Origin of the sequence: Kaistia dalseonensis, assembly GCF_030814715.1 — a bacterium.
GTDB classification, from domain to species: Bacteria; Pseudomonadota; Alphaproteobacteria; order Rhizobiales; family Kaistiaceae; genus Kaistia; species Kaistia dalseonensis.
The window spans coordinates 170,377-283,586 of sequence record NZ_JAUSVO010000007.1 but is presented as its reverse complement, the minus strand read 5'-3'; the positions used below and the strand labels follow the sequence as shown (position 1 = coordinate 283,586).

Annotated in this window: 113 protein-coding genes and 2 tRNA genes (2 of these 115 only partly in view); 58 read left to right on the top strand and 57 right to left on the bottom strand. The window is 65.0% G+C overall.

Features of this window, described 5'->3' with window-relative positions:
- The 8 genes in view from QO014_RS23115 to QO014_RS23080 are tightly spaced (at most 2 nt apart) and all read right to left on the bottom strand, a layout consistent with a single transcriptional unit that may run on beyond the window.
- A protein-coding gene (locus QO014_RS23115) for a proton-conducting transporter transmembrane domain-containing protein (protein ID WP_266351184.1) crosses the window boundary here: on the bottom strand, positions 1 to 1,301 show its 5' portion. It extends 154 nt beyond the left edge of the window; 1,301 of the gene's 1,455 nt are visible here — the first part of the coding sequence; the start codon lies at positions 1,299 to 1,301; its stop codon lies off the left edge, out of view.
- Between the two features lie 2 nt (positions 1,302 to 1,303).
- The gene (locus QO014_RS23110) at positions 1,304 to 2,785 is read right to left on the bottom strand and encodes a monovalent cation/H+ antiporter subunit D family protein (RefSeq protein WP_266351113.1); all 1,482 of its coding nucleotides are present in this window, start codon (positions 2,783 to 2,785) and stop codon (positions 1,304 to 1,306) included.
- Positions 2,782 to 3,171 carry a cation:proton antiporter subunit C gene (locus QO014_RS23105; protein ID WP_266351112.1) on the bottom strand — a complete coding sequence of 130 codons (390 nt, stop codon included), beginning with the start codon at positions 3,169 to 3,171 and terminating at the stop codon, positions 2,782 to 2,784. Before QO014_RS23105 ends, QO014_RS23110 begins: the two co-directional genes overlap by 4 nt.
- Complete coding sequence (locus tag QO014_RS23100; RefSeq protein WP_266351111.1) at positions 3,168 to 3,587, bottom strand: Na(+)/H(+) antiporter subunit B; 420 nt, start codon at positions 3,585 to 3,587, stop codon at positions 3,168 to 3,170. The genes QO014_RS23105 and QO014_RS23100 overlap by 4 nt, the downstream gene beginning before the upstream one ends.
- Complete coding sequence (locus QO014_RS23095) at positions 3,587 to 4,138, bottom strand: DUF4040 domain-containing protein (RefSeq protein WP_266351110.1); 552 nt, start codon at positions 4,136 to 4,138, stop codon at positions 3,587 to 3,589. The genes QO014_RS23100 and QO014_RS23095 overlap by 1 nt, the downstream gene beginning before the upstream one ends.
- Positions 4,135 to 4,572, bottom strand: a complete 438-nt coding sequence (mnhG, locus tag QO014_RS23090; RefSeq protein WP_266351109.1) for a monovalent cation/H(+) antiporter subunit G — start codon at positions 4,570 to 4,572, stop codon at positions 4,135 to 4,137. The genes QO014_RS23095 and mnhG overlap by 4 nt, the downstream gene beginning before the upstream one ends.
- Positions 4,569 to 4,841 carry an MrpF/PhaF family protein gene (locus QO014_RS23085; RefSeq protein ID WP_266351108.1) on the bottom strand — a complete coding sequence of 91 codons (273 nt, stop codon included), beginning with the start codon at positions 4,839 to 4,841 and terminating at the stop codon, positions 4,569 to 4,571. The genes mnhG and QO014_RS23085 overlap by 4 nt, the downstream gene beginning before the upstream one ends.
- A complete protein-coding gene (locus QO014_RS23080) occupies positions 4,838 to 5,323 on the bottom strand; it encodes a Na+/H+ antiporter subunit E (RefSeq protein ID WP_266351107.1) in 486 nt (161 codons plus the stop codon). Before QO014_RS23080 ends, QO014_RS23085 begins: the two co-directional genes overlap by 4 nt.
- A 308-nt stretch (positions 5,324 to 5,631) precedes the next feature.
- On the opposite strand from QO014_RS23080, the gene QO014_RS23075 reads away from it, so the two are divergent.
- From QO014_RS23075 to QO014_RS23065, 3 genes are all read left to right on the top strand, one after another.
- Positions 5,632 to 6,009, top strand: coding sequence for a COG4315 family predicted lipoprotein (locus tag QO014_RS23075; RefSeq protein WP_266351106.1), 378 nt, complete (start codon positions 5,632 to 5,634; stop codon positions 6,007 to 6,009).
- A 210-nt stretch (positions 6,010 to 6,219) separates the two neighbouring features.
- Complete coding sequence (locus tag QO014_RS23070) at positions 6,220 to 8,292, top strand: S9 family peptidase (protein ID WP_266351105.1); 2,073 nt, start codon at positions 6,220 to 6,222, stop codon at positions 8,290 to 8,292.
- Positions 8,293 to 8,394: 102 nt separating this feature from the next.
- Complete coding sequence (locus QO014_RS23065; RefSeq protein WP_266351104.1) at positions 8,395 to 8,739, top strand: hypothetical protein; 345 nt, start codon at positions 8,395 to 8,397, stop codon at positions 8,737 to 8,739.
- A gap of 80 nt (positions 8,740 to 8,819) precedes the next feature.
- Here the strand turns inward: QO014_RS23065 and QO014_RS23060 are convergent, their stop codons facing one another.
- Together QO014_RS23060 and QO014_RS23055 are read right to left on the bottom strand one after the other, a co-directional pair.
- Positions 8,820 to 9,491 (bottom strand): HAD family hydrolase, encoded by a 672-nt coding sequence (locus QO014_RS23060; RefSeq protein WP_266351102.1) that lies wholly within the window; start codon positions 9,489 to 9,491, stop codon positions 8,820 to 8,822.
- 75 nt (positions 9,492 to 9,566) lie between these two features.
- Positions 9,567 to 10,166, bottom strand: coding sequence for a superoxide dismutase (locus QO014_RS23055; RefSeq protein ID WP_266351101.1), 600 nt, complete (start codon positions 10,164 to 10,166; stop codon positions 9,567 to 9,569).
- Between the two features lie 300 nt (positions 10,167 to 10,466).
- On the opposite strand from QO014_RS23055, the gene QO014_RS23050 reads away from it, so the two are divergent.
- The 5 genes from QO014_RS23050 (at position 10,467) to QO014_RS23030 (ending at position 13,572) form a co-directional block, all read left to right on the top strand.
- Entirely contained in the window at positions 10,467 to 10,904 is a 438-nt protein-coding gene (locus QO014_RS23050; RefSeq protein WP_266351100.1) for a c-type cytochrome, read from the top strand.
- Between the two features lie 15 nt (positions 10,905 to 10,919).
- On the top strand, positions 10,920 to 11,849 hold the full coding sequence (locus QO014_RS23045) for a cytochrome c (protein WP_266351183.1): 930 nt from the start codon (positions 10,920 to 10,922) through the stop codon (positions 11,847 to 11,849).
- A gap of 201 nt (positions 11,850 to 12,050) precedes the next feature.
- Positions 12,051 to 12,326, top strand: coding sequence for a YciI family protein (locus QO014_RS23040; protein ID WP_266351099.1), 276 nt, complete (start codon positions 12,051 to 12,053; stop codon positions 12,324 to 12,326).
- A 19-nt stretch (positions 12,327 to 12,345) separates the two neighbouring features.
- A complete protein-coding gene (locus QO014_RS23035) occupies positions 12,346 to 12,729 on the top strand; it encodes a sigma factor (RefSeq protein ID WP_307259008.1) in 384 nt (127 codons plus the stop codon).
- Between the two features lie 3 nt (positions 12,730 to 12,732).
- On the top strand, positions 12,733 to 13,572 hold the full coding sequence (locus QO014_RS23030; RefSeq protein ID WP_307259007.1) for an RNA polymerase sigma factor: 840 nt from the start codon (positions 12,733 to 12,735) through the stop codon (positions 13,570 to 13,572).
- Positions 13,573 to 13,587: 15 nt separating this feature from the next.
- On the opposite strand, the gene QO014_RS23025 is transcribed toward QO014_RS23030, so the two are convergent.
- The 6 genes from QO014_RS23025 to QO014_RS23000 form a co-directional block, all read right to left on the bottom strand.
- Positions 13,588 to 14,169 carry an LOG family protein gene (locus QO014_RS23025; protein WP_266351182.1) on the bottom strand — a complete coding sequence of 194 codons (582 nt, stop codon included), beginning with the start codon at positions 14,167 to 14,169 and terminating at the stop codon, positions 13,588 to 13,590.
- Positions 14,163 to 15,560, bottom strand: coding sequence for a M20/M25/M40 family metallo-hydrolase (locus tag QO014_RS23020; RefSeq protein WP_266351098.1), 1,398 nt, complete (start codon positions 15,558 to 15,560; stop codon positions 14,163 to 14,165). Before QO014_RS23020 ends, QO014_RS23025 begins: the two co-directional genes overlap by 7 nt.
- 102 nt (positions 15,561 to 15,662) lie before the next feature.
- Positions 15,663 to 15,911 (bottom strand): type II toxin-antitoxin system VapC family toxin, encoded by a 249-nt coding sequence (locus tag QO014_RS23015; RefSeq protein WP_266351097.1) that lies wholly within the window; start codon positions 15,909 to 15,911, stop codon positions 15,663 to 15,665.
- Between the two features lie 7 nt (positions 15,912 to 15,918).
- Positions 15,919 to 16,155, bottom strand: coding sequence for a type II toxin-antitoxin system VapB family antitoxin (locus QO014_RS23010; protein WP_266351096.1), 237 nt, complete (start codon positions 16,153 to 16,155; stop codon positions 15,919 to 15,921).
- Between the two features lie 57 nt (positions 16,156 to 16,212).
- The gene (locus QO014_RS23005; protein WP_266351095.1) at positions 16,213 to 16,959 is read right to left on the bottom strand and encodes a DUF1194 domain-containing protein; all 747 of its coding nucleotides are present in this window, start codon (positions 16,957 to 16,959) and stop codon (positions 16,213 to 16,215) included.
- A 30-nt stretch (positions 16,960 to 16,989) separates the two neighbouring features.
- Complete coding sequence (locus QO014_RS23000; protein WP_266351181.1) at positions 16,990 to 18,570, bottom strand: helicase HerA-like C-terminal domain-containing protein; 1,581 nt, start codon at positions 18,568 to 18,570, stop codon at positions 16,990 to 16,992.
- A gap of 222 nt (positions 18,571 to 18,792) precedes the next feature.
- Here QO014_RS23000 and QO014_RS22995 point away from each other — a divergent pair, with 222 nt between their 5' ends.
- On the top strand, positions 18,793 to 19,200 hold the full coding sequence (locus QO014_RS22995; protein ID WP_266351094.1) for a DUF4332 domain-containing protein: 408 nt from the start codon (positions 18,793 to 18,795) through the stop codon (positions 19,198 to 19,200).
- A gap of 298 nt (positions 19,201 to 19,498) precedes the next feature.
- Here QO014_RS22995 and QO014_RS22990 read toward each other — a convergent pair whose 3' ends face one another.
- A complete protein-coding gene (locus QO014_RS22990; RefSeq protein ID WP_266351093.1) occupies positions 19,499 to 20,071 on the bottom strand; it encodes a fasciclin domain-containing protein in 573 nt (190 codons plus the stop codon).
- A gap of 374 nt (positions 20,072 to 20,445) precedes the next feature.
- Between QO014_RS22990 and QO014_RS22985 the strand changes: the two genes are divergently transcribed.
- Positions 20,446 to 21,624 (top strand): aminotransferase, encoded by a 1,179-nt coding sequence (locus tag QO014_RS22985; protein ID WP_266351180.1) that lies wholly within the window; start codon positions 20,446 to 20,448, stop codon positions 21,622 to 21,624.
- A gap of 4 nt (positions 21,625 to 21,628) precedes the next feature.
- Here QO014_RS22985 and QO014_RS22980 read toward each other — a convergent pair whose 3' ends face one another.
- Both QO014_RS22980 and QO014_RS22975 read right to left on the bottom strand, forming a co-directional pair.
- Complete coding sequence (locus QO014_RS22980) at positions 21,629 to 22,318, bottom strand: anti-sigma factor (RefSeq protein WP_266351092.1); 690 nt, start codon at positions 22,316 to 22,318, stop codon at positions 21,629 to 21,631.
- Positions 22,308 to 22,877 (bottom strand): sigma-70 family RNA polymerase sigma factor, encoded by a 570-nt coding sequence (locus tag QO014_RS22975; protein ID WP_370877200.1) that lies wholly within the window; start codon positions 22,875 to 22,877, stop codon positions 22,308 to 22,310. The genes QO014_RS22980 and QO014_RS22975 overlap by 11 nt, the downstream gene beginning before the upstream one ends.
- A gap of 136 nt (positions 22,878 to 23,013) precedes the next feature.
- Between QO014_RS22975 and QO014_RS22970 the strand changes: the two genes are divergently transcribed.
- Both QO014_RS22970 and QO014_RS22965 read left to right on the top strand, forming a co-directional pair.
- The gene (locus QO014_RS22970; RefSeq protein WP_266351091.1) at positions 23,014 to 24,819 is read left to right on the top strand and encodes an ABC-F family ATP-binding cassette domain-containing protein; all 1,806 of its coding nucleotides are present in this window, start codon (positions 23,014 to 23,016) and stop codon (positions 24,817 to 24,819) included.
- 19 nt (positions 24,820 to 24,838) lie between these two features.
- Entirely contained in the window at positions 24,839 to 25,336 is a 498-nt protein-coding gene (locus tag QO014_RS22965; protein ID WP_266351090.1) for a GNAT family N-acetyltransferase, read from the top strand.
- A gap of 6 nt (positions 25,337 to 25,342) precedes the next feature.
- Here the strand turns inward: QO014_RS22965 and QO014_RS22960 are convergent, their stop codons facing one another.
- The gene (locus QO014_RS22960; RefSeq protein ID WP_266351089.1) at positions 25,343 to 26,356 is read right to left on the bottom strand and encodes a LacI family DNA-binding transcriptional regulator; all 1,014 of its coding nucleotides are present in this window, start codon (positions 26,354 to 26,356) and stop codon (positions 25,343 to 25,345) included.
- A 237-nt stretch (positions 26,357 to 26,593) separates the two neighbouring features.
- Here QO014_RS22960 and QO014_RS22955 point away from each other — a divergent pair, with 237 nt between their 5' ends.
- The 6 genes from QO014_RS22955 (at position 26,594) to QO014_RS22930 (ending at position 32,751) form a co-directional block, all read left to right on the top strand.
- Positions 26,594 to 27,832, top strand: coding sequence for an ABC transporter substrate-binding protein (locus tag QO014_RS22955; protein WP_266351087.1), 1,239 nt, complete (start codon positions 26,594 to 26,596; stop codon positions 27,830 to 27,832).
- Between the two features lie 110 nt (positions 27,833 to 27,942).
- Positions 27,943 to 28,827, top strand: a complete 885-nt coding sequence (locus QO014_RS22950) for a carbohydrate ABC transporter permease (RefSeq protein WP_370877199.1) — start codon at positions 27,943 to 27,945, stop codon at positions 28,825 to 28,827.
- On the top strand, positions 28,824 to 29,717 hold the full coding sequence (locus QO014_RS22945; protein ID WP_266351085.1) for a carbohydrate ABC transporter permease: 894 nt from the start codon (positions 28,824 to 28,826) through the stop codon (positions 29,715 to 29,717). The genes QO014_RS22950 and QO014_RS22945 overlap by 4 nt, the downstream gene beginning before the upstream one ends.
- A gap of 3 nt (positions 29,718 to 29,720) precedes the next feature.
- Entirely contained in the window at positions 29,721 to 30,809 is a 1,089-nt protein-coding gene (locus QO014_RS22940) for an ABC transporter ATP-binding protein (protein ID WP_266351084.1), read from the top strand.
- Positions 30,810 to 30,844: 35 nt separating this feature from the next.
- Positions 30,845 to 31,600 carry a sugar phosphate isomerase/epimerase family protein gene (locus tag QO014_RS22935; RefSeq protein ID WP_266351083.1) on the top strand — a complete coding sequence of 252 codons (756 nt, stop codon included), beginning with the start codon at positions 30,845 to 30,847 and terminating at the stop codon, positions 31,598 to 31,600.
- Positions 31,601 to 31,614: 14 nt separating this feature from the next.
- The gene (locus tag QO014_RS22930; RefSeq protein WP_266351082.1) at positions 31,615 to 32,751 is read left to right on the top strand and encodes a Gfo/Idh/MocA family protein; all 1,137 of its coding nucleotides are present in this window, start codon (positions 31,615 to 31,617) and stop codon (positions 32,749 to 32,751) included.
- Positions 32,752 to 32,885: 134 nt separating this feature from the next.
- Here QO014_RS22930 and QO014_RS22925 read toward each other — a convergent pair whose 3' ends face one another.
- From QO014_RS22925 to QO014_RS22895, 7 genes are all read right to left on the bottom strand, one after another.
- On the bottom strand, positions 32,886 to 35,393 hold the full coding sequence (locus tag QO014_RS22925) for a mechanosensitive ion channel family protein (RefSeq protein ID WP_266351081.1): 2,508 nt from the start codon (positions 35,391 to 35,393) through the stop codon (positions 32,886 to 32,888).
- A gap of 216 nt (positions 35,394 to 35,609) precedes the next feature.
- The gene (locus QO014_RS22920) at positions 35,610 to 36,077 is read right to left on the bottom strand and encodes a periplasmic heavy metal sensor (protein ID WP_266351080.1); all 468 of its coding nucleotides are present in this window, start codon (positions 36,075 to 36,077) and stop codon (positions 35,610 to 35,612) included.
- Entirely contained in the window at positions 36,077 to 36,529 is a 453-nt protein-coding gene (locus QO014_RS22915) for a hypothetical protein (RefSeq protein ID WP_266351079.1), read from the bottom strand. The genes QO014_RS22920 and QO014_RS22915 overlap by 1 nt, the downstream gene beginning before the upstream one ends.
- Positions 36,526 to 37,206: an RNA polymerase sigma factor gene (locus QO014_RS22910; protein ID WP_266351078.1), complete on the bottom strand. Its 681-nt coding sequence runs from the start codon at positions 37,204 to 37,206 to the stop codon at positions 36,526 to 36,528. The genes QO014_RS22915 and QO014_RS22910 overlap by 4 nt, the downstream gene beginning before the upstream one ends.
- Before the next feature lie 48 nt (positions 37,207 to 37,254).
- Positions 37,255 to 40,440 carry an efflux RND transporter permease subunit gene (locus QO014_RS22905; protein ID WP_370877203.1) on the bottom strand — a complete coding sequence of 1,062 codons (3,186 nt, stop codon included), beginning with the start codon at positions 40,438 to 40,440 and terminating at the stop codon, positions 37,255 to 37,257.
- A gap of 68 nt (positions 40,441 to 40,508) precedes the next feature.
- Positions 40,509 to 41,681 carry an efflux RND transporter periplasmic adaptor subunit gene (locus tag QO014_RS22900; protein ID WP_266351077.1) on the bottom strand — a complete coding sequence of 391 codons (1,173 nt, stop codon included), beginning with the start codon at positions 41,679 to 41,681 and terminating at the stop codon, positions 40,509 to 40,511.
- A 95-nt stretch (positions 41,682 to 41,776) separates the two neighbouring features.
- Complete coding sequence (locus tag QO014_RS22895; RefSeq protein WP_266351076.1) at positions 41,777 to 42,670, bottom strand: AraC family transcriptional regulator; 894 nt, start codon at positions 42,668 to 42,670, stop codon at positions 41,777 to 41,779.
- 253 nt (positions 42,671 to 42,923) lie between these two features.
- Here QO014_RS22895 and QO014_RS22890 point away from each other — a divergent pair, with 253 nt between their 5' ends.
- The 5 genes from QO014_RS22890 to QO014_RS22870 all read left to right on the top strand — a co-directional run bounded on the left by QO014_RS22890 (position 42,924) and on the right by QO014_RS22870 (position 47,074).
- Positions 42,924 to 44,018 carry an ABC transporter ATP-binding protein gene (locus QO014_RS22890; RefSeq protein ID WP_266351075.1) on the top strand — a complete coding sequence of 365 codons (1,095 nt, stop codon included), beginning with the start codon at positions 42,924 to 42,926 and terminating at the stop codon, positions 44,016 to 44,018.
- 186 nt (positions 44,019 to 44,204) lie between these two features.
- A complete protein-coding gene (gene rirA, locus QO014_RS22885; RefSeq protein WP_266351074.1) occupies positions 44,205 to 44,693 on the top strand; it encodes an iron-responsive transcriptional regulator RirA in 489 nt (162 codons plus the stop codon).
- A gap of 111 nt (positions 44,694 to 44,804) precedes the next feature.
- Positions 44,805 to 45,269: a hypothetical protein gene (locus tag QO014_RS22880; protein ID WP_266351073.1), complete on the top strand. Its 465-nt coding sequence runs from the start codon at positions 44,805 to 44,807 to the stop codon at positions 45,267 to 45,269.
- A gap of 27 nt (positions 45,270 to 45,296) precedes the next feature.
- On the top strand, positions 45,297 to 46,505 hold the full coding sequence (locus QO014_RS22875; protein WP_266351072.1) for an energy transducer TonB family protein: 1,209 nt from the start codon (positions 45,297 to 45,299) through the stop codon (positions 46,503 to 46,505).
- A gap of 59 nt (positions 46,506 to 46,564) precedes the next feature.
- Entirely contained in the window at positions 46,565 to 47,074 is a 510-nt protein-coding gene (locus tag QO014_RS22870) for a cyclic nucleotide-binding domain-containing protein (protein WP_266351071.1), read from the top strand.
- A 119-nt stretch (positions 47,075 to 47,193) separates the two neighbouring features.
- Here the strand turns inward: QO014_RS22870 and QO014_RS22865 are convergent, their stop codons facing one another.
- Entirely contained in the window at positions 47,194 to 48,237 is a 1,044-nt protein-coding gene (locus tag QO014_RS22865; protein WP_266351070.1) for a FecR family protein, read from the bottom strand.
- Positions 48,238 to 48,482: 245 nt separating this feature from the next.
- On the opposite strand from QO014_RS22865, the gene QO014_RS22860 reads away from it, so the two are divergent.
- The gene (locus tag QO014_RS22860) at positions 48,483 to 49,634 is read left to right on the top strand and encodes a tetratricopeptide repeat protein (protein WP_266351069.1); all 1,152 of its coding nucleotides are present in this window, start codon (positions 48,483 to 48,485) and stop codon (positions 49,632 to 49,634) included.
- A gap of 45 nt (positions 49,635 to 49,679) precedes the next feature.
- On the opposite strand, the gene QO014_RS22855 is transcribed toward QO014_RS22860, so the two are convergent.
- From QO014_RS22855 to xylB, 7 genes are all read right to left on the bottom strand, one after another.
- Positions 49,680 to 50,069, bottom strand: a complete 390-nt coding sequence (locus QO014_RS22855; RefSeq protein ID WP_266351068.1) for a DUF3307 domain-containing protein — start codon at positions 50,067 to 50,069, stop codon at positions 49,680 to 49,682.
- Positions 50,070 to 50,155: 86 nt separating this feature from the next.
- Complete coding sequence (locus QO014_RS22850; protein ID WP_266351067.1) at positions 50,156 to 52,279, bottom strand: CHASE2 domain-containing protein; 2,124 nt, start codon at positions 52,277 to 52,279, stop codon at positions 50,156 to 50,158.
- Between the two features lie 160 nt (positions 52,280 to 52,439).
- A complete protein-coding gene (locus QO014_RS22845; RefSeq protein ID WP_266351066.1) occupies positions 52,440 to 53,219 on the bottom strand; it encodes an ATP-binding cassette domain-containing protein in 780 nt (259 codons plus the stop codon).
- Positions 53,216 to 54,334, bottom strand: a complete 1,119-nt coding sequence (locus tag QO014_RS22840) for an ABC transporter permease (protein ID WP_266351065.1) — start codon at positions 54,332 to 54,334, stop codon at positions 53,216 to 53,218. Before QO014_RS22840 ends, QO014_RS22845 begins: the two co-directional genes overlap by 4 nt.
- Positions 54,335 to 54,424: 90 nt before the next feature.
- A complete protein-coding gene (locus tag QO014_RS22835) occupies positions 54,425 to 55,426 on the bottom strand; it encodes a sugar ABC transporter substrate-binding protein (protein WP_266351064.1) in 1,002 nt (333 codons plus the stop codon).
- An 83-nt stretch (positions 55,427 to 55,509) separates the two neighbouring features.
- A complete protein-coding gene (locus tag QO014_RS22830; protein WP_266351063.1) occupies positions 55,510 to 56,781 on the bottom strand; it encodes an ROK family transcriptional regulator in 1,272 nt (423 codons plus the stop codon).
- A 209-nt stretch (positions 56,782 to 56,990) separates the two neighbouring features.
- Positions 56,991 to 58,463: a xylulokinase gene (xylB, locus tag QO014_RS22825; protein WP_266351062.1), complete on the bottom strand. Its 1,473-nt coding sequence runs from the start codon at positions 58,461 to 58,463 to the stop codon at positions 56,991 to 56,993.
- A gap of 404 nt (positions 58,464 to 58,867) precedes the next feature.
- Here xylB and QO014_RS22820 point away from each other — a divergent pair, with 404 nt between their 5' ends.
- From QO014_RS22820 to QO014_RS22780, 9 genes are all read left to right on the top strand, one after another.
- Positions 58,868 to 59,167, top strand: coding sequence for a hypothetical protein (locus QO014_RS22820; protein ID WP_307259004.1), 300 nt, complete (start codon positions 58,868 to 58,870; stop codon positions 59,165 to 59,167).
- Between the two features lie 97 nt (positions 59,168 to 59,264).
- Positions 59,265 to 60,641, top strand: coding sequence for an aspartate aminotransferase family protein (locus QO014_RS22815; RefSeq protein ID WP_266351061.1), 1,377 nt, complete (start codon positions 59,265 to 59,267; stop codon positions 60,639 to 60,641).
- Positions 60,638 to 61,999: a glutamine synthetase family protein gene (locus tag QO014_RS22810; RefSeq protein WP_266351060.1), complete on the top strand. Its 1,362-nt coding sequence runs from the start codon at positions 60,638 to 60,640 to the stop codon at positions 61,997 to 61,999. Before QO014_RS22815 ends, QO014_RS22810 begins: the two co-directional genes overlap by 4 nt.
- Positions 62,000 to 62,078: 79 nt before the next feature.
- Positions 62,079 to 64,385 carry a putative bifunctional diguanylate cyclase/phosphodiesterase gene (locus tag QO014_RS22805; protein ID WP_266351059.1) on the top strand — a complete coding sequence of 769 codons (2,307 nt, stop codon included), beginning with the start codon at positions 62,079 to 62,081 and terminating at the stop codon, positions 64,383 to 64,385.
- A 141-nt stretch (positions 64,386 to 64,526) separates the two neighbouring features.
- A complete protein-coding gene (locus QO014_RS22800; protein ID WP_266351058.1) occupies positions 64,527 to 65,789 on the top strand; it encodes a lipopolysaccharide biosynthesis protein in 1,263 nt (420 codons plus the stop codon).
- On the top strand, positions 65,786 to 66,349 hold the full coding sequence (locus QO014_RS22795) for a serine O-acetyltransferase (protein ID WP_266351057.1): 564 nt from the start codon (positions 65,786 to 65,788) through the stop codon (positions 66,347 to 66,349). Before QO014_RS22800 ends, QO014_RS22795 begins: the two co-directional genes overlap by 4 nt.
- 121 nt (positions 66,350 to 66,470) lie before the next feature.
- Positions 66,471 to 67,451, top strand: coding sequence for an NAD-dependent epimerase/dehydratase family protein (locus tag QO014_RS22790; RefSeq protein ID WP_266351056.1), 981 nt, complete (start codon positions 66,471 to 66,473; stop codon positions 67,449 to 67,451).
- 25 nt (positions 67,452 to 67,476) lie between these two features.
- Complete coding sequence (locus tag QO014_RS22785; RefSeq protein WP_266351055.1) at positions 67,477 to 68,595, top strand: glycosyltransferase; 1,119 nt, start codon at positions 67,477 to 67,479, stop codon at positions 68,593 to 68,595.
- Entirely contained in the window at positions 68,595 to 69,710 is a 1,116-nt protein-coding gene (locus QO014_RS22780; protein WP_266351054.1) for a glycosyltransferase family 4 protein, read from the top strand. Before QO014_RS22785 ends, QO014_RS22780 begins: the two co-directional genes overlap by 1 nt.
- Here QO014_RS22780 and QO014_RS22775 read toward each other — a convergent pair.
- A complete protein-coding gene (locus tag QO014_RS22775) occupies positions 69,670 to 70,896 on the bottom strand; it encodes a glycosyltransferase (protein ID WP_266351053.1) in 1,227 nt (408 codons plus the stop codon). The genes QO014_RS22780 and QO014_RS22775 overlap by 41 nt on opposite strands.
- A 5-nt stretch (positions 70,897 to 70,901) precedes the next feature.
- Positions 70,902 to 72,191, bottom strand: a complete 1,290-nt coding sequence (locus QO014_RS22770; protein ID WP_266351052.1) for a hypothetical protein — start codon at positions 72,189 to 72,191, stop codon at positions 70,902 to 70,904.
- A 197-nt stretch (positions 72,192 to 72,388) separates the two neighbouring features.
- On the opposite strand from QO014_RS22770, the gene QO014_RS22765 reads away from it, so the two are divergent.
- Together QO014_RS22765 and QO014_RS22760 are read left to right on the top strand one after the other, a co-directional pair.
- Complete coding sequence (locus QO014_RS22765) at positions 72,389 to 73,438, top strand: aldo/keto reductase (RefSeq protein ID WP_266351175.1); 1,050 nt, start codon at positions 72,389 to 72,391, stop codon at positions 73,436 to 73,438.
- Positions 73,439 to 73,942: 504 nt separating this feature from the next.
- A complete protein-coding gene (locus tag QO014_RS22760) occupies positions 73,943 to 74,962 on the top strand; it encodes an alpha/beta fold hydrolase (RefSeq protein ID WP_266351051.1) in 1,020 nt (339 codons plus the stop codon).
- A 38-nt stretch (positions 74,963 to 75,000) separates the two neighbouring features.
- Here the strand turns inward: QO014_RS22760 and QO014_RS22755 are convergent, their stop codons facing one another.
- From QO014_RS22755 to QO014_RS22740, 4 genes are all read right to left on the bottom strand, one after another.
- Entirely contained in the window at positions 75,001 to 75,501 is a 501-nt protein-coding gene (locus tag QO014_RS22755) for a cytochrome b (protein WP_266351050.1), read from the bottom strand.
- A 145-nt stretch (positions 75,502 to 75,646) separates the two neighbouring features.
- Entirely contained in the window at positions 75,647 to 77,164 is a 1,518-nt protein-coding gene (locus tag QO014_RS22750) for an RnfABCDGE type electron transport complex subunit D (RefSeq protein ID WP_266351049.1), read from the bottom strand.
- Positions 77,161 to 77,907, bottom strand: coding sequence for an FAD:protein FMN transferase (locus QO014_RS22745; RefSeq protein WP_266351048.1), 747 nt, complete (start codon positions 77,905 to 77,907; stop codon positions 77,161 to 77,163). Before QO014_RS22745 ends, QO014_RS22750 begins: the two co-directional genes overlap by 4 nt.
- Positions 77,908 to 77,911: 4 nt before the next feature.
- The gene (locus QO014_RS22740) at positions 77,912 to 78,382 is read right to left on the bottom strand and encodes an FMN-binding protein (protein ID WP_266351047.1); all 471 of its coding nucleotides are present in this window, start codon (positions 78,380 to 78,382) and stop codon (positions 77,912 to 77,914) included.
- A gap of 145 nt (positions 78,383 to 78,527) precedes the next feature.
- Here QO014_RS22740 and QO014_RS22735 point away from each other — a divergent pair, with 145 nt between their 5' ends.
- From QO014_RS22735 to QO014_RS22720, 4 genes are all read left to right on the top strand, one after another.
- On the top strand, positions 78,528 to 79,184 hold the full coding sequence (locus QO014_RS22735) for a response regulator (protein WP_266351046.1): 657 nt from the start codon (positions 78,528 to 78,530) through the stop codon (positions 79,182 to 79,184).
- Complete coding sequence (locus tag QO014_RS22730) at positions 79,181 to 80,530, top strand: ATP-binding protein (protein ID WP_266351045.1); 1,350 nt, start codon at positions 79,181 to 79,183, stop codon at positions 80,528 to 80,530. Before QO014_RS22735 ends, QO014_RS22730 begins: the two co-directional genes overlap by 4 nt.
- An 89-nt stretch (positions 80,531 to 80,619) precedes the next feature.
- The gene (pgm, locus tag QO014_RS22725) at positions 80,620 to 82,275 is read left to right on the top strand and encodes a phosphoglucomutase (alpha-D-glucose-1,6-bisphosphate-dependent) (RefSeq protein WP_266351044.1); all 1,656 of its coding nucleotides are present in this window, start codon (positions 80,620 to 80,622) and stop codon (positions 82,273 to 82,275) included.
- A 245-nt stretch (positions 82,276 to 82,520) separates the two neighbouring features.
- Positions 82,521 to 83,645: an alpha/beta hydrolase gene (locus QO014_RS22720; protein WP_266351043.1), complete on the top strand. Its 1,125-nt coding sequence runs from the start codon at positions 82,521 to 82,523 to the stop codon at positions 83,643 to 83,645.
- 60 nt (positions 83,646 to 83,705) lie between these two features.
- Here the strand turns inward: QO014_RS22720 and QO014_RS22715 are convergent, their stop codons facing one another.
- The 3 genes from QO014_RS22715 to QO014_RS22705 form a co-directional block, all read right to left on the bottom strand.
- Positions 83,706 to 84,284 (bottom strand): hypothetical protein, encoded by a 579-nt coding sequence (locus QO014_RS22715; RefSeq protein ID WP_266351042.1) that lies wholly within the window; start codon positions 84,282 to 84,284, stop codon positions 83,706 to 83,708.
- Positions 84,277 to 84,444: a hypothetical protein gene (locus QO014_RS22710; protein ID WP_266351041.1), complete on the bottom strand. Its 168-nt coding sequence runs from the start codon at positions 84,442 to 84,444 to the stop codon at positions 84,277 to 84,279. The genes QO014_RS22715 and QO014_RS22710 overlap by 8 nt, the downstream gene beginning before the upstream one ends.
- A gap of 531 nt (positions 84,445 to 84,975) precedes the next feature.
- Positions 84,976 to 85,050: transfer RNA gene (locus QO014_RS22705), tRNA-Gln, on the bottom strand.
- Positions 85,051 to 85,196: 146 nt separating this feature from the next.
- Here QO014_RS22705 and QO014_RS22700 point away from each other — a divergent pair.
- Positions 85,197 to 85,273, top strand: a tRNA-Pro gene (locus QO014_RS22700).
- Between the two features lie 287 nt (positions 85,274 to 85,560).
- Here the strand turns inward: QO014_RS22700 and QO014_RS22695 are convergent.
- Positions 85,561 to 86,223: an invasion associated locus B family protein gene (locus QO014_RS22695; protein ID WP_266351040.1), complete on the bottom strand. Its 663-nt coding sequence runs from the start codon at positions 86,221 to 86,223 to the stop codon at positions 85,561 to 85,563.
- 118 nt (positions 86,224 to 86,341) lie between these two features.
- Positions 86,342 to 88,693 carry a heavy metal translocating P-type ATPase gene (locus QO014_RS22690; protein WP_266351039.1) on the bottom strand — a complete coding sequence of 784 codons (2,352 nt, stop codon included), beginning with the start codon at positions 88,691 to 88,693 and terminating at the stop codon, positions 86,342 to 86,344.
- An 82-nt stretch (positions 88,694 to 88,775) separates the two neighbouring features.
- On the opposite strand from QO014_RS22690, the gene QO014_RS22685 reads away from it, so the two are divergent.
- Positions 88,776 to 89,198, top strand: a complete 423-nt coding sequence (locus QO014_RS22685) for a MerR family transcriptional regulator (RefSeq protein WP_266351038.1) — start codon at positions 88,776 to 88,778, stop codon at positions 89,196 to 89,198.
- Positions 89,199 to 89,299: 101 nt separating this feature from the next.
- On the opposite strand, the gene QO014_RS22680 is transcribed toward QO014_RS22685, so the two are convergent.
- Positions 89,300 to 90,223 carry an SMP-30/gluconolactonase/LRE family protein gene (locus QO014_RS22680; RefSeq protein ID WP_266351037.1) on the bottom strand — a complete coding sequence of 308 codons (924 nt, stop codon included), beginning with the start codon at positions 90,221 to 90,223 and terminating at the stop codon, positions 89,300 to 89,302.
- Between the two features lie 197 nt (positions 90,224 to 90,420).
- On the opposite strand from QO014_RS22680, the gene wrbA reads away from it, so the two are divergent.
- Positions 90,421 to 91,038: an NAD(P)H:quinone oxidoreductase type IV gene (gene wrbA, locus QO014_RS22675; RefSeq protein WP_266351036.1), complete on the top strand. Its 618-nt coding sequence runs from the start codon at positions 90,421 to 90,423 to the stop codon at positions 91,036 to 91,038.
- A 130-nt stretch (positions 91,039 to 91,168) separates the two neighbouring features.
- Positions 91,169 to 92,086, top strand: a complete 918-nt coding sequence (locus QO014_RS22670) for an MBL fold metallo-hydrolase (RefSeq protein WP_266351035.1) — start codon at positions 91,169 to 91,171, stop codon at positions 92,084 to 92,086.
- 64 nt (positions 92,087 to 92,150) lie between these two features.
- On the opposite strand, the gene QO014_RS22665 is transcribed toward QO014_RS22670, so the two are convergent.
- Positions 92,151 to 92,993 (bottom strand): DUF1499 domain-containing protein, encoded by an 843-nt coding sequence (locus tag QO014_RS22665; RefSeq protein WP_266351034.1) that lies wholly within the window; start codon positions 92,991 to 92,993, stop codon positions 92,151 to 92,153.
- Positions 92,994 to 93,226: 233 nt separating this feature from the next.
- Here QO014_RS22665 and QO014_RS22660 point away from each other — a divergent pair, with 233 nt between their 5' ends.
- Together QO014_RS22660 and QO014_RS22655 are read left to right on the top strand one after the other, a co-directional pair.
- On the top strand, positions 93,227 to 93,406 hold the full coding sequence (locus tag QO014_RS22660; RefSeq protein ID WP_266351033.1) for a hypothetical protein: 180 nt from the start codon (positions 93,227 to 93,229) through the stop codon (positions 93,404 to 93,406).
- A 117-nt stretch (positions 93,407 to 93,523) separates the two neighbouring features.
- Positions 93,524 to 93,844: a DMT family transporter gene (locus QO014_RS22655; protein WP_266351174.1), complete on the top strand. Its 321-nt coding sequence runs from the start codon at positions 93,524 to 93,526 to the stop codon at positions 93,842 to 93,844.
- A gap of 35 nt (positions 93,845 to 93,879) precedes the next feature.
- On the opposite strand, the gene QO014_RS22650 is transcribed toward QO014_RS22655, so the two are convergent.
- The gene (locus QO014_RS22650; RefSeq protein WP_370877198.1) at positions 93,880 to 94,500 is read right to left on the bottom strand and encodes a LysE/ArgO family amino acid transporter; all 621 of its coding nucleotides are present in this window, start codon (positions 94,498 to 94,500) and stop codon (positions 93,880 to 93,882) included.
- 57 nt (positions 94,501 to 94,557) lie between these two features.
- Complete coding sequence (locus tag QO014_RS22645) at positions 94,558 to 95,319, bottom strand: SOS response-associated peptidase (protein WP_266351032.1); 762 nt, start codon at positions 95,317 to 95,319, stop codon at positions 94,558 to 94,560.
- A gap of 104 nt (positions 95,320 to 95,423) precedes the next feature.
- Here QO014_RS22645 and QO014_RS22640 point away from each other — a divergent pair, with 104 nt between their 5' ends.
- From QO014_RS22640 to QO014_RS22620, 5 genes are all read left to right on the top strand, one after another.
- Complete coding sequence (locus QO014_RS22640) at positions 95,424 to 95,843, top strand: NUDIX hydrolase (RefSeq protein ID WP_266351031.1); 420 nt, start codon at positions 95,424 to 95,426, stop codon at positions 95,841 to 95,843.
- A 124-nt stretch (positions 95,844 to 95,967) separates the two neighbouring features.
- The gene (locus QO014_RS22635; RefSeq protein WP_266351030.1) at positions 95,968 to 96,333 is read left to right on the top strand and encodes a TIGR02301 family protein; all 366 of its coding nucleotides are present in this window, start codon (positions 95,968 to 95,970) and stop codon (positions 96,331 to 96,333) included.
- Between the two features lie 234 nt (positions 96,334 to 96,567).
- On the top strand, positions 96,568 to 96,816 hold the full coding sequence (locus QO014_RS22630; RefSeq protein ID WP_266351029.1) for a hypothetical protein: 249 nt from the start codon (positions 96,568 to 96,570) through the stop codon (positions 96,814 to 96,816).
- Positions 96,817 to 96,933: 117 nt separating this feature from the next.
- On the top strand, positions 96,934 to 97,623 hold the full coding sequence (locus QO014_RS22625; protein ID WP_266351028.1) for a hypothetical protein: 690 nt from the start codon (positions 96,934 to 96,936) through the stop codon (positions 97,621 to 97,623).
- Between the two features lie 72 nt (positions 97,624 to 97,695).
- Positions 97,696 to 98,109 (top strand): VOC family protein, encoded by a 414-nt coding sequence (locus QO014_RS22620; RefSeq protein ID WP_266351027.1) that lies wholly within the window; start codon positions 97,696 to 97,698, stop codon positions 98,107 to 98,109.
- A gap of 5 nt (positions 98,110 to 98,114) precedes the next feature.
- On the opposite strand, the gene QO014_RS22615 is transcribed toward QO014_RS22620, so the two are convergent.
- Positions 98,115 to 99,449: a dihydroorotase gene (locus QO014_RS22615; RefSeq protein WP_266351026.1), complete on the bottom strand. Its 1,335-nt coding sequence runs from the start codon at positions 99,447 to 99,449 to the stop codon at positions 98,115 to 98,117.
- Between the two features lie 116 nt (positions 99,450 to 99,565).
- Here QO014_RS22615 and ygfZ point away from each other — a divergent pair, with 116 nt between their 5' ends.
- From ygfZ to QO014_RS22595, 4 genes are read left to right on the top strand one after another with little or no spacing between them, the layout of a single operon-like run.
- The gene (gene ygfZ / locus QO014_RS22610) at positions 99,566 to 100,450 is read left to right on the top strand and encodes a CAF17-like 4Fe-4S cluster assembly/insertion protein YgfZ (protein ID WP_266351025.1); all 885 of its coding nucleotides are present in this window, start codon (positions 99,566 to 99,568) and stop codon (positions 100,448 to 100,450) included.
- Positions 100,447 to 101,103 carry an HD domain-containing protein gene (locus QO014_RS22605; RefSeq protein WP_266351024.1) on the top strand — a complete coding sequence of 219 codons (657 nt, stop codon included), beginning with the start codon at positions 100,447 to 100,449 and terminating at the stop codon, positions 101,101 to 101,103. The genes ygfZ and QO014_RS22605 overlap by 4 nt, the downstream gene beginning before the upstream one ends.
- A 45-nt stretch (positions 101,104 to 101,148) precedes the next feature.
- Positions 101,149 to 101,664, top strand: a complete 516-nt coding sequence (locus QO014_RS22600; protein ID WP_266351023.1) for a tyrosine phosphatase family protein — start codon at positions 101,149 to 101,151, stop codon at positions 101,662 to 101,664.
- A 15-nt stretch (positions 101,665 to 101,679) separates the two neighbouring features.
- Positions 101,680 to 102,039 carry a YbaN family protein gene (locus tag QO014_RS22595; RefSeq protein WP_266351022.1) on the top strand — a complete coding sequence of 120 codons (360 nt, stop codon included), beginning with the start codon at positions 101,680 to 101,682 and terminating at the stop codon, positions 102,037 to 102,039.
- A gap of 85 nt (positions 102,040 to 102,124) precedes the next feature.
- Here the strand turns inward: QO014_RS22595 and QO014_RS22590 are convergent, their stop codons facing one another.
- Complete coding sequence (locus QO014_RS22590; RefSeq protein ID WP_266351021.1) at positions 102,125 to 102,262, bottom strand: EncA/B family entericidin; 138 nt, start codon at positions 102,260 to 102,262, stop codon at positions 102,125 to 102,127.
- Between the two features lie 185 nt (positions 102,263 to 102,447).
- On the opposite strand from QO014_RS22590, the gene ppdK reads away from it, so the two are divergent.
- On the top strand, positions 102,448 to 105,114 hold the full coding sequence (gene ppdK / locus QO014_RS22585; protein ID WP_266351020.1) for a pyruvate, phosphate dikinase: 2,667 nt from the start codon (positions 102,448 to 102,450) through the stop codon (positions 105,112 to 105,114).
- Between the two features lie 148 nt (positions 105,115 to 105,262).
- Positions 105,263 to 106,513: a cell wall hydrolase gene (locus QO014_RS22580; RefSeq protein ID WP_266351019.1), complete on the top strand. Its 1,251-nt coding sequence runs from the start codon at positions 105,263 to 105,265 to the stop codon at positions 106,511 to 106,513.
- Here QO014_RS22580 and QO014_RS22575 read toward each other — a convergent pair whose 3' ends face one another.
- From QO014_RS22575 to QO014_RS22565, 3 genes are all read right to left on the bottom strand, one after another.
- Complete coding sequence (locus tag QO014_RS22575) at positions 106,514 to 107,266, bottom strand: bestrophin-like domain (protein WP_266351018.1); 753 nt, start codon at positions 107,264 to 107,266, stop codon at positions 106,514 to 106,516.
- A 69-nt stretch (positions 107,267 to 107,335) separates the two neighbouring features.
- Positions 107,336 to 108,328, bottom strand: coding sequence for an acrylyl-CoA reductase (NADPH) (acuI, locus tag QO014_RS22570; RefSeq protein WP_266351017.1), 993 nt, complete (start codon positions 108,326 to 108,328; stop codon positions 107,336 to 107,338).
- A gap of 127 nt (positions 108,329 to 108,455) precedes the next feature.
- Complete coding sequence (locus tag QO014_RS22565; protein WP_266351016.1) at positions 108,456 to 108,869, bottom strand: DUF1801 domain-containing protein; 414 nt, start codon at positions 108,867 to 108,869, stop codon at positions 108,456 to 108,458.
- A gap of 363 nt (positions 108,870 to 109,232) precedes the next feature.
- Between QO014_RS22565 and QO014_RS22560 the strand changes: the two genes are divergently transcribed.
- Positions 109,233 to 110,150 (top strand): glycine--tRNA ligase subunit alpha, encoded by a 918-nt coding sequence (locus tag QO014_RS22560; protein WP_266351172.1) that lies wholly within the window; start codon positions 109,233 to 109,235, stop codon positions 110,148 to 110,150.
- 1 nt (position 110,151) lies between these two features.
- Complete coding sequence (glyS, locus tag QO014_RS22555; RefSeq protein ID WP_266351015.1) at positions 110,152 to 112,362, top strand: glycine--tRNA ligase subunit beta; 2,211 nt, start codon at positions 110,152 to 110,154, stop codon at positions 112,360 to 112,362.
- Between the two features lie 164 nt (positions 112,363 to 112,526).
- On the opposite strand, the gene QO014_RS22550 is transcribed toward glyS, so the two are convergent.
- Positions 112,527 to 112,715 (bottom strand): hypothetical protein, encoded by a 189-nt coding sequence (locus QO014_RS22550; protein ID WP_266351014.1) that lies wholly within the window; start codon positions 112,713 to 112,715, stop codon positions 112,527 to 112,529.
- A gap of 81 nt (positions 112,716 to 112,796) precedes the next feature.
- Positions 112,797 to 113,210, bottom strand: partial view of a S49 family peptidase gene (locus QO014_RS22545; RefSeq protein WP_370877197.1) — the 3' portion only. It continues 453 nt past the right edge of the window; 414 of the gene's 867 nt are visible here — the last part of the coding sequence; its start codon lies beyond the right edge, outside the window; the stop codon is at positions 112,797 to 112,799.

The following is a 113,210-nucleotide window of genomic DNA, read 5'->3' as shown; positions in this document are numbered from 1 at the left end:
AGGATCGGCAGGAAATAGGCGGCGTTCAGCACGGTCGAGACGACGATGACGCCAACGGCAAACCAGTTGGCCGCCGAACTCGCCGCGCCGAGCATGAACCATTTGCCGAGAAATCCGGCTGTCGGCGGCAGGCCGATCATGGAGAGCGCGCCGATCGCGAAGGCGGCCATAGTCCAGGGCATGCGCCGGCCGATGCCGTTCATCTGGCTGACCTTCGTCACATGCTCGGCGGTGTAGATCGAGCCGGCGGCGAAGAAGAGCGTGATCTTGGAGATCGCATGCGCCGCTATATGCAGCGCCGCGCCGAGAACGGCGAGCGGCGAGACGAGCGCCGCCGCCATGACGATGTAGGAGAGCTGACCGATGGTCGAATAGGCCAGCCGTCGCTTCAGATCGTCGGCCCGCAAGGCGACCACCGACGCCGCGATGATGGTGAAGCCCGCGACATAGACCAGCCAGTCGGCCGAGCCGGTTTTCGACAACGTCTCGATACCGAAGATGGAGACGACGACCTTCAGGATCGTGAAGACGCCCGCCTTCACCACCGCCACGGCATGAAGCAGCGCCGAGACCGGCGTTGGCGCGACCATGGCGGCCGGAAGCCAGCGATGCAGCGGCATTACAGCCGCCTTGGCAGCGCCGAAGACGAACATGGCGAGAAGGATCGAGAGCGCGACCGGGCCGAGCTTGCCATCCAATATACCGCCGGCCTTGAAATCGAGCGTGCCGGCGACAAGGCCGGTCCAGATGATTGCCGGCAGCAGCAGGATCATCGAGGCGCCGATCAGCGTGATCAGATAGACGCGGCCCGCCTTCATCGCAGCCGGGTTCTGCTTGTGCGTCACCAGCGGATAGGTCGAGAGCGAGAGGATCTCGTAGAAGACGAACAGCGTGAACAGATTGCCGGCGAAGGCGAGCCCCATGGTCGAGAAGATCGCGATCGCGAAGCAGGCATAGAACATGGTCTGCCGCGGCTCGTCATTGCCGCGCATGTAGCCGATCGAATAGACGGAGTTCGCGACCCAAAGCGTCGCCGCGACGACGCCGAACAGCATGCCGAGCGGATCGATCCTGAGCGCCAGGGTGAGGCCCGGCGCCACCGAGGCGAGATGGAGCTCCGGCCGCGCCCCGGCGAGCACGTCCACGAGCAATTGCGCCACGGTGATGAAAAGCAGGATGGCGCCCGAGAGCGTCGCCGCCTCGCGCAGGTTCGGCCGCCGGCCGAGCAGCAGGATCGCGAGCAGCGTTACAGCCGGGATGATCAGCGCCAGGGCCAGCCAAACCGAATCGCCCAATCCCATGCTCATGGCCGTGCACCGAGCAGGACATGGGCCGCCGCGCCGGCGAGGCTCGCGGGAAGCTCGGCGTCGAGGCCGAACCAGATCGTCATGCCAGCCAGCACCACCATCGGCGCCAGCATTTCGGCCGGCGCCTCGCCCAGGCCCCGGCAGCGCTGGTTCGGCTCGCGGAACCAGATGACTTCCATCATGCGCCCGACATAGAGGACGGCAATCACCGAACTCGCCACGATCAGTAGGGCGACCCACCAGAACCCGGCCTCGAAGGCACCGAGCACGAGATAATATTTGGATATGAAGCCGCTCGTGCCCGGAACGCCGATCAGGCCGAGGCCGGCAATGGTCAGCGCCGCCGCCGTCACGGGCATGGTCCGCCCGATGCCGGACAGTTCATCGAGCTTGCACGTGCCCGAGCGATAGATGATCGCGCCGACCGCCATGAAGGCCGCGCCCTTCATCAGCGCATGGTTGACGATATGCAGGAATGCGCCGGTGATCCCGGATTGGTTGGCGAGCGCGAGGCCGAGCGTGATATAGCCGACCTGGGCGACCGAGGAGAAGGCGAGCAGGCGCTTGATATCGTTCTGGAACACCGCCGCCGCCGAGGCGATGAACATGGCGGCGAGCGAGAGCACGATCAGCACGCTCGCGATCGCCACCGAGCCGATGCCGAGATGCACGCCGAAGACGCCGAATATGTAGCGGGCGAGCAGGTAGACAGCGACCTTGGTCGCCGTCGAGGCCAGGAACACCGTCGCCGAGGACGGCGCATAGGCATAGGCGTTGGGCAGCCAGGCATGGAGCGGAAAGAGCGCGAGCTTCAGCGCGATGCCGACCACGATGAAGGCCTCGGCCGCGATCAGCGCGCGCGGGCTCGCAATCTCGGGCAGGCGCTCGACGATCAGTCCGAGATTGAGCGTCCCGGTCGCCAGATAGAGCAGCCCGACGCCGATCACGTAGAAGGTGGCGCCGATCGTGCCGACGATCAGATATTGATAGGCCGCAACCAGCGCCCGCCGGTCGCGGCCGAGCGCGATCAGCACATAGGTCGAGAGCGAGGAAATCTCGAGAAAGACGAAGACGTTGAAGGCATCGCCCGTCACCGCCATGCCGAGGAGGCCGGTAAGGCAGAGCATCAACATGGCGTAGAACCACGCGATGCGCTCGGGGATGATCTCCGACAGCACGCTCCGGCGCGCATAGACGAGCGTCAGGACGGCGATCGCCGTGACCAGCACGAGGATCAGCCCATTCACCGCGTCGACGCGATATTCGATGCCGATCTCCGGCGCCCAGCCGCCGATGCGATAGGAGACGACGCCCTCGGCCCGGACCTGGACCAGCAGCGCCACGGCGACCACGAAGCTCCCGATCGCCGCGATCAGCGACACCGCCCAGGCAAGCAGGGGCCGGCGCACAAGCGCCGCGACCAGCGCGCCGAACAGCGGCAGGATGACGACGAGGACAGGACCATGCACCGCGATCATGCAACGTCACCCTGCTCGCCGGCCTTGGCGCCGTCGCGGGCGATGATCTCGTCCTCCTCGAACGTGCCATAGGCCTCCTTGATCCGGACTACGAGCGTCAGGCCAAGCGCCAGCGTGCCGATGCCGACCACGATGGCGGTGAGGATCAGCACATGCGGCAGGGGATTGGCATAGACGGTGAGCTTGGGATCGAGGATCGGCGCCGAACCGCCGAGGATCTTCCCCGGCAGCAGATAGAGCAGGTAGACCGACGACTGGAAGAGCGAGAGCCCGACCAGCTTTTTCACCATGTTGCCGCGCGCGATCACGACATAGAGGCCGGCGACCATCAGGAAGATCGTCGCGATATTGGTGGCATCGGCCATCAGGCCGGTGATCAGGTTCACGAGCGCCTCCGGCCGGCAAAGGCGTAGAAGATTGCGATCATCGAGGAGAATACGGTCAGGAACACGCCGGCCTCGACGAGAAAGACGCCCCATTCCTGGCCGTGCACGGCGTCATGGGCGAGGTGGTCGTAGCCGAGATAATTCTCTCCCGTCATGAGGCCGGCGACGCCGACCGCGGCATAGATCAGCACGCCCGACGGCATCAGCACCTCGAGGAGCGCCTGCGGCACCATCTTTTGCGCCCGCGCGAGCCCGTTCACGAGGCCGTAAAGGATGATCGCCGCCGCCGCAATGACGCCGGCCTGGAAGCCGCCGCCCGGGCCGTAATCGCCATGGAATTGAACATAGAGCGCGAACAGCATGATCGGCGGCAGGATGAACTTGCTGGCGACGCGGAGTACGAGATCGCGGCGCATCAGCTCTTCCCCTGCCCGCTGCGCCGGCGCAGCAGCACCAGCACGCCGATGCCAGCCGTGAACACCACCGTCGTCTCGCCGAGCGTGTCGAAGCCGCGATAGCTGGCGAGGACGGACGTCACGACATTGGGAATGCCGGTATCGGGCAGAGAACGCGCCAGATAATCCGCGCCCTTGGCATGGATCGGCTGGTCGGCGGAGCCGAATTCAGGCAGGTCGCTCATGCCCCAGATCAGCACCGCCGCCGTGATGGCGGCGACGGCGAGCGGGGCCAGCTCCCGCGCCTTGCCCGTCGCCTCCTTCGTATCGGTCAGGTAGAGCGCGCCAAGGAAGAGGACCGTCGAGATACCGGCGCCGACGGAGGCCTCCGTCATGGCGACATCGACCGCGTCGAGCACGACGAAGAGCGTCGCCATCAGAAAGCTGTAGGCACCGAGCAGCACCACGGCCGCAAAGAGCCCGCGCACGCGGACGATGCCGACCGTCACGGCAGCGAGCAGGAGCAGGATCACAAGGGTGATCGCCTGTTCGGCGAAGGCGGGATCCATCATAGCGGCCCCGCCTTCCGCGCGGCGGCCCGGCTGCCTGCGGCCTTGGCGCCAGCCGGCTTGCCGTTCGCGGTCCTGTCATTTGCGGCCTTGCCATTCGCCGCCTTGCCCCCGCGCGGCGGCTTCGGCGCGTCGGCGAGGTCCGGCTTGATGCCGGCATGCAGGGCGGCAGCCGCCAGCGCATGGGTCGCGACCGGCCCCATGAAGAGCAGGAAAGCGAGCAGGAAGACGAGCTTGACGGTCACGAGGCTGAAGCCGCCGAGGAACATCAGCCCGACCAGGACCAGCCCGACGCCGGTCGTGTCGATCAGCGAGGCGGCGTGGATGCGCGTGAAGAGATCCGGCATCCGGTTGATGCCGATCGCGCCGACCAGGATGAACCCGGCACCGGCGACGAGAAACAGCCCGGCCACGATGTCGCGCAGGAGATCGATCATTCCTCCGCCTCCGCGCCGAGCGAGCCTTGGCGGAAAAACTTCAGGACGGCGAAGGTGCCGACGAAGTTCAGCAGCGCATAGGTCAGGCCGAGATCGAGAAATTCGGGCCGCTCGGTCAGGAAGCCGAACAGGGCCAGCACGAGGATCGCGCCATTGCCGATCGAATTCGCCGCCAGCAGACGATCGAAGGTGGTCGGGCCGCGCAATGCGCGCGCGACCATCAGCGCCATCGCCACGAGGACGGCTGCCAGTACCGCGGCGAGCATCATGCGGCGCGCCCCTCGAAGCGCGTGACGCGGCGATCCATCTCGCCGCCCCTGACACCATCAGCACCGGCACGGGTCAACGCATGGACCAGGAACGTGTCGCGCTCGCGGTCGACCTCGACCGTGATGGTGCCGGGGGTCAGCGTGATCGAGTTCGCATAGGTCGCGACGCCGACGGGCGTGCGCGGACCGACTTTTGTCTCGAACATTTCCGGGGCGATCGGCAGCTTCGGATTGAGGATGATGCGGGCGACGTCGACCGACGACTTGATGATCTCAACGGCGAGCCAAGGCCAATAGGCGAGCCCCGCGCCGAGCCGGTTGACGGGATGGCCCTCCTCGTCGGCGAGACCCAGAAAATGAGCGCCCACGGCAAGCAGTGCCGAGACAATCAAACCAGCCCCGATCAGCCACACCGTATAATGCCCCGAAAGGAGCAGCCAGAACACGAACAAGAACAATCCCAGGCTGGCCATACGCGCCATACAGTTCATCCCTTTTGATCGGGCAATGCGGACAGAGCGCACATGGCGATTCGATCCGACGGTCAACAGAAGCACGTCGGAACGACTAACCCAAGACGGGAACGACTGACGCAGCAGGATAACGACGTGTTCCTAACGCGCGACACGCCACATTCCGTCGCGGCGCGAGTCGATATTGTGGCGGGACTCGCTGCGGATATTGGCGGCAACAAAAGGCGCGGCATGGATGAATAAAAGCGCCGCTCTATCTGTTCTTGTGATTGCCCGGTCAGCCGACCGGCTGCAATCGCATCGAAATGGAGCTTGCCATGAAAGCGCTTGGAATTTCGCTGGTTCTGCTTGGCCTCGCGGTGGCCCCGGCCTTCGCGGCCGAGCCGGCCAAGACCGTGGACACGTCCGCAGGCAAGGTGTTCGCCGATGCCAAGGGCATGACGCTCTACACCTTCGACCAGGACGGCAAGGACGTCTCGAACTGCTACGACAAATGCGCGGTGAACTGGCCGCCCTTCCTCGCCGGCAAGGGCGCCAAGGCCGAGGGCAGCTGGACGCTGGTCAAGCGCAAGGACGGCAAGGAGATGTGGGCCTATGACGGCGCCCCGCTCTACACCTTCATCAAGGACAAGAAGCCCGGCGATATCACTGGCGACGGTGTCGGCGGCGTCTGGCACCTGGCCAAGAGCATGTAGCGCGATCTCCCGGCCCATAGACGAGGTCGCGGGATCGCCGGCAGGCGGCCGCGCGTTCAGCGCCGGTCGCCCGTCCGGCTACGCAAAGATGCATCCGGCTACTCGGCGCGGCCCAATGACTGCGCGAAAGCGGGAACGGTCGATTGTGGGAACGGCGTGCTCCCACTATCTCTGTCGCAACCGACCCTTCCCTCTGGAGCTCATTGCCTCGTGAATCCGCCCAATGCCGCCAAGCGCCCCGTGACCTCGACCCATCACGGCGTGACGATCACCGACGACTATGCCTGGCTGCGCGCCGATAACTGGCAGGAGGTGATGCGCGATCCGTCCGTGCTCGCCCCCGATATCCGCGCTCATCTCGACGCCGAGAACGACTACACCGCCGCCGAGATGGCCGATACGGAAGTGCTGCAGGCGGCCCTGTTCGTCGAGATGCGCGCCCGTATCAAGGAGGACGATTCCTCCGTTCCCGCCCCCGATGGCCCCTTCGCCTACGCCACGCGCTTCACGGAAGGCGCCGAGCAGCCGCTGATCGTGCGCACGCCGCGCGAGGGCGGCGCCGAGACGATCATGATCGACGCCAACAAGCTCGCCGAAGGCCGGGCCTATTTCCGCCTCGGCGGCGCCGATCACAGCCCCGACCACAAGCTGCTCGCCTATGCCTATGACGACAAGGGCTCGGAGAATTACACGCTTCATGTGCGCGACATCGAGAGCGGCACCGATCTTGCCGACATCATCGAGGGCACGACGGGCGGTGGCAGCTGGGCGGCGGACAGCAAGACGCTGTTCTACACCGTGCTCGACGACAACCATCGCCCCTGCCGCGTCTATCGCCATGTCGTCGGCACACCAAAGGCGGACGACGTGCTGGTCTATGAGGAGACTGATCCCGGCTTCTTCCTCGGCGTCGGCGAGACGCAGTCGGCCCGCTATATTTTGGTCGACAGCCACGACCACGAGACCTCCGAGGTGCGGCTGCTCGACGCTCAGGACCCCACCGGCGCGCTCCGCCTGATCGCGCCGCGCGAGACCGGCCTCGAATATTCCGTCGATCACAAGGGCGACACGCTCTACATCCTGACCAACGCCGACGGCGCCGAGGACTTCAAGATCGTCACGGCGCCGGTGGCAGCGCCGGGCCGCGAGAACTGGACCGATCTGGTGCCGCACAAGCCCGGCACGCTGATCCTCGACATGACGGTCTACCAGGACTTCATGGTTCGCCTGGAGCGCTCCGGCGGCCTGCCGCGCATCGTGATCCGCGACCTCGCCTCGGGCGCCGAGCACGAGATCGCCTTTGACGAGGAGGCCTATTCGCTCGGCCTCGGCGGCGGCTACGAGTTCGACACGACCAGCATCCGCTTTTCCTATTCGTCGATGACGACGCCGACGCGCGTCTATGATTACGACGTCGCGACGCGGACGCGCGTGCTGCGCAAGGAAGAGGAAATCCCCTCCGGCCATGATCCGGACGCCTATGTGACGCGCCGCGTCTTCGCGCCCACGGCCGATGGCGAGACCGTTCCGGTTTCGATCCTCTACCGCAAGGATACCAAGCTCGACGGCTCCGCGCCGCTGCTGCTCTATGGTTACGGCTCCTACGGCATCACCATCCCCGCCTCGTTCAGCACCACGCGGCTATCGCTGGTCGATCGCGGCTTCGTCTATGCGATCGCCCATATTCGCGGCGGCAAGGACAAGGGCTTCCGCTGGTACGCCGATGGCCGTCGTGAAAAGAAGGCCAACACCTTCAAGGACTTCATTGCGGCCGGCGAATATCTGGCGGAGGAAGGCTTCACCGCGCGCGGGCGGATCGTCGGCTGGGGCGGCTCGGCCGGCGGCATGCTGATGGGCGCGGTCGCCAATATGGCACCCGAGCTTTTCGGCGGCATCATTGCCGAGGTGCCCTTCGTCGACGTGCTCAACACCATGCTCGACGACACGCTGCCCTTGACCCCGCCGGAATGGCCCGAATGGGGCAATCCGATCGAAAGCGCGGCGGATTTCCAGACCATTCTGAGCTATTCGCCCTATGACAATGTCGAGGCGAAGGCCTATCCGCCGATCCTCGCCATTGGCGGGCTGACCGATCCGCGCGTCACCTATTGGGAACCCGCCAAATGGGTCGCGAAGCTGCGCGAGAAGAAGCAGGGCGACGCGGCTCTGCTGCTCAAGACCAATATGGAAGCCGGCCATGGCGGCGCCGCCGGCCGCTTCGACCGGCTGAAGGAGACAGCCTTCTCCACAGCCTTCGCGCTGAAGGTCACCGGCAAAGTCTGATCTTCATCAAGATCTGATCTGCATCATGCGGCGCGACTGCGGATCCCGGTAGGATCCGCAGTCGGATAGACTATAACGCCACGGTCTGCAGGGAGAATGACCATGTCGAAACACCAGGCTGCTTTAGCTCTCGCCGCTGCCCTTGCGGTCTCGGCCGTCCTGCCGGTGCCCGCACAGGCGCAGTTCTTCGGCATGTATGGTGGCGACAACCTTTCGCGCGGCGACTGCAAGGCGCTTTCCAAGACGATCGGGCCGAAGAAGATCTGGTATTCGCAGTTCTCCGGCTACAAGCCCGATCCGTGGGATCGCGGCCTCTGGCATGCCTGGGGCATCGGTTGCTTCAAGACCTACAAGGAATGCAAGAGCTGGCTCTATAATTCGCAGTCGGACTGGCCGCGACTGATGGACTTCACCTTCTGCAAGCAGGGCCTGCCCAGCAAATCGTAGAGCGTTTCCAAGCGGAGTGGAAACTGGCTCGCGTGCGGGAAACGCTACAGGTCCAACGATGTGACCGCGGCGAGCGCCTGTCAGCGCCTGTCCAGCAGCGGGATGATATCGGCCAGCGTCGAGAGCCTGTGGCGCGGTTCCGGCACATCGGACGGCCAGGGCGATTCGGTATTGGCGAGCCAGGCCGCCGACATGCCCGACGCTTCGGCCGCGACGACATCGACGAGCGGATTGTCACCGATGAAGAGGCATTCACCCTGCAGCAGGTCGAGGCGTTCGGCCGCACGCTGAAAGATCACCGGATCGGGCTTGCTCACGCCCTCGACGGCGGAGACGAGGATCGTCCTGAAATAGGTTCGCAGATTGAGCGCGTCGATCTTGCCGAACTGCACCTCGGCCACGCCATTGGTGACGATGCCGAGGCTCATCTCCATCGATCTCAGGCGGTCGAGCGTCGGCCGCGCCTCGGGGCGCAGCGTCGCATAGCGCGGATAATGGACGGTGTAATCCTGCAGCAATTCCGCCGCCGCTTCGTCGCCAAGGCCGAGCCTTGCCGCGAGTTCGGGATAGACGATCTTCTTGGCGACGCGCCCGAACTGCTCGACCTCGAGAAATTCCTGCTGGTAGCGCTCGGACGGGATGGCGGACAGGATATCGGCGCAGCGGTGATATTGGTCGGCCACGAAGGCGCGAATGGCAGGCGCCCGGTCGATCAGCGTCTCGTCGAGGTCAAAAAGCACGGCCCTGATCATCGACGCTCTCGCTGAGATAAGTCATGGACCCTCCCCCGCGCACGGGGGAGGGAAAATCGCAAGCGCGATCAGGCCTTAGACGGCCTTCTCGTAGAGCTCGAGGACGTAGTCCCAGTTGATCAGGCTGTCGACGAACGCCTCGAGATATTTCGGGCGAGCGTTGCGATAGTCGATGTAATAGGAGTGCTCCCAGACGTCGACGCCGAGGATCGGGGTCGCGCCGTGGATCAGCGGGTTCTCGCCGTTCGGGGTCTTGGAGATGGAGAGCTTACCATCCTTGACCGCGACCCAGGCCCAGCCGGAGCCGAACTGCGTCGTGCCGGCGGCGATGAAGTCGGCCTTGAACTTGTCGTAGCCGCCGAGATCGGCGTCGAAAGCCGTCTGCAGCTTGCCCGGCAGCGACTTGCCGCCACCATCCTTCTTCAGCCAGTTCCAGAACAGAACGTGGTTGTAGTGCTGGGCGGCATTGTTGAAGAGGCCGGCATTCTTGCCATAGCTCTCCTTGACGACGTCTTCTAGGCTCTTGCCCTCGAGGCCCGAGTCCTTCAGCAGGTTGTTGCCGTTGGTCACATAGGCCTGGTGGTGCTTGTCGTGGTGGTACTCGAGCGTCTCCTTCGACATGAAGGGCGCGAGCGCCTCGTAATCATAGGGAAGCGGGGGAAGTTCGAAGGCCATTGGACTCTCCTGTCGACGATGTCGTGGGGGTGGGTGCCGCATTGGAAACGGCACACCGGCGGGAATGTTCCGCAGGCAACATAGGCACCTCGTCGCGTGGCGGCAACCGCTCTCGACAGGGGATGAACAATCAAGATGAGGACGTTTCGGCTGCGGCCCACGGTCCGGCAAGATCGACCCGCGATCGTCATCACGGCGGCATCATATTTGCGTTATGGAAGGGATGCTGACTTGCCTTGCCGGGAGGCGGCGGGCGAAAGTCCGCGCGCGTTCCGAACACCACAACGGAGATTCCTTCGCATGCGTCGCATTCTGGCTGTAGCGGGCTTTGCCCTCACCCTTGGCATTGCGGGAATGGCCATGGCCGCCTCCGATCTCGGCGCGCAGCGCGAGGCGGACATGAAGACGATCGGACGCTCCATGAAGGCTGCATCCGCTTTTGTGCAGGGCGGAACGTTCGATGCCGCCGCCGCGAAGGCCGAGATGGAGAAGGTCGCCGCCGCCGCGACGAATTTCGCCACCCTCTTCCCGGAAGGCTCCGAAAAGGCCGACGGCAGAGCCTCGCCCGCCATCTGGCAGAACAAGGCGGATTTCGAGGCCCATGCGGCCAAGCTCGCCAGTGACGCCACCGCTGCCGCGACAGCTGCTGGCGCGGGCGCAGACGCCTTCAAGGCGGCGTTCGCGGTCGTCGGGTCCAATTGCAAGGGCTGCCACCAGAGCTACCGGCTCGCCGACTGATCGGCCGATATCGTGATCGTCCGCCGTCTCGCCATCGGCCTCGCCGCAATCGCCATATTCGGCGGCGGCGCGTTCTGGTATCTGACCAGGCCGCAGCCGCTTTCGGCAGCGGTGCTGCCGGACGTCCCTGGCGATGCGGCGAAGGGCGAGACGCTGTTCTGGGCGGGAGGCTGCGCCTCCTGCCATGCGGCCCCTGGCGCGACGGGCGAGGATCGGCTCAAGCTCGGTGGCGGCGTCGCGATCGCCTCGCCATTCGGCACCTTCCACGCGCCCAACCTGTCGCCCGACAAGACCAACGGCATCGGCAACTGGTCGACGCTCGACTTCGTCAATGCGATGAAGCAGGGACTGGCGCCGGACGGCTCGCATCTCTATCCGGCCTTCCCCTATACCTCCTACCAGCGCATGACGATCGCCGATCTCGTCGATCTGAAGGCCTTCCTCGACACGCTGCCGGCCGTCACGACAGCGAACAAGCCACACGAACTGCCCTTCCCGTTCGGGATCCGCCGCGGCATCGGCCTCTGGAAGCTGCTCTATCTCGACGGACAGACCTTCGAGCCCGTGCCGTCCAAGAGTGACGAGATCAATCGCGGCGCCTATCTGGTCGAAGGGCCGGGCCATTGCAACGAGTGCCACACGCCGCGCACCGCTCTTGGCGGCCTCGACCGGAGCCGCGCGCTCGGCGGCGCGCCCGATCCGAGTGGCAAGGGAACCGTGCCGAACATCACGCCCGGCGAAGGCGGCATCGGCGACTGGTCGGCCGACGACATCGCCAACTTCCTGAAGACCGGCTTCACGCCCGATTTCGATTCGGTCGGCGGGACGATGGTTGAAGTGCAGGAGAACATGGCGAAGCTCTCCGACGAGGACCGTCAGGCGATCGCCGCCTATCTCAAGGACGTGCCGCCGTTGGCCTCAACCGGCCAATCCGCGGCTCCCTGACACCATCAGGATTTTTCTTGCGGCCGATGTCTGAATCGTCGGAGCGCCCGCGACATTGTCGTGAAGCAAGGGAATAATCCCGCTTCCGGCAGCGGTCCGCGCCGAACACGCATCGGAGACCATCATGCAATATGCGCTTCTCTTCTATGAAACCGATCAGCAGTTCACGTCGCGCGACCACAGCGCCGAGACGCAGGCCTATTGGGGCGCCTGGCGGCCTATATCGATGAAATCAGCGCGTCCGGCGTTGCCCGCTCCGGCGCAGGCCTGTTGGCGCCGGAGACCGGAACCTCGCTGCGCATTCGAGACGGGCAGAACCAGGTTCAGGATGGGCCCTTTGCAAGCGCGAAAGAGCAGCTGGCCGGCTTTTTCGTGATCGAGGTCGACGATATCGATGCCGCGCTCGCCTGGGCCGCCAAGGCGCCCTGCGCGCCGGTCGGCGGCGTCGAGGTCCGCCCGACGCTGCCGTCGATGTGAGCGAGCCGCGGCAAGCACCTTGGCAACAGAGGCGGTCGAGCAATCCGTTCGCGAGAGCTTCGGCCGTCTCATCGCCATTCTCTCGGCCCGCGATCACGATCTGGCAGCCGCAGAAGATGCGCTCGGCGATGCCGTGCTCGCCGCGCTGGAGCAATGGCCGGTCCAGGGCGTGCCGGACCGGCCGGAGGGATGGCTGCTCGCCGTCGCGCGCCGACGCCTGATCGACCGCGCCCGGCGGTCCTCCAGCGACGCGCTGCTGTCACGCTCGCTCGCGCTGCTGACCGAGGTCGCGGAGGAGACGGATTTGGCCAGCGCTCGCTTTCCGGACGAGAGACTCAAACTGCTCTTCGTCTGCGCCCATCCGGCGATCGACCCCGCCATCCACGCCCCGTTGATGCTGTAGACCGTGCTCGGCCTCGACGCGGCGCGAATCGCCACGGCCTTCCTCATTCCGGCGAGTGCGATGGGCCAGCGGCTCGTGCGCGCCAAGGTCAAGATCCGCGATGCGGGCATTCCCTTCGCGGTCCCCGAGGCCTCGGAACTGCCCGTCCGCCTCGACAGTGTTCTCGAGGCGATCTACGCGGCCTATGGCAGCGGCTGGGACGATGTCGCCGGCGCCGACGAACGCTGCTCCAACCTGACGCGGGAGGCGATCTGGCTCGGCCGCGCGATCCAGTCGCTGCTGCCCGAAGAGCCGGAGGTCCGGGGTCTGCTGGCGCTCATGCTCTATTGCGAGGCACGTCGGCCCGCTCGACGAACGGTGACCGGTGACTATGTCCCGCTCTCGGAGCAGGACGTGTCGCTCTGGTCGCGCGGCATGCTGCATGAGGCTGAGACGATTCTGCGCGCCGCCGCGACGGCGAAGCGGCCCGGGCGGTTTCAGCTCGAGGCCTCCCTCCAGTCGGCCCATATCGGACACCGGCTCATCGGGGAGCCCGACAATGCGATCATCGCCCAGCTTCACGAGGCACTCTGGCGGTTGGCGCCACGGATCGGCTTGGCTGTCGCCCGCGCGGTCGCATGGGCTGACTCCCGCGGACCGGAAGCGGGGCTGGCCCTGCTCGATGAAATCGAACCGGCGCGCGTCGCGGCCTACCAGCCCTATCACGCGGCCCGGGCCGAGCTTCTTGCACGGTCCGGACAGATCGACGCCGCACGCGCCCACTATGCTACGGCGATCCGGCTGGCCAACGATCCGGCTGCGCGCCGCTACCTCGAACTGCGAAGCAACCATCTTCTGAGTTGATCACTCGACGAGCGTTCAGCGCTCGCTCGCCTTGATCCACTTCGCGATCTTCGGCGGATCGTAGTGGGCATAGCGCTCGAGCAGGCGCACGGGGTCCTCCTCGACGATCAGCATGTCGCGATGCTCGCGGCGGACGAAGCCTTCCGCCGACTGGTCATCGAGGAAGGCGAGCAGCTTGCCGTAGAAGCCCGAGACATTGAGCACGCCGACCGGCTTCTCGTGATAGCCGAGTTGGGCCCACGTCCAGATCTCGAACAGTTCCTCCAGCGTGCCGATGCCGCCGGGCAGCGCGACGAAGCCGCCAGAGAGGTCAGCCATCATCGCCTTGCGCTCGTGCATCGAGCCGACGATGTGGAGTTCCGTCAGTCCCTGATGCGCGATTTCCTTGTCGCGCAGCGCCGTCGGGATGACGCCGATCGCCTTGCCGCCGGCGGCGAGCACCGCATCGGCGACCGCGCCCATCAACCCAACCTTCGAGCCGCCATAGACGAGTTCGTCGCCCCTGAGCGCGATGGCGCGACCAAGCGCGATCGCCGTCTGGCGATATTCGGGCCGAAATCCCTCGCTGGAACCACAGAAGACGCAGACCCTCACGATTGCGCCTTTTCGGACAGGGCGGCGAGAATGCGCGCCCAGGAGCGGATGCCGCCATGATAGCTGGAGACGTCGTATTTCTCGTTCGGTGAATGGATGCGGTCGTCATCGAGCGCAAAGCCGACCATCAGCGCATCCATGCCGAGCACGGACTGGAAATCACCGGCGACGGGGATCGAGCCGCCCGAACCGATGGTGACGCAGTCCCTGCCCCATTCCTCGGTCAGCGCCTGGCGCGTCTTGACCAGCGCCGGCAGGTCGCCCGGCAGGCGGATGCCCGGCGAGCCGCCATGGGGCGAGAACTCGACGCTGCAATCGGCCGGCAGCTTCGAGCGGACATAGTCGCGGAAGGCGGCGCGGATCTTGTCGGGATCCTGCTTGTCGACGAGGCGGAACGAGATCTTCGCGAAGGCCTGCGAGGGGATAACCGTCTTGAAGCCCTTGCCGGTATAGCCGCCTGAAATACCGTTCACCTCGCAGGTCGGCCGCGCCCAGATCTTTTCGAGCACCGAGCGATCGATCTCGCCTGCCGGGATCGAAAGGCCGACATCGCCGAGGAACTTGGCCGAATCGAAGCCCAGCGCATCCCATTGCGCCTTGATGGCCGGCGGCAATTCGCCGACGCCGTCATAGAAGCCGGGAAGCGTGATCCGGCCGTTCTCGTCGCGCAGCCCGTCGAGGATCGAGACCAGCACATGGATCGGATTGCGCGCCGCGCCGCCATACATGCCCGAATGCAGGTCGCGCTTGGCAGCAGTGATGGTGATTTCCTCACCGACGAGACCGCGCAGCATGGTGGTGACGGCCGGCGTCTGCTTGTCCCACATGCCCGTGTCGCAAACGAAGGCGAAATCGGCGGTCAGCTCGTCCTTGTTGGCCTTCATGAAGGGAACGAGGCTCGGGCCGCCCGATTCTTCCTCGCCTTCGAGGAGGATCGAAACCGGGATCGGCAGCTTGCCGGTGACCGCCTTCCAGGCGCGGCAGGCTTCGATGAAGGTCATCAACTGGCCCTTATCGTCGGACGAGCCGCGCGCGACGATCTGCTTCGAGCCGTCGGCGGCCGTCACGATGCGCGGCGCGAAGGGATCGGTCTCCCAAAGGTCGATCGGATCGACCGGCTGCACGTCGTAATGGCCATAGAAGAGCACATGCGGGCCGGCGCCCTCCTTGGCGTGGCCGACGACCATGGGATGGCCCGGGGTCGGTCGCACGCCGGCATCGAAACCGACACCCTTCAGCGCATCGGCGAGCCATTCGGCCGCCTGCAGGCAGGCGCCGGCGAAAGCGGGATCGGTCGAGATGGACTGGATCTCGATCAGCCGGAACAACCGCTCGAGGCTGTTGTCGATATCGGAATCAATATGGGCGAGGACGTCGGAAAGACGGTCGGACACAAGCGGCTCCTCGGAAGATGACGGATGGGGACTGTGAGAGGGTGATACGCCGAGGCAAGGCCAAAAGGAAGGCGCGGCCCGCGCGGCCGGACGTCTCGGTTGTCACGTAGACTCCGTGGCCGACCTTAAATCGGTATAGCCGAAATCATTGCCCTTGTAGAGCAAGGCGGCGCGGCGGGACTTGGCGACTGCATAAGCGAAACAGTCGCCCATGTTGAGCTGGGCGGGATGGCTGCGCCCCTTGCCGTAGCGGGCATGGGCGCGCAGCGCCTCGTCGGCATGCTCGGCTGTTACCGGCTCGATGCGAATCTGCATCGCGTCGAGCAAGCCGCGCACAAGCGTCTCCCCCATTGGACGTTCATTCGTCGTTCAGCGAATCGTAGAACGCCTTGTCCGCCTCCAGACCCGATTTCGGGAGGGCCGCGACCCTGTCCTGTATCTCCCTGATACGCTCCATCGGGGTCTTCTGGACCTGCTCGCGCTGCAACTCGTTGACCAGCGCCAGCTTCACGGCCTCGGTCTTCGTCACATGGCGCTTGGCGGCCAGTTCCTCGGCCAACCGGTTGACCTCTTCGCTGCGTATGCTGAGCGGCATGAAAGCCTCCTGCGTAGACAGCCACAATGTAGCGTCTACACAGGGTCGGAACAATGATCAGTCCAGGGCCGTCCGCGCCTCCTGCGCCTCCTGCAACTCCTGATCCAGCGCCGCGATCTCCTTCACCAGCTTCTGGCGCACGGCCTGCGCGAAGCTCCGCGTCTCGTCGGCCGTGACCACGAACGAGCCGGGGCCACCGATGACATCGCGGGCATAGTGATCGGACAGACTGCCGCCCATCACGCCGCGCACGGAGCCGCCGGGGCGCCTGATGACGAGGCCGTTGATGACGATGCCCTCGGCCAGCGCTGCGGCGCGCGTCTCCGGCAAGGGCGGGCCACCGATCTGCGGCCCATCGCCCGAGACGTCGATCACCTTCGCCAGGCCGTCAAAGGCGTTCTCGCGGATTCGGTCAGCGCCATAGGCGATGGCGCCGGAGATCGAATTATAGCCGAAGGCCTGTCGCGGGCTGGAAAGGAGCTTGTCGGCGAAAATCCGTGCGCTCGGTTGATCCTCGATGATATGCCAGTCGACGATCGTGTGCTGCGAGGCCGGCCCGCCCCATTCGACATAGATGACGGCGATCCGGCCGATCAGCCCACCGCGAATGGCGGACAGCACCTCGGCGCTCGTGACCGCCTCGGCATAGCCCCGCCGCTGCAAGGCGAGCTCGTCATCGTCGATCGAACCCGATCCGTCAGCGGCCAGAACCAGCTCGACGTCGACCGGCTCGGCCGATTGCGCGGCGGCGATCACCGGGGCGGAAACCAGGACGGCCAATGCGAGAGGGATGGAGAACCGCATTGGCGAGCATCTCCTGGCTTCGGATTACCGTCAGCTTCGCAGAATGTTGCCGAGTATGCCTCTCACGATGGCGCGACCGACCGAGCCGCCGACGGAACCGCCAATGCTCTTGCCGACATCGGCCGCGACCTGGCCGGCCACGCGGTTCGTGACCGTGCGTGTGACCTCGCGGGCGACGCGCTGTGTCGCAGTGAGGCGCTCGCCGCGCCGGCGATTGGTGCCGAGCAGCGAGCCCAGAATGTTGCCGACATCGAACCCGCCGGGCGCCGGCGGGGCGCTGGGGTCCGTGCCGGCCGGCGCGCCCTGCCCCTGCTGCGCCGCGATCTCGCCGGCCTGCTTGCCGAGTACTTCGAAGGCCGATTCCCGGTCGATCGTGCGGTCATAGGTGATCCCGACCGGGCTCGCGGCGATGATCCGCCGCCGCTCCTCCTCGGTGACGGGCCCCATGCGGGAGGATGGCGGGCGAATGAAGGTGCGCTCGACCATGCTCGGAATGCCTTTCGGCTCCAGCGTCGAGACCAGCGCCTCGCCGACGGCGAGCTGCGTAATGGCGTCCATCGTCTTGAAGGCCGGGTTGGGACGGAACGTCTCGGCGGCGACCTTGACGGCCTTCTGGTCGCGCGGCGTGAAGGCCCGCAGCGCATGCTGCACGCGGTTGCCGAGCTGGCCGAGCACGGTCTCCGGCACGTCGATCGGGTTCTGCGTCACGAAATAGACGCCGACGCCCTTCGAGCGGATGAGCCGCACAACCTGCTCGACCTTGTCGAGCAGCGCCTTGGGCGCCTCGTCGAACAGCAGATGGGCTTCGTCGAAAAAGAAGACGAGGCGCGGCCTCTCAGGATCGCCGACCTCCGGCAAGACCTCGAACAGCTCCGACATCAGCCAGAGCAGGAACGTCGCATAGAGGCGCGGCGAGCTCATCAGCTTGTCGGCGGCGAGCACGCTGACGACGCCGCGGCCATCGACGGTGGTGCGCATCAGATCGGCGATCTGCAGCGCAGGCTCGCCGAAGAACGCGTCGCCGCCCTGATTTTCGAGGATCAGCAACTGGCGGAGGATCGCGCCGACCGATGCCTTGCTGACGTTGCCGTATTTCGCGCCGATGGTGTCGGCGTTCTCGGCGAGATAGCCGAGCATGGCGCGCAGGTCCTTGAGATCGAGGAGCAGCAGGCCCTGCTCGTCGGCGACGCGGAAGGCGATCGTCAGCACGCCTTCCTGGACGTCGTTCAGATCCATGAACCGCGCCAGCAGCAGCGGGCCCATCTCGCTGACAGTGGTGCGGATCGAATGGCCCTGCTGGCCGAACAGGTCCCAGAAGATCGTCGGGCAACCCTCAAACTTGTATTCGTCCTTGAAGCCGATCTCCTCCGCCCGCTTCAGGAGAGAGTCCTTCGGCTCGCCGGGCATCGCGATGCCGGAGAGGTCGCCCTTGATATCGGCGCAGAAGACCGGGACGCCGTGGTCCGAGAGATCCTGCGCCATAACCTGAAGCGTGACCGTCTTGCCGGTGCCGGTCGCTCCCGTCACCAGCCCATGCCGGTTGGCGAGGCCGAGAAGCAGATATTCGGGCTTGGTGCTCGTCCCGAGATAGATCCTGTCGGCTTGCAGCATGGGCATTCGGAACGGCTCCTCAAAGACAACGTCAAGGCAACGTCTCGGCAACGAAACGCATCGAAGAGTCTACAGGAGCGCAATCGCACGACGCAAACGCGGCAAGTCGCGAAAGTCACCGCGGCGGTTGTGACGTGCAATACTTGCCATCAAGGCAAAGGCGGGTGAACATCTGTCAGAGACCGTGCGATCGCTCGAGTCTCGGGCAAGGGAGACAAGAAAATGTCTTATCCGATCAAGGATATCGAAGGTATCGGACCGGCATATGCCGATAAGCTCAAGGCCGCCGGAATCACGACGACCGGCGCATTGCTCGAAGCGGGCAAGGACCCCAAAGGGCGCAAGACACTTGCCGAGAAGTCCGGTATCGAAGAGCCGCGGATCCTGAAATGGACCAATATGGCCGATCTCATGCGCATCAAAGGTGTGGCCGAGGAATACTCGGAACTACTTGAGGCCGCAGGTGTCGATACGGTCAAGGAGCTGAAGACGCGCCGCGCCGATAACCTCACGGCCAAGATGGCCGAGATCAATACGGCGAAGAAACTGGTGCGCCAGCTTCCGTCCGAGAAGCAGGTCGCGGATTGGATCGAGGAAGCCAAGACCCTGCCGCCGACGATGACGTACTGACAGGGAGCGGCTGGCGGCGCACTGAGCGCGATCCAGCCAACCCATTGACCTTGAATAAAAAAAGAAGTGCCGCCCCTCAAGGCGGGGGCATCAGGGGCGGCACTCTTGCGCATCGATTTCGGCCAGGCAAGACCGAGATACTGGCGCAGGGTCGAGCAGCATACGGCCAACTCACTCCTAATACGCGCCGACGCGGGACTGGTTTCACGGATCGCAAAAATAAGTTGGAAGAACCGACATCGCCGGTCCTTCCCTCTCGCTGACCGTATGGTTGGCCAGATCGGGATGATCGAAAAGATTAGCCCGGAAGAAGAACCGTATCGATGACGTGGATGACGCCATTCGACTGGTAGACATTCGGGATCGTGACCCGAGCCTTGTCACCCTTGGAGTCGATGATCCAGATCTTCTTGCCCATGACCTGGAACTTCAGGCTCTCGCCTTCGACGGTCTTGTATTCGACGACGCCGTTCATCTTCTTCGCGGCGGCCATGATATCGGCGGCCGAGATGCGGCCCGGGATCACGTGATAGGTCAGGATGCTGGTGAGCTTGGCCTTGTTGGCGGGCATGACCAGCGTTTCCACCGTACCGGCCGGGAGCTTCGCAAAGGCCTCATTGGTTGGTGCGAACACGGTGAACGGGCCGGGGCCCGACAGTGTATCCACCAGCCCCGCGGCCTTCACGGCAGCAACAAGCGTGGTGTGATCCTTCGAATTGGCGGCGTTCTGGACGATATTCTTGGTCGGAGACATCGGCGCCCCACCGACCATCACGGTCTTGGCATAGGCGGGAGCCGAGACGGCGACAGTGCCGGACAGCGCAATCGCGGCGATCGCAGCCGCGCGAATTGCAGTCGAAAAACGAGACATGGCGAGCTCTCCTTCGGTGATATTTGCGGTCATTAATGACCATTCTCAAATCATGAAGCGGCAATCGGACTTGATCCGAACATTCATTGTTCAGGCAACGGTTTCCCCATGGGGAACCATCGATTTCAATCGACGTCCACCGAAACTGAACTTCCTGACTGTCCTGATTTATTCTCGGTTACGCTTCCTACATCGATTTATACGAGCGCTACGGAGAACGGTTTCATCGGCCGGAAAAAGATGCGATCACGACGCCGTGATCGCCACACGAGCCAATCCGAATGCCTTGCTCGCAAACGAGCCATTCGCGCCATGGCTTTGCTTGCACCCTTCGCATAGCCGCCATAATGTCCCGCGGCCCAGCGGAGCGCATGATGAAGTCCACCAACGCTGTCTATACCGGTCTGCCCACGACGATCTTCGAGGTCATGTCGCGGCTGGCGATCGAACATCAATCCATCAATCTCGGGCAGGGTTTCCCCGATGTCGACGGCCCCGAGGACGTGCGGCGCTTTGCAGCCGACGCGCTGATCACGGGTCCGAACCAGTATCCGCCGATGATGGGCGTTCCCGAGCTTCGTCAGGCCGTGGCCGCCTCCAACAAGCGCTTCTACGGCCTCGACGTCCATTGGAAGACCGAGGTGCTCGTGACATCAGGGGCGACTGAGGCGCTCTCGGACATCATCGCCGCCCTGATCGAGCCGGGTGACGAAGTCGTGCTGATCGAGCCGCTTTATGATTGCTACCTGCCTCTGGTGAAGCGAGCCGGCGGCATTCCGCGGCTGGTGCGTTTGACGCCGCCGGAATGGAAGCTCGATCGCGACGCGCTCGCCGCCGCCTTCTCCGACAAGACCAAGGCAATCCTCATCAACAATCCGATGAACCCGGCGGCGAAGGTCTTTTCGCGAGATGAGCTGAACCTCATCGCCGAGCTCTGCGTCGCCTTCGACACTTATGCGATCTGCGATGAAGTCTATGAGCACATCATCTTCGACGGCGCGCCGCATATCCCGCTGATGACGCTTCCCGGTATGCGCGAGCGTTCGGTGCGCATCGGTTCGGCCGGCAAGACCTTTTCGCTGACCGGCTGGAAGGTCGGCTATGTCACGGCCGCGCCGCATCTGCTCGACCCCATCGCCAAGGCGCACCAGTTCACCACCTTCACGACGCCGGCCAACCTGCAGAAGGCCGTGGCCTTCGGTCTGGGCAAGGGCGATGATTATTATGCCGAGTTGTCAGGCGCGCTGGCGGCAAAGCGCGACCGGCTCTCCGCCGGGCTGGCCGATCTCGGCTTCGCTGTAGCGCCCTGCGACGGCACCTATTTCGTCACCGCCGACGTGACGCCGCTCGGCCTTGCGGGCGACGACGTCGAACTCTGCAAGCGCATGACGATCGAGGCAGGCGTCACCGCCGTGCCGGTCTCCGCCTTTTATGCCGGAGCGGCGCCCACGCAATTTGTCCGCTTCTGCTTCTCGAAGCGCGACGAAATCCTCGACGCCGCCCTGGAGCGGCTCGGCCAGTGGATCAGCACGCGGGTGAAGGCCGTCGCCTGACGGCCTATTCGGCCGGCAGCAGCGCGCCGACATAGACGATCGGTCCCGTCGCCTGCCCAGTCGGCGAACCACCCTTCGGCTCGAGCGAGATGGCGAGCTTTTCGCCATCCTTGAGGGAGACGTTGAGCTTCTTCAGATCGCTCAGATTGTCGGCGACACCCATCGATACGGTCGGCCCTGACGCCGGCACCTGCCACAATTCATAGCTCTTGTCCGGCGGCGGCGCCTCGCCGATGCGGCGCAGGCGGATCGTTCCACTGCCGGTATCGACTGCTGCGACGAATGCCGGCTGCCCCGCCTCGCCATTCAGCACGGCGACGTAACTGAGGCCGGGCGCGGGCGGAGGCGGCACGAGCCGATCACTGCCAACGATGACGGCCAGCACGGCGGCCGCGATGCCGACGCCCACCGTCGCCAGGCGCCAGCGCCGAACTGTCCGTTCCAGCACCAGGACGCGGCCTGCCTCGCCAGCATCACGAATACGGGCAAGGATGGATTTCCAGGCCGAGACCGGCGGCGGGATCTCACCCGCCAGATCTGCCAGCGGCTGAAGCCGGCCGGCCCAGCCACCGACCGCGACGGCCAAGGCTGGATCGCGTTCGATACGGGCCTCGACGTCCCGTCGCTCCGACGGGTCGAGCGTTCCGAGAACATATTCCGCGGCCAATCCTTCAATGTCGTCGTCAACGGCCACCGAGGCACTCCTTCAAGGCGATCAGGCTCCGGCGCAGAACGGTCTTGACCGTCGCGACAGGCCGGTCGAAGCGACGGGACAGTTCCTCCCGGCTCCAGCCGTAACAATATGCCAGCAGGACCATGCCCCTTCGGTCCGCTTCCAATCCATCGAGGCAGCGCCGCAAGTGCGGCCCTCCCAGGCCATCGGCGGTCGCTCCCGGAGCCGGCAATTTCTCCGCCAGTTCCTCGTCGATCTCGATCGCGGTTGCGGAGACACGCTCCGCCCCGCGCCGCACGGAATCGATGGCCGTATGGCGCGCGATCGTCGTCATCCATGTGATGGGCGACGCAACAGCCGGATCGAAACGGTCAGCGTTATTCCAGATCCTGACCCAGGCCTCCTGCAGGGCCTCTTCGGCCGCTGCCTCACTGACCGAGATACGCCGCACCACGGCGAAAAGTTTCGCGGAAGTCCGCTCATAGAGCGTCTTGAACGCTGCCTCGTTTCGTGACGCCACGGCGGCCATGAGGGTCACGAGTTCGCCCTGCGGCGCCCCGTCCGATGTCGATCCGAGCAAAACGGTCCTCCCGGCCGGAACAATTCAGCCGCAAATTAGGGCAATTCCGGTCGTTCGACCATGGTCTCATCGATGATCGCGCGAAACGCTGCTGTTCCGCTTGCCCGGCGGCGGTTCGCCCGATACATCCGGCCCCATGGCTCCTCCTCTTCTTCTCCTTCAGGATATTCGTCTCTCCTTCGGCGGCCGACCGCTGATCGAGAATGCGACGCTTTCGGTCTCAGCCGGCGAACGCCTCTGCTTCGTTGGACGGAACGGCTCCGGCAAATCGACCTTGCTGAAGATCGCGGCCGGCATGATCGAGGCCGATGCGGGCACGCGCTTCGTCCAGCCGGGGGCGACGCTGCGCTACCTGCCGCAGGAGCCGGACCTTTCCGCCTTCGCCAATACCCGCGCCTATGTCGAGGCGGGTCTCGGGCCGGGGGACGACCCGCACCGCGCGACCATGCTGCTCGAGGCGCTCGGCCTCACGGGCGAGGAGAAGCCGGACCGACTCTCCGGCGGCGAGGCACGCCGCGCTGCGCTCGCCCGCGTCATTGCGCCCGAGCCGGACGTGCTGCTCCTCGACGAGCCGACCAACCATCTCGACCTGCCTGCGATCGAGTGGCTGGAAGAGACGCTGAAGTCGATGCGTTCGGCACTCGTGCTGATCAGCCATGATCGCCGCTTTCTGGAACGGCTGTCGCGCGCCACGCTCTGGCTCGACCGCGGCACGACGCGTCGGCTCGACCAGGGCTTCGCCGCCTTCGAGAACTGGCGCGACGACGTGCTGCACGAAGAGGAGAAGGAGCGCGAACGGCTCGATCGCAAGATCAGCCAGGAGCTTGATTGGGTCCGCTACGGCGTCACGGCGCGGCGCAAGCGCAATATGGGCCGCCTGCGCAAGCTGGAAGGCCTGCGCCAGGAGCGTCGGGACCAGCGCAAGGCGGTCGGTTCAGTCAAGCTGCTCGCCACCGAAGGCGACGTCTCCGGCAAGGCGGTGGTTGAAGCTTTCGATGTCTCGAAAAGCTTCGGCGAACGCCCGATCGTCAAGGATTTCTCGACCCGCATCCAGCGCGGCGACCGCATCGGCCTCGTCGGGGCCAATGGCGCCGGCAAGACGACGCTGCTCAATCTGCTGACCGGCGTACTCGCGCCCGACAGCGGCACGATCAAGCTCGGCACCAATCTGCAGATGGTCACGCTCGACCAGCGTCGCGAAAGCCTCGACCCCAATCTTCGCCTCGCCGACGCGCTGACGGACGGTCGCGGCGATACGGTCATCGTCAATGGCGAGGCGCGACACGTCATCGGCTATATGCGTGACTTCCTGTTCACGCCCGAGCAGGCCCGCGCGCCGATCACCGCGCTTTCCGGTGGCGAGCGGGGTCGACTGATGCTCGCCCGTGCGCTGGCCCGGCCTTCGAACCTGCTGGTCCTCGACGAGCCGACCAACGATCTCGATCTCGAAACACTCGATCTCCTGGAAGAGATGCTCGACGACTATACGGGCACGATCCTGCTCGTGAGCCATGATCGCGACTTCCTCGACCGCGTAGCGACTTCGATCATCCTCGCCGAAGGCGACGGCAAGTGGACCGACTATGCCGGCGGCTACACCGACATGCTCGCGCAGCGCGGAGCGGCGGCACCGGCGCGCAGCAGCGGCAAGGCCGAGCGCAACGCGGAGAAGAAGTCTCAGGCCGAACGGCCAGCCGTCGGAAAGGCCAAGCTCTCCTTCAAGCAGAAGCACGCGCTCGAGACGCTGCCGAAGACAATCGAGAAGCTCACGGCCGAGATCGCGAAGCTCGAGGCGACGCTGGCAAAGCCGAACCTGTTTGCCAGCGACCGCAAGGCGTTCGACACAGCCAATGCGCGACTTGCCGCGGCGCAAGCCGAGCGCGAGACGGCCGAGGAGGAATGGCTCACACTCGAAATGTTGCGGGAAGAACTGGGCGCTTAAGCAGGGAGGATGCTGAGCGATGATCATACGTCCGGAGACCGAAGCGGATCGCGCCGCCATTTCCGATATCACCAAGGCGGCCTTCGCTGGCCATCCCTATAGCAACCAGACTGAGCACCGGATCATCGACGCGCTCCGCGCCGCGAATGCACTGACGATCTCGCTCGTCGCGGAGGATAAGGGCGAGATCGTTGGCCATGTCGCCTTTTCGCCCGTGACGATCGCCGACGGCAGCATCGCCTGGTATGCGCTGGGCCCGCTCTCGGTACGGCCCGATCGCCAAAGGCAAGGGATCGGCACGGCTCTCGTCACGACCGGCCTCAAGATGCTGGAGGCGACAGGCGCCCATGGCTGCGTGCTTGCCGGCGACCATCGCTATTATGGGCGGTTCGGTTTCGTCACCGTCCCGCAACTGGTCACCGAGGGCGTACCGGACGAACACGTCCTCGCCCGCTCGTTCGACGAATATCGACCGGTTGGCTGCATCGCCTTTCACCCGGCCTTCTTCGTCTCCTGACGGTCTCTACACGAGCGGACGTACGCTCTCGCGGATCACGAGCTCACAGGGCAGCCGCACATGCGAGGTCGGCACGGCCTCACCTTTCGCTTCCATCCGGCGCAACAGGTCTCGGGCGGCGAGGCGCCCCATTTCCGTGCGCGGCTGGCGCATGGTCGTGAGCGCCGGATCGTAATGGACCGCATATTCGGTGTCATCGAAGCCGACGACGGACACATCCTCGGGAATACGGATCCCGTGGTTCTTCAACGCGCGCATGAAGCCCAGTGCGATTTCGTCGGCGGCGGCGAACACCGCGGTCGGCTTCTCCGCGAGGGCGAAATAGCGTGCCGCCGCCCGTTCGCCCGATATGAAATCGAAATTGGATGCACCGCGCCAGATGAGATCGGGATCGATCGGCAGTCCGGCGGCCGAGAGCGCTTCTTGATAACCCGCGAGACGCTCATCCGATTCGAGGCTGCCCTCGGCGCCCGGGATGCAGGCGATCCGCCGGTGCCCCTGCTCGATCAGGTAACGAACCATCGTCGCCGAAGCCGTCCGGTTGGCGACGTCGAAGACCGAGAACTGCGCCGTGCCGGGAAGCTCCGAGAACATCAGCGACATCGGCACCGTCGCCGGCACGGCCACGAACTCCTCATCGCGCGGGACATTGCCGGTCACGACGAGGACGCCATCCACCTGCCCCGCCCGAATGACCCGCGCATAATGGGTCTCCCGGCTCCGATTCTGCCGCGTATAGCCGATCAGCACGCCGTAGCCGCCCTCGGAGAACACCTCTTCCAGCGCGTTGAGGACCGGCGTGAAGAAGGAATTGCCGATCCCGGGCAGCAGCACCAGCACCATTTTGGTGGATTTGGCCCGAAGTGACCGCGCTGCAGCATTGGGCGTGTAGCCGGTCTCCCGGATCGCCGACATCACCGACTGGCGCGTTGCATCCGTGACCTGGTCGGGCAGCGCCAAAGCGCGGCTTACCGTGGCTGTGGAGACGCCAGCGCGACGCGCCACGTCCTGAATCGTCACGGCACGCCTCATCGATCCGCCGGCTCCTTGATGCGATTTCTCACCCATGGCTTCCCTTATCGGCCTCAATCTTCTTTTGCAGTGCAAAATAAATTCGCGTTGACAGCCGTTTTCAACAGAATACAGTAGATGTAATCGATTACAAGTTTTGGGCACCGAGGTCCTGGAGAGGTTGGCTTTGGTGTTTGGTCGAGTGGGTTCGCCTTTTTAGGCTGCCTAAACATGGGAGGAGTAAGCATGAAGCATATCTCGAGGAAGCTTCTCGGGGCGGCGGCTGTATTGTCGTTGCTGGCCGGGCCCGTGGCCGCGGCCGAGAAGGCCGAGGTTCTGCATTGGTGGACGTCGGGCGGTGAGTCCGCTGCCGTCGCCGTCTTCGCCGACCAGTTCAACGCCGCAGGCGGCGAGTGGGTCGACGCCGCGATTGCCGGTGGCGAAGCCGCGCGTGCCGCCGGCATCAACCGCATCGTCGGCGGCAACCCGCCAACCGCCATGCAGTTCAACACCGGCAAGCAGTTCGAGGATCTCGTCGCGCAGGGCCTGCTGTCGAACCTCGACACGGTTGCCGCCGCCGATGGCTGGGACAAGTTCCTGTCGCCGGTTCTGATCAAGGCCGTGAGCCGCGATGGCCATTTCTATGCCGTTCCGGTCAACATCCACAGCAACAACTGGCTCTGGTACAATACCGCCCTGCTCGAGGCGAACGGCATCACGCCGCCGACCACCTGGGACGAGCTCTTCGCCGCCATGGACAAGCTGAAGGCCGCCGGTGTCATTCCGATGGCGCAGTCGGGTGACGCCTGGACGCAGGTCCTGCTCTTCAACGACGTCCTCCTCGGCGTCGGTGGCCGCGACCTGTTCCTGAAAGTGTTCCAGGACGGCGATGTCGACGCAATCAAGTCGGCCGACTTCCTGAAGGTCGCCCAGACGTTCGGCAAGCTTCGCGAATACGGCGATGCGGGCCAGCAGGGCCGCCAGTGGAACCAGGCGACGGGCCTCGTCGTGACCGGTAAGGCAGGCTTCAACTTCATGGGCGACTGGGCGAAGGGCGAAGTTCTCGCCGCCGGCCTGACCCCCGGCAAGGAAGTCGGCTGCACGCCCGGCCTCGGCCATCAGGTCTACTGGATCGGCGGCGACGTGTTCGTCTTCCCGAAGACCGACAATGCCGACGCCCAGAAGGCACAGGCGCTGCTCGCGCACACCATGCTGACGCCTGAGACCCAGGTTGCGTTCAACGCGAAGAAGGGTTCTGTTCCGGTTCGTGGCGATGTCGACACCTCCAAGCTCGATGCCTGCGCGCAGGCCGGCCTGAAGCTGCTCGCCACGCCGGACGCTTCGGTCCCCGGCTCCGACTTCCTGCAGACCCCCGACGTGCTCGGCTCGCTGCAGGATGTGATCGGGCAGTTCTGGACGACGCCGTCGCAGACTCCGGAAGAACTGCAGACCAAGATCGCGGACATCTTCGCCGCAGCGAAGTAATTCCAAAGTCCGGCCGGCTCCCAGCCGGCCGGATCTTCGCGACGATCCGGCACTCTCGATGAGTCCCGGCTTGGCCCGTCTTGCTGCGCGCACAACCGGAGTGCGGACATTTGAAACCTCGCTTCCTACGCTTCTGGATGGCGCAGCTCGCCCTCGCCCCGGCCTGGCTGATCGTCATCTTCGCCTATATCGGCACGATCATCTGGACGATTCAGATCTCCTTCACGAATTCGAAGGTCTTCCCTGTCTCGAACTATGTCGGCTTCACGCAATATAGCCGCCTGTTCGCCTCGGAACGCTGGATCATATCGGTCCAGAACCTCGCGATCTTCGGCGTGCTCTTCATCGCCGGCTGCCTGGTCCTCGGCTTCCTGCTCGCCGTCTTCCTCGACCAGAAGATCCGCGCCGAAAGCGTGTTCCGCACGATCTTTCTTTATCCCTATGCGCTCTCCTTCATCGTCACCGGCCTCGTCTGGCAGTGGACGCTCAATCCGACCCTTGGCGTGCAGCAGACCATGCGCAACTGGGGCTGGGAGAGCTTCACCTTCGACTGGCTGTCGCGCGGCGACAGGGCGATCTACGTGATCGCGCTCGCCGGCATGTGGCAGGCCTCGGGCCTCGTCATGGCGATCCTGCTCGCAGGCCTGCGCGGCGTCGACGGCGAACTCTGGAAAGCCGCCAAAGTCGATGGCATCCCGACCTGGCGCGTCTATGTTCACATCGTGATCCCGATCCTGGCGCCGATGTTCGCCACGGCGACCGTCCTGCTGGCGACGGCCGTGGTCAAGGTCTATGACCTCGTGGTCGCGCTCACCAATGGCGGCCCGGGCATATCGACCGAAGTGCCGGCGAAGTTCGTCATCGAATATCTCTTCCAGCGCCAGAATCTGGGCCTCGCGACGGCAGCCTCGACGGTCATGCTGATCACCGTCCTCTGCGTCTTGGCCCCCTGGCTCTACGTTCAGTACTTCCGCACGCCGAGGAGTGCGTCATGAGCAGTACCGCCATCACGGAACCGTCGGGTCCGCGCCCGAAGCACCTGACGGTCGGCCGCATCGGCCTCTACGCCTTCCTCGTCATCGCGGCGCTGTTTTTCCTCATCCCGCTCTACGTCATGATCGTGACGTCGCTGAAGCCGATGGACGAGATCAGGCTCGGCAATCTGTTTGCCCTGCCGATGGCGCCCTCGCTGGACGCCTGGTTCAAGGCGTGGTCGTCCGCCTGCACGGGCCTCAACTGCAACGGCATCCATGTCGGCATGCTGAATTCGATCAAGATCCTGGTCCCGAGCGTCATCCTGTCGATCTCGGTCGGCGCGGTGACGGGTTACGCCCTCTCCTTCTGGCGGCCCAAGGGCGCGAACATCCTGTTCGGCGTGCTGCTGCTCGGCGCGTTCATCCCCTATCAGGTGTTTCTCTATCCGCTGGTGCGGATGCTATCGATGGTGTCGCTGTACAACTCGATCCCGGGCGTCGTCTTCGTGCATGCGATCTTCGGCCTGCCGCTGATGACGCTGCTGTTCCGAAATTTCTACGCCGGCATCCCGATCGACCTGTTCAAAGCGGCGCGCGTCGATGGCGGCGGCTTCTGGGCGATCTTCCTGCAATTGATGCTGCCGCTCTCGACGCCGATCATCGTCGTCGCGGCGATCCTGCAGATCACCGGCATCTGGAACGACTTCCTGTTCGGCCTCATCTTCGCCGGCCGCGAGAATTTCCCGATGACGGTCCAGTTGAACAACGTCGTCAATTCGAGCTTTGGCGAGAAGGAATACAACGTCAACATGGCGGCCACGATCCTGACCGCCATCGTCCCGCTCGTCGTCTATTTCGTGTCCGGCCGCTGGTTCGTTCGCGGCATCGCCGCCGGCGCCGTGAAGGGGTAATCCATGGCCAACGTCTCCATTCGCGATCTCGAGATCGATTTCGGCAATCTCCGGGTCCTGAAGACGCTCAATCTCGATATCGCAGAAGGCGAGTTCATCGTCCTGCTCGGACCGTCGGGCTGCGGCAAGTCTACGCTTCTCAACGCGGTCGCTGGCCTGCTCGACGTCTCGGCCGGGCAGATCTGGATCGGCGACAAGAACGTCACCTGGGAAGAGCCCAAGGATCGCGGCATCGGCATGGTGTTCCAATCCTACGCGCTCTATCCGCGCATGACGGTCGCCGGCAACATGTCGTTCGGCCTCAAGATGGCCAAGACACCCAAGGAAGAGATCGAGAAGCGCGTCGCCAAGGCCGCCAAGATCCTGCAGATCGAACCGCTGCTCGGCCGCCGCCCGTCGGAGCTTTCCGGCGGCCAGCGCCAGCGTGTCGCAATCGGTCGTGCGCTTGTGCGCGATGTCGAGGTCTTCCTGTTCGACGAGCCGCTCTCCAATCTCGATGCCAAGCTCCGCACCGAACTTCGCGTCGAGATCAAGCGGCTGCACCATGAACTCGGCTCGACGATGATCTATGTCACGCACGACCAGATCGAGGCGCTGACGCTCGCCGATCGCATCGCCGTCATGAATGGCGGCGTGATCCAGCAACTGGCATCGCCGAAGGAAATCTATCGCCGACCGGTCAACCGTTTCGTCGCCGGCTTCGTCGGCTCGCCCTCGATGAATTTCGTCGACGGCAAGATCGCGATCGTCGATGGCCAGCCGCGCTTTGCGCTGCCCAATGGCAAGACCGTCGATCTCACCGGCTATGCCTTCGAGGCGCCGCCGCAGGACGGTCGCGCGGCCGTTCTGGGCATCCGGCCCGAGCAGGTCGAAGTCGTCGACAATGCCGAGGGCTTCTCGGCCATCCCCGTCGATCTGACACTGGTGGAGCCCATGGGCGCCGACAGCCTGGTCTGGGGCCGCGCCGGCAACTCGCAATTCTCGATCCGCATAGACGGCGACGATCACATTGACACGCCCGCCTCGATCGATGCCTTTTTCTCGCCGAACCACGCGTCGATTTTCGACGCGGCAACCGGCGCCCGCCTCTGAAATCCTCTGCCGCTCCCCTACCCAAGAGAAGTCCAATGTCCAAGCACAAGATCTCGTTCCAGCTCTATTCCGCGCGCAATTTTCCCCCGCTTGAATCGATTCTCGAGGGTCTTGCGAAGATCGGCTATGACGCGGTCGAGCCCTATTATCCGCTTTATGGCGAAGACCCTGCCGGCTACCGCGCCAAGGTGGATGCGGTCGGCCTCGTAACGCCGACCTTCCATGCGCCGCCCTCGGGCGTGATCGGCGAGACGGACCGCTTCATCGACATCGCCAAGACGATCGGCGCCACGACGATCATTCCGCCACATATTGGCGGCGACGAGCGACCGACCGACGTTGCCGGCTGGAAGGCTTTTGCCGAGAAGCTCGCCCGCGCCGCCGAGAAGGCTAAGGCTGCTGGCCTCGGCCTCGCCTGGCACAATCATGATTTCGAATATGTGACGCTCGAGGACGGCTCGCGGCCGATCGACCATCTGATCGGCAATGGTGTGATGGCCGAACTCGACCTCGGCTGGGTCGTCCGCGCCGGCAAGGATCCGATCGCGGAGATCGACCGGCTCGCCGACCAGACGATTGCCTTCCACATCAAGGATCTCGCTCCGGCCGGCACCACGGTCGATGATGGCTGGACCAATGTTGGTGACGGCATCGTCGACTGGAAGGCGCTTTGGCCGCACATCAATGCAGCGCCTAAGGCCACCGTTCTCGTCGCTGAGCATGACAATCCCTCCGATTGGAAAGTCTTTGCCGAGCGTTCCTACGCGGCCATCAAGGCCCTGGTCTCCTGAAAGGCAGTCGACTGATGTCCTCCCCCCACAAGATCGGCCTGATCGGCGCCGGCAATATCTCGGAAGCCTATCTCAAGCTGGCGCCGCTCTTCCCGAACACCAAGATCGTCGCGGTCGCGGATATCGCGCCGGCGGCAGCCAAGGCGCGCGCCGACCAGTTCGGCGTCGCTGCGCTGACGGTCGACGAACTGCTCAAGGATCCCGAGATCGATACGGTTATCAACCTGACCATTCCCTCGGCGCATTACGAGATCAGCCACGCCATTCTCTCGGCCGGCAAGCATGCCTATTCCGAGAAGCCGTTCGCGCTCTCCGTCGATGACGGCAAGAAGCTGGTCGCGGAAGCCGATGCGCGTGGCGTCAAGCTCGGCAGCGCGCCCGACACCTTCCTGGGCGGTGGCGGCCAGACGGCACGCAAGCTGATCGACGAGGGCAAGATCGGCCGCGTGATCTCCGGCACCATGCACGTCATGAGCCACGGCATGGAAGCCTGGCATCCGAATCCCGGCTTCTTCTTCCAGCCCGGCGGCGGCCCGATCCTCGACCTCGGCCCCTATTACATCGCTTCCCTGGTCAATCTGATCGGCCCCGTGAGCCATGTCACCGCCTTCGCGTCGAAGGGCTTCGAGGAGCGGCTGGTGACGGCCGAGGGTCCCCTCAAGGGCAAGACCGTCCCGGTCGGAACGCCTACGACGATCAATGCGGTGCTCGAGTTCAGGACGGGCGCGCAGGTCACGCTCGCCGCGAGCTGGGACGTGTGGAAGCACGGCCACGTCAACCCGATCGAGCTCTATGGCACGGAAGGGTCGATGCTGGTGCCGGATCCGAACTTCTTCGGCGGCACGGTCCAGTATTCCGAACGCAATGGCGACTATATCCCGGTCGATACCTCGGGCGCGCCGTTCGGCAAGGGCAATTGGAACGGCGGCCATGCGAATTATCGCATGCTCGGTGTCGCCGACATGCTCGACGCGGCGGAAAGCGGTCGTGAGCCGCGTTGCTCGGGCCGCGTGGCACTGCATGCGCTCGATGTGATGGTCTCGATCCTGGAGGCGGCCGTGAGCCGCCAGGTGATCACGCTCTCGACCACCACCGAGCGCCCTGCCCCGCTGACCGAGGAGGATGCGGTTCGTCTCACGACGGCACGCTGAGCCGCTCTACAGGTTGGAACAAGAAGGCCGGGTGCATCGAGCGCCCGGCCTTTTGCTTGAATTGTCACCTGATCATCTTCCACCCGGCCCGCCGCCATCGAGGACAAAGACGAACGAGCCAACATCTCAAACGGTCATGGATGCGCCGGCTTGGGCCTGCCGATGCTCCAGCCACGCTTCCGTGCGGGCGCGACGGGTTCGTCGAGTGGCAGTTCCGGCTCCGCGACGTGGGTCTGCGACGAGCCTTCGGGCGGATAGACGAGGCGATTGCTGAGCGCCGCCTTCTCCGCCTTGTCGAAATCGGGGAAGGGCAGCCGGTTTTCCTCGCGCCAGATCCGGACCTTGGCCTCGGCCGCCTGGCGCTTCTCGTCGTCGATCGGCAGATCCTCGGCGCTGTATTCGATCCGTGCAGGAAATGCGAGTTGCACGCCTGCCTCGTCCAGAAGCGACATCATGCGCAGATAGAGATCCTCGCGGATCGCCAGGAACTCGGCATTATCCTTGGTCAGTATGTAGGCCAGGATTTCGATATCGAGCGAGAAGGCGCCAAAGGCGACGAAGCGGACACGCCGGGGATCCTCGGCGATGCGAGGATGCGAGATCAGCAGCTTGTTCAACTCTGCCAGAACATAGCGGAGCTGGTCGGCCGTGGTCTCATAGCGGACCTGCAACGTCGTGCTCAGGCGGATCCGGTCGCGCCGGGCGAAGTTCTCCAATTGCATTGAGGCAAAATCGGAGTTCGGAACCGAGATCACGGTGCGGTCCGGCGAGCGGATGCGGGTCGAGCGCATGCCGATATGCTCGATCGTCCCCTGCTTGTCACCAAACTTGCAGAAGTCGCCGACACTGACCGGCCGGTCCGCATAGAGCGTCAGGCCGGAGAGAAAATTCTGCAAGGTTGGCTGCGCAGCGAGCGCGACCGCGAGGCCGCCAATGCCGAGGCCCGCTATGACGCCCTGATAGGGAATCGCCAGCACCTCGGCGAGCAGCAGAAAGGCGATCACGATCAGCGCGACGCGGGCGAGGCCGGTCAGGAGCGAGATCAGGGTCTCGTGATAGCCGGGCGAAACGAAGTGACCGCGATAGATGTCGGCGACACCGCCGATCCAGAACCAGAAGATGGGCACGGCGCCGAGAACGACCGCCGTCCAGGCGAGCGCCTTGATCGGCGTCGCGATCACCGCCGGCAAGCCCAGCACGCGCATGGCGAAGATCAGGACAAAGCCGAAGACGATCGATCGGATCGACCAGGCCAGCAGCCGGCTCAGGGCCGAGCGCTCGACGTTCCGGCCGAACCCGCGCCAATGGGCGACGAAGAAAATCACGGCGCTGACGATGTGGCCGAGCACAATTGCAGTGACACCCGCGAGCGCCAGCGAAATCCACTGCCAGCGCTCGATCGGTCCGATGCGCTTCAGCAGGCCCGGACTGATCGAATGGGCGAAGGCGCGCGCCGTGAAATAGGGATCGTCCTTCACGAGGGGCAGAAGCTCGGGCGCGACCGGCATCTCTTCGACAGCGGCGTAGAGCGCGCGGATATTGTTCAGCGTCTCCTGCGTGAACTGCCATTTGACGCCGTCATCGGTCTCGACCGGGCCGACGACGATGTCACCGGCCGGATGCTCCATGAAGACGAAGGGCGTCGTGCTCTTCGGATCGTCGGGAATCTCCTGCCAATAGGTGTAGCCGACGCGATCGATCACCCTTGTCAGGTAGCGCACGAGGAGCGCTGCTTCGTCAGCGCGCACGGCGGCGCTGAAGTTGCGGAGGTCGAGCGTCGTCAATGTCTGGTCGACGCCATGATCCACCACACCGCCGAACAGCATCTTGAACGTGTCACGCGGCGTGCGGAGGTTGGCGGGCGCGACCACGGCGTCGACCGGCTGGCCCCGGGCCGCAGCGAGTTCGAGGCGCTTCGCCTGCAGCGTCGCGAGCGGCGGCCCGACAATGTACCAGCGCCCGTCGCGCCGGCGGAACGTGACATCGAAGGTTACATTGGTGTCGAACTGTTCCAGCGTCGCCGTTACCTCGTCTGGCACGATGGCGTCGTGCGGCAAGTCGCGGAGATGAAAGGTGAGCTTGTCGATGACCGAGAAATATTGCTGCGTATAGTCGACGGCACTCCAGCCAACGAGATTGGCGTCCGAGAGGTCGATCACGCTGGCTGCCTTGCTGGTCAGGGCCATGGCGCCGCCATCCGCACGCTCGATCTGGTCCGCACCGCTCTCGTTCATCGCCTTGATGTACGAGGCCAAGGTCGACATCGGATCGGACTGATTGATGACCACGCTACGATAGGCGGTCGCATCGGTCCGCACGCCGGTCCACCACTCGCCAGTCATGCCGGAATAGCGGCCCATGAAGCTGACGCCATCGGGCGACATGCCGAAGATGAAATCACCCGATTGGCCATCCTCGATCCAGCGGCCGACCAATTGCGACCCGCTCGCCTTCGCCTCGACCCGCCCGTTATAGGCCTCATATCGCCCGGTGACCTGGTCGCCCACCTGCTTCAGAACGAGCTCGGCGCTGCCGCCGCGCCATTTGGTGCCCCAGGTGCCGGTCCAGTCGACTGTGGCCTGGCCGAAGGCAGAAGAGACCGAAAGAAGGATAGCTGCCAGCAGCAGGATGAGGAGCGTCAATGCAGGACGGATCGAGCAAAGCCCCGCTCGCACGTGCCCGATCGCGCCGTCTCGTCCAGACATCAAATCACCCCAGCCCCATTCATTCGGATTGGCGATGATCATCGGGGAGAAGGCTTTAAGATTGCCTTGAATTTCCTCGCAATTCAGGAGCTTCCGGCCCGGGTACCAAGTGGAAACCGAGCTTGCTGCGTCGGTCGGCACCGAAAAGGCCGTTCACGGGCTCGGGCTCGGGCTCGGCCTGGCGAGCGGCGCGCGCTGCTCGACGGGGAGCGCCAGCAGGGCGTCAAAGGTTCGCGACTGCACCTGCTCCTGCATGGCGCCGACCTCGAGCCTGATCTCCCGCAGGTGATTGTCGATTGCCGCCCGATCGGGCGTCGGTGCCGCGACGAGTTGGTCGAGTTCGGCGCGCAATGCCTTCACGCGTTCGATACGGGCCAATATGTCCGGCTTGATCGGATCAAGAGCGGTCTCGATCGACTTGACGGCATCCGGCGAGAGCCTGTCCTTGAGCCAACGCAGTTCCGTGCGGACAATCCTGGGCCCGCGATCGGCTCCGCTATTTCGCTCGCGAAAGATATCGGTCGCCTTCACGCCGATCAGAAACGCATTCAGCCCAAGCGAGACGATCAGGATGATCCAGATCCAGGTCCGCTGCGACTTGCGATCGAAAAGTGCCGGCATCAAAAATCCGCCGGGCCGAACATGAGGGGATCGAGCTGGACGATCTGGACCGATGGCGCATTCGTACCCGGCGCCGATGCAAACTCGACGGCGCTGCCGAGCATGGCCGCGACCACCATGACCGCCGCAACCGCTGCAATGCGCCTGTACCAATGGACCGGCTTCGGCTGGGCGAGACGCAGCACGCCAGCCTCGATCCGGCCGAGCGAACCGCGATCGGCAATGCGCTGGTCGAGTGCGGCCGCAGTAGCCTTCAGCCTCTGCGCATCAGCGACCGCGAGGTCGCGATGGGCACGGAACGAACGGTTCGCCAGCAGTGCCTCGCGGGCCCGGCGGACGAGCGCGATATCCGGCCAGTTCGAGAGATCCGGCCCCCAACAATCGATCGCTTCTTCGAGGCTGATCGGGCGCGCATGCAGCGGGTTGTCACCACCTGTCTCTATCTTGCTCATAACCCTGTTCCTTCCTCCCCGTCTTCCTCCCCTTGTCCCGCGAGCAACTGGCGCAGTCGTCGGCGCGCGCGGGCGAGAAGTGATTCATAGGCGTGCTCGCCGATTGCCATGACCGCCGCAGCCTCCGCTTGCGGCAATTCCTGGAAATGGGCCAGCACGATCGCCGCCCGCTGCCGGTCCGGCAGTCGGTCGAGCGCCTCGTGCACCAGACGTACATCCTCGATGCGGACGAGGCGTCGCTCGGGCGAGAGGCTGTCATCCTCGAGCAGGTCGTCGAAATCATCGATATCGACATGAGGACGGCGGCGGCGGAGCCGATCGATCGACAGGCGATAGGCGATGCGATGCAGATAGGTGCCGACGCGGGCATTCGGCTCCCAGCGTTCGGCATTCTTCCAGAGCCGCAACAACGTCTCCTGCACGATCTCCTCGGCCTCGGAAATGTCGGAGAGGATAGCCGCAACGAAACGCGTCAGACGTGGCGCCTCGGCCCTGATCAGGCGGGCAAAGGCGTCTTCCTCGCCATCGGCGATCGCCCGCATCAGCGCCTGGTCGGCCCTGATCGCTGCTTCGCTGCCGCTATCGTCCATACGCGCCAAGGAAGCCGCCCGACCTTTCTCGCCCGAGGATTCGACGATTGTGCCCACTGCGCCGCCGACGACGAGACGATAGCGCATAGACGCCCTCGGTTCACCTTCCCGCGATGACCACAGCGACATGACGCCTTACTCCGCCGCTATGGCGAGCGGCTTTTCCACGGCCTCCCGCTCGACTTCCCGCCGCTTGGCCTCGGCCCGACCGACCTCGGCCAGTTCGCGCATCAGGCGATGCTCTTCCGCCGCGCGCGGCTTGGAGAAACGCGCCAGCAGCAGGAAGGCAACAGGGGTCAGGAACAGGGTCGCGAGCGCGGAGAAGCCGAGCCCGCCGACCATGATCCAGCCGAGTGCCGCACGCGCCTCCGAACCGGCGCCACCGGTCAGGATCAGAGGCAGGCCCCCCAGAACCGTCGCGATCATCGTCATCAGAACCGGGCGCAGGCGGATCAGGCAGGCGTCACGGATGGCATCACGTACCGAGAGCCCCTCGTCGCGCAACTGATTGGCGAATTCGACGATGAGGATGCCGTTCTTCGCCATCAGTCCGACCAGCATGACGAGGCCGATCTGCGTGTAGATGTTGAGCGAGCCGCCGGAGAGCAGGATCGCATAGATGCCCGAGGCGACGCCGAAAGGCACGGTCGCAAACAGGATCGCGGCCGAGACGAAGCTCTCGAACTGCGCCGCCAACACCAGAAGGATGATGATCACAGCGAAGCCGAAGGTCTGCAGCACGCCGCTCGATGTCTCCTGCAAGGTCGCGGCCTCGCCGGTGAAAATCACCGACATGCCGGCAGGCAGCTTCTCGGCCGCCACCTTGTCCAGGATCTGCATCGCCGAGCCGAGATCCGTGCCCGGCGACAGCGTCGCCGTGACGGGCACCGCGCGGCGCTGCGACTGGCGGGCCAGCGTCGGCGAGGTCGCGCCCTCGCTCACCCGGATCACCGAGGAAAGCGGCACCATGCTGCCGCTTGCCGTCCGGACCTGGACATTCATCAGATCGTTGGGCGTGACGATCATGCCGTCCGGCGCCAGGGCGCGGATGTCGATCTTGTCATTGCCGATATAGAAATTGCCCATATCGGCGCCGGCGAGCAGCGTGGAGACGATCGTGCCGATATCCGCGACCGAAACACCGAGATCGGCCGCGCGGTCACGATCGATGTCGACGGAAAGCTGCGGCTGGTTCAGATCATAGTTGAGCTGGACATTGGAGAAGGCCGGATCGGCCGAAAGCGCCCCGATCAGGTCGACCGCGGCCTTCGAGATGCTGTCATATTCCGTGCCGGTAACGGCGAAAGTCAGACCCTGGCCGCCGCCACGAATGCCCAGGCTGTTGCCCTGGCGAAGATTGACCACGGCGCCCGGGATGTTGCGCATCTTGGCCGTGAGTTCGGCGCTGATCTGCTGCTGGCTGCGTTGGCGCTCGCCCCAGGGCGCGAGCGTCACGAACATGAAGCCGTTGCTGGGGCTGCCGAAATTGCCGGCGACGGAGAAGATGTTGGTCGCCTCGCCGGATTTCAGAAGCGGCTGCACGGCCTGCGTGACGAGCGCCATCTGGCCCTGCGTATAGTCGACCGTGGCCCCCTGCGGCGCATTCATTGCGATCATGATCGCGCCGCGATCCTCCTGCGGCGTCAATTGCTGCGGCAGGTTCTCGAAGGCGACGAGGGCACCACCGGCAAAGAGCACGCTGAGCAGGATGACGACGAGCGGCGCGGCGAGCGACGCGTCCAGCAGTTTCTCATAGAGCGCATGGCCGCGCTTGCCGACGGCGTTGAGCGCCCGGGCGAGAATGTTGCCGCCTGCGCCATCATGGGCATGGCCGCCATTGTCGAGCATGCGCGAGGCCATCATCGGCACGAGAGTGAGCGCGACGAAGGCCGAGAGCGCGACCGAGAAGGCGAGCACGAAGCCGAATTCCGAGAAGAGCCGCCCTGCCGTACCCTTGAAGAAGGAAATCGGGATGAAGACCGCCGCCAGCGTCGCCGTCGTCGAAATGACGGCAAAGAAGACCTGCTTGGCGCCGAGAACAGCGGCCGCGCGCGCGCCCATGCCCTCGGCACGCCGTCGCGCGACATTCTCCAGGACAACGATGGCGTCGTCGACGACCAAGCCCGTCGCGAGCACCAAAGCGAGCAAGGTCAATATGTTGAGCGAAAAGCCCATCATGTACATCGCCGCGACGGTGCCGAGCAGCGAGACTGGCACGGTGACGGCCGGGATCAGCGTCGTCTTCAGCGACCCCAGGAAGAGATAGATGATCGCGATGACGATGAGGATGGCGAGCACGAGGCTCCGCTCGACCTCCTCGAATGACCCGGCGATGAAATCGGCATCGTCCGAGGTGACGCGGATCGAAACATCCTTCGGCAAGGCCGCCTGCAGCTCCGTGATCGCCTGGCGGACGCCCTTCGAGATAGACAGCGTGTTGGAACTCGCCTGGCGCACGATGCCGAGACCGATGCCCGTGCGGCCATTGACCTGAAGGCTCGAGGATTTGGTGGCCGGGCCGAACACCACGTCGGCCACGTCGCCTACCCGCGTGTCACCCTTGATGCGGATCGCCTTGACGTCGTCGGCGCTCTTCACGCTCGCATCAGCACGGACGAACATGTTGCGGTTCGTATCGGCGAGATTGCCGGCGGGCACGTCGAGCGCGACGGTTGCGAGCGCCGTCTTCAGATCGGCGACCGTCAGGCCATAGGCCGCGAGCCGCATCGGATCGATGAAGATCGAGATCATCGGCGACCGGTCGCCATTGACCTGCACGTCCGCGACGCCGGGAACCGACTTCAGCCGGTCGACGACGACGTCGTTCACGATCTGAGTCAGGTCCTCGATCTTGGCCGTGTCCGACGTGACGGCGAGGCGCATGATGGCGTCGCCATTGGTGTCGGCCTTGGCAATAGTCGGCGGATCGGCGTCGTCGGGCAGATTGCGCTGCGCATTGCCGACGGCATCGCGCAGGTCGCTCGCCGCCACATTGATGTCGGTCGCATCGGAGAACTGGACCGTGACGCGGCTGCGGCCGGATGTCGATTGCGACTGGATATCCGTCCAGCCCGAGACGCCGGCGGCGGCGTTCTCGATGACGCTGGTGACTTCCTTGTCCATCGTGTCCGGCGTCGCACCGGTATAGGTGGTCGTGATCGTGACGACAGGCTGGTCGATATTCGGCAGTTCGCGGATTTCGACGCCATTGAAAGCGGCGAGACCTGCGACCACGATCAGCAGATTGGCGACGATGGCGAGGACGGGACGGCGGACGGAAAGCGCCGAGATGCCGCTCGGCGTCGCGGCGGCCGGCGAGATGGGGTCATGCGCCATGTCGTGCGCGGCGCCGCTCGGCTCCGGCTCGGTCGGGGTCACGGCTTTCATGTTCAGCCCTCCGCCTTGGCGACGGGCTGCTCGCTGCGACCGACCTCGGCCACCTTGGCACCTTCGCGGAGACGCTGGAGCCCTTCGACGACGATCTTGTCGCCCTCGGCGAGATCGCCAGAGACCATCACGCGGCCGCTCTGCCGTTCCAGGACCGATATGGACACGCGCTTCGCCGCATCGCCGTCGACTTTCCAGACATAGGAGCCGTTCCGGTCCCACTGGATCGCAAGAGCCGAGACGGTCAGGCGCTTGGCGCCTTCGAAGCTGAGCGCGGTCTTGACCGACATGCCCGGCTTCACGCCGACGGCGAGGGCCGCCGCGGCGTCGAGCGTCGCCTCGACCTTCAATGAGCGCGTGGCGGCGTCGACGCGCGAATCGACGGCCGTCAACTTGCCGGGGATCGGATTGTCCGGCGCGCTATCGGCAATCGCGGTCACCGATTGGCCGAGCGTCAGCCGGTCGGAAAAGCGCTCGGGAACCAGAAAGGTCACCTTCATGGTGGTCAGGTCGTCCAGAGTGGTTACGACCGTGCTCGTCGTCACCAGATCACCGACCGACAGTGTGCTGATGCCGACCACGCCGGCGAAGGGCGCCGTGATCGTGCGCCGGTCGAGCGCGATCTGCGCGCTCAATTGCGCAATCTGCGCCTTGCGCACCGCCGATTGCGCATCCTGCAGCACCGATTGGGTGAGATTATTGGTGGCGGCCAGCTTCTGGGACCGATCGAGCGTCTTCTGTGCGTCGCTGAGCCCGACATTGGCGAGATCAAGCGCGACCTTCTGGTCGGCATCGTCGAGCCGCACGAGAACCTGTCCCGCCTTGACCTCGTCGCCACCCTTGAACAGGACCTCGGTGACGAGGGCGCTGACCTGCGGGTAGATGTTGATGGCGTTGGACACGAATACCGTACCGACGGCGCGCACATCCTGCGCTTCAATGTCACTGCCGACCCGATCCGTCACGACAGGCGTCGGGCCAAATCCCCCACCGCCCTGCCGCCTTGCGGGCGCTGCGCCGGCGCCGCCAGAAGCCTGTCCTGCGCCCGTCGCCGCCGTCTCAGTTCCCCCGCTGGAGGACCCGAAATAGTCGGCGCGATGCTGGAACGCGTACCATCCCCCCGCCGCCACGGCGAGCACGACGAGACAAAGCAGAGCTTGTTTCCAAAGCGACATGGGACTTCCGGTTGGTGACACCTGACCACACCCAAACGCAGGCCCACGCCCGTTCCGTCGCGCGGCAGCCAGAATTCATCGATGCCACACCGGCGTCACGCCGTTGCCGCCTCGCGTGTCTGCTGGAAGTTCCGGCGCATGTCGCGCGGCGTGCAGCCATATCGCGCCCGGAAGGCCTCGTAGAACCGGCTGAGCGAGCCGAAACCCGCCTCGAAGGCGATTGCCGCTATATCGCCGTCGCTTGCGAGCAGCCGTCCATGGGCGAGCATCAGGCGCTGGCGGGTGATGTATTCGTTGATCGTCATGCCGAGCGTCTTGCGAAAGAGCGTCATGGCATAGTTCGGATGCAGCGCAACCGATGCCGCGATATCGGCGACCGAGATCGCCTCCGTCGCGTGCTCGGCGATGTAGCGTGCCATGCGGTGGACCTTGTCGCGCTGCTGGTCGCCCGAGCGGGGATCGTCGGCAAGCGCGCGCTGCTCCTCCTCGTCCGAGGTGAGGTCGCGCCAGCCGTCGAACGCGATCCGGCGCAGGCGCACCGCGAGCTCGTCGCGGACGATGCTGGTCAGCGTGTCGCTCTTCGCCGCGATATCGCCGTGCCAGCTCCTGAACTGCTCCTCGTCATAGGAGCGCAGCTTCCCGGCGACGAGCATGCCGCCCTGCAGAAGGGCGGTCTTCAGATCCTCGCAGCCCGGCATGGCGAGGAACATCTCGACCGGCAGATCGACGCAGATGAAATAGGTCGGCTCGTCCACCGTGATCACGCGATGCGGTATCGCGGCCCAGAACAGTCCGAGATCGCCTTTCCTGAGCGTCACGGTGCGGCCATTGAACAGATAGGTCATGGAGCCCGAGACCAGGAGGTTGATCTCGACATGGCTGTGGACATGCGCCGACGACATGACGCGCACCTTCCAGACGTCGCCGACATTCAACGCCTCGCCAGGCGGCGTCGGGTGGTCCGGATCGACGAGGAAGGCCTGGCTCATGTTCGACGTCCCTGATCAGCGTCACATCTGATATTTCAGTTCATACGATAATTGATTATGATACCGGACAATGGTCGCGTTTAAAAGCAATGATAGCGGAATTGATACCGAAGGTTGCAGAAGTCGCGACAATTCAGGACTTTACTCCGGCCCTCGGATCGTCGACGGTATCATCGGAGGAAGCGATTTATTCGACATGGTCGGCGGACACGATGTGCCCGCTGCCATGCGTCATGAAATTGGAGGAATTTGAATGGCAAGTCTGACACTGCGCGAAGTCCAGAAGTCGTTCGGGGAAGTGCCGATCATCCGCGGCGTCGACCTCGACGTCAAAGACGGAGAGTTCTGTGTCTTCGTCGGCCCGTCGGGCTGCGGTAAGTCCACCCTGCTGCGCCTGATCGCCGGCCTCGAAGGCACGACGGACGGCACGGTCAGGATCGGCGATCGCGACGTCACGCGTCTTGCGCCGGCCGAACGCGGCGTTTCCATGGTGTTCCAGTCCTACGCGCTCTACCCGCACATGACGGTGGCCGAGAATATCGGCTTCGGCATGAAGATGGCGAAGATGCCGAAGCCTGAGATCCAGGCACGCACCGAGAAGGCAGCGAAGATGCTGCACCTGACCGACCTGCTGCAGCGTCGTCCGGCCCAGCTTTCGGGCGGCCAGCGCCAGCGCGTCGCGATCGGTCGCGCCATCGTGCGCGAGCCCGACGTCTTCCTGTTCGACGAGCCGCTGTCGAACCTCGACGCCGCCCTGCGCGTGCAGATGCGCATCGAGATTTCCAAGCTGCACAGCGATCTCAAGGCGACGATGATCTACGTCACGCATGATCAGGTCGAAGCCATGACCATGGCTGACAAGATCGTCGTGCTTTCGGCCGGCCGCATCGAGCAGGTCGGCTCGCCGCTGGAGCTCTACCATCGTCCGAACAATCTCTTCGTCGCGACCTTCATCGGCAGCCCGAAGATGAACCTGTTCAATATCAAGGTCTCGGAAGTGACCGGCGGCTCGGCGATCCTTTCGCTCCCCGGCGGTTCGACGCTGGCGATCCCGACGCGCGGCGCCTCCATCACGCCTGGCGAGATGACCCTGGGCGTGCGCCCCGAGCACCTCACCATCGCCCCGACTGAAGCCGGTGGCGTCCCCGCCAAGGTCGTGCTCTCCGAGCATCTGGGCGGCGAGACCATGCTCTATGTCGACGTCGAAGGCGCGGAAACGGTTATCGTCAAGGCTGACGGCCTTGCGCCGCAGCGCGCTGGCGACAATGTCCGGATCATCATCGCGCCCGAGACCTGCCACCTCTTCGACAAGAGCGGCAAGGCGATCGTCAACGGATCGCTCATCTGAGCGAAGACTATCCTGACATGACGGTATCAAGGCCCGGAAACAAGGTTTCCGGGCCTTTTCCATGCGCGTGACGTTGCGGCATTGTTGAAACCGGCGGTAGGAAACTCTAATAAGGTGCCTACAAGCCGAAGCGATCGGCCCGCGGAACTGCCGGCGGGAGGCGCCTCCGGCCGCGAGGGATGCCAAATGCGCTTGACCCAGCAAACCAGCTATTCGATCCGAGTTCTGCTCTATTGCGCCGCCAATATGAAGACGAACAGCCGGATTCGCGACATTGCCGCGACCTACAATATTTCCGAGCTGCACCTCTTCAAGATCATGCACGTCCTGGTAGAAGCGGGCTTCATCGAGACCGTGCGCGGACGCAATGGCGGTATCAAGCTGGCCAAGCCCGCCAATGACATCACCATCGGCGCCGTCGTGCGCGCGACGGAGAGCAATTTTTATCTGACCGATTGCTTCGACACGGCCAACCGCGATTGCCCGCTCGTCGATTCCTGCGGCGTCAACGGCGTGCTGAACGAGGCGCTGCGGGCCTTCTTCGCCGTGCTCGACAGCTACACGATCGCCGACGTCGCGACCGATCGCAACCAGCTTCGCGGCCTGCTCGATATCGGTGCGGAGCCCATCCATCCGCTCGCCGCCGCAGCATCCTTCGGCCCCCGCCTCTCCTGACGGGTCGCTGGCGCATTTTTTAATATTGACTTTCATGGTCAACTTTTCCTAGCTGCGGAAGTTCGCCGCGGTCGCAAGACCGTGGCGCCCTTCTTCCGAGCGAGGTTGATCATGTCGGTTCGGCGCCGCGGTTTCGTACTCCAGTCCGGTCTGTTTTTCCGCCTGTTGCAGGCGACCCTCATCCTGCTGATCGGCCTGACAGCGGGCGCATCCGCCGAGGCACAGGCGCCCGCGATCAAGATCGAGCTGAACGGCGCCGAGGCCAACGCCAAAGCCTGCCGCCTCTCCTTCGTCATCACCAATGACCAGCCGGCGACCATCGACGACATGGCGCTCGAACTGGTGCTCTTCGACAAGACCGGCCGCGTCGACCGCTTCGTCGTCGTGCGCACCGCCAAGATCCCCGCCGGCAAGAATCGCGTCCGCCAGTTCGACATTCCCGAGACCGGATGTGGCGATATCGGCCGCGTGCTGCTCAACGACATCAAGGATTGCAAGGGCGATGGCTTTACGCCAGCGGTCTGCGCCGACCGCATCTCGGCCTCGACACGGGCCGATATCGGCTTCGACAATTGATCGGAGTGTAGACGGCACAAGGACGACATGATGAATATCCGGCGTTCGCCCTTGATCGTGGCCGCAGCCCTGTCGCTGATGGGCCATGGCGCCGTGGTCATGGCGCTGACGCCGGCGCATGATGAGCGTCAACAGGAAGCGGGCAGCGGTGCCGGCAGCGTCGTTGCGGGATCGATCGACGCGATCGTTGGCATGGCGATGCCGATCGACCAGATCATCAGCGCCGACGAGGCATCGACGACGACATCCGAACTGCCGCCCGCCGACACACCGACGGAGATCCAGACGGCCGCACTCGCGCCGGAGATCCCAGCCGCTGACGTCCCGCCCCCCTCGCCTTCCGCCGAGATTTCCCCCGTCCAGCCCGCCGAAACGCCAACCGAGATCGCGGCCGTCAGCCCTTCCATGGTCGAGCCGACGGAGACGGCGCCGGTCGAAACCGAGACCAAGGTCGTCACACCGGCCGAAACAAGCCCGATCGAGCAGGCCGACGTCGCCGCCGCCTCGCCGCTCGAGGAAACACAGGCTGCGCCAATCGACGGCGATCTCGCCGCAGCGTCTCCGACCGAACTCGACAGCGCAGAGCCGACACCCCCGGCTTCGATCGCCGACGCGGCCTCGGAAACCGTCGCGGTTCAGGAGCCAGCTAAGACGGCCGAACTCGCTTCGGCCAAGTCAACCGAGATCGCAGCCGCACTCCCCCCGCCGACCGAGGTCAAGGCGATCGAAGAGCAGCCGGTGGAGAAGCCGCCGGAGGCCAGGAAGGTGGCGAAGCCCGCCAGGCCGAAGGCCGACAAGCAGGACCGCCAGGAGCGGCAGGCCACCACACCAGCGGCGGGCAATGCCGACGCCAACAGCCGCAAGGGCGCCGCGACCGCCACGGAAAACGCGACGGCGCAGGACCAGGGCGCCGGTCGCTCCAACGAGGCGGGCAATGGCTGGTTCGACAAGTCGAACTATAATGGCCGTGTCTATTCCAGGCTCAAGCGCATGATCCGCTATCCGGGGGAGGCGCAGCGCCGGCAGGTGGGCGGCACGGCGCGCGTCGCATTCACCATCGGCGCCAATGGTCAGCTCGGCGGCCTGCGCCTGCTCGCAAGTTCCGGCGATAGCTCTCTCGATGCGGCGGCCCTCGATACGGTGCGCCGCGCGGCGCCCTTCCCGCCCTTGCCACGCAACTCCGGCCTGAACAGCCTTGCGATTTCGGTGCCGCTCCGCTTCAATCCGCGCCGGTGACGCCGGCCGTGCCGACAAGACGAACGGCACGGGCCTGTCGCGGCGTGGAGGATGGCATCATGGAAGCCCGCGACGTTCTGGAGCGGATCGACCTGTTCAAGCAGGTCCTCACGGCACGACAGTTGGACGACCTCGCGGCCAAGAGCCGAATCGTCGAGATGCCGGAAGGCATGGTGCTGATGGCCGAGGGCGATTTCGGCTCGTCCATGTTCGCGATCATATCGGGGGCGCTCGATGTCACCGTCGCGGGCGCGCGGCATGGCAGCCGCGCCGTCGCCCACCTCGGACCTGGCGACATTGTCGGCGAAATGTCGCTGATGACAGGCGCACGGCGCACTGCAACCGTCGTCAGCGCCGAGCCAACCCGTGTGCTCGAAATCACCAAGGTGGCGCTCGAGGGACTGATCACACGCGCGCCGGACCTGCTCGACCAGCTGGGTGTCGTGCTCGCGCAGCGGCGCGCTGAACTCGATCGTATCGCCGACGATGAGCATGCGACGCGCGTGCTAGGCGTCAGGACCGACGAGATCATCCACGCCATGCGGCGCTTCTTCTCACGCGCTGGTTAGGCCAGGCAAGCAGCCTCGCCCTGTCATCAATCCACTTGACGGCCTTGTCGCCTGACAGGCCCATTCAGCGCTGTCATCCGCCGGGCAGGAACCGCATATGCCCGGGCACATGGCAGCGCCTATTGCGGCGCTCCGCCGCCACCATGTCCATCACGGCCAGGACCGTCGCGGCCGGGGCCGTCATGGTCGCGGCCCGGACCGTCTCCATGGCCATGGTGAGGCCACCAGGGGCCGGGGCGCGGCGGGCGATCATGGTGATGATGATGGCCATGCGGCTTGTCGGGCCGGTCCGGCGGTGGCGGATCGGGCGGTGACGGCTGGTCCGGAACCGAAGGTTGATCCGGGACAGACGGCTGATCGGGAATGGAGGGCTGATCCGGAACCGACGGCCGATCCGGCACGGAGGGCTGATCCGGAACCGAGGGCTTGGTCGGCGGCACGTTCCGGTTACGCGCATCGACGCTATTGACGATCTGCTGGCGCGGACTCGGCACGTCGACACGCGATGGGAACGGCAGGAACGAATCGCCGTAGAGCGGATAGGGGACCACCCCGGTCACCTTGATGATCGTGCCGTCCCAGGTCTTGGGTCCCTCGATCCGGCCGCCACCATGGATTTTGATCGACTTGCCGGGCCTGTCCAGCAGGACCTCGCGCCCATCGGGCAACGTCACGATCAGACGTCCCTCGACGAGCACGATCACGGTCTGGTCGAGGCCGACAATCGTGTCGTAGATCGTGCCGCGCACGCCGATCGTGGCGACGGGGGTCTTCAGATGATAGCTGCGTGGATCGGACGAGCCCGAGATGAAACGAAAGATGCCCTTGCCGGCGCTGACGGCAATGTCGTTCTGCGCGCGATCCGGGTTGTAGACGAAGCGATCCAGCCTGACATCGGATCCCGGCCCGACGCTGAGACTGGTCTCATCGAGGAAGAGCAATTGCGCCGACGAATCGGCTCCCGTGCGGACCTGCTGATCGAGCAGCAGCGGATCGCGCACGGCCATCTTCCGGGTCTTGCCACCAACGACGCCGTCGACCTGGTTATGCACGGCGCCGGCCCGCCCGATGGTGCGGTCATCGGCACGTGCGCCGCCGACAACGATCATCACACCCGCCAGAAGGCCGGCGGCAATCGCTCCCGAGGACTTGCCGATTCGCATGCTTTGCTCCCAGACGCCCCAGTGCATATCGTGCCTAATCTTGGCATCATGCCTCCGATAAGCCAAGCAGCCTGCCGGCACGATGCTCTTTCGCAGCGCGACATGCCCGCTTTTTCGGATAGCGTGGCTAAACTGCATCGCCGATGCGCCAAATACCGCGGCGCAACGCGATCGAGTTGCAGGTAACCCGTTCGGAATCTAGTCTTTAATCAATCTGTGCCTGCTGCTCAAAGGAACTCCGCGACGTGACGTCCAAGCGTTGTTCATTCGCGATCGTCGTTCTGGCTGCGCTCTGCGGCACGGCGATGACGCCTGCGCAGGCCGAAACGACGCTCGCCGTCGAACTTGCCAAGTCCTACAAGGCAGTGCTCGCCAATCCGACCGATACAGCCGCGAACCTTGCCTATGCCCGGCTCGCCGAGCAGGCCGGCCAGTTGCGCAAGGCACTCGCCACCTATGAGCGCATCCTGCTCTATGAGCCCGACAATGAGGAAGCGCGCACGGGGCTCTACCGGGTTCGCAGCGAGATCGAGCCGACCAAGACGCTGATCACCGTCAGCGGCGGTGCCGGCTATGAGAGCAATCCGCTTCAGTACAACACCGACTTCCAGGGCGACTTCAAGGCGCTCGCGACGGTCGTGGTCGAGGATGAGCGCAGGCTGGGAGACCAGCGCTGGCGCACTGTGGTGCTCGGCAATGCGGAGTATTTCGCCGACACCTACGAGCTCGACTATGGCTATCTCGGTGCCCAGACGGGCCCGATGATCGAGACCGTCGGCGGCGTCACCATCAACCCGTTCATCGGCGGTGGCGTCTCGTCGCTCGAAAACGACTATTATTTCTCCGAAGGCTTGGTCGGCGCCTCGTTCAAGGGCTATCTCGGCGGCGCCTACCAGACGCTGCGCGTATCGGCCGGCTATCGCAGCTTCAACGATACCGAATTCCCCGATATGTCGGATGGCTTCTTCGCGGATGCGATCGCGCGTATTTCGCGCCCATCGGTGATTACCGACAATGACGTGCTCGTGTTTATCCCGCATGTGCGCTGGAGCGCGGTCGGTGGGGCGGATCTCGGCTTCGGCATCGATACGCTGCAGCCGGGCAAGTTCTTCGAATGGGGCGCCGGCTTCATGTACTACGACGATGTCGTGGACTGGCTAACCCTCGGGATCGGCTTCGACGCACAGCAGACGATCTATGGCAACTACCAGACCATCGACGGCAATGACCGCCAGGACTGGACGCTGACGCCGATCGCCAGCGCCGTGTTCAACAATGCGCTCGGCTACCAGACCGACCTCGCATTGGACTACCGGTTCGACTGGAACCACTCGAACGACGACTATTACGACTACGGCAACCACATCTTCGAAGCCCGCGTCGTCACCCGGTTCTGAGCGGCGCCGCGCGGGCGCCACCTTCACCATGCCGCACCATTGCCGCTATGGGCTGATGATCATCAGCACGGCGACCATGATCAGATAGGTAATCTGGTGCAGGAACTGGTCGGCGCCCATGGCCCACCAATATTGCTTGTCGCGCGGCGTCCAGCCGTAATGACGGCCGATGACGTTCTTGAGCCAGTCGATGTGGTAGTGCGCCAGGAATTCGGCGATCAGGATGACGATGGCCGTCAGGATCGGCACCGGATAGATCAGGAAGACCGCCAGACTGCCGATCGCGTGGATGCCGGCGTGAATGAGGCCACCGGGATGGCCATAAGTGCCTTTGTTCTCGATCTGATTGCTGCTCTGCAGAAAAAAATCGCAGATCAGATGCTTCACCTGCAGCACGGCAAGGGCGGCGAGTGGAGCGAAGGCGGAATAAATCAATCAGACCTCCGTCATGATCGACGCCATTTGCGGGTCGACGAGGTGAAAATCTAGGCTGACCTCAGCCAAATTCCCTGTGATCTCCGTCACACGCCCTCCGTGACGGATTGTGGTAGCCGTGCCGAGATGCCGCTTCGAGTCGCCTGATCCTGCCGCTTTCGCTCGTAATAGCGAGCCAGTGACGCGGGTGCCGATGCCGCCGCCAGAGCCAACGCCGCCTCGGCTTGAAGAGTTCCTTCCGCAGCGATGAAGGCGAGATGCGCCTCGCGCCAGCCCACCGAGGCGTCCTGCGGCGCAGTCGTATAGAGGACGGATTCGCCAGCGCGCCCCCGGAGCTTGACCTGATCGATCGCGACGAGATCGTTCCGCCCCGACGCGCGCGCCGTGGCATCGCCGAGAATGAGGCCCAGGCCGTACTCCTTCGTCAGCCCCTCGAACCGGCTCGCAATATTCACCTCATCGCCAATGGCGGAATAGTCGAACCGGCTGGACGAGCCGAGATTGCCGACGCAGCACGGGCCGGAATTGATGCCGATGCCGATCCGGACCTCGCCCATGGTGCGTCCAGAGGCGGCTGCCTCCCGCTGCCAGGCCTCGTTCAGCCTCGGCATCACCGCCAGCATCGCCTCGGCTGCTTCAATGGCATGGCGGGCGTGATCGGGATCGTCGAGTGGCGCATTCCAGAACGCCATGACGGCGTCGCCCATATATTTGTCGATCGTGCCGCGATGGGCGAGGATAATGTCGGTCAGCGGTGTCAGCAGCGAATTGATGAAGCGCGTCAGTTCGGTCGCGTTCATGCCTTCGGCGATGGTCGTGAAGCTGCGGACATCGCAGAACAGGATCGAGAGCTCACGAATCTCGCCGCCAAGTTCCAGTCGCCCCGGATCGGCGATGATCTCGTCGACGACAGCCGGCGACACATAGTGCTGGAAGGCGAGCCTTATGCCCGCGCGCGCGCGTTCGGCCTCGCGATAGGTGTAGAGCGCGGCCCCCACCGTAAGCAGGATCAGCACCAGAGCGGGATAGAGCGGATCAAACAGGAGGCCGGCCCTGTCGAAGGTGAAGAAGCCGCCGGCCAGCATGCCGCCGATCAGGACGAAGCCGGTCACGGCGCCGATCGAAGCGGAGAGCCGCGGGATGATCACGGCGAGCACGAGGCCGAGCGCCACCATGACGACCATTTCGAGACCGATGGCATAATCCGGCCGCGTCAGCGAGCGCCCGGAGAGAATGTGCTCGATGACCTGCGCATGGATCTCGACGCCGGGAACGGCTTCGTCGATCGGTGTCGCGCGCAGGTCGAGCAGCCCGGCAGCCGACGTGCCGACCAGCGCGATCCGGCCGGCGATCGCATCAGGCAAGGCCGTGCCATCCAGCACGCTCTTGGCTGAAATGAAGCTGCCGGGATCGCTCGGCCGAAAGCGCAGCCAGAGCGCCCCGGTCTGGTCGGTCGGCACGACGACATCGCCGATCCGCACATGGTTGAGCCCGGTCGAGCGGCCAAAGGCGTCCTCGCCATTCGAATTCGAGGCCTTCAGCACATAACTGCCGGCCTGCTGCGCCACGCGCAGCGCCTCGGCGGCGAGCGAAGGCACATACTGGTCGCCGATCCGGAAGACGAGCGGCACGCGGCGCACGATCTGGTCGCGATCAGGGATCCAGTTGATCGACCCGACGCCCTGTGCGGCGTCCTCAATCACGGGCACGTTGGACACCGCGCCGGTAAACGCCGTCACGAAGCGGCTCGGATCGTCGCCGGCGACGGCAAAGCCCGCCTTCATCGGCGGTATGTCCTGGCTGCTACGCGACAGCGACAGGCCGAGCACGGACGGCGTCTCGGCAAGAGCGGCGGCAAACTGGCGGTCATTGGTCGCCGCCGGATCGATCGAGCTAGCAACGAGATCAGCCTGGGCGGCCGGCAGATGCTTGATCACCTCCTCCGGCGAGTTCTGGTCCGGCTCGGAAAAGAGCACGTCAAAGGCGATGGCCGCGGCACCGTCGGCCGCAAGGCGCCGCGCGAGTTCGGCGAGCCGCGTCCGCGGCCACGGCCATTGGCCGATGGCGCGCAGCGAATCCTCGTCGACGTCGATCACGACAACCGGCCGTTCGGCCTCCGACGGCGCCTCGGCCGGCGCAATGCGCTGATAGGCGTCGAAGCCGAGATAGCGCAGTGCCTGAACGGGAAAGGGGTCAGCGAAGCGCAGCATGACGGCCCCGGCCAGGAAGGCCGCGACCGCCAGATAGTAAAGTAATCGCCTTGGCACCGTCCTGCGCCCGCCCCGATCGTGCCTTTCGCCGACGATAACCGACGCGAGGCGCAAAGCGAACCGAAAGAAGAGCCTTCCGCCATGCGGAAATGGCGCGAGATCAGACCGCCTCGCCACTCGGCGGCGCCATCGCGCCGGTCATGATCGCCACCGCATCCGACATGGAATGGCGCTTGGGATCGATCACGGCGATGCGCTTGCCGAGCCTGTGAATATGGATGCGGTCGGCAACCTCGAAGACATGCGGCATGTTGTGGCTGATCAGCACGATCGGCAGGCCGCGCGCCTTGAGCCTCTGCATCAGCTCCAGCACCTTGCGCGATTCCTTCACGCCAAGCGCCGCCGTGGGCTCGTCCATGATCACGACCCGACTGCCGAAGGCGGCCGCGCGTGCAACCGCGACGCCCTGGCGCTGGCCGCCGGAGAGGGTCTCGACCGGCTGGTTGATGTTCTGGATCGTCAGCAGGCCGAGTTCGGACAGCTTCTGGCGTGCCTCGCGCTGCATGTAGCCGCGATCGAGCGTGCGGAAGATCTTGCCGACCCATCCCTCGCGCCGCTTCTCGCGGCCCAGGAAGATGTTGTCGGCGATCGAGAGCGCGGGGGAGACGGCGAGGTTCTGGTAGACCGTCTCGATGCCGCGATTGCGCGCCTCGATCGGGCTCTTGAAGGCGACCGGCTGCCCGTTCAGCCGGATCTCGCCGAAATCGGGAATGACCGCGCCGGTCAGCGCCTTGATAAGCGTCGACTTGCCGGCGCCATTGTCGCCGATGACCGCGAGGATCTCGTTCGGCATCAGGTCGAAATCGGCGTTGTCGAGCGCCACGACGCGGCCATAGCGCTTGTTGAGGCCACGGGCCTGGAGGACGGGTTCAACACTCATGCTGAAATCTTCCTGATCCACTGGTCAATGGTGACGGCGACGATGATCAGCACGCCGACGGCGAAATCCTGCCAGAGCAGTTCGAGACCGGAGAGCGCGAGGCCGTTGCGGAAGACACCCACGATCAGCGCGCCGATCAGCGTGCCGACGATCGAGCCGCGCCCGCCGAAGAGGCTCGTTCCGCCAATCACCACGGCGGTGATCGAATCGAGATTGGCGGTCTGCCCGGCCTGCGGACTGACGCCGCCGATACGGCCGATCAGCACCCAGGCGGCGATGGCGCAGATAAAGCCAGCGAGCGCATAGACGCCGATCAATGTCCGGTCGGTGTTGATGCCGGCGAGCCGCGCCGCGTCGGGATCATCGCCGGAGGCGTAGACATGGCGACCAAAGGCCGTCTTGTTTAGCACGTACCAGACGATGAGCGCCACCACGAGCATGACCAGCGAGCCATAGGTCAACACCCAGCCCTTCAGGAAGGTCCAGTCGAGCCCGAGTGTCTGTGCGAAGAAATTGTACGGCTTGATGATCGTTCCGGTCCATTGCAGGAAGGGCGCACTCGCCTCCATGTCCTGCTGGCGGATGGTCTCGCTCTGCGAATACCAGACATTGAGCGCGCCGAAGATGCTCCATGTGCCGAGCGTCACGATGAAGGGCGGCAGGCGCAGTTTGGTGACGATGACGCCGTTGAGCGCGCCGCAGGCGATGCCGACGATGAGGCCGAGCGGAAAGGCGATCAGAACCGGCACGCCGTAGACGACGGCCGTTCGCCCCATCACCACCGAGCAGAGGATCATGATCGCGCCGACCGAAAGGTCGATGCCGGCCGTCAGGATGACCAGCGTCTGCGCGATGCCGAGGATCGCGATGATCGTGACCTGTTGCAGGATCAGCGAGAAATTGAACGGCGCCAGGAACTTGCCGGGCGCGGCAACCGAGAAGATCACGACGCCGAGCAGCAACACGATGAAGGGAATGCTGGTCGGATAGCGGTGCAGGAAGCTCTGCGCGCGCCAGACGAGGCCGTTATTCGTGTCCTCGAAGCTCGCAATGGTCTGATCGGCACCTTGCAGACCGCGCTCGGCCGCAGCCGAATCCGATGCGTTGTCACTCATTAGGCTGTCCTCCCCGACGCCTCATCGTGAGGGTGCCGAAGCACCCCCACGCGTTTACGACGATTTCCGCCATTGGGCGGCGCAGATCGATCAGCCCCAGCAGAGCTTGAGGCCTTCGTCGACCGAGATCGACGGCACGCCGTCGACCGGCTTCGCGGTGATCAACTGGGCGCCCGTATCGAGGAACCCGACCGCCGGATCGATCGCCGGGATCTTGCCGGCATGGATCGCCTCGAGCGCCATGGCCGCCATCTTCAGCGGATATTGCTGGCTGGTGGCGCCGATGACGCCGGCCTGCACGTTCTTGACGCCCGGGCAGCCGCCGTCGATCGACACGATCAGCACGCTGCCATCATCCTTGCCGACCGCCTTCAACGCTTCCCACGCGCCGGCGGCTGCCGGCTCGTTGATCGTGTAGACGACATTCACCTCAGGACATTTCTGCAGCGCGTTCTCCATTGCCGTGCGGCCCTTCTCCTGGTCGCCCTGGCTGATTTCGTGATCGCAGATGCGCGGATCGCTCTCATCGCCGATCTTGTTCGGGTCCTTCACGTCGATGCCGAAGCCCTGCATGAAGCCCTGGTCGCGCAGGAAATCGACGGTCGGCTGGTTGGTCGCCAGATCGAGGAAGACGACCTTGGCATCAGCGGCCTTGTCGCCAAGCGTGCCCTTGGCCCATTCGCCGATCAGCATGCCGGCCTTGCGATTATCGGTCGCGAAGGTCGCGTCGGCGGCGTTCATGGGATCGAGGGGCGTATCGAGCACGATGACCATCAGCCCGGCATCGCGCGCCTTCTTGATCGTCGGCACGATGGCCTTCGAATCTGAGGGAACGATCGCGAAGCCCTTGGCGCCGGCAGCGATCAGGTTCTCGATCGCGGCAACCTGGCCGTCATTGTCGCCGTCATATTTGCCTGCCGCGGTGATCAGCGTGATGCCGAGTTCCTTGGCCTTGGCTTGCGCGCCCTCGCGCATCTTGACGAAGAAGGGGTTGGTTTCCGTCTTGGTGATCAGGCCGATCGTCTCGTCGGCGAGCACCGGCAAGGCCGACAGCGCGAGAATGCTGCCGGCGAGCAGAAGCTTCTTCAGCATTTCAGTTCCTCCCTGGCCGTTATTCGTTGTGGCCTCCGCGAAGCGACCAGTTTCTCCGCGACGCCCTCGGCTCCTCCCGAGTCCTATTCGCCAGCCCGCGCCCCTCCCGGCGCGGTCGCGGCGATCATGTCCCTTTCATCGCCCCCACGCGTCAGGATCGACGCGCGCGGCGAGAAGCTGAAAAACATCGGCAGGCTCGCGGCGCCGATCGCGCCGGCGTCCCGTCCGAACGAGCCGTGCAGAATGCGCGGCGGCCGGCGCGCTTCCGGCGCCTGCTCTGCCAACGCGGCGCCGAGGCGGCCGATCAGCGCGTCGACGAGGCCGCCATCAATGTCGGCGTCGACCACCAGAAGCGGCACATCGAGCAGGGCAAAGGCTGTCCAGAGTGCCGGCGCAAGGGCGTCGACGGCGTCGTCGAGCCATTCGCACACCGCCGGATGGCCCTTGGCAAAGGCGGCCTCCATTTCGGAGGCCGAGGCTGTCGGAACGCCGTTATGCTGCAGATGGCGGCCGAGCGCATTGAGCGAGGCGCGCGTAATGAGCAATTCGCGACCATCCGCCGATTGGGGCGCCGAAGCGAGCCGGCTCGGCGCAACGGGGATGACCGCCACGTCGCCGGCATTGCCGAGGCTGCCGCGCAGGCAATCGCCGTCGACGACGATTCCGCCGCCGATCGCGGGACCGATGAAGAGATAGAAGAAATCGTCCGCGCGCCGGCCGACACCGTAGAACAGCTCGGCAATTGCGGCCGCATTGCCGTCATTCTCGGCGAAGACAGGCAGCCCGATGCGCTCTTCCAGCCGGGCGGCGAAGTCGAAGTCCTCCCAGAGGGAGAATGTGTCGGTCGGCAGGTCGAGGCGTCCGAGCCAGGCGCCCAGATTATAGGGCTGGGCGAGACCGATGCCGGCGAAACGATCACGCTCGGACCGATCGAGAAGCGCCAACAGATCGCGAATGTCGCGCTCGACCATATCGAGCGCCTTATCCGGCCGTGGCAGTACGATGTCATAGGCGCGGCGCGCCATGGCATGGCCGTCAAAATCGATCAGGATCGTCTCCGTCAGGCGGCGATCGAGCCGAACGCCGATGCCATAGGCGCCCTTCGGATTGAGGCGCAGCATCGTGGCAGGCTGCCCCCTGCCGCCATCATGACGCTTTCCGACAGCCTCGATAAGGCCCAGGCCTTCGAGCTTCTGGATGATGGCGCCGACGGCGGTATTGGTGAGGTCAGCGGCACGGGCGAGATCGGCCTTCGACGCCTCGCCCGCCCGGCGCAGCCGTTGCAGGACGAGACGCTCATTGTAGCGGCGAAGCTGCGCGGAATTGCTTCCACGGCCCAGTCCAACGCTCTCCAAGACGGCCTCCCAGGCTGCCTTCGCGGCCTTTTAGATCGGCCGCATTATTAACTTATCTTGCTTCAATTAATCCGCCTGCCCAGCGACCGAGTCAATGGACATTCGATCCTGCAATGCGGGACCGGTGCGCGCGGGGATTGTGCAGGCGCGAAAACCCAGAAGCGGTTTCATCGGCCAGGCGGTACGTGGCGGCGTGGGCCCGTGCGACATCAGTGACGCGGAAATTCAGCCTTCAGCACGCTGTAGAGTCGGCGATAGCGCTCGAGCTTGCTGCCATAGCGATCGGCCGCACCCAGGCTCGGCTCGATGACGCTGTTGATCGGCGGCGCCGTGCATATGGTGTGGAGGTCCGAATGTCCGGCTGCCAGCATGGCGAGGCGCGCCGCGCCGAAGGCCGGCCCCTTGGCGCCCCCTTCATGCAGCACCACCGACACGCCGAGGACATCGGCGAAGATCTGCATCCAGTATGGGCTCTTCGCGCCGCCGCCGATCGCGCCCATGCGCTTCGGCCGGGTGCCAGCGCTGGCCAGGGCTGCCTGCGCGTCGGCAAAGGAAAAGGCGACGCCTTCGAGGACCGCGCGGATCAGGTCGGTCGTCTCAGTCGCCGCATCGAGGCCAAAGAAGACGCCGCGGGCGTACGGATCGTTATGGGGCGTCCGCTCGCCGGCCAGATAGGGCAGGAAGAGCAGATCCTCGTTCTTCGGCGGCGTCGCCTCGACCCGCGCGAGCAGGCCGGCAATGTCGCCTTCGCCCACCAGCCGGGCCGCCCAGGCGAGTGCGCTCGCGCCATTGAGCATCGCCGCCATCTGGAACCAGCGGTCGGGCAGCGCATGGGCGAAGCTGTGCACGAAGGCTTCGGGATAGGGACGGTAGGATTCATTGACGACGAAGAACTGGCCGGACGTGCCGAGCGAGATGAAGGCATCGCCCTCGTCGATCGCGCCGATCCCGATGCCCCCTGCGGCCGCGTCGCCGGCACCACCCGCGACGATCACCGAATGCGGCAGGCCCCAATTGCTCGCGATCTGCGGCGAAAGCCAGGAGGCGGCCTCCGATCCCTCGACCAGGCGCGGCATGACGCTGTTGCGCAGCCCGGTGGCGGCGACCAGCGGTTCGGACCAGTTTCGCCGCGCCTCGTCGAGCCACAGCGTGCCCGCGGCATCGGACATATCGGAGATGTGATCGCCGGTCATGCGCAGGCGGACATAGTCCTTCGGCAGCAGCACATGCGCGACCTTCGCAAAGACCTCGGGCTCGTGATGCGCGACCCAGAGCAGCTTAGGCGCGGTGAAGCCCGGCATGGCGGGAACGCCGGCGATCGTGCCGAGGTCAGGAACGCGGCGCTCCAGCTCGGCGCACTCCTCATGGCTGCGGCCATCGTTCCAGAGGATCGCCGGGCGCAGGATCCGGTCCGCCTCATCCATGAGCACCGCGCCGTGCATTTGCCCAGATAGTCCGATCGCTGTCACGTCACGATAAGCGGCGGGGGCACCCTCGCGCAGCCGGCCGACCGCCGTCTCGACGGCGCGCCACCAATCCTCGGGGTCCTGCTCGGACCAGAGCGGATGCGGGCGGGAGATCGGCAGCGAGACATCGGTCTCGGCCAACACGATCTGGTTCTCGTCGACCAGCAAGGCCTTGACCGCCGATGTCCCGATATCGATGCCGATGAAGCTGGCCATGGTTCTCGCTCCCGCAGATTGTCTTTGCGCGAACAACGCTTCAGGCCGAGGCGGCTGTCAATTGCCCGGCCCTCGCCCCGCGACGGTCGCCAGGCCGGCAAACGCCGGAAAAAGCGACAGAAATCCTTACTCGTCCACTGTCAAAAAAAGGAAATGCGTCGCTGGTAAAAGGGCGCCGTTCGAGACCATATGGTCGGTGCGTCAGGACGATGCCGCGGTGATTTGAGGACCAGCTTGCGCCGCGAGACCAAACGCTAAAGCACCACGGACGACGTTCGTGGCCCGAAATTTCTCGAACTGGAGAAATCCGATGCCCGAGAACCTCTTTGTCATGTCACCTCAGCAACACACCACCGAACTGTGTCGCTGTCCACGGAACCCATCCTGATCGACAGCATTGAGGCGTGCCGGTTCAGACCGGTCCGACCTTCGACAACAACACGCACTCAATCGTCGGCCCGAACCTTGCATGGTGGTTGGTCGGCGAAAGGAGGTTTTCGGTGTTTGACAACTACATCATCGAGATCGACGACAAAGCCGCCGGCATTCTCGTGAGAACCGGGCGGGCCTTCGCGTTTCATGCCCTCGAGCGCACCTTTGCGGCCCTCGAAGGCGTCGTATTCCCGGATGTCGTGGCGGCCGAGCGTGCCGCCCGCAAGGTGCGACGCCAGCCAATGCTGAAGGCAGCGCTCGGCGGCGCCTAGAAATTCGGCCTCGCGCGGATGAGCAAACGCGCGCGGGGCCTTCATTTCTGTCCCTGCCTCGGGCTATGACAAGCTCGGACAGGGACCATATTTTGAATTGACCGATCACGAATCGCTTCATCGACGAGCCCATTGGCTGATCGAGACCGAACTCGCAGCCTACGCCGCGGCACGGCCCAACTCGGAAAAGCTCGCGCCGCTTTCACGACGGCACTTCCCAGGCGGCGTGCCGCTGCACTGGATGCTGGACTGGGAGACACCCTTCCCGCTCTCGATCGTGTCCGCCCAAGGCGCCACCATTGAGGATGCGGACGGCAACCGCTATATCGACTTCTGCCTCGGCGACAGCGGTGCCCTCTTTGGCCACTCGCCGCCTGCCATCGCGCAGGCGATCGCCGATCAGGCGCAACGCGGCCTCACGGCGATGCTGCCGAGCGTGGATGTCGCGCCAGTCGGGGAACTGCTCTTCGAGCGTTTTGGCCTGCCCTTCTGGCAAGTCACGGCAACGGCGAGCGATGCCAATCGCGGCGTGATCCGCTGGGCGCGCGCCATAACGGGCCGCCCCAAGATCCTCGTCTTCGACGGCGGCTATCACGGGCAGGTCGACGACACCTTCGTCTCGCTGCGCGACGGGCAGACGGTGACCCGCGAAAGCCTGGTCGGACAGGTGCAGGACACGGCGCTTCATGCCGTCTGCGTTCCCTTCAACGATCTCGGCGCCGTCGAGGCCGCGCTGGCCTCGGGCGACGTGGCGCTGATCCTGACAGAGCCGGCCCTGACCAATACGGCCATGGTGCTGCCCGAGCCGGGCTTTCTCGATGGCCTCTTCGCGCTTGCGCGACGGCACGGAGCGCTCCTCTGCCTCGACGAGACGCACACCATTTCGACAGCGCTCGGCGGACATACCGGCTCGGCCCGGTTGAAGCCGGATTTCTTCGTGCTCGGCAAGCCGGTCGCGGGCGGTCTTCCAGCCGCCGTCTATGGCTTCACGGCCGAGGTCGAGGCGGCCATGCAGGCCGTGCTCGATGCGAAGCCGGCCGGCTATAGCGGTATCGGCACCACGCTCTCCGGCAATCTGCTCGCCATGGCGGCGATCCGCGCCTGCTTGGGCCACGTCATGACGGAGGCGGCCTATGCCCATATGCTGGGCCTGGCGGAACGCCTCGCCGAAGGGCTCGAAATCCTGATCGCCACGCGCAACCTCCCCTGGAGCGTCGCCCGGCTCGGCGCACGCGTCGAACTGATCTTCTGGCCGAGGCCCCTGCGTGACGGTGCGGAGGCACGTCGCGCGATCGATCACGTGCTCGAACGTGCCATCCACCTCTTCCTCCTCAATCGCGGTGTGCTCTTGACGCCCTTTCACAACATGATGCTGATTTCCCCGATGACCTCGGAGCACGATGTCCAGACGCTGATCCACAGGATGGGCGACGCGTTCGACGCCATCACGGACGACAGCATGGTGGCGCCATGATCCGGCCCGATCCGACCGAAGCCTCGGCCTTTCTCGACGCCCACCCCGAGGTGGAGCAGTTCGAGGCCTTCCTGACAGACCCGAGCGGCGTCCAGCGCGGCAAGATCCTGCGGCGAGAAGAACTCGTCGGGACCTACAAGCATGGTCGCCCGCTGCCCTGCTCGATTCTCTCGCTCGATATCACCGGTGCCGATGTCGAGGAAACCGGGCTGGTCTGGGATGAAGGCGATTCCGACCGCGCCTGCATGCCCGTTCCGGGCACCCTGACGCTTTCGCCCTGGCGCGCGACACCGACCGCGCAATTGGTGCTGACCTCCTATGAGAAGGATGGATCAGCGAGCGAGGCTGATCCGCGGCACGCTGTTGCGAGGGTCGTCGAACGGCTCGACCAGGCTGGCTATCATCCGGTCGCCGCGATCGAGCTCGAATTTTATCTACTCGATCGCGAGGCGATGCTTGGCGGACGTCCACGTCCGCCGGTCGGCAAGAGCGGATTCCGCCAAGGTCCGCTGCAGGCCTATCTCGTTCAGGATCTCGAGGATTTTTCCCCCTTCCTCGACGCCGTCTATGCCGGCGCGAGGGCGATGGGGCTGCCCGCACGGACCTTGATTTCCGAATATGCGCCAGGCCAGTTCGAGATCGTGCTCGGCCACCGTGAAGATGCGCTGCGCGCCGCCGACGACGCCATTCTCTACAAGCGCCTCGTCAAGGGTGTCGCCGAGCAGCACGGCTATGTCGCCACCTTCATGGCCAAGCCCTATGCGAACTACTCCGGCAGCGGCATGCATGTACATGCCAGCCTCGCCGATGCCAGCGGACAGAACCTCTTTGCCGGCGAAGGAGAGGCCAACCCCCTGCTGAAATCCGCCATTGGCGGCCTGCTCGCCACCATGGCCGAGAGCATGGCGTTCTTCGCGCCGAATGCGAACTCCTATCGCCGCTTCAAGCCGAATTCCTATGCGCCGGTCGGGCCGGCATGGGCGATCGATAACCGGTCAGTGCCGGTGCGCGTGACCGCCGGGCCGCCGGCCAGCCGGCATCTGGAGCAACGTGTCTGCGGCGCCGATGCCAATCCCTATGTGGCCCTGGCGGTGGTTCTGGCCGGCATGCTGGAAGGGATCGAGAAAGGGATCGATCCTGGAGCGCCGATCGTGGGGAACGGCTATGAGCAGATCCCGCCGAGCCTGCCGACGACATGGCATGGCGCGCTCGCTGCCGCAGCATCATCAGACTTCCTGCCGCGACAGCTCGGCGCGCGCTTCGTCGAGATATTCCTCGCGATCAAGAAAGCCGAATGCGAGCGCTTCTTTGCGGAAATCCCCGATTTGGACTATTCACTTTACCTAAGGTTAGCGTAAGTCCACGCAACGCGGCCGAAGAACTCGTAAAACCTGTTCGAGGCACGTTTGTGCCAATTCGACCCACAGGGTGCTGTCCGTGCTGAACGCTCTCGAACAATTCACGGACGATATCGAGAGCATCACGGACTTCACCGATGTGCGCGACCTGCTCGCGAAATGGCGCGGAATCGCTGCCGAGCGCCCTGCCGCAATCGCCGATTTCCAGGCCGAGCTCGACGGGCCGCTCTCGACGCGGCTGATGGTGCTCGCCACTGAAGGCGACACGCTGCGCTATCGGCATGTCGGCGCGCGGGTTGTCGCGGTGTTTGGACACGATCCCTCGCACCGCAAGATCGAGGATATCGAGAACGCCGCCGCCCAGGCCTTTCGCGCAGTCTATCGCTGGGTGATCGAGGCAAGTCGGCCAATGTTCACGCTGCAGCGCCTGACGGGAAAGGGCACGGCGGAGCGGTTGATCCTGCCGATCGCGATCGATGGCAGCACGCCCGCGATCATCGCCTATGTCCGGCCGCGCGACGACGTCAACGACCTGCTGCGTGCCATCTTCGATGCAAGCTCTGATGGAATCACCGTCCTCGACGTCGTTCGTGACGAGGCCGGTCGCATCGTCGACTTCCGCGTGATGGCCGCCAATGCCGAGACGGCCTCCCGCCTCAAGACCCAACCGGACAGCCTGATCGGCACCAGCTACCTCGAACGATGGCCGATCTCAGTGACCAATGGCGTGTTCTCTCGTCTGGTACAGTCGGTAGAAACGCAGACGATCGAGATATTCGATACCCGCTATCCCCTGCATGGCGAGATGGTCGAACGACGACTACGTCTTGTTCCCACGGGTGATCGGCTGACGGTCAGCAATACGGATCTCGGTCCGATCCTCTCCGCGTCACGGGCGATCGAGAAGCAGCGCAACGAACTGCTCACCGCCAACACCCTGCTGGAACAGCGCGCGCACGACCTGAAGGCGAGCTACGACTCGCTCGAGCGAACGGCCGAAGAACTGCGCAACGAAATCGCGCGCAATCGCGTGTTGGAGCGGGAGCTTATCCATCTTGCGCACCATGACAGCCTCACGGGTCTGCCGAACCGCGCACGCTTCGAACAGCTCTTCGACGAAGCTCTCAAGAAGGCCGAGGAACGTGGACGTGGTGCCGTGCTTTGCACGATCGACATCGACCACTTCAAGGACATCAACGACAGTCTTGGCCACAATACCGGCGACCAGGTCTTGCGCGAAGTTGCCAAGCGGCTTTCGGGCGCGCTGAGGAAGTCGGACATTTACGGTCGCCTGGGTGGCGACGAATTCGCCATATTGTTCACCGATGCCATCGACATTGAGAATGTCTCGAACGCCGTCCGCCGCATGATCGGCGCGGTTACAGCACCACTCACCATCGCCCAACAGAACGCGCCGATCGACCTCAGCATCGGCATATCGGTCTATCCCACCGATGGCCGCTCATCGCCCGAACTGATGATGGCCGCGGATATGGCGCTCTACCGTGCCAAGCGCTCTGGCCGGCGCCAAAGCATATTCTTCACGCCGGGGATGCGCGAGGACGCCGACAAGCGCTTCCAGTTGCTGCGACAATTGAGGCTCGGTCTGGCTTCCGGCGAGATCGTGCCACACTATCAGCCGCTGATGGATCTGAGGACTGGACAGATTATCGGCTTCGAGGCGCTCGCCCGCTGGCAGCATCCGGTCGACGGGCTTCTCCTGCCTGCCGCCTTCATCGATGGGCTCGAGGAGCCCGATATTGCGCAGGCCCTCACCGGCGTCATGATCAGTGGCGTCATCGAAGACATTGCCGAATGGCGAAAGGCCGGATTCGCGACGCATGTAAGCGTGAATGTGACCGCGTTCGACCTGCGCCAACCCGATTTCGCCGAAGACCTCGACGCACAATTGCGCGCCGGCGGCGTAGAGAGCCGGCAGTTCACGATCGAGGTGACGGAAACGACGGTGCTGTCGCGCGACACTGAACGGATCAGCCAGACGCTGAGCCAGTTGCGCCAGCTCGGCCTGTCGGTCTCGCTCGACGATTTCGGCACCGGTTTCGCGTCCCTCAGCCATCTCCTGTCGCTGCCAGCCGACAGCCTGAAGATCGATCGGTCCTTCACCAGGGATGTAGAGACCAATTCCAAGACGCGGGCGATTGTGCGTTCCGTGGTGACGCTCGCCGCCGCGCTCGACCTCGATGTGGTCGCCGAGGGGATCGAAACGCGAGCGCAGCTCGACGCATTGGGCGCGCTCGGCTGCAATATCGTGCAGGGCTATTTCGTCGCCGAGCCGATGGCCGGCCACGATGTCATGGCGTTCATGCGTCGGTCCACCCACCCTCGCACGCACGCCAACCTCCCAAACGGCCCACGTGCGATCTGAATTATCGCTTCCCATACGGAAGCCATTTGCACAGATCATCGATTTCCGACAACTATTGCGCGATTAATCCGGGACCTGCGGGGGCGTGTCCGTGATGGCGAAGCAGAGCGCTGCACGAGGGGCTGCCGTCGCCATGGCCTCATGCTGAGGGTCTTCGGCAATATGGCGATCCGCGCCGCTGCGCTGGCCGCCCGCTTCGCGCTGACGATCTACATGGCGGCACTCGTGCCGCTCGCGGAGATCGGCACGTTCGGCCTGGTTGCGGCCGCAGCCGGAATCGCGCCGGCCCTCTTCGGATTCGGGCTCAACTACCGTGTCGGCCGGGAACTCGTGGGCCTCGACGTCGACCGCGCCAGCCGGCTGATCCGCGACCGGATGGCATTCACCCTGATCGTGCTGCTGGCGGCCGTCGCCGCCGCAGGCGGATGGGGCGCGGCAACCGGCATTTCCGGCATGAACCTCTACCCGCTGATCGCGACGATCCTCGTGCTCGAATGCCTGGCGACCGATATCCAGATCGCACTGGTCAGCCTTCGCCGACCCATGGCGGCCAACCTGTTCCTCTTCGTGCGCTCGGCGGCCTGGATCGCGCCAGCCATCGTGGCCGGGCTCGCCCTGCCCGCAGCCCGCTCGGCCGAAGTGCTGTTCGCCTTCTGGGCAGCCGGGCTCGTGATGAGCTTCGCCCTCGTCGCCCTCCTCTCGCGCGACTGGCCGATCCGCCGCAATTGGTCGAACCCGATCGATCGATCATGGCTGCGTCAGCATTTGCGAGCCGGCCGACTGATCCATCTGAACGATATTGCCATGGCGGGCCTACTGTTCTTCGAACGCTACATGGTGGACCACTTCGTCGACCGCCGCGCCGCCGGGCTGTTCTATCTTGCCTGGTCGCTCGCCAATGCGGCCCATGCGCTCGCCAGTGCGGCGATCGTTCAACCGGCTTTGCCACGCCTGGTCGACCTATGGCAGAGCACGGACCGCCACAGCTGGTATCGCGCGCTCGCCGCAGATGTCGGACGAAGCCTCGCCCTGGCGACGAGCCTCGCCTTCGTCGTTGCCATCCTCATCCTGGCCGCCGGCGGCACGATCCGCGCCAGTGGCGGATGGCCGCCGGCATGGCTGCTGATCGCCATGCTCGCGGCCGCCGTTCTGCGCCTCGGTGCCGACATGCTGAACTACGGGCTATACGCGCAGCGGCGCGACATCACGCTGGCATCGATCAATCTTGGCGCCTTCGCGGTCTCGATCCTCGGATCGCTCTGCCTCATCCCAGCCCTCGGCCTCGTCGGGGCCGCCGCGATGGCGCTCGCCGTGCCACTCTCGCTCGCGGCTGCGCGTTTGGTGGCACTGCTAACGCCGCTCTCCAGGCCTGCGGTGACACCAGAGGCGCCATCAACACCATGAGCCCCGGCCCCGCCAACGAGACGAACTTTTTCGGCGAGGTGCAGGACGATATCGATGCCTGGATGTCGCAGACGAACCACGCCCGGTCGGCGACCTTGCTGATCCGGCTTTTTCTCGTCGAACCGGGGTTTCAGCTGATCCTGTCGCATCGGCTGCAGAAGCGTATCGGCACTCTCCCGCTGATCGGCGGCGTGCTGCGGCGCCTGCTCTGGTATGTCACGACAATCCTCACCGGATGCCATATCGCGCCGACGGCGCGGATCGGCGGCGGCGCGTTCATCCCGCATCCGACCGGCATTGTCATTGGCGGCCATAGTGTGGTCGGCCGAAACGTCGCGCTCTACCAGCAGGTGACGATCGGGCGGCGCGACCCTAAAAAGCTGGAAGAACCCGTGATCGGCGACGGCTGCCGGCTCTTCGTCGGCGCTCGCATCCTGGGGTCCGTTCTGATCGGTCCGGGCTGCGACATCGGCGCGGGCGCCATCGTGCTCGAGGACCTGCCGGAGGGCGTCACCGCTGTCGGCGCTCCCGCGCGGATTGTCGCCCGGACACAATCCTAGATTCTGACAACTCTCCAATAAATTGCAGTTGATTGTCGGCGCACTTGCGGCCAATCTCGGCATGACGCAACGGAAAGATCTCGCCGCGGGGGCAGTGAGTTTTCGTTGCCGGGGGCATTTCATGCCAGATGTGGCCGTAGTCTTCGGTGGCTCGGGTTTCATCGGAAGCCATCTGCTGAGCCGGCTGGTCGACGAACCGCGCTATGGTGCAGTCGTTTCGATCGACCGGGTACCACCGCGTCGGCCGATTGCGGGCGTGCGCTACGTCGAGCACGATATTCTCGACGGCGTACCGCCTCGCCTTGTCGACGATCAGGTCGAGACCATCTTCAACCTCGCGGCGCTGCATCGCACGCCAGGGCATGCCGACTGGGAGTATTTCTCCGCCAATCTCGGGGGTGCAACAGAGGTCTGCCGTTTCGCATCGGCGACCGAAGCCCGCGAAATCGTCTTCACCAGTTCGATCGCGGTCTATGGAAACTCCGAAACGCGAAAGGACGACCGGGCGCCTGAGCAACCGACCAGCGCCTATGGCCGCTCCAAACTGCAGGCGGAACGGTTGCATTCGCTCTGGCGAAGCGAACAGCCGAGGGAGCGCCGTCTGACCATCGTGCGCCCCGGAGCGATCTACGGGCGAGGAGAAAGCGGCAATTTCACCCGCCTTGCCCGGCTGCTCGAACAGAGGCGTTTCGTCTATCCGGGCCGCAAGGATACGGTCAAGGCGTGCGGCTATGTAAAGGATCTCGTCGCCTCCATGCTGTTCATGCTGCGTCGCGGCGAGAGCCGGATCAGCTATAATTTCTGTCATCCCCAGCCGCTGACGATCGAGGAAATCTGTGCCGCATTCTGTCATGCCAAGGGCTATGACCTGCCGCGCCATGTCCTGCCGCCATCGCTGGCGCTGGCCGGCGCGCGCGCGGCAGAGTTCACGGCGTTCCTCGGCATCAAGCATGCCGTCAGCCGGGACAGGCTGATCAAGCTGCTGCAATCGACCGACATCATGCCACGCCAGCTTCAGGAGGCAGGCTTCAACTTCCAGTTCGACCTGCGTCGTTCACTGGCCGACTGGCTGGCGGAATCCGAGGAAGGGCGTTTCGCATGATCACCCCGGCCGAGCGCGAGTGCGGATGAGGATCGCCATCGTCCATTACTGGCTGGTGTCGATGCGCGGGGGCGAGCGCGTGCTCGAGGCGCTCTGCGAAATGTTCCCCGAAGCGGACATCTTCACTCACGTGGTCGACAGGGCGGCGATTTCCCCAACCATCGCGCAGCACACGATCCACACCAGCTTCATCCAGAAGCTGCCCGCCGCGCGCCGGCTCTACCGACACTATCTGCCACTGATGCCTATGGCGCTCGAACTGCTCGACCTCAGCGCCTACGACCTCGTCATTTCGTCCGAAGCCGGCCCGGCCAAGGGAGTGATCACGCGGCCAGACGCCGTTCACATCTGCTACTGCCATTCGCCGATGCGCTATCTCTGGGATCAGCATGCCGTCTATCGGCGCGCGGCGGGGCCCATTCAGCGCCTGGCCATGGCCGCCTTCTCGCCACGACTGCGGCTCTGGGATGCCATGACGGCGCTGCGTGTCGACAGCTTTGTCGCCAATTCGGCCTTCGTCGCACAGCGGATCCGCAGATATTACGGGTGCGGATCCGTCACCATCCATCCACCAGTCCGGATCGACACCTTCGAGCCGACAGGAAAGTCTGGCGGCGACTATCTCTGCCTCGGCCAGATCGTGCCTTACAAGCGGATCGACCTCGTGATCGAGGCATTCCGGACACTCGATCGACGCCTGATCATTGCTGGTGATGGCGGCGCCGATCAGGCTCGCCTCGCGGCGCGCGCGCCGGACAATGTCACGTTTCTCGGACGCCAAAGCGAGGATGCCGTCCGCGCCCTGCTCGGCGCCTGCCGGGCGCTGATCCTGCCGGGAGAGGAGGATTTCGGTATCGTTCCGGTCGAGGCGATGGCGAGCGGGCGCCCGGTGATCGCTTATGGCGTCGGCGGCGCCCGCGCGACGGTGATCGACGGCAAGACCGGGCTATTCTTTGCAGAACAGACCACGGCGAGCCTGCGCGATGCGATCGTGCGCTTCGAAGCCATGGAGCACCGCTTCGATGCTGGCGCCATCCGTGCTCATGCAGAACGCTTCGACACGGCTCATTTCAAACGCGCCTTTCGCGCCCATGTCGATGATTGCCTCGACGCCGCGCGCGATCGCGTCGCCAGGGCGGCCTGATGCGGGACGGTGCGCCCGAGATCGCCATAGACGCGCGGATGGCGGGGCATTCCGGCATCGGCGTCTATATCCGCAACATCGTGCCGCGGCTGGCCCGACTTCGTCCGCATTGGCGCTTCACGCTGCTCGGCGTGCCGGACGACCTGCTGCCAGTCTTCAGTGGCGACAATGTCAGCATCCTGCCCTGCCGTGCCGCGATCTATTCCTTATCGGAGCAATGGGCGCTTGCTCGTGCGGCGCGCCATGCCGACCTCTTCTGGGCGCCGCACTATAATGCGCCTCTGCTGCGTCGCGGCCCAATGCTCGTGACGATACATGACGTCAACCATCTCGCTCTGGATCACGGTTGGGGCATTCGGCGGCTTTATGCGACGGTCCTGCTCCAGGCCCTGCGGCGGCGCGCATCGGGCCTCTGCTTCGCCTCCCGCTTCTCCAGATCAGAGTTCGAGCGGCTGGTGGGCCGGTTCCGACAGCCCTTCTGGCTGACGCCCGGAGCCGTCGGTGATGCTTGGCGATCGGCTCGGTCACCGCCGCGGGCGCGTTCGGCACGCGATTATGTGGTGGCGGTCGGCAGCGTGAAGCCGCACAAGAATCTGACCGGGCTTCTCGATGCCTTCGCGCTGATCGCGCCGCGTTTCGATGTCGATCTGGTCATTGTCGGGCGCCATGACGGGCTCCGCGACAGCGACGACACCGCACTGGCGCGGATCGCGGAACAGGCCGGTCGCGTCAGGCTCGCGGGGGCCCTGCCAGATGCAGCTCTCATCGACATCGTCGCGGGCGCACGGGCGCTCGTCTTTCCTTCGCTCTATGAGGGCTTCGGCCTGCCGCCGCTCGAAGCCATGGCTGTGGGCTGTCCGACGGTCGTTTCAGCGATCGCACCTCTGACCGAAACATGCGGCGTGGCGAGCGAGTATGTCGATCCGCGCGATCCACACGACATGGCGCGCGGGATCGCGGCCGTGCTCGGAGATGACACACGGGCTGCCGAACTGAGACGACACGGCCATGACCAGGTCCGCGCCTTCGACTGGTCGCGTACGGCGGCGACTGTCGCCGAGGCGATGGAAACGATCATGGCTCCGACCAGCCGGGACCGGCGATCGATGCCATGAAGGCCATGATTTCTCGGCCCAGCCGGTCCTGATCGAACCGGCCCGTGCTCGCCTCTGCCTCGGCATTGCGGCGCCAGGCTGCGATAATCTCCGGCGCCCGGAAGACTGACTGGAGTGTCGCCCGCCAGGCCTCGATATCGCCCGCCGGCAGAAGATCGCCATTCCATCCCGGCCGGACCAGTTCCGGCAGGCCGCCGCGATTGCTTGCGAGAACCGGCAGGCCGAGTGACAGCGCCTGAACGGCGACGCCGGGCGCATTCTCGCGCCAGAGCGACGGCACGCAGAGGAGATCGGCATTTTGCATCCGGTCGCTGACCTCTTCCGCCGCAACGCGACCGTGGAAGCCAACCCAGGGCTCGCCGCCATAGCGCGCTCGCAACGGGGCCTCCGACGGCCCCGTGCCCAGAATGTCGATGCTGAAGCGATAGCGGGAGGCGAGAGGCGCCAGAGCGGCAAGCAGTTCCTCCACACCCTTGGTCTCGTGCAGGCGTCCGACATAGAGCAGCCGCGGGCTATCGGATGACGTCCGCGCGACGCGGGGTGGCGGATAGCGATTGGGATTGAGCACGCTGAGGCGCGGGCGCGTCCCGAGGACGCCCAGTTCCTCGAGCGCCGCGAGATTGGCGCGCGAGGGCGAGAGGAAGCCGAGCCGCTCGATTCGGCCGGTCAGATGCAGCTTCCAGCGGGCGGAAAGGCGGCATGCGCCGCATGGGCGTTCGCAGTCCTGGCCATCGCGATACATCGACATGCGGATACAGGCGAGACCGAGATCAGGCAGTATGTAGAGCACAGGCACGCGCCGCGCCGCGATCGCAGCGAGCCCGGTATAGCCGAGCCCCTGAAGGATGTGGACGTTGACAAAATCAGGCCTGAACGCGTCAAGAACGCGCGCCATCAGGCCTCGGCTGCGCGGATCGACGTGATCCTGAAGGTGCCAGACCGGCTTCTGCCACGACGGTGCACCGGGGAAGACGGAGACCGGATAGAGGTGCGGCGCGTGCATGCGCCAGATGCGAACGCCATCGACCCGCTCGCCATGGATCTCCGCCTCGCCCGGTCCTGCCGCCGTCAGCACGGCCATCTCATGGCCTTGTCGCGCCAGCCAACGAGTCAGATTGGCGGCAGATATCTCGGCGCCGCCAATTACATGCGGCGGATAGAGCGCGGCCACGACCAGAATGCGCATGGGGGCTAGGTCCGCGACAGGCGGACGCTATCCGCCATGGCGTCGCCTTGCGCGCCAATCCAACTCTGCTCTGCCGCCGGCGCAGCCCGTTGGCCGTACAGCCACTTGCCCATGATGATCCCGAGCGCGAGGCAGGGCAGCACGGCTTCGATGACGTTCGCTGTCAGCCCGAGCGACAGGACCAGGAGCGCGAGGGCCAGCCCCTCGCGACTGAGCGCGGCACGGGAAAAGAAGGCGGCGACAAAGGCCAACATGCCGATACCGAGCGAGACGTAGAGAAAGACGAAGAGGTTATCGCCCGCGCTGTAGCGGGTGGGATCGAACAGGCTCTGGCTGACGCCGATGCCGCCAAAGCCGGTACCGAGCCAGAATTGCGGGCCGTGCGGATCGATCAATGCGAAGGCGCGCGGCCACATATCGCCGAAGCGACCACCGAGCGAGGCGAGGTTCAAAAAGCCCGCACCGTCCGACCATTCCGGACGGAGGCCCGCAAGTGCGAGCAGAGGCAGGGCGACCATGATCGCCATCAGCGCTGCCACCATCGCCCGCGCGAGACCCTGCGACCCCTCGCGGCCCCCGAAATGGTCATGGGCCAGCAGCAAGGCCGGGACGAAGCAAAGCGCTGCCAGAGGCATTTTCGAAGTCGTGAGCAGGATCGCCAGGAAGGAGACGAGCCAGATTGCGATCTTGCTGGCGGGCCTGCGCGGCTGCAGCAGCAACAGGCAGGCGGCGAAGACGATCTGGTTTGCGGCCGTGAAGCTTGCCCGCGTCAATCCGGGCAGGCGCGCCACGCCGAAGCTCTGCCAGTCGCGGGCGAGTGCCAGTTCGGCGCCGGCGATCTCGTAGCGCGCCCCGATCCAGGGCAAGGGCAGGAGCGCGCTCAGCAATACGCCGCCGACCGCGATGAGCCAGAGCGGCGCCATCATGCGGAGAAACAGGTCCACCTGCCCGAAACGCACGATCAGGATGCCGATGAAGAGCGGCAACCATGTGTAGAGGCCGAAAGCGGTCTGCGGCAGTTCGCCGCCGAGCAACAACGCATAGGAAACACCCCAACCCACCAGCACGAAGATGAACAGCGCACCGGCGTCGAAGCGGAGATCGAGGATGCGGCAGGCGAGATGCAGCAGTACGACGAGGCCGGCCAGGAGGAAGGGAACATAGACGAGCGGCAGAATGCCGAGCGCATCCGCACCCGCACGGATCGGCCCGCCCAGCGCGTCATTCGCCAGCATCGCGATCCAGACCGCCGCCAGCATGCGGGCGATCACGAGATCAGGCCCCGCGCCGTTCATGCCTCGCCCATGCCGGATCGCCCCCGCGCCGCCACCAAGAGTTGCGAACCCATGCTCGCCGAGCAATGACGTTGCGTCAAGTCCGCATGAGCGACTCCCCTTCCGCGACTGGCGTGATAATCTGTTGGCCCCGCACAGCACTGCTGCCATTACGCCGCGCTTCGTCGAAGGCGTTCGGAATCCCAGGGAGAGACATGATGGAATATCGCCAGCTTGGCCGTTCCGGCCTTCGCGTTTCGACGCTCAGCCTCGGCACCATGACATTCGGCGGCAAGGGTCCCTTCGCCAATGTCGGCAATACCGACGCCGCCGGTGCGCGTCGTCAGATGGCGATGGCGATCGATGCCGGCATCAACCTGATCGACACGGCCAACGTCTATTCGGACGGCGCCTCGGAGGAGATCATCGGCGAAGCGCTGCCGGTTCCGCGCGACCAGGTCCTGCTCGCGACCAAATGCCGGATGCGGATCGGTAACGGTCCGAATGATGGCGGCGCCTCGCGCCTCCATATCATCGCCGAGCTCGAAAAGAGCCTGCGCAGGCTGCGCACGGATTATGTGGACCTCTATCAGCTGCACCAGTGGGACGGCCAGACGCCGCTGGAGGAGACGATGGAGGCGCTCGATTCGCTCGTACGCTCCGGCAAGGTCCGCTATGTCGGCGCGTCAAACTATTCCGGCTGGCACCTGATGAAGGCGCTCGCCGCCGCCGACCAGCACAATTACCAGCGCTATGTCAGCCAGCAGATCCACTACACCCTGCAGGCGCGCGAGGCGGAATATGAGCTGCTGCCGATCACAGTCGACCAGGGCCTCGGCACGCTGATCTGGAGCCCGCTCGCCGGCGGCCTGCTCTCCGGCAAGTACCGCCGCGGCAAGGACGGCCCGGAAGGCTCGCGCCGTCTGACCGCCTGGCAGGAGCCACCGGTCCGCGATGAGGGCAAGCTCTACGATATCGTCGATGTCGTGGTGGAGATCGCCGAGGCGCATGGCGTTTCGGGCGCGCAGATCGCGCTCGCCTGGCTGCTCGGCCGGCCCGGCGTCACATCGCTCATCATCGGCGCGCGCACCGATGCGCAGCTTGCGGACAATCTGAAATCAGTCGACGTCAAGCTGACCGAGGATGAACGCGCCCGCCTCGACAAGGTCAGCGAACTGCCGCTGCTCTACCCCTACTGGCACCAGGCGGCGACCGCCTCGGAACGCCTGAGCAAGGCCGATCTGGTCTTTCTCGCGCCCTATCTCTGATGCGACAGGCCGGCCCGGTGATCCCGGGCCAGCCATCTTTTCGGCCCCTCACCAAATCGTGTGCCGATAACGGTGGAACGAAAAATTTCAGGCGTTATTGTTGCGTGAGGCCAGTGATGGGAGGGGATCATGCAGACATGGCACGACGGACTGCCGACACCGGGACCGCAGCGCCCGCCGCTGCCCGATCGCCCGCGCCTCCGCGCCCGGCCGGAGCCGGCGCCGACAATGGATGACAAGGCCGGGGCCGTGTCCTTCACTCCGGATACAGACGGCCGGACCCAGATCCTCGCCTGAGCGACGCTTGGCTCGACCGAAGCGGCTTGGGTGCGCCGATCGAATCCGCCTGATCAACCAGATCCCGGCATCGGCTCGATAAGTCTCTCTTGTGCATCGATCCCGACGCAAGGCGCTGGCGCGGACGACGGTCCATGTCGCCGGAAAATGTTCTAGGCTCGCTGCGCCCACGCGATTCCGTGTCGGGCGAAGCGGGCGGCGGACGGCATGAATTCCGACATTGCGACCTTTGAACTCGGCGATTTCACCCTCGAGAGCGGCGTCGTGCTGACCGGCGCGCGGCTCGCTTACAAGACATTCGGCACGCTCTCCCCCGAGAAGGACAACGTCGTCCTCTATCCAACCGCGTTTGGTGGCCTGCTGATGCATAATGAGGCGCGGATCGGCGAAGAGCTTGCGCTCGACCCACGCCGCTATTTCATCGTCACGGTAGCGCTGATCGGCAATGGCGAGTCCTCCTCGCCGAGCAACACGCCCGCCCCTTTCGACGGGCCGCGTTTTCCCGAGGTAACGGTCGCCGACAATGTCCGCGCGCAGCATCGCCTCGTCACGGAGCGCTTCGCGGTCGATCGCCTGCAACTGGTCATCGGCTTCTCGATGGGCGCGCTGCAGGCCTTCGAATGGGCCGCGCGCTTCCCCGACAAGGTCGCGCGTATGGCGGCGATCTGCGGCGCGGCGCGCTGCTCGCGCCACAATTATGTATTTCTCTCCAGCCTTCCCGCGGCGCTGACAGCCGATGGCGCATGGAACAATGGTGACTGTGTCGCCACGCCGATGCAGGGCCTGAAGGCCTTCGGCCGCATCTTCGCCGGCTGGGCCCTGTCACAGGCCTTCTATCGCGATCGGCTCGACCAGAGCGTTCTGGGCTTCGCTTCGCTCGACGATTGCCTCGAACAGTTCTGGGACATGTTCTATCAGCCGAAGGATCCGAACGACCTGCTCACCATGGTCCGGACCTGGCAACGCGCCGACATCAGCGCCAATGAAAGCTATGGCGGCGATTTCGAGCGGGCGCTCGGCGCGATCGAGGCAAAGGCGTTGATCATGCCGGGCACGACCGATCTCTATTTCCCGGTCGCCGACAATGAATATGAGATCGCGCATATGCGCGACGCCCGCTGTGTCCCCATTCCTTCGGTCTGGGGCCACATTGCGGGCGACGGCATTTCATCGCAGGCCGATGCCGACTTCACCAACCGTCACATCGCGGCCTTGCTGGACAGCTGAGGCCGGGCGCCGCCGGGATCAAAGCGGCGCCCGATCGTTCAACGCGAGGGAACCAGCATGCGCCGCAGCGTGCCGTCCTTGATCCAGAACTGGTGGAACAGCGCCGCCAGCGCGTGGATCGCGATCAGGACAATGAAGGCGGGCTTGCCGAGGGCGTGAATGTCGCCGAAAGAGTCCGACACATAGATCGCGAGCAGGCCGGTGACCGGAACCGCCACGAGGAGCGCATAGAACAGCCAATGGCTGATCTTCGCCGCGACTTCCATCCAGGACGGCCCCTCCGAGGCCGCGGGCGGCGCGCCTTGCCAGAGCCGCACGACGATGCGCAGGGCGACGAGGGCGAGGATCGACAGGCCGACCCAATAATGCGAATTGGCCAGGAACTGGTCGGTCGCGGAAACGCTCGTTCCTTCCTCGGCCGCATCGACGACCGTCGTCATGCTCTCGCCGAAGAGAAGCTGGAACAGCACCAGGAGCGCGATGGCCCAATGGAGCGATATCTGCAGCGGCGAATAGCCTGTGGCGGGCTTTTCAGTCATGTCTCACCTTTTCTGGCAAGAAGCCGCCGGGATTGACGGCCTCGGTGGATCGGACGTGCCCCGCCCGATCCGGGGATGCGTGATGCGGCAGATCTCGCCGGCCGGACCGTGACGTCTCGCAGCGCCGCATCATCGACCGGCGACGTCATGCGAAGCCGGGAAAGAAATCGACATGGATGCGCGAGCGGGCGACGCCCAGATGCTTCAACACGCGCTGGAAGCGCACGACCATCGCCCGCGGCCCGGAGATGTAGAACGTGCGGTCGCGGAAATCGGGTATCTCGCGCTGGATCAGTGCCTCGTCGATAAGGCCCTGGTGCAGGTTCGATCCAGCCGCATGAGGCTCGGCCACGGCGTAGACGGTCCTGAGACCCAGTTCGCGCTCGGCGCGGTCGAATATGTCGGCATAGGCGATCTCGTCGAGCCGGTTGTTGCCGTAGAGCAGTATGGCCGGTCGCCGATCCTTCCGGTCGATCATGTCCTGCACCATGCTGCGGAACGGGGTGACTCCGATGCCGCCGGCAATGAAGGCGAGCTTTTCGGTCTCGTTCCGGGGCAGCGTGAACGAACCGGCGATCTGCGAGCCATAGATGACATCGCCGGGCTTCATCGCCGAGAGCGTGCGCTTGAAGGCGCTCGGGCCGGGATAGAACTTCACGCCGAGCCGCACTTCCCCCTCGGTCGGCGCCGAGGCGATGGTGAAGGGCCGCCGGTTGCCGCGATCGTCCGGGTGGCGGACATGCAGCGTCCAGTCGAGATACTGGCCGGCCTTGAAGGCGAGCTTCTTCTCGGTGGCGAAGACGAAATCATAGCAACCCGAGGCCATCTTCTCGATCCTGAGCAGCGTCAGCTTGAAACGGCCCTTCGGGCTGACGGCGTAGGCGAAGAGATTGCCGACCAGGAAGGCGACTTCGGGCGAGAGATAGAACGAGCCGATATGGACGTTGGGCGATGAAAGCGCGCCGACCAGCGCGCCATAGATCAGGCGCGGGATCTTCGCGTGCGGCGCGGTCAGCGGCTCGGTCAGCATGGCGAAGCCGGCGAAAAACAGCGGCGAGTAGATCAGCGCCTCGGAAAGCGCCTCGCCATACATCTCCGGCGTCGTGGTGGCGAGCGTCGCGACCAGATTGGCGAGGATATAGACGCCGATCATGTCGAAGCGCTGCACCTTGCGCACGACCAGCAGCCCGCCGACCAGCACGAAGGGCAGCAGGGTCATGTTGCCGCCGACCCACCATGTCGCCGGCTGGTCGAGCAGCATGGCCGAGGCGAAGACGCCGATCGCAACCGGATTGAAGATGTGCTTGCGGCCGATCGCGAGCAGGAACTTCGAGGCGATGGCCACGACGGAGGCGACCGCCAGGCCCGCTACGCCGACGAGATTGGAGGCTGTGACCGGGGGCATGATCAGCGCGAGGATCAGCGCCGTGATGTAGATCGATTCCGTATTGACCGGCACGCGAAAGAGGATCGCGAACAGCCGGTTCGTCAGCCAGCAGACGGCGAGGATCACCACCCCGGAGAAGGCGAGCGCAGTCGGGTCGTGCGGGACGAGCTTGAAGAAGCCGAGCCCGAACGAGACGGCCAGCAGGCCGGCGACGTAGAAGAGCACCAGCCGGTACATGGTGACGTGATTGAGGAAGCGGTCGACGATCGTGTTCATGGCGATATGAAAGCCTTGAAGCCGGTGGTCTGCGTCGCGACGCCCCGGGCGTCGACGAGATAGCCCTCGAGGTCCGGCTGCGCCTCGAGGAAATGGATGCCGGCCCGGCCCATGGCAAAGGCGGCGGTGGCGAAGCGATCGGCTTCGAGAACATCGGAGCCGATGACCGTCAGGCTGACGATGTCATCGATCTCCCGGTCGGGCGCATGGGGATTGTAGATGTGCTGGTTGCGCACATAAGTCCCCGAGGTCGCGATGCCGTGTCCGCCGGGGTGCACGATCTTGATGATCTCCTGGTCGTTGAACGGGCTGCGAATCCCGATCTTCCAGGGCTTTCCCTCGGCATTGACGCCGGACGACTGGATGTCGCCGCCGGCATCGACGAAGAAATTGGCGACACCCTCGCGGCGGAGCAGATCGGCGGCATTGCGGATCGCCCAGCCCTTGACGATGCCGGACGGATCGAGTGATCCGTCCGGCCGCTGGATCTCGAAATAGCCGCGCGTCTCGCGCTTCGTGCGGGCGGCGATCGCCAGCACCTCGCGCATCTCGGCGCTGAGATCGGCCGGCGCGACACGTCCCTGATTGATCGCGCTGATCTCGCTATCGGGCTTGAACGTGCTGAAGCGCGCATCGACGGCCGCGAAATAGGCGTAGACCGCCTCGATCAGCCGCTCTGCTTTCGCCGCATCGACGATCTCGACCGTGATCGGCATGCCCATCAGGATCCGCGTGTCGCGCATGCCCTCACGATCCCGTCTGGGCTTGCGATCGGCCTTGCGACCGCGCCTGCGCCAATGCCTTGCTCAGGGAGCGGACATAGGCGGTGCTGGTCAGCGTGGCGCCGGAGACGATGTCGACGCTGCCGCTCTGCGCGCTGATGACCTCGTCCTCTAGCATCGGCAGCGCCTGCGAATTGATCGCGCGGCTGGTCCGCCGGTCGGACGGATATTGCAGCACGTCGATCGATACGATCCGCCCGCCCTGCACATTCGCCTTGACCTGCACGAGGCCGTAATAGGCGTCATAGACAGGGCCGGTGAAGCTGCCGTCGCGATACGGACCGCTCTTGCTGGAAATGTCGATCGGCGCGCCGGATGCGGGCGCCGGCGCCGTCTGGTCTGCAGGAACAGCGGGGGCTGCCTGGGCCGGCGTCACGCCGGAGAGCGCCGAGGCCGCCAGCAGGGCCGTCGCCGCATAATGTTGGAAGGATTGCACGTCTCACCTCTCGCAATCGGGCAGGAACAAGCCTGCGATGGTCGGGAGGCTAGGCCACGAAACTGACGCCAGCCTGAAAGCGGCCCAGAATTTCGTTCAGCCTCGCGTCAGCTTTCTCGCGTAAGGTCGAGGTGGCTGAGGTGTCATGCGCGTCCTGTTGATCGAAGATGATTATGTTCTCGGTGAAGCCGTGCGCGAGCATGTGGCCTCGCTCGGCTATGGCGTCGACTGGCTGAAGCGCCTCGACGACGCGCGCGAGGCCATGGCCACGATCGACTACGAGCTCATCCTGCTCGATCTCAACCTGCCGGATGGGCGAGGCATCGATTTCCTGCGCGAATTGCGCAGCCGCGGCTCGGCCGTCCCCGTCATCATCCTGACGGCGCAGGACCAGATCGCCTCGCGCATCGAGGGGCTGAACAGCGGCGCCGACGACTACCTCGTCAAGCCGTTCGACCTGAGCGAGCTTTCGGCGCGGGCGCGCGCCGTGGCGCGGCGCTATGGCGGCAACCCCAATCCGCTGCTGCGGCTCGGCGATCTCGAACTCGACCTCGCCCGGCGCTTCGTCAGCGTCCATGGCCGCGAGGTCGACCTGACCGCCCGCGAATGGGCGGTGCTGGAACGCCTCGTCCGCCGGGCCGGCGCCATGGTGGCCAAATCCGAAATCGAGGATTCGCTTTATGAATTCGGCGCGGAAATCGACAGCAACGCCGTCGAGGTCTATGTCAGCCGGCTGAGAAAGAAGCTCGGCCGCGACACGATCAAGACCGTTCGCGGCGCCGGTTACAAGGTGAGCACGTGAGCGGACTCCGCGGCCTCTGGGGCCGTTCCTCGATCACGGCGCGGTTGATACTGGGCCTGACGCTCGGGACGACCGTGCTCTGGTGCGCGGCCGCATCGTTCTCGATCTACGTGTCCTATCACGAGCTGAACGAGGCCTTCGACCGGGCGCTGCAGGAGACCGGCCGCAGGCTGCTGCCTTTGGCCGCCGATGATCTCGAAGGCCGAGAGAGCGACGATTCGCGCGCGATCCATCATTTCACCGCCGGCCGCTCGGAATATCTGAGCTATCAGCTCCGTGACGCGTCCGGCCGCGTGCTCCTGCGCACCCATGACGCGCCGATCCTGCCCTTTGACCAGACCACGGCGCTCGGCCTCAGCACGGTCGGCGATCATCGTCTGTTCACGGACCGGGACGAGGCGACGGGCCTCACCATCACCATCGCCGAGACGACGAAAGGTCGTGACGAGGCCGTAACCAGCGGCATCAGGGCGCTGCTCTGGCCGCTCGTCGCGCTGATCCCCTTCAACATCGCCGCGATCTGGCTGACGGTGCGCAGCGCCATGAGGCCCGTGCGCCGCCTCAGCGGCGATATTGCGAAGCGCGGCGGCCGCAACCTGGCCGAACTCGACATTTCCGACCAGCCGCGCGAATTGCGGCCGATCGCGGAGGCCGTCGACCATCTGCTCGTGCGGCTGCGCGCCGCTCTCGATGCCGAGCGTGCCTTTGCCGCCAACAGCGCCCATGAGCTGCGCACGCCGATCGCCGGCGCGCTCGCCCAGACGCAGCGCATGATCGCCGAGCTCGACGACCCGAAGGACCGCCGGCGCGCGCGCGATGTCGAGGCGACGCTCAAGCGCCTCTCGAAGCTCGCGGAAAAGCTGATGCAGCTTTCGCGCGCCGATGCGGGCGTTGGCCAGACCGAGACGGAAGTCGACCTCATCCCGGTGCTCGACATCGTCGTCATCGATTGCGCCAAGCTGCTCGATGATCCCTCGCGCATCCATTACCAGAAGCCGCCGGGCGTGAGGCTGCTCGCCCGCATGGACATGGACGCCTTCGCCATCGCCGCCCGCAACCTGATCGACAATGCCGCCCATCACGGCGAAGCCGATGGCCCCGTCGATATCAGGGTCGAGCCCGAGGGCGTGGTTCGCGTCATCAATAATGGGCCGGTCGTGCCGCCCGATGTCCTGGCCGGGCTCAAGCGGCGTTTTGCGCGCGGCGAGACGGGCCATACCGGCTCCGGCCTCGGCCTTGCCATCGTCGAGACGATCATGGCGCAGACCGGCGGCAGGCTCGATCTGCTGTCGCCCGCCGAAGGCCGCGCGGGCGGCTTCGAGGCCCGCCTGGTGCTGCGCGCCTGACGCGACGCCGGAACGGTGACGACAATGACACGCGGTGCGGATTATGATCCGCCATATCCGCGTCGTTGTCGGATCGCTCGGAGCACCAAATGTCGGAAGCTACTGTCAATTCTCTGGCCGGGAAGCCGGTACCGCGCTCGCTGCTGGCCAATATTCCCCGGCTGATGACAGCCTATTTCGCGTTCAAGCCGGATCCCGCCATCGCCACCCAGCGCGTGGCCTTCGGCACATCGGGCCACCGCGGCTCGGCCTTTGCCGCCGCCTTCAACGAAGCGCATATTCTCGCGATCACCCAGGCCGTCTGCCTCTATCGCCGCAAGGCCGGCATTACCGGGCCGCTCTTCCTGGGCATGGACACCCATGCCCTCTCGGAGGCTGCGCTCACATCGGCCATCGAGGTGCTGGCCGCGAACGGCGTCGAGACCATGATCGACGAGCATGGCGGCTACACGCCGACGCCGGTCATTTCGCATGCGATCCTGACCTATAATCGCGGTCGAACAGAAGGGCTCGCCGACGGCATCGTCATCAGCCCCTCGCACAATCCGCCCGACGAAGGCGGCTTCAAATACAACCCGACCAATGGCGGCCCGGCCGATGTCGACGTCACCGGCTGGATCGGCAAGGCGGCCAACGACTTCCTGGCCGCCAATCTCGAGGGCGTGTTGCGGCTGCCCTATGCGCGAGCCCGCAAGGCGGCCTGCATCCATCCCTATGACTACATCACCCCCTATGTGAGCGACCTCGCGCAGGTCGTCGACATGGAGGCCATCCGCTCGGCCAGCGTGCGCGTCGGCATCGATCCGCTCGGCGGCGCGGCCGTGCGCTATTGGGAACCCGCCATCGAGCGCTACAAGATCGACGCGACCGTCGTGAACGATGTCGTGGACCCGACCTTCAGCTTCATGACAGCGGATTGGGACGGCAAGATCCGCATGGATTGCTCCTCGCCCTATGCGATGGCGCCGCTCATCGCCATGCGCGACACGTTCGACGTCGCCTTCGCCAATGATACCGACGCGGACCGGCACGGCATCGTGACGCCATCGGGCGGGCTGATGAACCCGAATGCGTTCCTCGCAGCCTCGATCGCCTATCTCTGCGCCAACCGGCCCGACTGGAGCCCCGAAAGCGCCTTCGGCAAGACGATCGTCTCCAGCGGCATGATCGATCGCGTCGTCGCCAAGCTGGGCCGGAAGCTCGTCGAGGTCCCCGTCGGGTTCAAATGGTTTAGCAAGGGCCTCGTGGATGGGTCGCTCGCCTTTGGCGGCGAGGAGAGCGCCGGCGCTTCCTTCCTGCGTCGCGACGGGTCCGTCTGGACGACCGACAAGGACGGGCTGATCATGGGCCTGCTCGCGGCCGAGATGACCGCGCGCACCGGCAAGGACCCGAGTCAGGTCTATGCGGAAGCGACCGCCGATCTCGGTCAATCCTTCTATGCGCGCATCGACGCGCCGGCTTCCGTCGAGCAGAAAGCACGCCTCGCCAAGCTCGACCCGTCGCTGATCGACGCCGAGGAACTGGCCGGCGAGCCAGTCGTCGCGCGGCTTGCGCGGGCGCCCGGCAATGACGAGCCGATCGGCGGCATCAAGGTCGTCGCCAGCAATGGCTGGTTCGCGGCGCGTCCCTCGGGCACGGAGGAAGTCTACAAGATCTATGCCGAGAGCTTTCGCAGCGCCGAGCACCTGAAGCAGATCCAGAGCGACGCCCAGGCCGTCGTCTCCCGCCTGTTCGAGGCGACGTAAGGCACGGCGGGTCCAAGGCCGTTCGGGGCGCAGAAGCGAGCGGGCGCCCCGAATGGCGGTTCCGGTTTGCCGCATCCGCCATTCCCGGGGGTTCACGCGGCGCACGCCAGTTTGTCATGGACTCGGAGCGACCGAAATGCGAGCAAACCGAGCGATTTGATAGCCTGCTGGCATCGCATACGGCCATGTTCTGGAGTTCCACCGCGGTGCTCAAACCCTTCCGATGCTATCGAGCCATGCTTGGCATGGTCGCCCTCCTGGCGGCGGCGACACTTCTCTCCGCCTGCGCCAGCCGGCCGGAATCGGGCTTTCTCATCCCGGTCGCCATGAGCGAGCCGGGCGGCCGCGATGTCACGATGCTCGTGGCGACCACGCGGGAAGCGGATGCAAGGCCGGGCACCTATTTCAACGGCGAGCGTTCGGACGTCTTGAGCTTCGCATCCATGAAGGTCTCGATCCCGCCCAACCACAAGGCGGGAGAGATCGAATGGCCCTCCAGCCCGCCAGGAAACCCCGAGAAGAGCTTCGTCGTGCGCGATGCCGAGCTGTTCGACAGCGACAAGGCATTCGTCGACCGTCTCAATGCGCAGATCGACAAGCGCCCGCGCGGCAGCCGGAGCGTCCTGATCTTCGTGCACGGCTACAACACCATGTTCGCCGAGGCGATCTTTCGCTTTGCCCAGATCGACCATGATTCACGCACTCCCGACGTGCCCGTGCTGTTCACCTGGGCCTCACGCGGGAAAGTGGCCGGCTATGTCTACGACTTGAACAGCGCCACGGCCGCACGAGACGATCTGGAACGCACGATCAGGCTCGTTTTCGCCAGCCATGCCGAATCGGTCGATATCCTCGCCCACTCCATGGGCAACTGGGTCGCTGTCGAAGCGCTGCGCCAGATCAAGATCTCGGGGAAGCTGGCGAATCCGCAAAAGCTCGGCTGGGTCATCCTGGCCGCCCCCGATATCGATATGGATGTCTTCAAGTCGCAGATGCGCCGGTTCGGCAAACTGCAGCAGCCGTTCTTCGTGGTGCTTTCGAAGGACGACAACGCCCTGGGCTTCTCCAAGCTCATCGCGGGCGACCGCGAGCGCCTTGGCTCGAACTCCGACGAGAACGAGCTGGCGGCACTCGGCGCGACCGTCATCGATCTCTCCGACATGAAAGCGCTCGACGCCTCCAATCACGGCAAGTTCGCGCAGCTCGCCGAGGCGGCGCCCGAACTCCTGCCCATATTGAGGGAAGGCATATCCGACGAAGCGCTGTCCCACGGATCGGAGAGCGGCAAGGTCGCGACCACCGTCCAGGGCGTGGTGACGCTGCCGCTCACAGTGCTCGGCGCCCCCATCCGAATCATCAAGAGCCAGTAGGCCGCCGGTTAGCGCGAGACGGATGGACGATCAGGCTCCACGGGCGACCACGAGCAGGCGTCAAGTTGGAAGTCTAAAGACGCCCTTGATGCAATCCGGATTGATTACGCTGATCTGGATATGTGTTTTGCGACGAAACCCGGCCTCTTGGTAGATTTCTTTACCCTCGACGAAAACCGCGCGAACTGTATCGAGAGGGCGTCCACGACTTCGCTGGATGTCGATCAGGTGATTTACTACGGCGCAATCGAGATTTCGCTGCAGCTTATCACTTCCACCTACATTTTCTGGAAGAGGGATGCGGGCTGTCTCTGAAATTTCCCGGTACGACTGATAGGCTGCAAGCAATGCATCCTCTGCCATGCTCGACATGAAGTCTAGACAATAGCCGAGATCGACCACCGCTCCGACGACAAACGGCTCGTCGAACCGCTCGCCTCTTGCGAGCTTGCGAGTTTGCTGTTCCTTGGCGAATTCAAGCGCACGAGCGGGATTGGCTTCCCAGAAATAAATTCCGTGGCCTAGCCAATCCCATTCATTTGCGCTTTTCTTAAACGGTTCGCCGTTCAGCAGCGCCTCGCCGACCGCCTTGTCACATCCATGATATCCGAGAACGAATGTCGTGGAGAGTTTATGCAATTGCTAGATCAGCGGGCACGCGAAAGGGTTCAGTGAAATCACCGTGTTCGTCAATCACACCTTCTCTGCGCAGCACTGCGCGAGCTGCTTCCGGCGTCTTCGCCTCATCAGCCGCGCGTCGCAGCGCAGCGATCAGATCTCTGATTTCCGCTTCGCTCATTTCACCCTCCTTGGTGATTCAAACTCGTAGAGCGAACCCGACCTTGTCGGTGTCGATTGTGTCCCACATATATGTGCGACATTTACAATGCACAAACACTCATACGCGTTCAACACGTTTGACGTCGACAATGCACTTCGGCGCTTCAATGCGTCTATTGCGTTCAACGCTCACTCGGCACACTCAGCACATATGCGTGTAATTTCGTGCTTTCCCACTGACGCTCGCTAACCGTCTTGTCAGCGAGCTGTGTCTTTGCGCTTACGTGCTGCGGATCGCTCATGCATTTGGCGATGTCCACCGCTGCAAAGGCCGTGCATAGCCTTGTTACTTAGTGAGGCAACGAACGTCCGACGCTTACCGTTCCAACCAGTTGCAATGGCACTCACGGCTAGTAGGGCAACCCGTACAGTGCCGCACTATCGACCAAATCGCCTTATGCGTGACACCCACACGACTGTTACACACTGGACCAATTTTCAGGTCCAAGTGGTCGTATAAGTTATTGCTTTAATTTTCTTTCAAAAAAAATGGCTGGGGCGGGAGGATTCGAACCTCCGAATGGCGGTACCAAAAACCGCTGCCTTACCGCTTGGCGACGCCCCAACAGCCGGCGCGTCGAACGCGCCGCAGCGACCGTCCTATAGCCGTTCGGCGTTTCGCCCGCAACGGCCGCAAGGTTCTCCACAGGCTAACATTCGGTGCTTGCGGTCCTGCAAGTGCATCGCTATAACCCGCCTCACCGCTGGTCACGGAGTGTAGCGCAGCCTGGTAGCGCACGTCGTTCGGGACGACGGGGTCGCAGGTTCAAATCCTGCCACTCCGACCAATGGTTCTAGTCTTCTAGCTGTCGTTTGACAGTTTCCCGACAGAAGCCCGCCGCGCCGCCGTTGAGCTGGTAAAGCATTTTTTTCCTGATCAAACTCGTGACTGCGTGCCGTGATTGGTTACGCGCAAAGCGTCGGATTTGCCTCTGACGGGCCCCCTCGCACACCGCGCATGAATATCGGACCGGATTCGGCCGATGACGGGATTCGCCCGTCCAGATGCGTGTCCCGCTTCGGCGGCGGATGGGCCGCCGGTCTCTGTCGTTGAAGATTCGCGGCGCAGCCCGGCTCAGACGCCGAGCTTTTCCAGCGCTTCCGGCAGGCCCTTGCGGCTGAAATCGAAGGTGATGACGCGGCCGTTCCTGAGCATGATCTCGGTCGCGATCCGCTTCGAACCGCGCAGCAGGCCGATGAAGTTCGGCGCGAGCTTCGCGCGCACCTTGCAGGATGCCGCGCCGCAGGAGGCGTAGGGCACCGTCTTGGGCGTGCCGTCGCCGACGATCAACGTCATGCCGCGATCGATCAGCACGTCGGTCGGGACGGTCCATACGCCGACAAGGCCTTCCGGGCTCTTCTCGATCGTCCATGACGTCTCGATCGCCGGGTCGCTTTCAGCGCTCAAGCTCTGCGAAGCGGTGCAGAATGTCGCCTTGTCGCTGTCGCAGGCCGAGACCCAGCCCTTCAACCGCGCAATGGCAAAGGCCGATGGCGGCACGATCGATCCGGTCCGAACCGGATCGACGCCCGATTCCGTGCCGTCACGGCTGAGATCGATGGTGCGGACGGGGCGCGTATCGCCGGCCACGATGATGGGCGATTCGCCGCGATCGGGCTCGGCCGGGGCTTCGGATCGGAAGGAGGCGACGAACCGGCCGGCCGCCTGCCGCGTCCCGTCGCTCTGCCAGACGACGATCGCAGCGAGGAAAGCGACCACGGACAGACCTTCGATCACCCGAAAGATGATCGATTTTCCGTCCCGCGGATCATCATGGTCGAACGAATCATGCATGCCTCAAAATTGAATCTCTTTGATTCATAAAGGCAATAGGGATTCCCCCGAGCTGGGCGGATCAGCCCCCCTTGCGCGGCGCGAGCAGCGTCAGCGCATTGATCGTGACCAGCACCGTCGCGCCGGTATCGGCGAGGATCGCAGGCCAGAGGCCGGTGATGCCGAGGATCGTCGTCACCAGGAACACCGCCTTCAGGCCGAGCGCGATGGCGATGTTCTGGTGGATCTTGCGCATCGTCCGCCGCGACAGGCGGATCAGCCGCGCCACGTCGCCGACCCTGTTGTTGAGGATCGCGGCATCGGCCGTCTCCAGCGCCACATCCGTGCCGCCGCCCATGGCGATGCCGACATCGGCAGCCGCCAGCGCCGGGGCATCGTTGATGCCGTCGCCGACCTTGGCGACACGCACGCCACCGGCCTGCAATTCCAGGATGATGCGCTGCTTGTCCTCCGGCATCAGCCCGGCGCGCACCTCGATGCCGAGATCGGCGCCGACTGAATTCGCCGCACGAGCATTATCGCCCGTCAGCATGATCGGCTTCACGCCGAGCGCCGCGAGCTCGCGCAGAGCGGGCTTCGCATCGGGGCGCGGACCATCGCGCATCGCGACGAGGCCGATCAGGCGGCCATCGACCGTGAGCGCCGATACGCTCTTGCCCTCGTCCGACCACGCCGCAGCCAACGCCGCCTGCTCAGGCGTCGACGCGGCCAGGTCGGCGATCGCAGCGAGCGAGCCGAGGAAGATGTCGCGGCCATCGACGCGGCCGCGCATGCCCTTGCCCGCGACGGCAGCGATATCGCTTGCGAGCGGGATCGCCACGCCCGATTCGGCGGCCTTCGCCAGAATGGCGCGGGCGAGCGGATGGTTGGAGCCGGTCTCGATCGATGCGGCGAGCGCCAGCACGTCGGCTTCGCTCGTGTCGAACGCGGCGACATCGCTCACGACAGGCGTGCCGAGCGTCAGCGTGCCGGTCTTGTCGAAGGCGATGCGCGTGATATGGGCGAGCGCCTCAAGCACGCCACCGCCCTTCATCAAGAGGCCCTGGCGCGCGCCGGAAGCGAGGCCGGCGGCAATTGCGGCCGGCGTCGAGATGACCAGTGCGCAGGGGCAGCCGATCAGCAGGATGGCGAGGCCCTTATAGATCCACTCGTCCCAGGACGCGCCCGTGAGCAGCGGCGGCAGGATCGCGACCAGGGCGCCGACCACCAGCACGCCCGGCGTGTACCAGCGCGAGAAGCGGTCGATGAACCGCTCCATCGGCGCCTTGGCTTCCTGAGCTTCCTCCACCAGCCGAACGATGCGCGCGATCGTGTTGTCGGAGGCAACCGCCGTGACCTTCACGCGCAGCACGGCGTCGGTGTTGATCGTGCCGGCAAAGACGCTGTCGCCGACGCCCTTGCGCTTCGGGACGCTCTCGCCCGTCACCGGGGCTTCGTCGATGGCGCTTTCGCCGCTGAGGATGATGCCGTCGGCGGCGATCCGGTCGCCGGGGCGAACCTGGATGATGGCGTCACGCGAAAGCGCCGAGGCTTCAACCTCACGCGTGCCGCCGCCCGTTTCCAGCAGCGCCTTTTCGGGCAGGAGCTGCGCCAGGCCGCGAATGCTCGAGCGCGCGCGCCGGGCCGCAGCGCCCTCCAGCATTTCGCCGATCAGGAACAGGAAGACGACCATGGCCGCCTCCTCGCTCGCACCGATCAGGACCGCGCCGACGGCCGCGATCGTCATCAGCGTCTCGATCGAGAACGGCGTGCCGTAGCGCGCCGCCGCGAAAGCCCGGCGGGCGATCGGCACCAGTCCGACCAGCATGGCGACGGCAAAAGGCCAATGCCCGAGCGTCGGAGCCACCCGCGTGGCAATGAACGCGGCCACGATCGCCAAACCGGCAAAGAGCGTCAGCCGCGCCTTGGGCGACGCCCACCAGGGACCATCTTCCGGTCCGTCATCATGGCCGTGCAAGCCCTGCGGCATCGCGGAAGCGGCGCCTGCTTCACCATGGCCGTGTTCATGACCGCCATGGTCATGGCCGGAATGATCATGGCCGGAATGATCATGGCCCGCATGGTCGTGGCCCGCATGGTCGTGGCCGGCATGATCATGGTCGTGGTCGTGGTCGTGACCTTCATGGCTGTGTCCGGCGTGATCATGGTCATGCGCATGTCGCGCGGCCGGCTGCACCGACTGGCGGTTGAGCGCTGCGATGCCGTAGCCGAGCCCGGTGACGCTCGCGGCGATCTTCTCATCGACCCGGGCATCGACATGGCGCTCGACGGTCATCGTGCCGGCCGTCGCCGACACCGAAACCTCCGTCACGCCGTCGATGCGGCGGACGGCCGTGTCGATCTTGCGGGCGCAGGCGGCACAATCCATGCCGGTTATGCGGTAGCGGTCCTCAGTCTTGAGCGGCGCGTTCATGACCAATCCTCAAACGATCTTGCGATTTCTGGATGGGACGCTACATGCTCTAGCGACTAGAGGATCAAGAGGTATTTTTGCGATGAACGCGATTTCGATCGGCGTGGTCTCGCGCGAGACCGGTGTGAAGGTTCCGACCATCCGCTATTACGAGAGCGTCGGGCTGCTCCCCTCGCCCGAGCGGACGGACAGCAACCGGCGATCCTATGACGACGCGACCGTGCGGCGGCTGCGCTTCATCCGTCACGCCCGCGAACTCGGCTTCGAGGTCGATGCGATCCGCCAACTCCTCGATCTCTCGGACCAGCCGGAGCGCTCCTGCGCCGAGGTCGACGTCATTGCCCGCTCGCATCTGGCCGAGATCGACGAGAAGATCGCGCGGCTGACCGCGCTCCGCTTCGAGGTCCAGCGCATGGTCGACGAAGGCGAGCATGGTCGCGTCGCGCAATGCCGCGTGATCGAGGTCCTGGGCGACCACGCGGCTTGCCTGCACGAGCGGCACTAGATCATTTCAGCGTTTCTAGATGGAGCTGAAATGATCCATCCATTTGATGTGTCACGCTTCCCTCACGCGAGCCGCGTGTCCGCTCCGCTCGAAAGCGCTCTCTAGACCTTGGGCCGGAGCGCGCCCTGCGTGTTGAGATAGACCGAGAACAGGCTGGTCGTGGCGCAGATGAAGAGCCGATTGCGCTTGCGACCGCCGAAGGTGACGTTCGCCACAACTTCCGGAATCAGGATCTTGCCGATCAGCTTGCCGTCCGGCGCGAAGCAATGGACGCCATCGCCGGCCGAGCTCCAGATATTGCCGTGAATGTCGACGCGGAAGCCGTCGAACAGCCCGTTGTCACAGGTGGCGAAGCTGCGTCCGGCGCTGACGCCGCGTCCATCCGAATTGACGTGATAGGCGCGGATGTCGGGTGAGCAGTCCGCCTTGTGCGTGAGGCCCGTATCGGCAACGTAGAGGATCTTCTCGTCCGGCGAGAAAGCGAGCCCGTTCGGCCGGACCATGTCGGTCACGACGGCCGTCACCGCGCCATTAATCGGATCGATGCGATAGACATTGCAGGCGCCGATCTCCGAGACCGCGAAATCGCCCTCATATTCGCCGTCGATACCGTAGGTCGGATCGGTGAACCAGACAGAACCATCCGACTTGACGACGACATCGTTCGGCGCGTTGAGCTTCTTGCCCTCGAAGCGATCGGCGAGGATCTTGCGCGAGCCGTCATGCTCGATGCGCGTGACCGCGCGGCCGCGATGCTCGCAGGCGACCAGGCGCCCCTCGAGATCGACCGTATGGCCGTTCTGGTTGTTGCAGGGTGCGGCAAAGACGGAGACCGAGCCGTCGGTCTCGTCGTAGCGCAGCAGGCGATCGTTCGGAATATCCGACCAGATCAGATATTTGCCAGCCGCGAAATAGGCCGGCCCTTCCGCCCAGCGGCTGCCGGTCCACAGGCGCTCGATATGGACATTGCCCATCGCGTAGCGTCGAAAACGGTCATCAATGACCTGGAAATCCTTGTCGAGCATGTATCCTCCAAGCGCCTCTGTCTTGATCCCCCGAGGCTCGGATAAGCATAGGACAACGCTCCGCCGCTGCAAGGGTGCCGGCTCGCCGCGCAGTACCTTTCCCCACGAGGAAGACAGACTGTTCACCGGATGGCGGCTTTCCAAAAGCCTTCAGGAAGCCGAACTATGCTGCACCGCAAATGAAGGAAGCTACCCAAATGACCAAAGTTCTCGTTCTCTATTATTCCGCCTATGGCCACATCGAGCAGATGGCTGAAGCCGTAGCCGAGGGCGCCCGCTCCACGGGCGCGACCGTCGACATCAAGCGCGTTCCGGAACTGGTTTCCGAGGAAGTCGCCAAGGCGTCCTACTACAAGATGGACCAGGCTGCTCCGATCGCAACGCCGGCCGAGCTTGAAAACTACGACGCGATCATCGTCGGCGCCGGCACGCGCTACGGCACGGTCGCCTCGCAGATGCGCAATTTCTGGGACCAGACCGGCGGCCTCTGGGCGCAGGGCAAGCTGGTCGGCAAGATCGGCTCGATGTTCACCTCGTCCGCGACGCAGCATGGCGGCCAGGAGTCGACCATTCTCGGCTTCATCCCGACCTTCCTGCATCACGGCATGGGCTATATCGGCCTTCCCTATGCGTTCCAGGGCCAGATGGGTGTTGAGGAAGTGAAGGGCGGATCGCCCTACGGCGCCTCCACGATCACAGGTGGTGACGGCTCGCGCCAGCCTTCGGCGATCGAGATCGAGGCTGCCAAGTTCCAGGGCGCCCATGTCGCGAAGATCGCGGCCAAGGTCGCCGGCAAGGTGCTCGAAGCAGCCTGATCACGCTGTCGCTGCCGCGCTCTTCCTTCAGGTGTGGCGCGCAAGGAAACGCCCTGGCTTCGGCCGGGGCGTTTTCGTTTATCGATGACAGGTCCTTGAAGGCAGGCCCCTCCTCCCCTTAGTAGAGGCCATGGACTCCATTTCTTTCGATCGCGACTTCGACCCCGCCTATGGGCAGGCGGTCCGGATCGGCCCGCATGTGCGACGCATGACGGCGCCGAACGGCGGACCGTTCACATTTCATGGCACCAATAGCTACATTGTCGGCCATGGCACGGTCGCGATCATCGATCCCGGCCCCGATGATCCCGGCCATATCGATGCGCTGCTGCGCGCCGTCCAGGGCGAGACCGTGAGCCACATCATCGTGACACACACACACCGCGACCATTCGATGGGCGCGGCTCGCCTCGCCGCCCTGACGGGCGCGCCGCGCTATGGCGAAGGCCCGCACCGCGCCGCGCGGCCGCTTTCGATCGACGAGCAGACCATGCTCGATGCCAGCGGCGACATGGATTTCGTGCCCGACCATGCGCTCGCCGATGGCGAGCGGATCACCGGCCGCGGCTGGACGTTGACGGCGATTGCGACGCCCGGCCACGCCGCAAACCACATGGCCTTCGCCCTCGATGAAGCGCCCATCCTGTTCTCAGGGGACCATGTGATGGGATGGTCGACGACAATCGTGGCGCCACCCGACGGCGCGATGGCCGACTACATGGCATCGCTGGAACGGCTCGCCGCGCGGCCCGAGACGATCTACCTGCCCGGCCATGGCGGCCCGATCGCCGATGCGCCCGCCTTCGTGCGCGCGCTGAGGGCGCATCGCCGGTTGCGCGAGGCCGCGATCGTCGAACGGATCAGCCGGGGCGATCGGCGAATCGCCGACATCGTGGCGGTGATCTATCGCGAGACGCCGAAAGTGCTGCACGGGGCGGCAGCCCTCGCCGTGCTGGGCCATCTGGAAGACCTCGTCGCGCGCGGCCGCATCAGTGCGCCGGGCGGCCTCGGACTCGAGGCGATCTACGAGCCGGTGGAGACCGACTGAGCGCTATTTGATTGATCGCGCTTCCTTCGTGCCCACTTCGCTCGGAAACGCTCCAGCGCCGCGATCAAGGCTGGGGCGGCGGCGCCACGGGCAGTGGCGGCAGGGGATCATCCGTGTCGGAATCGGCGTCGGTGCCGTCATTGGTTTCAGTCACGCCCTGCAGCGCGGCGTCGAGATCGACGAAGAAGGCGCGGATCCGTCGTGCATTGTCGCCGAGATCATGCGCGCCAATGCGCGAGGCCGAACGCATATCGACCAGCGTGCCCTGGTCATCCTCCACGACGCGCAGCACGATATCGACCGGCAAGGCAAAGCCCAGCGTGTGCGCCTCCGCCTCGATCCAGCCGACCTCGTTATCGGAATCAGGCGCGCGTTGATCCGTCACAACCCATCCCCGCGCCTCCACCAGCGTCGCAATCGCCTGGAACACACGCTCCGGCGAGAGCGAATAATGGCGTGGCACGATGTCAGGGTAGGCCTCGGCCTGCAATGTCTTGTCGCGCGCGTCGGGCAGCGGGCGCATCGTAACGGTGTCGGGCGCGGCGGTGAAGAGCGGCGGATCGGTGCCGTCCGTCGACAGGTCCGACAGGCGCGGCAGGCTCACCAGTTCGAAGACGATCGCGGCCGGCAGCGCGAGGGCGACGATCGCCAGCAGCACGCCGGTCAAGGCCGGCCTGAGGCCCGTCGTGCCGTCGATCCAGATTGAACGAAACGCCATCACGCCGCAGACCAGCGCCAGGATGGACAGCGCCCAGGCAATAGCGAGCACGACGAAGAGCGGCGTCACCTCCATCAGCGCATAGCGACGAAGCAGAGCGGCCAGGATGAGCATCGGCAGGGGCAGGAGCGCGAACCGAAGCGCCCAGGGCGCGGCGCGGGCGGCACGCTGCGTGGGCCTCGCTACCACTGCGAATCTCCTGTGGAAACCGGCCACTCACGCATCGCAACACCAAGCATAGCGCGCCTCAAAACCACGCATCCGCTCTTATCCCACGAACAAGCGCCAGCCGACAGATGGTCGTTAACCGAAATCTAAATCACGAATCTGCCATAATAAGAATTCATACGCGCTGCCCCGAACGTCAGCCGACGAAAGATTGGCAAGGCGGTGCGGCGGAAACGCTTAGGACTATACATATCATGACCCAGAACAAGCATCCGCACTTCAAATCCAAAGCGGAACGCGAACAGGATAACGCCCTGCAGGCGCAGTATCGCGAGCTCGGCAATCCTGAACTGGTGGCCGCGATCAAGCAGCAGAAGAAGGCGCAGCCCCAGCCGCAGATGCAGGCGAAGCTGGACAAGCCCGAGCGCGAGTAATTCGCCCGGCGCCTTGATCGGCTATAGACCGAACCCATCTTGATGCTGACGGGCAAGGACGACCTTGCCTTGATAGATCGATCCCGGGACGACCCTTCACCATTGATGGAGCTCATCATGGCGTGGGTTTACCTCGCTCTCGCGGGTCTTTTCGAAATCGGCTGGGCTGTCGGCCTGCGGGCGACTGAAGGATTCAGTCGTCCGGTGCCTGTCGCGCTCACGCTCATTGCCATGGTTCTCAGCCTCGGCGCGCTGGGCCTCGCCTTGCGGACACTGCCGCTCGGCACTGCCTATGCGATCTGGACCGGCATCGGAACGGTCGGCACCGTGATCTTCGGCGTGATCGTCGCCGGCGAATCCGTCTCTCCCATCCGCCTCGGCGCCATCGCGCTGATCGTGATCGGCATTGCCGGGCTCAAGCTCGCGGGCGAACACTGAGCCCCGATCGCCATCGGCTCCCCCCCGGGCTCCCCCTAGAAGAGCTGGAGGACCAATGACAGCGCGATCGCCATCATGACGAAGGCGATCACAAGATCGAGGATGCGCCATGCGATCGGCCGCGCGAAGAGCGGTGCCAGCAATCGCGCGCCATAACCCAGCCCATAGAACCAGACCGCCGACGCGAGCGCCGCGCCGCCGCCAAAGGCGATTCGCCCCGCGCCGGCATGGCGCGCGGAGAGCGAGCCGAGCAGCACCACGGTATCGAGATAGACATGCGGATTGAGAAAGGTCAGCGCGGCCACGGTCGCGAGCGCCGCGCGGAGGCTCGGTTCCGGCGCGCCGGACGATGAGAGCTCGCCCGGCCGGATCGCGCGGCGCAGGGCCCCGATCCCGTAGACGAACAGGAAGGCGGCGCCCGCCAGCGTGACGACGATCAGCACGCGCGGCCATGACTGGACCAGCGCGCCGAGACCACCAACGCCGGCCGCAATCAACAGGGCATCGGAAAGGAAGCAGAAGCTCGCGACAGGAAACACATGGCGTCGCGCCAGTCCCTGCCGCAGCACGAACGCATTCTGCGCCCCGATGGCGACAATCAGGCTCGCGCCGAGGAGGAACCCCTCCAGGGCGGCGGCCGGCAGGTTTTCAATCATTCGAAGTCCGGGCCTTAAGTGCAGGAATTGGCGGGGGAGAGGGCGCGAGGGGCTGCTTCAGAGCAGCTTTAGCTGATCGGGCGGCTCGCCCGAATCCGCTGGCGCCGCCTTCGGTTTGGAGACCGTCAGGGGTCTTGGCGGCGGATCGGCCGGCGCGAGCGGGGCCTGCAATGACGGATCGTCGTTGCGGGCATTGTTGACCCTGGGATCGACGGCGAAGGCTTGAAACGTTCCGGCCGGTGCAGGCGTCAGCAGATCGGCCAGCGCTTCGCCGCCATGCTCGCCAACGCCCAGCCAGCGATCGAAATCACCATGCCCGATAATGACGGGCATCCGTTCGTGGATCGCGGCGACATCCGCATTGGAGTCGGTCGTCAATATCGTCGCGCTGTCGAGCATGTTGCCATTGGCATCCGCCCATTCCTCCCACAATCCGGCAAAGGCGACGAGCTTCGACCGCGCGGGACGGAGATAGAATGGCTGTTTCTTGCCACCAGGATCCTTGCGCCATTCATAGAAGCCGGAGGCGGGAATGAGGCAGCGGCGATGCCGGAAGGGACCGCGAAAGGCCGGTTTCGTCGCCGCCGTTTCGGCGCGCGCGTTGAAGAAGAGCGGCAGTTCAGCCGGCTCCCTCGCCCAGGACGGTATGAGGCCCCAGCGCACCAGCGCCGCCTGTCTTTCGCCGCGATCGGCACGGATGACGAGGATCGGCTGCGTCGGCGCGATGTTGTAGCGTGGCGGAAACCACTCGATGCGGATCATGGAGAATTCCTCCTCCACATCCTCCGGCTTCACCGCAAGGGCATAGCGTCCGCACATGGCTCGTCTCTAAACTCTGCCTGATACCCCTGACCCGCCGGCATGTCGCCAACGGGACGGCGCTCGATCTCCCTTCATATAAAAGCTTGCGAAGGCGCTCGCCAATGATTGCTTCCCCGCCCCGTCCCGCACCCGTCCTCGGCGTCAGCGTCGCAATCTGGCGCGAAGGGCGCGTGCTGCTCGTCAGGCGCGGACATGCCCCTTTTAGGGATCACTGGTCGCTGCCGGGCGGACGGGTCGAATGGGGTGAACGGCTGCATGACGCAGCCCGGCGCGAGATCGCGGAAGAGACCGGGCTTCGCATCGATACGCCGCGCCTTGTCGAAACGTTGGACCTGATCGACGGAGACGGCGAAGACATCCGGGGACATTTCGTCGTCGTGGTCCTGACCGCCACGGCGCAAGGCGATGCAATAGCTGCCTCCGATGCGGCCGAACTCGCCTGGTTCGAGCCAGCCGCCATCGCCGCCCTGCCGACGACGCCGGAACTCGACCGCATCGTCGCGCTCTCGGTCCGGGCTTGACGTGCGGGGGCGCGCTTGCGCCGGGCGGGACGGCGGACCAATATCCGCCCGCGCCGCACAATGCGGCATGGACGATCAGGCGACGATGACGGGACGGTCCGACCTTGGGTTTCGGCGTGCAGCGATGGCACTGGTCGTCGGCCTGTCGCTGTCCGCATCGGCGCCGGCGCTCGCCGCTCCGGCCGATGATCCGCCCTATCAGGCACAGTTGCAGCGCCTGTCGGAGATATTGGGCGCCCTGCACTATCTCAGGCCGCTCTGCGGCGCCAAGGAAGACGGCGTCTGGCGCGACCAGATGCAGGCTCTGCTCGATGCCGAGGCGCCGAGCCCGGAACGCAAAGCGCGGCTGGTCGCCGCCTTCAATCGCGGCTTCTCCGGCTTCGAAGCGCTCTACCGTGTCTGCACGCCGGCCGCGACGGCCGCTATCGACCGCTACATCGCCGAAGGCTCCAAGCTGACTCGGGATGTCACGACACGCTATGGCCGTTAACCTTGCTGTCGCGCGAGCATTATTGTGCTCCGGCGGTATCGCATTGCGGCCAAAGTGCAACAGTTCTGCGCATTCTGGCGCAGGGACCTTGCGGCGTTAACCGGATTAACCGAATTTTTAGTGTCGCATTAACCGCCTCTTCAGGATAAGCGTTCGGGGCGAGTCCCACTGTGCTAGTTTGGGACATGGGCGATTCGAAATCCGTCCACAGTCGCACGGAGGGCAGTTTTCGCCATGGAATTGGACCAGGAAGCCATCGAGATCGCGGAGCAGAAGCGGGCTGCGCTCGCCTATCTGACCGAGGCTTGGGACGAAGCGATCGCCGAAGGTATCCAGCCTGATATATTGGCGCATGCCGCGTTGTTCGCAGCGCTTTCCGACCTGATCGACACCTATGGCGAGGAAGCCGTTGCCGATCTCGCGGTCTCCCTGCCGGATCGGGTCCGCCGCGGCGAATTTACCCTGCTGCGCACGATCCAGTAGTCGCGCCAATGGCTTGAAGGCTCGCGCCGGTGGGGCGCGGCCTTTTTGCGGCCGATCCTGCTTGGACCTCGTCGTCCAACCGGTCTAGACTGTGGTTGGCGACGCAGGGAGACGAGTATGCGCTGGCATCGGATTATTGCGCTCAGCGCGGCTGTCATTCTGGCGGGCGCGATGCCGGCATGGGCGCTGGTTGCCGCCGACACCAAGGCGGTGCCCACCCAGACCATCACCATCCCGCCGGACCAGTCCGACGAGGCCGACCCGGCATCCGGGCCGACGCCCGATGCGCCGGCCGCGCCTACTGCGCCCGCTGCCGCAGCCCCTTCGGACGAGCCGGTGCCTGTCGTCGAATATGACGTCTCGAAGCTGCCCGAGCCGGTCAGGAAGCTGCGCGAGCGTATCCTGGCCGCCGCCAAGACCGGCGATATCAATCAGTTGCGCCCGATCTTCGCCGCCGCGCCGAACCCGCCCAATCTCGGCGCCGACGAGGCCGACGAACCCGATCCCATCGCCTATCTGAAGACGCTTTCGGGCGATCCCGACGGCCGCGAGATCCTCGCCATTTTGAGCGAGGTTCTGGAAGCCGGCTATGTCCATGTCGATGTCGGCACGCCCGAAGAGCTCTATGTCTGGCCCTATTTCGCCCGATACCCGATCGACAAGCTGACGCCGCCGCAAATGGTCGAGCTCTTCCGCCTGCTGACGGCCTCGGATTTCGAAGAGATGAAGAATTTCGGCGCCTATCTCTTCTATCGCGTCGGCATCACCAAGGATGGCGAGTGGAGCTCGTTCCAGGCGGGCGACTGACGGCGTCCGCCCAGCCTGATTGACAATGCCCCGTGTTCCTGATCTGTTCTCATTCTCAGCGGAGGATCGATCATGGAAACCAATCAGCTCTATCGTGGGCGCCTCATTGACCACATCCAGCTCGTCGTCGCCGATCTCGACGCCAGCCGGCGCTTCTACCATGCGGTTCTGAGCGCAATCGGCATTCCAGTTGTGGACGGCGACGGCTTTTTCTATGCCGATGAACTCTTCGTCTCGGTCGGCGAACCCTTGACCGGCCGCTGCCACCTCGCTTTCCAGGCCAAGGATGAAGCCATGGTCAAGGCGTTTCACACGGCGGGGCTTGCCGCCGGCGGGCGCGAAAATGGCGAACCCGGCGAGCGGCCATATCATCCGGGCTATTACGCGGCGTTCCTGCTCGATCCGGACGGCAACAATATCGAGGCCGTCTATCACGGCCCCGCCCGGCAATCGGCCGCCTCGATCCTGATCGAATTCGACGCTTGACCGCGTCAGCCGCGTGGCAGTGCGTCCAGGAATACGACCGGCTCGCCGGTCGACGGCGCCGTGAGCTCTCCGTCCCACATCACGCGCTTGCCACGCACGATCGTGCCGACGGGCCAGCCGATGACGCGCTTGCCGTCATAGGGTGTCCAGCCGGCGCGCGACGCGATCCAGCCATTGCGGATGGTCTCGCGCCGCTTCATGTCGACAATGGTGAGGTCGGCATCATAGCCGACGGCGATGCGGCCCTTGCGGGCGATGCCGAAAATGCGGGAAGGACCGGCCGAGGTGAGGTCGACCAGCCGCTCCAGCGTCAGCCGGCCGGCATTCACATGATCGAGCATGATCGGCACGAGCGTCTGCACGCCGGTCATGCCCGAAGGCGAGGCCGGATAGGGCTTGGCCTTTTCTTCCAGCGTGTGCGGGGCATGGTCGGAGCCGAGCACGTCGATGATGCCCTGCGCGACACCTTTCCACACGCCTGTGCGATGGCGGGCGTCGCGGACCGGCGGATTCATCTGCAGGAGATTGCCGAGCCGGGCATAGTCGTCGGCCGAAAGCGTCAGATGGTGCGGCGTCGCCTCGGCGGTCGCCACGTCCTTGTGGCCGGCCAGATAGTCGATTTCCTCGGCGGTCGAGATATGCAGCACATGGATGCGCGCGCCTGTGCGCCGGGCGATCGTCACGAGCCGTTCGGTCGCCTTCAGCGCCGCGATCTCGTCGCGCCAGATGGGATGGGACGACGGATCACCCTCGACCCTGAGCGGCTTGCGCTCTTCGAGACGCGCCTCGTCCTCGGCGTGGAAAGCGGCGCGGCGGCGGGTCTTGGAGAGGATCGCCTCGATCCCGGCATCATCGTCGACCAGCAGGTCGCCCGTCGACGAGCCGATGAAGACCTTGATGCCGGCCGCACCCGGCAGGCGCTCGAGATCGGGAATATCGCCCACATTCTCGCGCGTGCCGCCGACCCAGAAGGCGAAGTCGCAATGCATGCGATGGCGCCCGCGCCCGATCTTGTCGGCGAGCGCGTCGGCGCTGGTCGTGGTGGGCTTGGTGTTCGGCATCTCGAAGACGGCCGTCACGCCGCCCATCGCGGCTGCGCGCGACCCGGTCTCGAGGTCTTCCTTGTGCTCGGCGCCGGGCTCGCGAAAATGCACCTGGCTGTCGATGACGCCCGGCAATATATGCAGGCCGGTGCAATCGATCACCTTTCCTGCGCGGCGCGGATCGACATCGCCGATGGCGGCGATGCGACCGTCGCGGACAGCGATGTCGAGCGTGCCGACGCCGTCCTGGTTGACGACCGTTCCGTTCCGAAACAGAAGCTCGTAAGTTCCGCTCATGGCTGCCCTCCCCAGTGCCTGCCCGACGCGCCCGTTTTCAAAGGCGGCTATGCGTCTTCGGATTAGGGAAGGGAAGCGGGCGGCACAAGATCATCCGATGCATGGGAACCATGTCAATGCGTATTGGGTCATATGCGTTTCTCGCCGATCGCGGCGTGATCGCGATCGGAGGGCCCGAGGCCGAGCCCTTCCTCCAGAACATCATTACCACCGATATGGCGGCCGTGGTGACCGAGGGCGCGGGTTTCGGCGCCCTCCTCTCGCCACAGGGCAAGATCCTGTTCGATTTCATCATCGCGCGATCAGGCGAGGAGTTCCTGTTCGACCTGCCCCTCGCGCTCGCCGCCGACTTCCTCAAGCGGATGACACTCTATCGTCTCCGCGCCAAGGTGACGCTCGAAAACCGCAGCGAGGGGCTCACGGTCGCCGCCTTCTGGAACGGTGATTCGCCGCCCCTGCTCCCCGGAGCCTTTGCCGATCCGCGCCTCGCGGCACTCGGCTATCGCGCGATCGTGCCGAAGGGCACCGATCTCTCGGGGACGGGCTATGCGCTGGCGAGCGAAGCTGATTATCACGCCGCGCGCATCGCGCTCGCCGTGCCGGAGGCCGGCCGCGACTTCGCCTTTGGCGACGCATTTCCGCACGATGCCGACATGGACGATCTCGGCGGCCTGGATTTCCGCAAGGGCTGCTATGTCGGGCAGGAGATCGTCTCGCGCATGCAGCATCGCGGCACGGCGCGGCGCAGGGCCGTGGCGGTGACGGCGAAGGGTGCCTTGCCGGCCACTGGCACGCCGATCCTGTCGGATGGCAAGCCGATCGGCGCTCTCGGCTCGGCCGATGGCGCGATCGGTATCGCCCTCCTCCGGCTCGACCGGGCGAAGCGGGCGCTCGACCAGGGCGCCGCGATCACGGCCGACGGCGTCGCCCTGTCGATCAGGCTCCCGGCATACGCCCATTTCGGCTGGCCGGAGAGCGGCGAGGAAGAGGGCGCGGCATGAGCGGCAAGCCGAAGCGATCACCGGCGGCGCCGCGCGTCTGGCAGCGCATGCTGTCCGGCCGCCGGCTCGATCTCGCTGATCCCTCGCCCTTCGATATCGAAATCGAGGATATTGCGCATGGCCTTGCGCGTGTCGCGCGCTGGAACGGCCAGACGACGGGGCCACATGCCTTTTCCGTCGCGCAGCATTCCGTGCTGGTCGAGGCGATCTTTTCCGGCGGAGGTGGCGGCTATCCCACCCGCGAGCCCAGCGTATCGGCGGCGGATTCGCTCGCCGCATTGCTGCACGACGCGCCCGAATATGTGATCGGCGACATGATCTCGCCGTTCAAGGCGCTGATCGGCGGCGAATACCGCGCGATCGAATCGCGCCTGCTGGCGGCGATCCATCTGCGCTTCGGCCTGCCGGCCGAGCGGTCGCCAAAGCTGGTCGAGTCGATCAAGGAGGCCGACCGGGTCGCGGCCTATTTCGAGGCGGTCGAACTCGCCGGCTTTGATTCGGCCGAGGCCGAGAGCTTCTTCGGACGACCGTCCGGCTTCAGCCTGGCGCGCCTTTCCGTCGATCCCTGGCCGACGGCGGAAGCGGAGAAACGTTTCACCGCCCGCTTCCAGGCCCTTTCGAATGCCCTGTCGGCCGAATCCGTTTCGGCGTGACCCGGCGGCGGCGAGTAACTACATACGGGGTTCAGGAGAATTGCCATGTCCCGCATTCACGTCTGCTCGCTCGCCCGCATCGGCTCGACCGTCGCCCAGACCGGCGCGAGCCACCTCGTCACGCTGATCAATCAGGGCACGCCGGTCGAGCGACCGGCTTCGATCCCCGAGGAGCGCCACCTCTTCCTCGCCATGAATGATATTCTCGAGCCGATGGAAGGCATGACGCCGCCCGGCGAAGAGCATGTCACGACGCTGCTTGATTTCGTGGAGGGCTGGAAGCCGGAAAAGCCGATGGTGATCCATTGCTTCGCCGGAATCAGCCGCTCGACCGCCGCCGCCTTCATCACGGTGTGTGCGCTGCGGCCCGAGCGCGACGAGGCCGAGATCGCGGCGCTGATCCGGGCCGGCTCCGCCTCGGCAACACCGAATCTGCGCCTTGTCCGCCTTGCTGATGACGCGCTCGGCCGGCGCGGTCGCATGGTCCGCGCGATCGAATCGATCGGCCGTGGCCGTGACGCGTTCGAGGGCCACCCCTTCTCGCTGACGCTCGACCGCTGAACGGGAGCCGCGATCATGCCGCGGCTCGCCTATCTCACCGGCGGCTGGCTGATGGTGGTGCTCGGCATTATCGGCCTGTTCCTGCCGGTCATGCCGACCACGATCTTCCTGATCCTCGCGGCGTGGTTCTTCTCGAAGTCCTCGCCGCGCTTCGAGGCGTGGCTGCTGAACCATCCGCTCTTCGGTCCGCCGATCCGCGATTGGCGCAAGACCGGCGCGATCGGCGCAAAGGCCAAGATCATGGCCGTCACGAGCATGGCGGCCGGATATGCGATCTTCTGGTTCGTGGTCGATCCGTCGCCATTATTCGCGCTGATTGTCGCGGCCGTGCTTGGCGCCAGCGCCGCATTCGTGCTGACGCGGCCGACCGCCTGAGCCCCCCGTGCGGCCAAGACAGGAGCCGAGCCCCTTCTTCGACCACGCACTGGCGACGCGAAATCTCCCCGCGTCCAGCAAATCGTCAATTGACGGCGCGTTCAACCGCCCTGCCCGTCGCTTTCACATCCTTCGATACGCCGGTAACAGTATTGGCGCAGCCGGCCAGAAAGGCGCTGGCGATAAAGGCTACAACCAGGGCGGATACGCGAATCGTCATCATTGAACCCTCCAGCATGAGTTGGAGATCCAATGCCGCATCACCGCCGATCGTTCCGCCGCGGCCACAAGCTGCGACAACCGAACGCCTTTTCCCGGCCGGCGGCGAATTAATTCGTGTTGCAGCGCAGCAAGCGACTGAATTAGCTAATGCGGGGTCTCAGTCGCCCCGGGTGGGAGCGTTCGTTCATGGCTAAGTGGGTTTACACCTTCGGGGGCGGTGCGGCCGAAGGTGGGATCGCCCTCGTGGAGAGCCTCGGCGCCAAGGGCGCCGGTCTCGCGGAGATGAGCGCGCTCGGCCTGCCCGTGCCGCCGGGCTTCACGATCACCACCGAGATCTGCCAGCATTATCTCGCCAACGGCCATGCCTTCCCCGAGGAATTGACGCGGCAGGTCGCGGCCGCGCTCGACGGCATCGGCCATGTCGCCGAGCGGCGCTTTGGCGATTGCGACAATCCGCTTCTCGTCTCGGTCCGGTCCGGTGCCGCCGTCTCCATGCCCGGCATGATGGATACGGTGCTCAATCTCGGCCTCAACGACCAGACCGTGGAAGGCCTCGCCCGCGTCTCCGGCGACCGGCGCTTCGCCTTCGACAGCTATCGCCGCTTCATCCAGATGTATGGCGATGTCGTGCTCGGCCTCGATCATTCGGCGTTCGAGGAACGGCTGGAGGATTACAAGCTCGCCAACGGCCTCGCTTTCGACAGCGACCTCAGCGCCGATGACTGGCGCGCCGTCTGCGACATCTTCAAGGGGCTGGTGGTCGAGGAACTGGACGAAGCCTTCCCGCAGGCGCCCGAGGCGCAGCTCTGGGGCGCGATCCGGGCCGTGATCGGTTCCTGGAACAATCCGCGCGCCGTCGTCTATCGTCGCATCAACGGCATTTCGGGCGAGGCGGGCACGGCCGTCACCATCCAGGCCATGGTGTTCGGCAATCTCGGCGAGAGCTCGGCCACGGGCGTCGCCTTCACGCGCCATCCCTCGACCGGCGAAAAGGTGCTCTGGGGCGAATTCCTGCCCAATGCGCAGGGCGAGGACGTCGTCGCCGGCACGCGCACGCCGCAGGACCTGACCGAACGCGCGCGCGCCGAGACCGGCTCGGAACTCCCATCGCTGGAAAGCTCGATGCCGGAGGTGTTCGCGACCTTTAGCGCGGTCTGTGCCCAGCTCGAGCGCCATCACCGCGACGTGCTCGACCTCGAATTCACCGTCGAGCGCGGTCGGCTCTGGATGCTGCAGGCGCGGCCGGCCAAGCGGACGATCCGCGCCGCGCTGAAGACCGCCGTCGACATGGCCCATGAGGGGCTGATCACGAAATCCGAAGCTGTCGCACGCATCGAGCCGCGCACGCTCGACCAATTGCTGCACCCGACCATCGATCCCGACGCCAGCAGCGACATCTTCGCGCGCGGCCTGCCGGCCTCGCCGGGGGCCGCCAGCGGCACGGTGGTGTTCTCCTCCGAGGAGGCGGAGACGGCGCGGACACAAGGCCGCAAGGTGATCCTCGTCCGCGTCGAGACGAGCCCGGAAGACGTGCACGGCATGCATGCGGCGCGCGGCATCCTGACGACGCGTGGCGGCATGACGAGCCACGCCGCGGTGGTCGCGCGCGGCATGGGCAAGCCCTGCGTTTCGGGCGCGGGCCAGATCCGCGTCGATTTCCACGCCGGCACGATGACGGCCGGTGGGCGAACGATTCGCCGTGGCGACACGATCACCATCGATGGCGGCACCGGCCAGGTGCTCGTCGGCGCGGTGCCGCTGCGCGAGCCGGAGCTTTCCGGCGCCTTTGCCGAATTGATGGGCTGGGCGGACGAGATCCGGACGCTGAAGATCCGCACCAATGTCGACACGCCGGCGGATGCGCGCGCCGCGCGCGGCTTCGGCGCCGAGGGCATCGGGCTCTGCCGCACCGAGCACATGTTCTTCGATGCGCGCCGCATCACCGTCGTGCGCGAAATGATCCTTGCGGAGACGGAAGCCGCGCGGGCTGATGCGCTCGACAAGCTGCTGCCGATGCAGCGGAGCGATTTCGCGGCACTGTTCGAGATCATGAGCGGCCTGCCGGTGACGATCCGCCTGCTCGATCCGCCACTGCATGAATTCCTGCCCAAGGGCGAGCCGGAAATCGCCGAACTCGCCGCCGCCATGGGCGTTGCGCCGGCCCGGATTCGCGCGCGGACGCAGGCGCTCGCCGAGGCCAATCCCATGCTCGGCCATCGCGGCGTGCGGCTCGCCATCTCCTTCCCCGAGATCGTCGAGATGCAGGTGCGCGCCATTCTGGAAGCAGCCCTCGCGGTCGGCGACGAGACCGGCGTTCCGGTCGAGCTCGAGATCATGGTGCCGCTCATTGCCGCCAAGGCCGAACTCGACCTCGTCGGCGCGCGCATCCGCCAGGCGGAGGAGATCGTGCGCAAGCTGCACGGCCGCGCTCCGGCCTTCCAGTTCGGCACGATGATCGAGCTGCCGCGCGCGGCGCTGGCCGCCGGCGAGCTGGCGAAGAGCGCCAGCTTCTTCTCCTTCGGCACCAACGACCTGACGCAGACGACCTTCGGCATCTCGCGCGACGACGCCGCGCCCTATCTGAACAGCTATCTGGCGCTCGGCCTGCTGCCGCATGATCCATTCGCGAGCCTGGACGAGGAAGGCGTGGGCGAACTGATCAGGATCGCCTGCGAACGCGGCCGCGCGACGCGGCCCGACATCAAGATCGGCGTGTGCGGCGAGCATGGCGGCGACCCGGCCTCGATCCACTTCTTCGCCGGCATTAACCTCGACTACGTCTCCTGCTCGCCCTTCCGCGTGCCGATCGCGCGGCTCGCCGCCGCCCAGGCCGCGCTTTCGACAAAGGCCTGACCTTGTTTTCAGCCGTCGGCTCCCCGCAGCCCGGACTTCGTTCGCCGCCCGCGTTAACCGAGTTTCAAGGTTAATCCCGCAAGCTCAGCCTCAGTGGCCGGAATCACACACCGGTTCGTTCGGTTTGTGCGCGTGGAGTTGCGTGCTGATGGTCGGTCTGGTGCAGCATTCGCAAGGTCGTGTCGTGGTGAGCCGCGTCGGTCAGGGTCGTGATCCGCGGCGCACGCTGCGTCGCCGGCCGCCGCGCCCCGCCCATGGCCGCATCGCTCTCCTCTCCGGCCTGCTGGCCATCGGTTTCCTCTCGGTTTCCTCGACCTCGATCGCCTTCCAGGACGTCGCCAGCCTGTTCGGCAAAGATCTGCCGCTGTCGCAGCGCTGGCTCGCGCGACTGGTGCCGACGCCCTCGGGCGAGGCCTATCTGCCGACCCTGGTGACGCCGGCCCGGCCCGCGCCGGTCTTTGCCGAGAGCGACGGCATCATTGTCCGGCCGGTGCTCGACATGGTTCGGACCGGCATGGTCTCGGCGCCCGAATTCGTCCCGCCCCGCGTCAATCGCGACGCCAAGGGCGATATCGAGATTTCGCGGCCGAAGCAGGTCGCGCGCACGCGCTTCACGGCCGGCGTGCTGCAGACGAGCGCGCGCGCCGAGATCTACGGACCGGCCGCATCGGCGCCCGCCATGGCCTTCCTCGCTCCGCACGATGTCGGCAAGGCGATGGTCGCCGCCGCCGATCCCGCGCCGGTGCCGGCGAAGGTCGCCAAGCCCGCCGTGACGCTCGCCAATATCGCGCCGCTCCCAAGGCCGAAGGCGAAGGGCGCCAAGGGCGCCGACACCGACCTCGTGGTCTCGGCCTATGCCAATGCCGACGACAATTCGGCGATCAACGCGCCGTTCAACGCCGTGCTCAACAAGCCGATGGCGGTCGGTATCGATGGCAAGCCGGATCATTGGTGGGTCACCAACCCGATTCCGCCCAATGCCCGCTCCAAGACCGAGCAGAAATGCCTCGCCACCGCGATCTATTTCGAGGCACGGGGCGAATCGGAGAAGGGCGAGCTCGCCGTCGCCCAGGTCGTCATCAACCGCCTGAAGAACCCGGCCTATCCAAAGACGATCTGTGGCGTGGTCTACCAGAACAAGGACATGCGCAACGCCTGCCAGTTCTCCTTCGCCTGCGACGGCATCAAGGACCGCATCACGGACGAAGCCTCATGGGCCCGCGCCCAGGCGCTCGCCAAGGAGGTGGTCTACCAGGACAATTGGTGGAACCCCAATGTCGGCTCGGCGACGCATTACCACGCCAATTACGTCAAGCCGCGCTGGGCGCGCACGATGAAGAAGATGCAGAAGATCGGGCACCACATCTTCTACAAGACCTATGGCGGTGGCTGGAGCTGATCAGCGCTGCATTTCGGCGAGCGCGCGGATCATCGGCTCGTTTGAAACCTGGATCGGGCCCGTGAACGGGACTCCCATGTCGAGGATCAGATAGAGCGAACTCGCGAGCAGCCCGGCCGACACGACGAACATCGTCACCACCACGGCGTTGCGCGGCGCACGGTAGCCGAAGCTCGCGAAGATCAGCACCAGCCAGGCGACGACGAGAATGATCAGGAAGCGCGGCGTCGCGGCGTCGGATTGCTCGATCAGCGTCCAGCGCAGTTCCACCGCCTTCTGCAGGTGCTGGCCGGCATCCTGCAGCAGCGCCTTGTGCTCGGGCTCCTCCGGCGTCAGGCGGATGAGGGCCGTGCTCGCATCGACGAGCAATTGCTCCGACGTCTTGTTGGAAAGCGACGGCGAATCATTGTCGGATTGGTCGCGAACGAGCCGCAGCACATAGATCATCAGCGGCGCCCGCACGCCGTTCGCCTCGGGCCCATATTGGCGCAGCGTCCGATCGAGCAGAATCAGCTCGGTCGCGAGCGCATGGACGTTGCGATCGACGGTTTCGAAGCTGTTCTTGGCCGAATTCAGCATCAGGCCGAGAACGAGCGACGTCATGACGACGAAGATATTCGCGACGAGGCGGACGACCGTATTGGTGTCGTCCTGCCGATGCTGCGCCGGCAGCCTGTCGTAAGTGAACAGGCAGCCGAGCGACACGCCCGTCAGGCACAGGAATATCAGCACCGCGACGAGAATTTCGCCCACGAACACCTCCCGGTCTTTCCAGGCGGTCAAGCCTATTGAAAGAGCTCCACCGCCGCCAGCGAGCCCGGTTCAGCCGATTTCGACGACGAGCCTGCCCCTCACCTTGCCTTCTACGATCTGCCGCGCGGCTTCGATCACCTCGTGCATGCCGATCCGCCGTGTCATGCCGGCGAGCTTGGAGCGGTCGAGATCCCGGTCCAGCCGATCCCAGGCGGCGAGACGCGCGGGCTTCGGGACATAGACGGAATCGATGCCATAGAGCGTCACGCCGCGCAGGATGAAGGGCGCGACGGTCGCCGGCAGTTGCAGGCTGCCGGCCATGCCGCAGGCCGCGACCGCGCCGTCATAGCGGATCATGGAGAGGAGATTGGCGAGCGTTTCGCCGCCCACCACATCGACTGCCCCGATCCAGCGCTCCTTGCCGAGCGCCTTGGGCGGGCCGGCGAGTTCCGAGCGGGGGATGATCTCGGCGGCGCCCAGTCCCTTCAGATAGTCCGCCTCTTCCGGCCGCCCCGTCGAGGCCACGACGTGGTGGCCGAGATCGGCGAGGAGCGCGACGGCGATCGAACCGAGGCCGCCGGCGGCACCGGTCACCAGAACGGGACCGGCTCCGGGCTTGATATCGTGCCGCTCCAGCGCCAGGACGGCGCGCATCGCCGCGTAGCCGGCCGTGCCGATCGCCATCGCCTCATCGGGCGAGAAACCCACCGGCAGCGGGATCAGCCAATCGCTCTTCCAGCGCGCCCGCTCCGCCCAGGCGCCAAGATGGACCTCGCCGACGCCCCAGCCATTCAGCAGGACGCGATCGCCGGGCTTGAAGAGATGGCTCTCCGAGCTCTCGACGACGCCAACGGCGTCGACGCCGGGAACCATGGGAAAGCGGCGGACGACCGGCGCCTTGCCCGTGACGGCGAGGCCGTCCTTGTAGTTGACGGTCGAGCGCTCGACGCGGACGGTGACGTCGCCCTCCATGAGATCCGCATCGTCCAGCGTCGCATAGCCGACCGACTGGACCTTGGTGGCCTCGTCGCGCGTGATCAGGATGGCCTTGAAGGCGGACATGCGGTTCTCCGTATTTCCATTTCAGTTCGCAGTCTGGGCCTCGCGGCCTCTGGTCGATTTGATAGTCCCACGGCCGGATGCCGACGTCGGTCGCGAAATGCGGCGTTCGGGATCACGATGATCGGCGTCAGCGCTTACCCCTGGATCGGTTCAACGCGACGGCCGACCGAATGAGCGCCTTGAACGCCGCCTCGTCGATCTCATCGCCTTCATGGATGTCGATCGCGCGGCGGGTGTTGCCCTCAAGGCTCGCATTGAAGAGGCCGGAAGGATCGTCCAGCGACGCACCCTTCGCAAAGGTCAGCTTCACGGCCGTCTTGTAGGTCTCGCCGGTACAGATGATGCCGGCGTCCGACCAGACCGGCACGCCGCGCCACTTCCATTCCTCGATCACATCCGGGTCGGCCTGGCGGATGAGCGCGCGGACATGAGAAAGCGTCGCGCCGCGCCAATCAGCCAATTCCTCGATTCGCGCATCGATCAGCAGCGCGGCGGGAATGCCTTCGTCTGCAGTCTCCAGACCGCTCCTTGCCTTCTGCATGATGGCCTCGCTCCCTGTTATTGCGGCGAACGCCTGCATGGAACCAGAGGGCCCATCGGCGGACGTGGAGCCCTCAAATGCCGCGACCCTCAGTCTAGGATGACACGCGCGCAGGCTCCACCGGCTTGATCGTCGATGGCCATGGCCGGATCTTTGCCAATACTGAAAATCGGCCCCGGAACGCGCCGGAACGACCCGCGGCGGTGCGTGTCGGAGACGATTAAGACCGCGCGAGCCGGAAGCTTCCTTGACCGCGTGCGCAGGCCGCGATTAGGGTGCGCCGCTCCGATCGACCCCTTGGCGGGCCGATTTTTGCTGGCTGTTTCGCAAGGTTTTCCCGTGTCCGACACGCTTCCCACCCATATGCGACCCGATCGGTCCTTCCAGGGCCTGATCCTGACGTTGCAACGCTTCTGGGCCGATTATGGCTGCGCCATCCTGCAGCCCTACGACATGGAAGTGGGCGCGGGTACGTTCCATCCGGCGACGACGCTGCGAGCGCTCGGCCCGAAGCCCTGGCGCGCGGCCTATGTCCAGCCGTCGCGCCGGCCCAAGGACGGGCGCTATGGCGAAAACCCGAACCGGATGCAGCATTATTACCAGTTCCAGGTCATCCTGAAGCCGAACCCGCCGAATTTGCAGGAACTCTATCTCGACTCGCTGCGCGCCATCGGCGTCGATCTCGGCCTGCATGACGTTCGCTTCGTCGAGGACGATTGGGAGAGCCCGACGCTCGGCGCCTGGGGCCTCGGCTGGGAATGCTGGTGCGACGGCATGGAAGTGTCGCAGTTCACCTATTTCCAGCAGGTCGCCGGCTTTGAATGCCATCCGGTCTCCGGTGAATTGACCTATGGCCTCGAACGCCTCGCCATGTATGTGCAGGGTGTCGAGAACGTCTATGACCTGAACTTCAACGGCCGCGAAGGGGACGAGAAGCTCACTTACGGCGACGTGTTCAAGCAGGCCGAGGAAGAATATTCGCGGCACAATTTCGAGTATGCCGATACGGAGATCCTGTTCCAGCGTTTCAGGGATGCGGAGAAGGAGTGCTTTGCGCTGCTCGAAAAGGGCCAGCCGCTGGCGGGCTCCAACGACCAGCGCCATCGCATGGCGCTGCCGGCCTATGATCAGTGCATCAAGGCGAGCCACGCCTTCAACCTGCTCGACGCGCGCGGCGTGATCTCCGTCCAGGAACGCCAGAGCTACATCCTCCGCGTCCGCGAACTCGCCAAGGCCTGCGGCGCAGCCTGGCTCGAAACCGCTGCTGGCGGGAAGAACTGAAATGCCTGATCTCCTGCTCGAACTCTTCTCAGAGGAAATCCCCGCCCGCATGCAGCGCAAGGCGGCGGAGGACCTGAAGAAGCTCGTCACCGACGCGATCGTCGAGGCCGGCCTGCATTATGAAGGCGCGAAGGCGTTTTCGACGCCGCGTCGCCTCGCGCTGACCGTCACCGGCGTTCCCACCCATTCCGCCGCGACGCGCGAAGAGCGCAAGGGGCCCAAGGTCGGTGCGCCCGATGCCGCGATCCAGGGCTTCCTGCGCGGCGCCGGCCTCGCCTCGATCGACCAGGCGCATGTCCATTACGACCCGAAGAAGGGCGATTTCTATGTCGCCCATATCGAGAAGCCCGGTCGCGATACCAAGGACGTCATCGCCGAGGCCATCCCCGCGATCATCCGCTCGTTTCCCTGGCCGAAATCCATGCATTGGGGCACCGGCCGGCTGAACTGGGTGCGGCCGCTCCACACCATTCTCTGCACCTTCGGCCCCGAGACCGAAGAGCCGGAAGTCATCGATTTCGAGATCGAGGGCATTCGCTCGGGCAACACCACGCGGGGCCATCGCTTCATGGCGCCGGACGTCTTCACGGTGAAGCGCTTCGACGACTATGCCGACAAGCTCGAAAAGGCGAAGGTCGTGCTCGATGCCGACCGGCGCAAGGACATCATCCTGCACGATGCGCGCGACAGCGTCTTCGCGCTCGGGCTGGAACTGGTCGAGGATGAGGGCCTGCTCGAAGAGGTCGCCGGGCTCGTCGAGTGGCCGGTCGTGCTCGTCGGCAGCTTCGAGGAAGAATTCCTCAAGATCCCGCCGGAAGTGATCCGCGCCACGATCCGCGCCAACCAGAAGTGCTTCGTTGTTCGCAAGCCCGGCACGAACGAACTCGCCAACCGCTTCGTGCTCGTCTCCAATATCGAGGCGAGCGATGGCGGCAAGGCGATCTCGGCCGGCAATAGCCGCGTCATCCGCGCGCGTCTTTCCGACGCCAAGTTCTTCTACGAGACGGATCTCCGCGCGCCGCTCGAAAGCCGGCTGCCCAAGTTCAAGGACATCATCTTCCACGAGAAGCTCGGCACGCAGGCCGAACGGATCGAGCGGATCGAGAAGCTCGCCGCCGAGATCGCGCCGCTGGTCGGCGCCGATGTCGACAAGGCGAAGCGGGCCGCACGTCTCGCCAAGATGGATCTCGTCACCGAGGTGGTCGGCGAATTCCCTGAAGTCCAGGGCCTGATGGGCAAGTATTATGCGCTTGCCCAGGGCGAGGACGCGTCGGTCGCGACCGCAATCGAGGATCACTACAAGCCGCAGGGCCCGGCCGACCGCGTGCCGGCCGATCCCGTCGCCATCGCCGTCGCGCTCGCCGACAAGCTCGACACCATGGTCGGCTTCTGGGCCATCGACGAGAAGCCCACGGGCAGCAAGGACCCCTTCGCGCTCCGCCGCGCGGCGCTCGGCATCATCCGCATCATCCTGTCCGTCCCGGTGACGCTGCGGCTCGGCGCGGCGATCCTGAAGGCGCTGGACGGCTTCTTCGACAAGGACGAGGCCGCGGCTCTGGCGCGCTTCGAAGAGAAGCAACTCGCGGTCTCCGCGCAGGATGTCGATGGCGAGCAGGATCTCGACAACGCGCTCGAAGCCTATGGCCACGAGTTCCGCCGCAATCTTCGGACGCGGTCATCGGCACTCATCGCCGATCTGCTCGCCTTTTTCGCCGATCGGCTCAAGGTCCAGCTCCGCGAGCAAGGCGCCCGGCACGATCTCGTCGATGCCGTCTATGCGCTCGGAGATCAGGACGATCTGCTCCTGATCGTCCGTCGCGTCGAGGCGCTCGGCACGTTCCTCGATACGGAGGACGGGCAGAACCTGCTCGCGGGTTATCGCCGCGCGGCCAACATCCTGAAGGCCGAGGAGAAGAAGGGCGAGAGCTTCGAGGGCGAGATCGATGCGGCCCAGCTCGTCCTGCCGGAAGAGCAGGCGCTGTTCGTCGCCACACGCTTTGCCCGCGCGGACGCCGAATCCGCCGTCGGGCGCGAGGATTTCGAGGGCGCGATGGCGGCACTCGCTCGCCTGCGCGCGCCTGTCGATGCCTTCTTCGACAAGGTGCTGGTGAACGCCGAGGACCCGGCCGTTCGCATCAACCGGTTGCGGCTGCTCGCCTCGATCCGCACCGCGACGCTCGCGGTTGCCGATTTCTCCAAGGTGGGTGGCTAGGCGCCGCGCGCGCTCACCAACGACAACGCAAAACGGGGCGAAAGCGCCCCGTTTCCATGAGTCGATGGACTATTGACCGCAGTCATGGCGAAGTTCGCGCGGCACATCGCTGCGCGCGAGCCTCGGCCCCGTGCAAGCCACGCCGTCAGGCGCGGCGGCAACAATCAGCGCAGGTCGACCGGACGGTAGATGCCCGTCTCCGGGTCCTGGACGAGGCGTGCCGTCGGCCGTTCGGCCATGGCCCGCTCGGCCTCACGCAGCCGGACCGAAACCTGCGCGCGCGTCTTGGCGAAGGTGCGCGCAGCGACGACACCAAGTGTGCCGAGAAGCGCGATCATCAAAACCTGGGGCATTCTTCCTTCCCTCACGATGGCAGGCCTTTCCAGAGATCATGGTCCTTTCCGGCCGGCGTAGCAACTGCCGCGTGCGGATCGTCAGAGACCGTAACGACTCCATAGAGAGCGCTCCTCGACTGACGACAAGGCCGCATCGACAGTTGAAGCGACAATTTGGGCGGATGCGAGGCCGCCACCGCCGCCAAATCGGCCGAGCAGGCCACGCTTCGGTGTAATCGGCTCAAGGTGGAGTTCATCGCCGAAGCGCTCGCGCAGAACCGTCCGCAGATCGCCGATCCGGTCGGCAAGGCCGATCTCGACCCCGCGCACGCCCGACCAGAATGCGCCGGTGAACAGGGTCGGATCATCCGAGAGCCGCTCGCCCCGGCGCGAGCGCACCAGGTCGATGAACATGTCGTGCACGTCGCGCTGCAGCGCCTTCAGATGCTGGATGTCGCTCTCGCGCTCGGGCTGGAAGGGGTCGAGCATCGACTTGTTCTCGCCCGCCGTATG

Bases quoted from the DNA above. Each gene is read 5' to 3' on its own strand.
- mnhG (WP_266351109.1), bottom strand. From the start codon at position 4,572: ATGATCGATCTCCTGCGCGACATCGTGGCCGGGCTGTTTCTCGTCGCC.
- QO014_RS22930 (WP_266351082.1), top strand. From the start codon at position 31,615: ATGTCCTCCCCCCACAAGATCGGCCTGATCGGCGCCGGCAATATCTCG.
- QO014_RS22625 (WP_266351028.1), top strand. From the start codon at position 96,934: ATGCGCTGGCATCGGATTATTGCGCTCAGCGCGGCTGTCATTCTGGCG.
- QO014_RS22995 (WP_266351094.1), top strand. From the start codon at position 18,793: ATGTCTTATCCGATCAAGGATATCGAAGGTATCGGACCGGCATATGCC.
- QO014_RS22710 (WP_266351041.1), bottom strand. From the start codon at position 84,444: ATGAGCGAAGCGGAAATCAGAGATCTGATCGCTGCGCTGCGACGCGCG.
- xylB (WP_266351062.1), bottom strand. From the start codon at position 58,463: ATGGCCAGCTTCATCGGCATCGATATCGGGACATCGGCGGTCAAGGCC.
- QO014_RS23085 (WP_266351108.1), bottom strand. From the start codon at position 4,841: ATGATGCTCGCCGCGGTACTGGCAGCCGTCCTCGTGGCGATGGCGCTG.
- QO014_RS22955 (WP_266351087.1), top strand. From the start codon at position 26,594: ATGAAGCATATCTCGAGGAAGCTTCTCGGGGCGGCGGCTGTATTGTCG.
- QO014_RS23065 (WP_266351104.1), top strand. From the start codon at position 8,395: ATGTCGAAACACCAGGCTGCTTTAGCTCTCGCCGCTGCCCTTGCGGTC.
- QO014_RS22590 (WP_266351021.1), bottom strand. From the start codon at position 102,262: ATGATGACGATTCGCGTATCCGCCCTGGTTGTAGCCTTTATCGCCAGC.
- QO014_RS22605 (WP_266351024.1), top strand. From the start codon at position 100,447: ATGAGCGGCAAGCCGAAGCGATCACCGGCGGCGCCGCGCGTCTGGCAG.
- QO014_RS22670 (WP_266351035.1), top strand. From the start codon at position 91,169: ATGGACTCCATTTCTTTCGATCGCGACTTCGACCCCGCCTATGGGCAG.
- pgm (WP_266351044.1), top strand. From the start codon at position 80,620: ATGTCGGAAGCTACTGTCAATTCTCTGGCCGGGAAGCCGGTACCGCGC.
- QO014_RS22580 (WP_266351019.1), top strand. From the start codon at position 105,263: ATGGTCGGTCTGGTGCAGCATTCGCAAGGTCGTGTCGTGGTGAGCCGC.
- ygfZ (WP_266351025.1), top strand. From the start codon at position 99,566: ATGCGTATTGGGTCATATGCGTTTCTCGCCGATCGCGGCGTGATCGCG.
- QO014_RS22800 (WP_266351058.1), top strand. From the start codon at position 64,527: ATGCTGAGGGTCTTCGGCAATATGGCGATCCGCGCCGCTGCGCTGGCC.
- QO014_RS22970 (WP_266351091.1), top strand. From the start codon at position 23,014: ATGGCTCCTCCTCTTCTTCTCCTTCAGGATATTCGTCTCTCCTTCGGC.
- QO014_RS22845 (WP_266351066.1), bottom strand. From the start codon at position 53,219: ATGAGTGTTGAACCCGTCCTCCAGGCCCGTGGCCTCAACAAGCGCTAT.
- QO014_RS22685 (WP_266351038.1), top strand. From the start codon at position 88,776: ATGAACGCGATTTCGATCGGCGTGGTCTCGCGCGAGACCGGTGTGAAG.
- QO014_RS22940 (WP_266351084.1), top strand. From the start codon at position 29,721: ATGGCCAACGTCTCCATTCGCGATCTCGAGATCGATTTCGGCAATCTC.
- QO014_RS22915 (WP_266351079.1), bottom strand. From the start codon at position 36,529: ATGAGCAAGATAGAGACAGGTGGTGACAACCCGCTGCATGCGCGCCCG.
- QO014_RS22895 (WP_266351076.1), bottom strand. From the start codon at position 42,670: ATGAGCCAGGCCTTCCTCGTCGATCCGGACCACCCGACGCCGCCTGGC.
- QO014_RS22900 (WP_266351077.1), bottom strand. From the start codon at position 41,681: ATGTCGCTTTGGAAACAAGCTCTGCTTTGTCTCGTCGTGCTCGCCGTG.
- QO014_RS22935 (WP_266351083.1), top strand. From the start codon at position 30,845: ATGTCCAAGCACAAGATCTCGTTCCAGCTCTATTCCGCGCGCAATTTT.
- QO014_RS22600 (WP_266351023.1), top strand. From the start codon at position 101,149: ATGTCCCGCATTCACGTCTGCTCGCTCGCCCGCATCGGCTCGACCGTC.
- QO014_RS23075 (WP_266351106.1), top strand. From the start codon at position 5,632: ATGAAAGCGCTTGGAATTTCGCTGGTTCTGCTTGGCCTCGCGGTGGCC.
- QO014_RS22755 (WP_266351050.1), bottom strand. From the start codon at position 75,501: ATGACTGAAAAGCCCGCCACAGGCTATTCGCCGCTGCAGATATCGCTC.
- QO014_RS23055 (WP_266351101.1), bottom strand. From the start codon at position 10,166: ATGGCCTTCGAACTTCCCCCGCTTCCCTATGATTACGAGGCGCTCGCG.
- QO014_RS22870 (WP_266351071.1), top strand. From the start codon at position 46,565: ATGGAAGCCCGCGACGTTCTGGAGCGGATCGACCTGTTCAAGCAGGTC.
- QO014_RS22760 (WP_266351051.1), top strand. From the start codon at position 73,943: ATGAATTCCGACATTGCGACCTTTGAACTCGGCGATTTCACCCTCGAG.
- QO014_RS22795 (WP_266351057.1), top strand. From the start codon at position 65,786: ATGAGCCCCGGCCCCGCCAACGAGACGAACTTTTTCGGCGAGGTGCAG.
- QO014_RS22615 (WP_266351026.1), bottom strand. From the start codon at position 99,449: ATGAGCGGAACTTACGAGCTTCTGTTTCGGAACGGAACGGTCGTCAAC.
- QO014_RS22880 (WP_266351073.1), top strand. From the start codon at position 44,805: ATGTCGGTTCGGCGCCGCGGTTTCGTACTCCAGTCCGGTCTGTTTTTC.
- wrbA (WP_266351036.1), top strand. From the start codon at position 90,421: ATGACCAAAGTTCTCGTTCTCTATTATTCCGCCTATGGCCACATCGAG.
- QO014_RS22550 (WP_266351014.1), bottom strand. From the start codon at position 112,715: ATGCCCCAGGTTTTGATGATCGCGCTTCTCGGCACACTTGGTGTCGTC.
- ppdK (WP_266351020.1), top strand. From the start codon at position 102,448: ATGGCTAAGTGGGTTTACACCTTCGGGGGCGGTGCGGCCGAAGGTGGG.
- QO014_RS22765 (WP_266351175.1), top strand. From the start codon at position 72,389: ATGGAATATCGCCAGCTTGGCCGTTCCGGCCTTCGCGTTTCGACGCTC.
- QO014_RS22835 (WP_266351064.1), bottom strand. From the start codon at position 55,426: ATGCTGAAGAAGCTTCTGCTCGCCGGCAGCATTCTCGCGCTGTCGGCC.
- QO014_RS22645 (WP_266351032.1), bottom strand. From the start codon at position 95,319: ATGTGCGGACGCTATGCCCTTGCGGTGAAGCCGGAGGATGTGGAGGAG.
- QO014_RS22790 (WP_266351056.1), top strand. From the start codon at position 66,471: ATGCCAGATGTGGCCGTAGTCTTCGGTGGCTCGGGTTTCATCGGAAGC.
- QO014_RS22655 (WP_266351174.1), top strand. From the start codon at position 93,524: ATGGCGTGGGTTTACCTCGCTCTCGCGGGTCTTTTCGAAATCGGCTGG.
- QO014_RS22850 (WP_266351067.1), bottom strand. From the start codon at position 52,279: ATGCTGCGCTTCGCTGACCCCTTTCCCGTTCAGGCACTGCGCTATCTC.
- QO014_RS23100 (WP_266351111.1), bottom strand. From the start codon at position 3,587: ATGCGCCGCGATCTCGTACTCCGCGTCGCCAGCAAGTTCATCCTGCCG.
- QO014_RS22640 (WP_266351031.1), top strand. From the start codon at position 95,424: ATGATTGCTTCCCCGCCCCGTCCCGCACCCGTCCTCGGCGTCAGCGTC.
- QO014_RS23015 (WP_266351097.1), bottom strand. From the start codon at position 15,911: ATGGGGGAGACGCTTGTGCGCGGCTTGCTCGACGCGATGCAGATTCGC.
- QO014_RS22650 (WP_370877198.1), bottom strand. From the start codon at position 94,500: ATGATTGAAAACCTGCCGGCCGCCGCCCTGGAGGGGTTCCTCCTCGGC.
- QO014_RS22720 (WP_266351043.1), top strand. From the start codon at position 82,521: ATGGTCGCCCTCCTGGCGGCGGCGACACTTCTCTCCGCCTGCGCCAGC.
- QO014_RS22595 (WP_266351022.1), top strand. From the start codon at position 101,680: ATGCCGCGGCTCGCCTATCTCACCGGCGGCTGGCTGATGGTGGTGCTC.
- QO014_RS22945 (WP_266351085.1), top strand. From the start codon at position 28,824: ATGAGCAGTACCGCCATCACGGAACCGTCGGGTCCGCGCCCGAAGCAC.
- QO014_RS22990 (WP_266351093.1), bottom strand. From the start codon at position 20,071: ATGTCTCGTTTTTCGACTGCAATTCGCGCGGCTGCGATCGCCGCGATT.
- QO014_RS22565 (WP_266351016.1), bottom strand. From the start codon at position 108,869: ATGCAGAAGGCAAGGAGCGGTCTGGAGACTGCAGACGAAGGCATTCCC.
- QO014_RS22840 (WP_266351065.1), bottom strand. From the start codon at position 54,334: ATGAGTGACAACGCATCGGATTCGGCTGCGGCCGAGCGCGGTCTGCAA.
- QO014_RS23000 (WP_266351181.1), bottom strand. From the start codon at position 18,570: ATGCTGCAAGCCGACAGGATCTATCTCGGGACGAGCACCAAGCCCGAA.
- QO014_RS22890 (WP_266351075.1), top strand. From the start codon at position 42,924: ATGGCAAGTCTGACACTGCGCGAAGTCCAGAAGTCGTTCGGGGAAGTG.
- QO014_RS22775 (WP_266351053.1), bottom strand. From the start codon at position 70,896: ATGCGCATTCTGGTCGTGGCCGCGCTCTATCCGCCGCATGTAATTGGC.
- QO014_RS22780 (WP_266351054.1), top strand. From the start codon at position 68,595: ATGCGGGACGGTGCGCCCGAGATCGCCATAGACGCGCGGATGGCGGGG.
- QO014_RS22560 (WP_266351172.1), top strand. From the start codon at position 109,233: ATGCGACCCGATCGGTCCTTCCAGGGCCTGATCCTGACGTTGCAACGC.
- QO014_RS22735 (WP_266351046.1), top strand. From the start codon at position 78,528: ATGCGCGTCCTGTTGATCGAAGATGATTATGTTCTCGGTGAAGCCGTG.
- QO014_RS22770 (WP_266351052.1), bottom strand. From the start codon at position 72,191: ATGAACGGCGCGGGGCCTGATCTCGTGATCGCCCGCATGCTGGCGGCG.
- QO014_RS22750 (WP_266351049.1), bottom strand. From the start codon at position 77,164: ATGAACACGATCGTCGACCGCTTCCTCAATCACGTCACCATGTACCGG.
- QO014_RS23005 (WP_266351095.1), bottom strand. From the start codon at position 16,959: ATGCGGTTCTCCATCCCTCTCGCATTGGCCGTCCTGGTTTCCGCCCCG.
- QO014_RS22785 (WP_266351055.1), top strand. From the start codon at position 67,477: ATGAGGATCGCCATCGTCCATTACTGGCTGGTGTCGATGCGCGGGGGC.
- QO014_RS23050 (WP_266351100.1), top strand. From the start codon at position 10,467: ATGCGTCGCATTCTGGCTGTAGCGGGCTTTGCCCTCACCCTTGGCATT.
- glyS (WP_266351015.1), top strand. From the start codon at position 110,152: ATGCCTGATCTCCTGCTCGAACTCTTCTCAGAGGAAATCCCCGCCCGC.
- QO014_RS23060 (WP_266351102.1), bottom strand. From the start codon at position 9,491: ATGATCAGGGCCGTGCTTTTTGACCTCGACGAGACGCTGATCGACCGG.
- QO014_RS22865 (WP_266351070.1), bottom strand. From the start codon at position 48,237: ATGCGAATCGGCAAGTCCTCGGGAGCGATTGCCGCCGGCCTTCTGGCG.
- QO014_RS22985 (WP_266351180.1), top strand. From the start codon at position 20,446: ATGAAGTCCACCAACGCTGTCTATACCGGTCTGCCCACGACGATCTTC.
- QO014_RS23095 (WP_266351110.1), bottom strand. From the start codon at position 4,138: ATGATGGATCCCGCCTTCGCCGAACAGGCGATCACCCTTGTGATCCTG.
- QO014_RS22745 (WP_266351048.1), bottom strand. From the start codon at position 77,907: ATGCGCGACACGCGGATCCTGATGGGCATGCCGATCACGGTCGAGATC.
- QO014_RS22965 (WP_266351090.1), top strand. From the start codon at position 24,839: ATGATCATACGTCCGGAGACCGAAGCGGATCGCGCCGCCATTTCCGAT.
- QO014_RS23080 (WP_266351107.1), bottom strand. From the start codon at position 5,323: ATGGCGCGTATGGCCAGCCTGGGATTGTTCTTGTTCGTGTTCTGGCTG.
- QO014_RS22920 (WP_266351080.1), bottom strand. From the start codon at position 36,077: ATGCCGGCACTTTTCGATCGCAAGTCGCAGCGGACCTGGATCTGGATC.
- QO014_RS22620 (WP_266351027.1), top strand. From the start codon at position 97,696: ATGGAAACCAATCAGCTCTATCGTGGGCGCCTCATTGACCACATCCAG.
- QO014_RS22680 (WP_266351037.1), bottom strand. From the start codon at position 90,223: ATGCTCGACAAGGATTTCCAGGTCATTGATGACCGTTTTCGACGCTAC.
- QO014_RS22910 (WP_266351078.1), bottom strand. From the start codon at position 37,206: ATGCGCTATCGTCTCGTCGTCGGCGGCGCAGTGGGCACAATCGTCGAA.
- QO014_RS22635 (WP_266351030.1), top strand. From the start codon at position 95,968: ATGGCACTGGTCGTCGGCCTGTCGCTGTCCGCATCGGCGCCGGCGCTC.
- QO014_RS22660 (WP_266351033.1), top strand. From the start codon at position 93,227: ATGACCCAGAACAAGCATCCGCACTTCAAATCCAAAGCGGAACGCGAA.
- QO014_RS22630 (WP_266351029.1), top strand. From the start codon at position 96,568: ATGGAATTGGACCAGGAAGCCATCGAGATCGCGGAGCAGAAGCGGGCT.
- QO014_RS23010 (WP_266351096.1), bottom strand. From the start codon at position 16,155: ATGCCGCTCAGCATACGCAGCGAAGAGGTCAACCGGTTGGCCGAGGAA.
- rirA (WP_266351074.1), top strand. From the start codon at position 44,205: ATGCGCTTGACCCAGCAAACCAGCTATTCGATCCGAGTTCTGCTCTAT.
- QO014_RS23110 (WP_266351113.1), bottom strand. From the start codon at position 2,785: ATGATCGCGGTGCATGGTCCTGTCCTCGTCGTCATCCTGCCGCTGTTC.
- QO014_RS22810 (WP_266351060.1), top strand. From the start codon at position 60,638: ATGATCCGGCCCGATCCGACCGAAGCCTCGGCCTTTCTCGACGCCCAC.
- QO014_RS22690 (WP_266351039.1), bottom strand. From the start codon at position 88,693: ATGAACGCGCCGCTCAAGACTGAGGACCGCTACCGCATAACCGGCATG.
- acuI (WP_266351017.1), bottom strand. From the start codon at position 108,328: ATGTCCGCCTTCAAGGCCATCCTGATCACGCGCGACGAGGCCACCAAG.
- QO014_RS22875 (WP_266351072.1), top strand. From the start codon at position 45,297: ATGATGAATATCCGGCGTTCGCCCTTGATCGTGGCCGCAGCCCTGTCG.